Below are 115,343 nucleotides of genomic sequence, written 5' to 3'. Positions count from 1 at the left end.
TAGAAATAACACGCTAAATAAACCACCGCTCAGCGGAATGAAATGCGAAAATACTTCTCCACGCGTCGCGCCTATGGCCTGAATGCCTTTGTTCCATAATATATATGAGAGCCATGAAGGGAAAATAATTAGATATAATAATCCAATAACCAAACCGCTGTGGGTGAATTCGGTGAGCACTGGAAGGCCCGTTCTTGCAACAGATGTAATCGATATCGGAAGCAGTATTACCGCCCCGATTGTTGCGCTAACAGCTACAAATGCACTTCCTCCCACTTCACGGGGTTTAATACGAAGAAATGCGCAATATATCGCCCAGCTTGCTGCCGATCCTATAGTCCACAAGTCACCACGATTGAGATGCTTTAAGTTGTCCAGATGGTTAAAATCCCCCTGGATTACTAGCCAGACCACCCCGAGAGAACTTATTATTACCCCGGAAATATTTTTTGTTGATATACTTTCATTGAAAATTACTTTATTTATTAACAGGACAAATGCAGGGGTGGTTGATAAATAAATGGCAGCATTTAGCGATGACGTATATTGCAACCCAACGTATAAAGTCAATGGGAATAATACCTGCCCAAATAGAGCCAGGAAGAATACGATGTGAAAAGAACGCCTAATTGCTATCAGTTGTCCACGAACCTGCCTATGGTAAAGGGTTAGCAAAAGTATAGCAGTGAATATCCAGCGAGCTAATGATAATAAAACAGGGTCCATTACACCCACTAAGAAATGACCTACGACATAATTCCCACCCCAAAAAACAGCGGCAAGAGTTAGGTATAAATAAGGCATCACAACTTCCTTTCAAAGATTTCTTTCTTTCAAGATTACTGCTTAAGAAATAGAGATGCTAATATAAATTATTGTTCACCAGGTATGGTTTAAAACTATGGATTTTACTTTCAGGCAACTTGAGTTTTACATAGCTCTTTCAGAAGAGTTACAGGTTTCTAAAGCTGCAAATCGTTGCCATGTTTCGCAGTCTTCCATGACGGTTGCGTTACGTAATCTGGAAGGGGCGCTTAACACTCAACTATTTTTACGCCAGCCCAAGGGGATTCAGCTTACTTTGGCCGGGGAACGCTTTTTGATGCATGCCCGCACTATCATCACCAACAGCCATATCGCTTTAGAAGACTTGTATCGTCAACCTGAAACGACTACCGGTAAAGTGAGAGTTGGGATAGCACAGACGCTCTCGGCCTACCTGTTGCCTGAGATGCTCAATGATATTGCAACCCATTTCCCTTTACTTGAAATCGATTATTTCGAGGCCACAAACGATGCACTGCTGGCAGCTCTGCGTCAGCAACACGTTGATTTTTGTCTTCTGTTAACCTCAAATATTCAGCTCAGTGGCGACCTTGAAGTTGAAACCATTATTCGATCGCTACGTCAGTTGTGGGTCTCCCCTGGACATTCTTTGCTGAGCCAACCCACTATCTGCTTAAAGGATATCGAGAAGCTACCCTATTTGATGCTTGAAACAGATCAATATCCCACCGTGATCACCAATATCTGGCAACGCAATGGATATCAGCCCAACATCATCTTTCGTAGCAATTCCTTCGAAGCAATTCGCAGTCTCGTGGCCCAGGGCTTGGGGATTACCATTCTATCCGACTTGGTTTACCGTCCCTGGTCGCTAAACGGTCAGCGCATCATCCGCAGAACAATTGAAGACTGTATCACTTACATGGACGTGGGAGTGCTCACTATTAAAGAACAGCAGCTGTCAGTTCCGGCAAAGCGATTAAAGGAGTTTTTACGTTCGCTGGTCTTAAGATCAGAGCGTAGAAATTAAATGTGTGAATCGGCAAAGCTTCAGTAGCTATATCTGATGACAGATAATTACCCATTTCCGCTTTTCGCTCACAGTGGACCTGGGCTATTTGGCATAACTGTTCCCCAGTAAGCCTAGTTCAGTAGAAATCCAACTCAATCAAAATCAGCTTTCAGTAAAGCTCCGTCTTGTCACTTTTCCGGAGCTCAGCGGAAAAGTGAAGTCTGCCAGGGATATACATATCCACATGCCCGATATCAGGCTGCCCATTCAATGGGTTAAAACGAGAGCATCAGATTATTCAGTGTTAAACCGTTGCCTGTGCTGGCTGGGTGTCACGCCCATAATTTTGCGGAAGATCCTGCGAAAGGCAGACGTGTCTGTGTATCCCACTTCCCACGCAATCACATCGACAGCACGACCTGTAAGTTCCAGTGCGTCCCGCGCTTTCATTATTCTGACCTGTTGTAGGTAATCTGTTGGCCTTAATCCCGTCGCTTTCTGGAAATGACGGAGAAAGGTCCGGGGTGACAAGGACACCCGTTCAGCCATCGTCTCAATACTGTGCTGCTCGGAATAGCAGGCGTGCAGGTGATGCTGGACAAGCAAAATCTTGCTGTCGCCATGCTCAAAATTAGGGATAAATACGGCATAGGGACTTTGTTCACGCCTTGGGGGATCGACCAGCAAAAAGCGAGCGGTGGCAAGCATTGTGCCCGTTCCTGATATTTTCTCTATCAGGGTGAGTCCCAGATCTATCCAGGCAAGAATGCCGCCAGCGGTAATAATATCACCATCGTCGATAACCATTTTTTCCGCAACAACGTCTATCGCCGGAAAACGGTCTGCCAATGTTTGCGCAAAGGCCCAGTGCGTGGTTGCCCGGCGGTGGTTAATTAACCCGGTTTCGGCCAGAACAAATGCACCTGCGCAAACCGAGCACAACGTGACACCTCTTTCGTAGAGTGTATTCATCCAGTCAGCAGGCACCTTCGTTGAAGTCATCAGTGCTGGCATCACCAGACTTGGCGGCACAATCAGATAACTCATGCGGTGGGCTTCATCTGGATGGCTGTCCCAGACACATTCCACCGTATTAAGACTCTCATTTACCTGCCAGTGCGAAACGCGTATTGCTTGTTTGCGCTCCTCTCCAGATATGCTCATAGCCCAATCAGCGGCGATCCTGAACATATCGGTCAGACCGTACACAGCGGCGAGTTGGCAGTCCCGGTAAATCAAGAGGCCAATCTCAGCGACGACCCTATTTTTTGAAGAACTCATATTTGTCATTTTTAGCACTTATAATGTCATATATGACAAGTGTATCCACTTACGTATTACCTGACAATGTGTTCCACAAGGCGTCACTGCGATGACCTGAAAAACTGTAAAGGAGCGCATATGTCAGGCGCAGAAATCGGAAAGTTAAATATTTCAAGGCGTGAACTGTTGATCCTTGGCGGCACACTGTCGGCAAGTATTGGGCTCTCTCACTCATCCTTCGCCCAGGGTTTAAAATTTTTATCATCACCTTCAGGAGATATCCCTATGAGTAACGGCATCATTACTACCAAAGACGGCACCCGAATTTTCTACAAAGACTGGGGCCCAAAAAGTGCACAACCTGTCGTCTTTCACCACGGCTGGCCGTTAAGTGCTGATGACTGGGACAATCAGATGCTGTTCTTCTTATCTGAAGGTTTTCGCGTGATCGCCCATGATCGCCGTGGTCACGGACGTTCCGATCAGACCGATACAGGTAACGATATGACGACTTACGCGGCAGACGTGGCCGAACTTGCCAGGGCGCTGGATCTGAAGAACGCCATTCATATTGGCCACTCTACTGGCGGCGGGGAAGTGGCACGTTATGTCGCTCATGCTGAAAAAGGCAGGGTAGCAAAGGCTGTTCTGATGGGTGCTGTACCCCCAATCATGCTTAAAACTCCCGCCAATCCGCAAGGCTTACCATTAGACGTGTTCGACGGTTTTCGTTCCGCACTGGTAGCTAACCGCGCGCAATTTTTTATCGACGTACCAGCAGGGCCATTCTATGGCTTCAACCGCCCTGGCGCGAAAGTCATCCAGGGATTGATAAACAACTGGTGGCGTCAGGGAATGGCTGGCGGTGCTAAAGCGCAGTATGACTGTATTGCCGCATTCTCAGAAACCGACTTTACTGAAGACCTGAAAGCTATCAGCGTGCCGGTATTGGTGATGCATGGCGAAGATGACCAGATAGTGCCCATTGAAGATTCCGCGCATAAAGCAGTCAAATTGTTGAAGCACGGTACCCTGAAAACCTATCCGGGTCTGCCGCATGGAATGTTCGCGACCGATCCTGAAAAAATTAACCCTGATTTGCTGGCTTTCGCCAGAAGTTAACTATCAGGCCCGGGAGGGTGAGTGGAATTGCCTTATATTATAAAAAGGTAATTAACCCCTCCCGGTCATAAGAAATTCGACAGTACAGTTCATTACCCTGCATTGTGGCCGATAACGTAGTGAAGATCGCTGAGTCAACTGAAGTCTACGGTTGTCAGGGCAACAAAAAAGACCTTTATTTGCGAAAAATGGTGCGTGAGGTCGTTAATTATTTCATGAAGGGGAGGTGTCCAATATAATCCATTTTCCCGATCTTAACGCCTTTATGACGGAGGACCGCGTATGCTGTCACCATATGGAAGTAAAAATTCGGGACTGCGTGCTGATAAAAGTAATCCTTTCCAATAAAGGCCCCGGCCCAGCCTGTGGGTGCAACAATTCTTTCTTCCCAGCCGTTGAAGTCGCTTTCTTTCATCGATGTGATATAGGCGATAGTCTTTTCGATACGTGCTTTAAGTTCCGGGATCGTTTTCTCAGTGTCTTCAAAAAATGGGGCTTGATTACCACTTAAGACAGAGGTGGCAAGTGTTGCGGTACCACATGCCATTTGTACCTGGCAGGTAAGCGGGAGCATATCGGGTGAAAGACGGGAATTCAGAATAACTGCTGATTCACATTTATTTGCCTCTGCGTGACCTTGCGCTTTATCAAGCAGGCGAGAAAGAGTGTGGAGCATTTTTGTGAACTGTGTAATCTGTGCGTACATTATAAGGATCCTTCTGGTGGTGTAGTGGTTGTCATCATAAAAGTGGTGAAAACCGTATTATTTTGGTAATAAAATCTCCTCCTGCGATCGTGACGTTGCTGAAATAAGGGCGTTCTAAAGGGTGTCAAGCGGATACGTAGGTTTTCCATTTTTAAAAGTGCTCTCGTTACTGATGAAATATGACACTTTCACCAACTGACACTTTATTAATCCTGTATTGATTGGCAGGGTGAGCCATATCCGGGTAACCCAGAGAGATACCAAATAATAATTTTAATGACGGATCTACTCCGAGTTCTTTTCGGATGGTTTCGCCGTAAAAGCCCAGCATGGTCTGCGGAACGCCACCCAATCCGTGAGCGGTCAGAGACAGCAGAAGCGTCTGAGCGTACATGCCTATATCACCTGCCACACGAACGTTATCGCCCACTTCCGGCATAAAAAGCAGCGCAACATGGGGCGCACCAAAGAATTCCAGGTTACGACGTGAAGCATCACGACGCAGATCGTAGTCATCGCGTTTAACGCCGATAGCCTGATAATAAGCCGCTCCCTGCTCTTTATAACGTTTGCGGTAGACACCAGAGAAATCATCGATGCCAAAACTGAAGTCTGGCGTTAACTGCCCTGCGTCATCCGCAGCGAGAATGGCCTTGCTTAGTGCATCCCTTTTTGAACCTGAGACAATATGTGTTTGCCAGGGCTGAGTATTACAGTTTGAAGGTGAGTGCTGCGCATCCTCCAGTACGGAACGGAGAATGTCTTCCGGAACCGGATGAGGAAGAAAATTACGCATTGAATGGCGTTCACGCACGACATCACGAAAAAGCATTGATTCAGACATTTTGTGCTTCCTTTTAGAATTTCTATATCAGACCGGAAGCTGACTCTGCTGCCGAATGACCGAGAAGAAATCTTACTCTTTGCAAAATGGAATGGAATCGCCAAAAATAGGAATTTGATTCTCAATAATGGAAAGCACAATGGATTTTAATGCAGCGAAACTGTTTATCTCGGTGGTGAATGCCGGAAGCTTTTCTGCGGCAAGTGACAGGACTGGGGTCCCGATTGCCACGTTAAGCCGGAAAGTGAATGAACTCGAGCAGGGGTTGAATGTACTGCTGCTCGAGCGTTCGCGGCAGGGGGTTAAACCTACCGATAAAGGGCAACAGTTCTTTGAGCAGGCTCGTCTGGGTATTGAGTTACTGGACGATGCGCAAAAGTCCGTCACCTCGGCACACAGGCTACAGGGAAAATTACGCCTGTCCATTCCGCCTAATTTCTCACTGTGGTGGGATCTATTGATCGCGTTTCAACAACGGTATCCTGATATAACCGTATTTTGTCATTCCAGTGAAAGGGTCGTGGATTTGTTCGCGGATGGCGTCGATGTGGCGCTCAGATTAGGTGACCTGAATACGGATGACGTAATTGCCAAACCCCTTATGACTCTGGAAACATTATTTGTCGCCAGCCCTGAATTAATAGCGTGTCGCGGTACACCTGAGACACTGGAAGAAATGGCCCGACTCCCGGTTGCGGCCTGGGAAAGTTTGAATCAGGGGCTTTTTGAATGGCAATCGGGAAGCGAAAAAGTTAAATATAAACCTGTCTTTTCCTCTAATAATTTACAGGGACTTATCCATTATGCCCTGAGCGGCAAGGCGGTTGTCGAGTTGCTGGATTTTTCGGCCAAACCCTGGCTTGAAAGCGGAGAGCTGGTACAGCTTTTACCTCATCAGCCCCAGAAAAAAGTCACACTACACCAGGTCTATGCACGCCATAAATATCCTTCGGCATTAGTGCGGGCATATCTGGAGTTTTGTACAGAATGGGTGGGGAGGCTAAGTTAGAATGACAATATCAATGTCTGCTGTTCACTGTGAGTTCAACGGGTCGATGCAACTACTATTATCTGCAGGGGGCTAAAGCGCTGCATTGTGTTAAATTCAGATGCGTATCTTTTTTCTTATCAGGAAGTGAGCCTACAGGAGTAATCAGTATGACAATATTCAAAAAATTAGCCGTCGGTGTATTCTGTATTATTTTTTCAAAAATGGTGATGAGTGCCGAAATTGGGCTCAACTACGAATCCGCCGGCCAAAAATTCATCCTGAAAAAAGAGTGTATAGCAGGGATGAGAATTACGCACATCGAACCTCAGGATATCTTTTCCCTCAATTTAAGACTAAAAGACAGCAGTGACTGCGCTCAACAGCTAAATGCCATTATCAAAACAAACATTAACGGACGCTTAAAGATTTATTTTAACGCCAAACTTTTGATGGACAGTTTTCTCACCGGATCCCTTAAGACTGAATTGGGTTACAAGATGCCACTGGAAAATGAACAAACAGGCAAAGACATCCTTTCTTTCTACAAGATCAGCAATTAATTGCCGTCACTGCTGTCTTCACCGCGCGACTTGCGGTGCAGTTCAATCGTAAAGTCGTAATATTCGTTCACACACCATGTGCGGGTATGTTCGACGGGGCGATCGTCATGAGAAAAGCCGGTGCGGGTGACAAGTAGCACGGGCTCATTCCTGCCAATGCTGAGATGACGGGCAAGCGCTTCATCCGCTATCGCCGCGCTGAAATGCTGTACTGCACGCGTGACGGGAGCGCCTTTTTTCTCCAGACAGAGGTAAAGCGACTCGCCAATATCCTCAATCGGTCCCAGGAGCTCAGCAGGGACAATAGCCGTCTGAAGGGAAACGGCAATACCGTTAATTTTTCGCAGGCGGCTCAGCTCGACCACCTCTGCTCGCGGGCTAGTGAGTTGAAAAAGAGTTTGTTCATCCCGCGTGGGCTGACGACGTTCAAATGCAATCAACAGGCTGTTGGCTTTGCCTCCGGTGGCCTCCGCCATTTCGCTGAAACTTTCCAGGAACGGGAGCGACTGGCGCACGTGAGGGGCAACAAACGTGCCTGAACCCTGGTTACGAACCAGAATTCCCTCTTCCAGAAGATGCTGCAGGGCTTTCCTGACGGTGCCCCGCGCAATCCGGAGCTGTTCAACCAACACCCGCTCTGAAGGAATGATGTCGCCGGGCTGCAGTCGGCCGTCCTTGATGGCCGTCTTGATCGCGGCGGTCAGCTGCAGGTAAATCGGCATCGCGCGGGTATCGTCGATCGTTATTTCAAACGGTAGCTCTGCCTTCATATTCCCCCTGAGGCGCACGAGTGTTGTTAATTCTTCTGGCATGACATTCCCTTAAATAAAGCAACGATTGCAAAAACGTATCTCTTCCATAGTAACCATTGCCAGACAGGGTAAACAAGTGGTACATAAGTGGTACACTACAGGCAACAGTAACAAACCGTAAGGACTGAACATGACGCATAAGCGACTTCTCGACTGCTGCAACTCTGATTTTCAGGCGATGGACAGAGCGGCTCTTCTTTACGCGATTCGTGCAAGCGAAGGGCGGGTGATGGTGAGTGAATCTATCGCGGTTACCCAGCCGTTACTGAACAGTGTCACCAACGCAGAACTGGCCGCCTCTCAGGGAGCGGACATCATTCTGGTCAACATGTTCGACAGCGAGAATCCCCGTATTATGGGTATGCCAGCGGGCACGCCACCCGAACAGATGCTGCATGAACTTCAGCGCCTGACCGGCAGGATCATCGGCGTGAACCTTGAAGCCGTTGACCCCAGGTTTTCGACTGAACATGATGATCTCTGGAAGATGAATCCCGGCCGGGCAGCCACACCTGAAAATGCCCACCGCCTGATCGGCATGGGGGCGAAAATAATCGTCCTGACAGGAAATCCTAACAACGGCGTCAGTAACCAGGCGTTAGGTGACGCGGTTAAATCCATCAGGGCGGCAGTGGGGGAGAAGGTGGTCATTGTCAGCGGTAAGATGCACGGCGCCGGTGTCGTCAGCGAAAGCGGCAGCAGCATTATCAGCGAAGATGACGTGGAATGGTTTGCAAAGCAGGGCGCTGATATTGTCCTGCTTCCCGCGCCTGGCACTGTGCCCGGAATGAGTCTGGAGCGTGTATCCCGTCTGGTGGATACCGCACACCGTCATGGCGCACTGGCAATGACAGCAATTGGCACCTCTCAGGAGGGCGCGGATATCAGTACCATCCGTCAGATAGCGCTCTGGAGTAAAATGGCGGGGGCTGATTTGCATCATATCGGGGATACCGGCTATATGGGCGTGGCGCTGCCTGAAAATATCCTGGCGTACAGTATTGCGATACGTGGCGTCAGGCATACCTATAACCGTATTGCCCGCTCCGTTCATCGCTGAAGAGAGCAGGGAAGGATCCGTGATAAGCTCAAAAGCCAATCAGGACGAAAATCAATCTTACCCCTACATTTAGTGGTGGATACGTGACGATTGTTCATCTATTCTGCCTGCATCAGCGAGCAGGCCGGAGTCATTCTTTGTGGATAATCCCATTCTTCAGAAAACCATCATTATCTTTATTCTGGTCCTGTGGGTAATAGATGAAGTCAGGACAAAGAAAAGAAAACGTTCTGACCCCGCTATTGAAGACGCAGATGCCAGAGAGCGCCATGAATGGCGCTATCTCAGATGGGGGTTCCGGGCAATACAAGTGACAGCGACAGTGTATATCGTTGTTCAGCTGATTCAGTTTTTACTGAGATAAATGCCTCGTGGCGGTACGACGGGAGAGGGACGTCCTGAACGCCGATCAAAAAGTGAGTAGCCACATTTATCTTTATCAACGTATGAAATAACAAAACACGCCGGAGCGTGCTTTTCAGGTTAATTTCACTCTTTTATCTCAGACGTTTTATGCATACTCAGGAAAACGTCTGTTAAAAATTCTTATCCAGAGAAAGCGTGACATATCTCTGTCGATAGTCATAGAAATCGATATTGCTGTCGACCCGCTTATAGGTGAAATTCAGTTTCGGCATCACCCCAAAGAAATAGAGGTCCCGATGCCAGAGCGAGAGGTTATAGACCTGTTCGTTGTCTTTCCGTCGGGTCGAGAAGATATCACTGTCGGCCTGGTAATTGCGTCTGGCAATGGCCGTGGTGGCGGCAAAAGAGAGTTGCCACGGCATATCAACCTGCACCCCACTGCGCAAACCTACCCGATGGTTCGATTCACTGCGAGTGACGGTCTGCTGATCGAGCAGATCGACGCCGGCAAATCCTGACACCCGGTTACTGAAGGCATGGGACAGGGTGGTGGAAGAGTAACGATTTTGTCCGCGTAAGAATCGATAATCTTTATCATCATAATCCAGTTTCTGATATTCCAGCGCCTGACTCACCTGCCAGGTGGGCGTCAGTAAATAACTGTATTCGGCGCGGACGCCAGGGCCAGAAGAATACGCCTCGGTGCCGTACCATCTTTTTTCATAAAAAGGCAACAGGGCAAATTGTTGCCGGAAATTACGCCATTGATATCCAGCGTACGCACGGGTGGTAATGTCATCAAAATCATGATTATTCCAGTAACTCTTACCGTTTACCGTACCCAGAAATCGCAAGCCATGCTGATCGTAGAGTTGAACATCTTTTTGTAATGCGCCATTGAACGAGAAGCCCTCTCCGCGCTGAGGGAAACTATCCTTATTACGAATAAACAGACGATCGCCAACCCGAATGGTTTTACCCGATGAAGCATTATTCACATTGCTGTCATTCAGATAACTCACGCTGAATGATCCCGTTAATGCGCTGCCTTTCTGAATGCGCTCAAGATATTGTGCAATGACCTGCTGAATATTCTCAGGCGGATTGCTTTGTAATACACGACGAAATTGATAATCAGCCGCGTCAAACTGACGATTCTCAAACATGGCACGCGCTAAATCCAGACGCACCGCAGTAAAGTCAGGATGACTGCTCAGAATGGCACGATAGTGTTCTATCGCCTCTGCGTAATGCCCCTGACTGCGCGCCAGACCGGCTTTTGCAAAGTGAATCAGGGTCGAATCGGGATTGGGTGAGGCCGCATAGACAGGTAAAATGGCACGTACCATCGGCCACTTTTCTTCACGAATGGCCTGATCGAGTAGCGCCATCGCCAGCTCTGGCTGTTCAGCCAGTTGAGCATTGGTAACATGCAGCGTCTTTTCGCCAGGCTCTGTGCGTTTGTCCGGCGTGGCCAGTCGTTCAAAGTGGGGAGCAGCAGGAATCGAGTCGGTTTCCGGCGGCGCGGCAAACGCAACGCCGAGCGGGCACAGCAAACTCAGTGCGCCAGTACGCAAAATATTCATAGAAAGGCTTACCATCTGAAGGTCCGGTCAGCCAGGCTGACCGGGAAACGATTTATTGACGTGTCGCGCCAAAGGAAGCGTTTTTAGTCGTGTCTGCAAACTGCGCCAGACCGCCTAACTCTTCAGCAGTGGGACCATTGAAATGTCCGCTGATCGTCCCCGCCTGCCCGCCGGATTGTGCATTACCGGTGAAACCACCGTTGGCAATGTTGCCCTGCATCGCAACTTCGCTACCAAAGGTTTCATTTCCGGCAATGGTGCCGTTGACGGTTTTGGCAGCGAAATCAATGTCAAAGCGAGCATCACTCAGGGTGCCTTCACGCATACCGTAACCCACATAGGTCGCCGTTCCCTGGGTTGGCACGTTAGCCGCGAGCGTGGCATCCCCGGTGTAGAAGACGTCATGCTGACCTTTTTCAAAGTCTGTCCAGGTACCGAACGTGGTGTAACTCATACGGCCACAGCACCATGACGTTGAGGAAACCGGGGTACGGTCGTCACGGGTGAGCCGCTGGGTTTGTACCAGGCCTGCAGAGATCCCGGTGCCGCGCATAACATATTCGCGGCCCTCAGGGGTGGTGTAGGTCCAACCAGAAATAGTACCGCCGGTGGTCAGGCTGACCGGTGCCGTGGCAGGGGCAGGTGCTTCCGGTGTGGTATCGGTATTGCCGTTATCCGTTTGCACAGGCGCAGTGGTTACCGGGGGCGTGCTGTTGTCGCCGCCGCCACCGCCACCGCCACCGCCACATGCAGTCAGTACAAAAGCGGTCAGTAATAAACCAGGTTTCAAGATCCCCATACGCTAAACGTCCTTGGTTGTGAATAAATTCGTAAGATTTGTAACATAATTTTTGCGAATAAATTTACGCCGAAACATTTAGCATTTCTAATGAATAGCTCTTATTTCCGTTAATTATAAGATTAATCTTAACAATTACTTACGTAACGTTGAATCCGTGGATCTGTTAAGTGGTGTTAATTTAACTTAAGGCGATTAATTAGCGCTTTTTTACGTGATTTCTATTATGTGCCCTTATTCATCCTCTCATTGCTTATTACAAATAAGGAGACCATCGTCGGACTGCTGACACAGTTTGGCTGGCTTGCCGGTGATATCGTTGATCACTAAAGTAAGGTCAGTTTCTCGCTGTGAGTTCAGCCGCTTCTGGCCACTGTGTGCCAGAAGCGGACCTTTCTTACATCAGGGGGTGCTAATCAATGGGGAACAGGTCATCATAAAAGCATTTAGGGGTTTAAATTCCGAAAGTGCCTCTCATGATTTTTTACTTAATCAATTTAATTGTGATGCCGGAGTTAGGGCCAGGAGGAACGCCTAATGCCGTATCTACACCTGGGTTATTACGCAAATCCTCAAGAATTTCTTCAGGTCGGAACTTTTTCCCGATTATAGCTTGAGATTCAGGGCGAGGGTTTTCTGAGTATCTTGCTCGGTAAGCTTCAACAAATTTAATACCTTCAGCTTTTGCTCGCGAACTCAAGCCTCGGGCATATAAACGATTGAATTCTCCTTCAGCTAAAGTTTGAGCAGCAGTGTGAGGAACTTTAGCCTGAGTCATCTCAGTGCTATTAGGCTTTCTTCGAGGATAATGGGTAGCTAGTAAACCTCTATTTAGGATTTCTTGCTCAAGCCATGCATCATCATGTTGAGATGCTTCTTCTAACAAAGATGGCCACGCAGTCTTACCTTGAACAGTAAGAAAGTTGCTCAAATAAAAACTATTGTTTTTTTATCAAATTCAATTTCTTTAAGCATGAAACTTTTGGTCGAATCATCTAAATCAATATAATTTAAAGGCATAAAGACCTCAACTATTTGTAGAAAACAAAAGAAAAGTCCAATAGCAATATTTAATTACAAACCATCTTAAGCAATCATATCGTTTGATGCAAAAGGAAAATTTACAATTTGCAAAAAGTTTTTATATTATTCCCTGAAGTCTGCAGCAGTACGGTAATACACTAATCTGCTCCCTATTGATTAAGGTATTAGTGTGTAAGCAATTGTTTTTTATCAGTTATAATAACAGGTGCGAACTTCCGCTTCTCGCTCACAGCACCCTACAAGACTTAAAAATCTGCCAAACGATGGTCAGCAGATTTTCAGGCTATTAGTTACGCGCAGCAATAGCGGCAGCGGCACCGCCCATAGCAACAGCGCCTATGCGATTAGCCAATCTCACCGCTTTAGGCGTGCGCAACAGGGCGCGTGCTCTGTGGGCGAGGAAAGTCCAGGTAAGGTCGATGGCAGCTAATGTCACCAGTGTGATGCTGGCAAGGATGGCCCATTCACTTACACCCGCTTTTGACAAATCGATAAACGACGGAAGAAGGGCAAGGTAGAACACCATGATTTTGGGGTTACCCAATGTTAATGCCATCCCCGCGCTAAACATTGACCAGCAAGAAGCCCGTTGCGGCAGTTCCTCGGTTGTTTCATTCACCGGCTTACGCCACATTTTATAGGCAAGCCAGCAAAGATAAGCGATGCTGACCCACTTCAAAATATGAAAGCCTGTCTGGAATGTTTGCGCGAGGGTCGTCAGGCCGGCCATAGCCATAGAGAGCCAGATAACTTCGCCTATCCACATTGCCGCAATGAACGGTATGACATTGCGCCAGCCATTGGTAATCACCCTGGAAACAAGGGCAGCGATACTGGGACCTGGCACGCCGGCATTCAGAAAAAGCGCCCCGGCAAACAGAAAATAAGGAATTAAATCCATACATAACCTCAAATAAAACTGACTGAAATGGCGCGATGCACTATGCGTGCCTTAACGGTCAAAACCTCAGCCGACAATAATCTGGATACCCGTACAATGGCCCCCATTGGTCGGATGGAAATCCACCGAACAGGCTGTCACCACGACATAGAGTTCCGTTTCAGCCAGCAACACCACATTCCCGCCGGGAGGATTGTCCGAAGCCAGTACCTCAAGCTTACCGTCGGCTTGCGGTTCTGAACGCTGGAAAAAATTAACCGGGTCCGGGACGATGGGCAGTGTGATATCCGCCTTTTGCAGTGCTGCCAGCATGTTGTCGCGACAGTTGGGATGATCGAGCAGGCCAGCCCGTTCGTACAGACCCGGGTTACAGGCCGGGAACAGCATGTCATGCGGACTGGGTGAATTATCCTGTACTAAGGTGAGTAATGGCCTGGCATTTTCACTGTAAAAAGACTCTCCTGGCGCGGGAAATAATCGCTCGGTTATGTCCCTTGTCTGTGAAGTACTGAGCCAGTCGTTTTCTCCCGCATTGATAGCAATGGCCCACATGTCGGCAACCTGCTGACCTTCAGGATCAATGACCCGGAACGTTTGCCCTTTAGCAATCCAAAAACCCCGGCCTTCCTGCGGAGGAATATCAATCGTCACCTGCTCACTCATTTCCTAAAATCCATTCTGGTTATAAGTGCGAAAGATTAACAAAGCTGATGTGATATGCCTATTGTATGAATCAGGGAGATAAAAAACCCTTTTACTCCAGCGCTTCATTTATGTTTTTGCCTCCGCTGGCTCCTGGCGTCAGTTTTCGCCTTAAAAAAAAGAAGGGTGGGATTCTGACCTGAACAGCCCAAAGAATCCGAGCGCGCCGAAAGCGGCAATCGCACCGAGAACCGGACGCCATGAGACCACGCCACCCAGCCAGGTACTCAGCGGCAGCCACAAACAGGCCATGCCCCAGACCCGCAATAAAGCGGGCCAACAGCTGAGGCAAACGCGGCCGAGAGACTACCGACGGCCGTTGTCAGCATCACCTTTTTCCGACTCCAGCTTGCGGTCAGCGCAGAGAGTATCGGTGCCGAGAACGTTGCACCCAGCGCATAGGTCGTCACCGCTGCCCCGGTCTGTTCCACGCCCACGCCTAATCCCTGAGCCATCACGTCGGTCAGCCCAATAGGGACAAATTCCGCGAGCCCAAGCGCACTGATAGCGAAAACATAAATAACAAATGGCATGACTGCCTCCTGATGTAACTAAGGAGTGCAGTCTGATGGAGGGTGATAGATAAATAAAATAATGTAAATTAGATCGGGTATAAAAAATAATAATACGTAGCGACCGCCTGCTGAAAGGCGTTACAACGCAATAAACCCACTCATCCCCTGAGCCAGAAAGACCACGCTCTGCTGTTCAACTTCTCCCTTAGCGTCACTTTTTGTGGTCAGGTCATCGGAAGCCGAAGCCTGCTGATTAACCACCGGGGCTGTTGTGTTTTCCGAGGAGTGGGAATTTGCCTGTGCGCTGACAGAAAATAATAACGCAGCGACGATAACGATCGGTTTAGAAAGCATGGTGGTTTCCTTTCAGAGAGGTGAGTCGGGCGGCGAGCTTAAATAAACTTTAGCAGAAATCGGACGGGCTTAATGTGCAGGATCTTTTGCCAGATGGCATGGAGATCGACAATTCCGGCCATCGCCAGCAGCACCAGGATGATAAGCAGGGTGGCGACGGTAATGACCAGCATAAAGCGGACAATATTTTTGTGCATCTTCTGCTGCTGGATGACCCGGCGCTCCTCTTTTTCATGCTCGACGAGGGTGGTGATCGCCTGACCCTGAACATAATAGCTGCCCTGACGCTCGGTTAAATCACCGGTGATTGCCAGGGATTCCAGCAGGAGGGTTATTTTGCGTCTGAAAGATTCATTTTTAATGTGTTTGTACCACAGCGTTCCGTGCAGGAGGGTGATGACCTCGTCCAGACTAAATCCTGACGATGTGCGTGACGGACGTTGATTAACGTAATGCGCGACCAGCAGGCGCAGTAGGTTAAACCGATCCCGACTGAGGGTCTCTTTATCCGATTTTAAGCTCGACACCAGCCAGCCTTTACTCCGCGCGATGGCCGTTTTTAAGGTAATAAGTTTGAGGGAGCGATCAAGGGCAAAAAGAATGATGTTTGTATAACGCAGGGAATAGTTCTTTTTATAGTGAACGATCTCGGATGCCATGTCAGTCAGATCGTCGAGGGGTTTATTGACCTCGTTGTTCTGCAGCAAAACAGACAACAGCAGGGTGTTTTGATCGCGCTCTATCGCCTTAAACTGGTAGCGCGTATTGGTCGTGTCCTGAAAAAACACCGAATAATAGTCGTGCGGGGTGTTTTTCTCTGCGCCATTGCGTTGTAACCAGGGTAAATACTTTCGCCATAAATAGATCTGTATCCGGTCAATCAAGCCCATGAGTCAGTTCCCAGCAATAAACCAAACCGTGTAGATGTAGTGTAGTTGGCTATCGCGTCGACCTGAGTGCTTTTGCCGCAGCAGACAGACTGCGCGCGTGTTGCGCGCGCAGCTGTTGTTAACCCTTACTCGTGGACGATGGCTCCGGCATCCTTCTTAATTGCCGGGCCTTCTTTCACGGTCAGGGCCAGACCTTTGGTCTCCAGCTCGGCGTTGCGAATACGCAGACCCTGGGTGGCCTCAATATTGACGTTGGTAAAATGGAAACCGCTGAGCGGGGCTTCCGGGGTGCCGATGATATAGGCGGCCGCTTTGCTGTCGCCGGTGGAGGTTAAATTCTCCACGGTGATGTTACTGAAGTGCGGCGTTTTGTATTTGTCGAACGGCTGTTTTGGATCGCTGTCCGGCGGATAGATCTGCTCGCCGAGCGTAAACCCACCCGCCTTCAGCAGCTGATCGACTTCTGCCTCGACAATTGGCGCGGCTTTGTAATAGGCCGAGAACACCAGCGGCACTTCGACGTTGTGCATTTTGGTGTTGCGGTACACGATGTTTTTCACCTCGCCGCCTTTACCGCGCGGGCTTTTGATGCGAATACCGTACATCGATCCTTCAAAGGTGTTGTTTTCCACCAGCACGTTATTGACCCCGCCCGCACTTTCGCTGCCGATCGAGATCCCGCGCCCCTGTTTCAGGGTGTTATTGGCAATATAGATGTTATCCACGACGCCATTCGGGAAGCGTGGGTCGGCTTTTTCCGCTTTGATGGCGATATGATCGTCGTTGCAATCGATGTAGTTATTGGTGATGCGAATGTTCTGGCTGTCGATAGGATCGATGGCATCGGTATTCGGTGCATGCCATGGCGAGAGAATGCGCGTGCCGTTGATATCCACATCGCGCGCATAGCGGGTCACCACGTGGAAGCTCGGTGAGTGGGTGAGGGTGACACCGTCGATCAGCACGTTGTGCGAGCGGGTGATGTAGATCAGTCGTGGCCGATCGGTACCGCCTTTCTTGCCGGTGGCGCGGATGTTTTCCCGCCAGCGTTCCCACCACACCGCGCCCTGACCGTCGATAGTGCCTTCGCCGACAATCGCCACGTTTTGCGCATCGGCAACGCTGATAAACGGCAGCCAGCCGTTTTCGGCTTCGGCATATTTGGTTTTTTCATCAGCGCGATAGGCGGCGATTTCGGTAGAGGCCACCAGCGTGGCGTCTTTCTCCAGCTTGAGCTGAATATTGTTTTTCAGAAACAGCGGGTTCGTTAAAAAGTTGCCTTTGGGTACCAGGACAGTACCGCCTCCCGCGGCCGCGCAGTCATCAATCGCCTTTTGAATGGCCTCGGTATTGAGCGCAATTTGCAGCCGATGGCCTTCTGCGCCGTACTTTGTCACATCACAGACTTTATCGGGGAAGGTCACGGAACTCGCCGCCTGTGCGGAATGTAGCGGCATAATACCGACAACAGCAGCAGCGGCCCACAGAGGAAGTGTGCGGGAGATCATAAGGTTATCCTTTTATGGTTTATCGTTTCGTAAAAATAGCACCGCTGTTTCTTTTTTGTGAGTGTGGGGATCACGCTTTGCTGCATGTCGTTATTTTGCCTGAAAATTGCGCGGGATTTTTGGGCGGATGTCCGATCGATTGCGATCTGGCCTGATTTTGGTCGGGGCGGTAAACACATTGCTAAAGCCAGCGTTTCAACTGATATACCCGTTATTCACAACAATCAGAAAAACGCATCTATGAGACATTTTTTTCAACCAGATTGAAATCAGACTCTCTCATTTGCATGCTGACCTTACTGAATACAGAGAACAGTTGCTGTATTTCGTCATCTGAATCCGTCATAAACGCCAATGGCTTATTTGAGTCATGAATATTGACCAGTAAGGCTCTGACAACCTTAGCGTGATTAAATATTTGCTGAAGTTCTCTTAACTGAACACCGGGAATAAGAGAGATTAACGTTTGCCCTGAACCTAATACGCTACCGAGCGATATCTCATGCAGGCCTTTGCGATCGGTGACAACAAAAATAATATCTGCTTCGTCAACGACGGCCTGATGGCTATCCAGGGTCCAGCAGGGATACTGCGTTGCCATTCTCTGTGCTGATTCGCTTGAGCCCGGTGATAAAAATATTTGTGCGTCGGGAACCGCCTTAAACAGCGATCTGATAAGCGACTCTGTGTGTGCATCAGCACCAATGAAACCGATCCTTCCCATGAGTATTCCTTACATAAAGGCTGAGGGTTCATCGCTGCTGCCGTAGCGGTTATAATTCGGCATTGCGTTACGTATCTGACCCGTCAGGGCATAGGGGCTAACGGCGAGCGTAGTCATGCGTAAGGTGTCCATTTCGCGATGTTAAAACACTAAAGATTGTGACTAAATTACCAAATGGTTACTCGTTGTCAATCCGAACCCATCACGCTAAGCTGAAAGAATGACTAAAAATATGAATGCACCATCAACACGTGGTCCACTGGATCACTCTGTCCGAGAGCAGATTGTCGACGCGGCCACCGAGCATTTCGGCCATTACGGTTATGAAAAAACCACTGTGTCTGAACTTGCAAAATCTATCGGTTTTTCAAAGTCATATATCTATAAATTCTTTGATTCCAAGCAGGCTATTGGCGAAGTTATCTGCGCTAACCGCCTGGAGATGATCATGGAGGTCGTCAATTCAGCCGTCTCCGACGCCCCGTCAGCAAGCGAAAAAATGCGCCGTCTCTTCAGATCACTTACCGAAGCGGGCAGTGAGCTTTTTTTCCACGATCGTAAGCTGTATGACATCGCCGCCGTTGCGGCCCGCGATAAATGGCCATCAACAGAAAAGCATGAAGAACGCCTGCATAACCTGATTGAAAGCATCATTACAGAAGGCAGGACGGCGGGAGAATTTGAACGGAAAACACCGCTGGACGAGGCTACGCAAGCGATCTACCTGGTGATGCGTCCCTATGTAAGTCCGGTACAGCTGCAATACAACCTCGAAGCCGCACCCACCGCGGCCGCACTCCTTTCATCACTGATCCTGAGAAGCCTGTCACCCTGATTAGTGACCATTGACTTTATTGGTCACTAGTCTGAGAATGCGGATCCTGTCCTTTTCATTTTTTAAGGGTTCCCATGCTCAGGCTTAAATCCGCCCGTTTTGTCGTTTGCCTCCTCCCTTTTGCGCTGGTGGCCTGCGGCGACAATTCCACTAATGACGATCCGCGCACGCATCCACCCCTGGTCAGATCCGTATCCGTCAAACCTGCGGACGATAATTTACGGACGTTTACTGGCGTGGTGGTTGCCAGAACGCAAAGCGATCTTGGCTTCAGGGTGCAGGGTAAGATCCTTGCGCGCCTGGTTGATACCGGGCAGCAGGTGAAACGCGGTCAGCCGCTGATGCGGCTGGATCCGGCGGATCTCAGGCTGCAGGCGCAGGCTCAGCAACGGACCGTTGATGCCGCCCAGGCACGGGCAAAAAAAGCGGCCAGTGATGAGGCTCGTTATCGCAGCATTGTTAGCTCAGGCGCTATTTCTGCCGCAGATTACGACCAGATTAAAGCGGCGGCAGACACGGCTAAGGCGGAGCTCAGCGCGGCCCAGGCTCAGGCAAATGTGGCGCAAAACGCGATGGGTTATGCCGTGTTGCTGGCCGATGCGGACGGTAGGGTGATGGAGACGCTCGCGGAACCGGGTCAGGTGGTCAGCGCCGGGCAGACGGTGATCCGGCTGGCCCGATCGGGGCAGCGTGAGGCGCTTGTGCAACTACCCGAAACCCTGCGACCTACGGTAGGCAGTCCGGCTCAGGCAATGCTCTACGGCAGCGAAAAACACCCTGTCGCCGCCAGACTGCGGCTACTTTCCGATTCAGCAGATGCGATGACCCGTACTTACGAAGCCCGGTACGTGCTGGACGGCATGCTGGCAAACGCGCCGCTGGGCGCAACCGTAACGCTGAAAATCGAAGAAAACAGAGACGAAGGTCAGGTCATGCAGGTCCCACTGGCTTCGATTTACGATGCGGGTAAAGGTCCGGGGGTCTGGCGAATTTCTGCGCAGCCTGCAAAAGTCACCTGGAAGTCGGTTAAGGTGCTCAGTGTGAGTGATGATGCGGCGCAGGTGAGCGGTGAAGTGCAGCCCGGTGAGACGATCGTTGCTTTAGGGGCACATCTTCTGCATGAAGGCGAAGCTGTCCGGGTGGCTGAACAACAGAATACAGCGCAGGCGGAGAGTAAACCATGAGCGAAAAAAGGTTTAACCTCTCAGCGCTCGCGGTTCGTGAACGCTCAATAACCTTGTTTCTGATTATCCTCATTACCGTTGCCGGTATTTTGGCGTTTTTTGGCCTCGGGCGAGCGGAAGATCCCCCGTTCACGGTTAAGCAGATGACCATCATCAGCGTCTGGCCCGGCGCTACCGCGCAGGAAATCCAGGATCAGGTTGCCGACCCCCTGGAAAAACGTCTGCAGGAACTCAAATGGTACGACCGAACGGAAACTTATACCCGTCCGGGCATGGCATTCATCACCCTGTCATTACAGGACAAAACGCCGCCTTCTCAGGTTCAGGAACAATTCTATCAGGCGCGAAAGAAGCTTGGAGATGAAGCAAAAAATCTCCCCGTCGGCGTGATGGGGCCGATGATTAATGATGAATTCTCCGATGTTACCTTTGCCCTTTTTGCCCTGAAAGCCAAAGACGAACCCCAGCGTTTGTTAGTACGCGATGCCGAGGCGCTGCGCCAGCAGTTCCTGCATGTTCCTGGCGTAAAGAAAGTGAATATCATCGGAGAACAGGCTGAGCGAATCTACATCGCCTTCTCGCATGAACGCCTGGCAACGATTGGGCTATCGCCACAGGATATTTTCTCTGCGCTAAACAGCCAGAACGCATTAACGCCCGCAGGGTCAATTGAGACTCACGGGGCACAGATTTTTATCCGCCTCGATGGTGCGTTCGACAAACTGCAAAAGATCCGCGACACGCCGTTTATTGCGCAAGGCAAAACGCTCAAGCTGTCCGACATTGCAACGGTCGAACGCGGTTATGAAGAACCGCCCACCCTGCAGATTCGTAATCAGCATGAACCGGCTCTGCTGCTGGGTGTGGTAATGCGTGAAGGCTGGAATGGTCTGGATCTGGGTAAAGCACTGGATGCCGAAACAGCAAAAATTAACGACAACATGCCGCTGGGTATGACCCTGACGAAAGTGACCGATCAGTCCGTGAATATCCGTTCAGCGGTCGATGAGTTTATGATCAAATTCTTCGTCGCTTTGCTCGTCGTGATGGCGGTATGTTTCGTCAGCATGGGATGGCGTGTTGGAGTGGTGGTTGCGGCAGCGGTGCCGCTGACGCTGGTCGTTGTTTTTGTCGTGATGGCCGCCTCCGGGAAAAACTTTGACCGCATAACCTTGGGCTCCCTTATTCTCGCCCTGGGCTTACTGGTTGATGATGCCATTATCGCTATCGAAATGATGGTCGTTAAAATGGAGGAGGGCTACGACAGAATCAAAGCCTCCGCCTATGCCTGGAGCCATACCGCCGCGCCGATGCTGGCGGGCACCCTGGTGACGGCTGTGGGTTTTATGCCTAATGGTTTCGCACAATCGACCGCCGGGGAATACACCAGCAATATGTTCTGGATCGTCGGCATCGCCCTGATTGCCTCGTGGGTCGTTGCCGTTGTTTTCACACCCTATCTGGGCGTGAAAATGCTGCCGGAAATTGCCAGGGTGGAAGGGGGGCATGCCGCAATTTATGACACGCCTCGCTATAACCGCTTTCGCCGCCTGCTGACCCGCGTTATCGCCAGAAAATGGCTCGTGGCCAGTAGCGTAGTCGTCGTTTTCACGCTGGCGGTGTTGAGTATGGGCCTGGTGAAAAAGCAATTTTTCCCCACCTCCGATCGCCCTGAAGTGCTGGTTGAAGTGCAAATGCCCTATGGCACCTCTATCGAGCAAACCAGCAATGCAGCCGTCAAAATAGAGAAATGGCTGAAAAAACAGCCCGAAGCCAAAATCGTGACGGCTTACATTGGTCAGGGTTCCCCCCGTTTTTATCTGGCAATGGCACCCGAATTACCCGATCCATCTTTTGCGAAGATCATTGTGATGACGGACAGTCAGGCGTCACGTGAGGCGCTCAAGTTGCGGCTTCGGGAAGCGGTTGCCAGCGGCCTGGCACCTGAAGCGCGCGTGCGCGCGACACAGTTGGTGTTTGGTCCCTATTCACCTTTCCCGGTTGCATGGCGTGTTATGGGACCGGATCCCGATAAACTGCGTGACATTGCGGACAGGGTCAAGGCTGTGCTGCAGGCAAGCCCGATGATGAGAACCGTTAATTCCGACTGGGGCTCAAAGGTTCCAGCACTCCATTTCACCCTCGATCAGGACCGTCTGCAGGCAACCGGTTTAACGTCAAACAGCGTTGCCCAGCAGCTGCAGTTCCTGTTATCGGGTGTGCCCATTACCTCTGTGCGGGAAGATATTCGCGCGGTACAGGTTGCGGGGCGCGCCGCAGGGGATATACGCCTTGATCCGGCAAAGATTGAGGGCTTTACTCTGGTCGGCAATGAAGGCCAACGCATACCGCTTTCTCAAATCGGAGAGGTCGAGGTCAGAATGGAAGACCCCATCCTGCGCCGTCGCGATCGCACGCCCACCATTACCGTGCGGGGGGATATTGCGGAAAACCTTCAGCCGCCGGATGTTTCTTCAACAATGATAAAACAGCTGCAACCGATCGTTGATTCGCTTCCACCTGGATACCGTATTGAAATGGCCGGCTCGATTGAAGAGTCGGGTAAAGCGACTCAGGCAATGGCACCGTTGTTCCCCATTATGATTGCCCTGACGCTACTGATCATCATTCTGCAGGTGCGTTCAATGTCGGCCATGGTCATGGTTTTCCTTACCGCGCCGCTGGGACTTGTCGGTGTGGTTCCAACGCTGCTGCTTTTCAACCAGCCGTTTGGCATCAATGCGCTTGTCGGCTTGATCGCGCTTTCGGGAATTCTTATGCGTAATACGCTGATCCTCATCGGGCAAATCCATCATAACGAGCAGCAAGGTCTCGCCCCTTTCCATGCCGTGGTGGAAGCAACGGTGCAGCGGGCCCGACCGGTTTTACTGACGGCGATGGCCGCTATTCTGGCGTTCATACCGCTGACCCATTCTGTGTTCTGGGGAACCCTGGCCTACACGCTGATTGGCGGAACGCTGGGCGGGACTATCATTACGCTTGTTTTCCTGCCCGCGATGTATGCGATCTGGTTCAAAATTCGCCCTGCGGTGCAAACCGAAACGGAAAAGCAGCAGGGGAGCCGGATATGATCTTCACCTCTCTTTTTAGGTAGCTAAAGGTCGATATACCGCTTTCAGTAGGCTACCGCTTCCTGATCTCGGTAATGTACGTAATTGCGGCGTGCTCAACGAAATTGGGCACGTCGTCATAGGCTTCTTTCCCGACAGGGGAATCAAACGCGGCGATGGCGTCTTCCAGCGAGTCAAACCACAGTTCCGAGAAGCCATCGACCGGCGAATCAGGGTATTTTTCCCGATCGATGGGATTCAGGACATACCCTCGTAAGCCCGGCAGCCTGAGGGTGATGGCGGTGTGCACCTCGTCCCAGTGTTGAACAAACTCTTCAAAACTCTGACCTTTTTTGCGGGTCAAAAAACCCACATGTTTAAAGCCCTGAACAGCTGACATGATCTTCTCCTGTATTGATAAAGGAGATGACTATGATTGTTTTTTTATTCGGGATAAATCGGCTTACGGTTGTCACAATGAGGACATAGATTCCACAATGCAGCCACCGTTGTGGGTTATCTTATGGCATACGGTCACTACCATTGACGGGAAACTATGCGAAGAACAGATCATCTGGGCGGTATCACGGCGTTTGTCACCACGGCCCAGCAGGGGAGTTTTACGGCGGCCGCTGAAAAACTGGGGCTGACCAAGTCAGCCGTGGGGAAAAGTGTCAGCCGGCTTGAAGAACGTCTTGGCCTGAAACTGTTTCAGCGCTCGACGCGCCGACTCAGCCTGACGCCGGATGGGGAGCGATTTCTGGCCAGCTGTCAGAGCGCCATCGATATCCTGGAGCAGGCCGAGGCGGAACTGACCTCGCATCTCTTTCAGCCCTCGGGCCGACTCCGGGTTGATCTCCCGGCCGCCTTCGGGCGTCAGCGCATTCTGCCGATCCTGCTGCAAATTACCCGTCGCTACCCGGAGCTGGCGTTGACCGTCACCTTCAGCGAGCGACTGGTTGATCTGATAGAAGAGGGGATTGACCTGGTCATTCGCATCGGCGAACTGGCAGACAGCAGCGGCCTGGTCGCCAGACGGCTGACAACGCAAAAACTGGTGATTTGCGCCTCGCCAGACTACCTGCTGCATCATGGCGAACCCGAGAGCCCCGCTGAACTCAGCCAGCATCAGTGCGTTGTCGGTTTTCGGCGCAATCAGCCCATTTCCTGGCTATTGAAGGAGAGTGACGGCCAGATAAGCCGCTATACGCCGCCGCCGACGCATGAGTTTGGCGACGGTGATGCGATGCTCGCCGCCACGCTGGCGGGGGGCGGTTTATCTCAGCTACCCCTGTGGCTGGTGGGTAAATACCTGGCGAGCGGTGAGCTGCGGGAGGTGCTGTCGGGCCATTCCGGTGGCGAGATGCCGATCAGCGCGCTGTGGCCGAAAAGCCGCCAGCTGCTGCCAAAAATTCGCTACGTGGTGGACACGCTGGTTAAGGCAGCCGATGACGGCCAGCTTGATTAATTATTCCGGGCTATCGGACCAGAAAGGGTAATCCGTATATCCTTGCTCGTCACCGCCGTACAGGGTTTCCCGGTTGACGTTGTTCAGCGGCCAGTCATTGGCCAGGCGCTCTGCGAGGTCCGGGTTCGCGATGTAAGGGCGGCCAAAGCCAATAAGGTCGGCTTTCCCTTGCTGGAGGTACGCTTCGGCCCGCTGTTTGTCAAAACCACCGGCAATAATCAACGGGCCGTCAAAGGCCGCGCGAAACTTATCGGTAAACCCAGCCGGAATAGCCTGTTCACCTAATGTCTGCTGATCGCTCAAATGCACATACGACAGCGAACGTTTGCTGAGCTTCTCGGCCAGCAGTAACCATGTTTCTTCTTCGCCTTCGAAGGGGTGCATATCAAACAGGCGTCCGAACGGCGCCAGACGGATCCCCGTGTTACCGGCCCCGATGGCCGCAGATATAGCATCCGTCACGTCCAGCACAAAGCGCAGGCGATGTTCGGGATCGGGGCCACCGTATTCATCCTGGCGGGTATTCAGTCCACCGTTGATAAACTGCTCAAGGAGATAGCCATTGGCGGCGTGGATTTCAACCCCATCAAAACCGGCATCAATGGCATTTTTAGCGGCCTGGACGTAATCCTGCACGATAGCGTTAATCTCAGGCACTGAGAGAGCACGGGGTTCGGATACCGGAACCGGGCCCGGCTGGCCGTTTTCATTTCGGGCATAGCACGTTGAGTTATTCGCTTTTACGGCCACGGAACTGACCGGAGACTGCCCGTTGTGCTGCAAACTGTGGTGAGAAATTCGGCCTACGTGCCAGAGCTGGATATATATTTTGCCACCAGCCTCGTGCACCGATTGCGTTACCTGTTGCCATCCCTGCACCTGGGCGTCGTTATAGATACCGGGCGTAAAGAGATAACCCTGTCCCTGAACGGAAATTTGCGATCCTTCGGTAATAATCAGGCCTGCCGATGCCCGCTGCTGATAGTATTTTGCGGTCAGCGCATCGGCAGTATCACCCACCGTGGCGCGAGACCGTGTCATGGGTGCCATCACCACGCGGTTAACTAATTCAGCGTCACCTGCTTTGAAGGGTGTGAATAACCTTTCCATTTTTATCTCCTGAACGAAAAGAAATATAATGGTTGGATCGATGCCATAAGAGAACCGCTATCTGTTCCGATCAGAGTTGCCATTAATTCTACAAAATCGGCTCTGGCTCCGGTGATTTAAAACGACGGGAATAATATGCACCTATTATTGCCCGTCACTCCGTTACCAGCGCGTCGCCTGCATATCAATAACAAAGCGATACTTCACGTCGCCTTTGAGCATACGGGCAAAGGCCGTTTCGATATCTTCGCCCGCGATCGTTTCAATATCGGCGGTAATATTGTGCTCGCCGCAGAAGTCCAACATCTGCTGGGTTTCCTGAATGCTGCCAATTGACGATCCGCTGATGCTTAAACGGCGAAACACCATAGGCGTAATATTCGGCGCGGTGTGTGGCTGGTCTGGAATGCCGACCAACACCAGGCGGCCATTGGTTTTCAAGGCCGCCAGATACGGGTCCAGATCGTGCGGGGCTGCGACGCAGTCAATAATAAAATCCAGCGAGGTCTGGCAGGCGGCCATTTGCGCGGCATCGCGTGAAACCACGACCTGTTTTGCCCCCAGACGACGGGCATCGTTGCCTTTTTCCGGGGAAGTGGTAAACAGCGTCACCTCCGCGCCCATCGCGCTGGCCAGCTTAACGGCCATATGGCCCAGGCCTCCCAGCCCAACAACCCCAACCCGATCGCCTGCTTTGACGTTGAAATGACGCAGCGGCGACCATACCGTTACGCCCGCACACAGCAGTGGGGCAACCCCGGCAAGCGGCAGATTTTGCGGAACCGAAACCACAAAATGTTGATCGACAATCACGCTTTGCGCGTAGCCGCCCCGGGTTCTGTCGCCGGTGTATTTATCAATGCCGTTGTAGGTCGCGGTAAACCCCGCTTCACAATACTGTTCTTCGTGGGTCTTGCAGAAATGGCACTCGCGGCAGGAGTCGACCATCACGCCGACACCGACGATATCACCGGGTTTAAACTGGGTAGCTTCGTCACCCACCGCCACGACGCGCCCGACAATCTCATGCCCTGGCACCAGTGGATACTGGCTCACCGCCCATTCGTTACGCGCCATATGGAGATCGGAGTGGCACACGCCGCAATAGAGGATCTCGATTTTGACATCTTGCTTCTGTAACGAGCGCAGCGCAATCTGGCCGGATAGTAAGGGTTGTGCCGCGTCATGGGCGACTAATGCGTTGATTTTCATCGTACCTCAGGAATGTGCTGGTTTTGGCTAACTCAAGAGGGCAGACTATAAATAACGAGGTTCCATATTGATAGTAGTCACCATTTGGTGACCATAAGCAGAGGACAGAACAGTGCCAGCCTGGGTTGACGGTAAACTCTTTTTCTATGCGGACTCGCCGCCGCGCCGCCTGATGGAACTCTTTTCCGTTAAATGGAGCACAATGGTGCTGCACGCGCTGTATCACTGGCCGGAAGAACGTGCTCGCACCGGCGAGTTGCAGCGTAGCCTGCAGGGAATTTCCAAGAAAATGCTGTTCCAGACGCTGAAAGAGCTGGAGATGCGAGGCTTAATTGCCCGCCATGTGTATGACGTGATCCCGCCCAAAGTTGATTACCGACTGACCGCGCTTGGCCGAACCTTTGCCGAACCCATTGAGCAAATGTACCAATGGGGATTAGAACATGAGTCCGCACTCGATAGCATGGAAGCTTGTTATCAGACGGCGTCCAACACTAATGTGCCGTGACGAGCGGGTGCTCACTCAGGAAAGTGCGCTCAAATGCTGATGCATAAAATCAATGAGCGCTCTTGTTTTGGCGGGCAAATAACGCCTGTCGGAATACAGTGCGAACAATTGCAATGGGGCTGCCGATTGTTCAAACGTCACTTCGATAAGCCGCCCATCATCAATGTAGGGCTGGCAGGCCTGTTTCGACAGAATGGCAAACCCGACACCGGCGATTGCAGCGCGTCCTGCCATCTCTCCGCTGTTGACCCGATAATGCGCGTTAACCTTGATGGTCTCGAATCCCCCCTTTGCATTAACAAACTGCCAGGGCGCGCCTTTCAGGGCACTGACCGTGGTAATACAGGGTAATTCTTCAAGCTGTTTAATATGAGAAGGGGGGCCATAACGCTGAATAATGGCGGGGGCGGCAACAATGGTGCAAGGGATAGTCATCAGATGACGAGCGATGTAATCACTGTCATCCATCTTACCTCGGGAAATAATGACGGCCAGATCCAGGTCGTCTCTCAGGGACTCTAAACCTGACAAATTTGTGACACAGCTGATCTCGAGATCCGGGTACTGGCAGGCAAAATCGGCAATAACAGAACCCAGCAAGGCAGGGCCGATTTCATTAGGAATACAGATACGTAACGGGCCCTTGAGCTGCATTTGCCGTAACGTTAATTCTGTTTCAGTTTGCTCGAGCGCCTCCAGTAATGGCTTCGCCCGGGAATAGAGCAGGTGGCCTGCCTGGGTGAGTTTCATATGGCGGGTACTGCGCTCAATGAGCTGAAGATTGAGTTTATCTTCTAACTGAGAAATACAACGACTCACATTCGATGTCGGCATTTCAAGGACGCGTGCGGCCCCGACAAAACTGTCTTTCTCAACCACGGCAATGAACACTTTCAGGGTCGTAAAATCAAGCGCCGGACGCATGGATTATCCCATAAATGATAATAATAAGAGCCATTTTTACCATCTAATGGACGCTTTTGATAGCGGGTAAACTCGGGTATCTTTCATCCACAGGTTCCTTGCCATGTCACCGGTCACACCGACGTTTAATCATCACGCCCTCATGCGGATAGCCATCGTAATGGCTTTTATCCAGTTCACGAATGCGCTGGAATATATGGCGTTCAACCCTGTTTTTGCTTTTATGGCAGCAGATTTCGCCGTTCCCGTCTCCTTCTCAGGCTACGTGTCCGGGATGTACACCTCGGGTGCGGTCCTGTCGGGCTTTATCGCCTTTTACTGGATGGGGGGTTGCAATAAAAAACGTTTTTTATTCGTCAATATGGCACTACTCGGCCTCCTGACGCTGTTAACGACATACATTTCCAGTTTTAGTCTGCTGCTGACATTACGCTTCTGTGCAGGTTTGGTTGGCGGGACGACAATGGGGGTGGGAACAAGTCTGTTGATCAATAACGCCCCGGCGCACTTGCGCGGAAAAATGTTAGCCACGGTGATTGCGTCATTTTCGCTGGTGAGTATTGTTGGCATGCCTACCGTATTATATTTGTGTACCAATTATGGTTGGCATATCGCGTTGTGGTTAATAAGCCTGTTTTGTTTACTGGCGTTACCCCTGATTATCTCCATTATTCCCCAGGATCCAGTCTCTTCAGAATCGCTTCCCCCGCAGCGCCTGGACAGGGACACTTTACTGTTCGCGTCCTGTAATGCGCTGGTACAGTTTAGCCCCATGCTGGTGATTCCTGTTCTGGTTCCCTTGTTAACCCGGCAGTTGGGCGCGTCGCAAGACCTGTTGCCCTGGCTGTTTTTCGCCGGGGGAATTGCGGGGTATCTGTCGACAAAAATAACCGTTCTAATAACGTCCCGTTATTCTGCTTTGATTCTGGCTACTGGCTCAACCCTGGTCTTTATACTGAGTTTGCTGATCCCCATTCTCGGCTATCAGCATGCGGCGTTATTTATCACTGTATTTCTCGGTGCCTCATACAGTCGTCTGGTGTCGTCTTCGGTGGTTACGATGCAGTTTCCTGAGGACAGCCAACGCGCGGGATTCTCTTCATTACAAACATCCATAATGTATTTAATGACCACCGCCGCATTTTTCCTGTCCGCTTATCTGTTCCCCGATGGTGGCATGGCACCACAGGATGTGAATAAGCTGCTGACGGTCTGTGCCATTTCCGCATCAGGATTCCCTGTAATCATTATTCTTCTGCAGAAGAAGCTGGCTAAACGGACACTTAATTTTTGTCACATGGAGTCTGACTCATGAGCATAAATATACGACCCGCTTAAGCCACTGATGTATTCAGGATCTTGCCTGACTGGAAACGCGCATTTTTGTTTCCCCGGTAGCGCTTCCTGCGTGCTGAATCAGCACCGCGCCGATAAGGATCATCGCCACCCCGGCGAGCCGGGCAAGCGTTACCGGGCGGGGGGTGAGGCCCATCAGACCACAATGGTCGACCAGCACCGCCGCGACCATCTGACCGGCCACCACCAGCACGAGGAAACCCGCAGCACCCAGCTTCGGTGTAAGTGCAGCCGCGCTGATGACATAAACCGCGCCAAGTATCCCGCCAACCCACAGCCACCAGGGGCCCTGTAAGGCATTATTGATTCGCGGCGCCGGGACCTTGAGAAACCACAGCAGAGGCAGCACCACGAGTATGCTGACCGTCAGTGAGACGAGGGCTCCCCACAGCGGGTGCCCCAGCGCCTTACCGATCGCGCCATTGCTCGTGGCCTGAAAAGGCAGCACGGTACCGGCAAGAAATGCCATTACTGCCGGGATGAATGTCAAAATCATGGCCTTACTGAACATGTGATACCTCTGTATACGTGGGGGACGCGATGGAGGCATTCTTCACTATCAGTTATATTTATTGAAATCGTTTATACGCATGCAGGATATGCACGAAATGGATGAACTGCGAAAGATCGATCTCAATCTGCTGCTGACGCTGCACGCTCTGCTGACTGAAAAGCATGTCACCCGCGCGGCGGTCAGGCTGCATCGCAGCCAGCCAGCCGTCAGCCATGCGCTGGCGCAACTGCGGGATCACTTTGACGACCCGCTACTGATCCGTAAAAACGGCAAGATGACGCTGTCAGCCAGGGCGCAAACGCTGCTTCCCCCGCTTGAGGCCTCGTTGTACGGACTGAATAACCTGGTGGGTTCGCCGGAATTCGATCCGTCAACGACGAAGAGACGCTTTCGCATCGCCATGTCAGACTACGCGGCGCGGATTGTATTGCCGTCTTTGCTTGTTTATCTGCGTCAGAATGCACCCGGATTTGACCTCGCTATCAGCCAGGCAAGCCGGGAAATGATGCTGGCGCAGCTTGAAGAGGGGGAAGTGGATCTGGCGCTGGGCGTTTTCCCTGCGGCCGGGAGTGCAATACAGAAAGAAACGCTTTTCACGGAACAGTTTATCTGTCTGGCCGATCGGGGCTTTCTGCCAGAGAATGGCCAGTTGACGCTGGAAGAATGGCTGGCTAAACCGCATGTGATGTTGGCCCTGCTGCCGGATGCCGTGGATGAGATTGAAAAGGCCCTGATAGCGCGGGGCCTGAAGCGCCACATTTGCGTGGCATTACCTCACTGGAGCGCGGCGGTCAGTCTGCTTCCGGGAACCGACCTGGTGCTGACCGTTGCCAGCCGCTCTGTGATACCTGAGCGGTATCATGAATCGCTCAGCCGTTTTGAGCCGCCGTTGCCGCTGTCCGCTTTCAACTATGAGCAGGCCTGGCATAGCAGGAAAAACACCGATCCGGCGCACCAGTGGCTACGCCGGGCAATCGTGATGAGCTGTGAACATTTCATCCCCCACGATGCGTGATGCTCCGCTAACCTTACACAAAGAGTTGCTGGAAACGCCTTACAGTTACATTTCAAGTGCTGCAACGATGGCGGCTTCCATTTTCTCTGGGGTGGTGATTGGGGCAAAACGCGTGAGGGGTTTGCCGTCGCGTCCGATGAGGAACTTGGTGAAGTTCCACTTGATTCGTCCACCCAGCACCCCGGGCAACTCGGCTTTCAGATACCGAAACACCGGGTGCGCTCCACTGCCGTTGACCTCCACTTTCTCGAACATCGGGAAAGTCACACCGTAGTTGATCTGACAGGTCTGGACGATGTCGTCGGCGTTGCCGGGTTCCTGCTTACCGAACTGGTTGCAGGGGAAACCCAGCACCACCAGCCCCAGGGCCGCGTACTTTGTGTAGAGCGTTTCCAGGCCTGCGTATTGTGGCGTAAAGCCACAGTGGCTGGCGGTATTCACCACCAGAACCAGCTTGCCCGCGTAGTCGGCCATCGGGATATTCTGGCCTTGCAGGCTGGTGGCCGTCAGTTGATGAAAGGGGGTCATGGCAAAATCCTCATAGCAGAACCATTACGACGTCGGCAGGGCTTTCTTCGGGCCACACTCATTACACTCATCTTCTTATATCCCTTTTTCATTAATCCAGTCAGCACATGCCCGCCAATAATGGTGGTTGAGAATGATTTGCATTAACAAATGTAAAGATTTATCGTTTGTAACATCATTTTACGCCCGTCAACATTGCTCATCGCTCCCATTAAGAGGGGCAAGGGCGGCTTTTGCCTGAAATATGCTACAGGGTCGGGCGTACTGGCCGCAAGACATTGTCGTTTCACGACATTCTTATTACCAACAGGAATGTTTTTTTCTGGACAAGGGAGAGAGTCCGCTGCGGCTCAGACATATTATGGTCACGTTGAAAAAAGTAGGGATTAATTTTGCCGGAGGGGTAACGCCTCTTCTGTTTGGTCTGTTCTCGGCGCTGCCTGGCAGTGCCAGCGCGGCCGAGGTGAATGAAGAGAGTTATCAGGATCAAGAGACCTTGATTGTCACCGGTGAAAAAACCGCGCGTTCAATTCTTGATACCGGCTCGAGCGTTGAGGTCTTCGACAGCCGCCGCATCGACAGCCTGCCAGGGGCCGAAACGGTGACAGACCTGATGCGCCTCACCGCCAACACCGTTGATATTGGTATCGGTAACGATCTGCCTACCGTGCGCGGGGTGGACGGTTCCGGGCCCAGCACCGGCGCAGGGGCGTTTCTCAGCGGCACCCGACCGCGTCTGAGTCTCTCTTTGGATGGGCGTTCACTGACCTATAACGAGCAGGCTTATGGCCCGCAAACCTTGTGGGATATGGAGCGCGTGGAGATGTTCCGCGGGCCGCAGAGTTACATTCAGGGCCGTAACGCGATTGCCGGTGCCATCGTCATGACCTCCAAAGATCCGAGCTTTGAATGGGAAAGCGCGTTCAAAGGGGGAGCCGGAAATCAGCACTCTTCCGAGCTGGCGATGATGGCTACCGGTCCGCTGGTGGAGGATCAGCTGGCATTTCGTGTCAGCGTGGATCGCCAGCGCCGTCGCAGCGATATCGACCTGCCGGCCTACGATCCGGTGGGCGATCCGCGCGAAGTGCAAACCACCAATGCGCGGGCCAAACTGCTGTTTAACCCGGCAGGATTGCCGGATGTGACCAGCAAACTGACGTTCAACCATGCCGACAGCGGCTCGCCGCAGAACGAAAGTGAAAACCCGATGCCGCACCCGACTAACCCGCGATACGACTGGCGCAGGGCGGTGTTCAAAAGCAACGTCAACAGCGGGATCTGGGATCTCTCGTGGGAGGCCGATGACGCCCTGACGCTGGAGAATAAGCTGATTTATACCGGGTACCACATTAACCGTTACGTGGCCACCGGTCTACCGAGGGCCAAAATCGACGGGCGTGAAGTGCACGTGGAGCCGGTGGCACATTTCGGCACCGCCGACAGCACCTTCCGCGGCCTGGCGGGCCTGCGCTACTTTGATGCCTCACAGGATGAGTCGGTTTACATCTTTGGTGGCTCAAATTTTACCGACGATACCCGTACCAGCTCCGCCTACGGGGAATTGACCTACGCATTGACGCCGCAGGTGGATATCACCGGTTCAAGTCGCGTAGAAAGTGAGCACCGTAAACGCATCGGCGGCAGCAACACCGTGCGCGTGGATCTCGACGAAACCTACAACGTGTTTCTGCCGAAACTCGACGTGACGTGGAAACCGGATCCGAACCAGACCTGGGGGGCGCGTATCGCCCGCGGCTATAACGCCGGTGGCGCGGGCATTACCCTGAGTGCGCCGATTACCAGCTACACCTACGACCCGGAATATGTCTGGAACTATGAGCTGTATACCCGCCACAAGCTGGATGACGCGAACCTGGTGCTGACCGGGAACCTGTTCTACAACGACTACAAAGACATGCAGTTACCCTACTACCTGGCGGCGAATTCGACGATCATCCGCAATGCCGACAAAGTCGAAACCTGGGGTGCCGAGTTTGGCGCAACCTGGACACCGGCATGGGATGTCGAATTGTTCGGTAATGTCGGTCTGCTGAAGACCCGTATTTCTGACTTCCCGGGCAGCGGGGTAGAAGGTCACGATCTGGCGCGGGCCCCGGCGTATACCGCCAATGCGGGCGCGACGTGGCGACTGGGCCAGGGCTGGGAGCTGAGCGGCAACGTCGCCTTCTCTGATTCCTACTACTCCGCCTACGATAACGATTCGCGCGGACGTATCGGCTCGTACTGGTCCGCCAACGCCCAGCTGGGGTACACCTTCCTGTATGGCCGCGCCACCGTCTTTGCGCAAAACCTGTTTGATTCCGATCGCAAGGTGATGATCAGCGGCAACGATATCTACAGCGCCACCGAGCAGCGCTCACGGCTTATTGGCGCCTCGCTGGAAGTCTGGTTCTGATAACCGCGACGGGGGCGTTCCCCCGTCATTTCCCCTTTGTGACATGGAGATCCTGATGTCTGTTACGCCGTTCCCGATACGCACGCTGGCCTCTCTGCTGGTGGCGACAACAATCACCTTTGCCGCCACGGCACAGGCTGCGGATGCCCTGATTCAGGCCAATCAGATCACGCAAAAAAGTCTGGCACCGGCTCTGGTTGAGCTGGCCTACAGTCCCAGCCAGCACGCCGTGTTTGTCAGCGCGCCAGACTGGAAAGAAGAGGCCCGCTCCCGCGTGCTGCGCCTCGATCCCAACACCCTCCAGGTACAGGCCGAAATCCCGCTTGCGGCAAAAGGCTTCGGCGTGGCGCTGGACGACCACAACCATCGCCTGTATCTGACCGAGGGGTTTAACGGTGCGGTTGGCGTGGTGGATACCCAGACCAACCGCAGCCTGCAGCCGATTGTGCTGCAGGAGAAGGTGAACCTGCATCAGGCCTACCTTAAGCACGGCCTGAGCGGCGAAAACCTGCAGTTCCTGTTAAGCGAGCTGCAGCGTTTTAAAATCACCGATGACTATCTGTATAAAGTGCGCGAGGCCCGGTATGACGCCCGAACGGGCCGGCTGTTCCTGCCGGGGCTGGGTTATGGGGTCGACAGCGTGCTGTTTGTTGTGGATACCCGCACCGGTAAGCTGGAGAAAACGCTGCCGGGCTTTGGCTTCTATGCGGTGGGAATTGCGCTGGATGAAAAAGGGCGGCGGGTGTTTGTTTCGAATATGCAGGGCCAGCTGATGACGGTGAATGCCGATACACTGGAACTGACTCGCACCGCCGAGATCCAGGCCGATCAGCTGCTGAACCTGGTCTACGACCCGACTCACAATCGGGTGCTGGGCGTCGATCAGGGGATCGACCGCGATAAGTACCGGAACCATTTCCTGCAGCAGGCCTATACCCGTCGCAGCAGCGGTCATCGCCTGTTCGCACTGGATGCCGACAGCGGCAAGCTGCTGGCGAGCGAGCCGACGGACGAGGTGCCGATTGGCGTGTTGCTGGATGAACGTGCCGGACGTGTGTATGTCGCCAACCGCAACGGGGTGCGCGTAGAGCAGGGGACAGGGACGCTGGCGGTCTTTGATGCCACCACGCTAAAACGTTTGCAGACTCTGGCATTGCCTCCGCATCCGAATAGCCTGACGCTGGATACCCGCGACAACGCGCTGTTTGTGACGGTCAAAAATGACGGTGAAGCCACCAAGGCCGCTAAGCCTGAAAGCGTAGTCCGTATCGCGCAATAACATTGCTACGCCGCCGAAAGGCGGCATTCTGCTCCCTGCTGGCCCGTTATTGCTCGGTGCCGTTGCTGCCTGGCGTGTGTCCCATGAAACCTCGAACCTGCATCAGGCTTTCGGTCATTCGGAGGTTCGCTTGTTTGAGCTTTTCTGTGCGCAGGCTGAGCGAGTTCATCTTTCCCTTGCTCTCTTCCAGCGCATTTTCGAGCTTATCGACCTCATTGGAGAGCCGGGTAACCATCATGAACAGTAGAGCAACCCCTGCAACGACAAGCGCAATTATCCACCATGACATAAACATTTAAGTCACCTTGAATGATTCCTAACGTACCTACATTCTTATTAGCGCGCTTGCTTATATCCATAATAGAAATTCATTAGATAGCGCCTGTTTGCGAGCCAGGACACACTTGCAAGCCTTGACGCAGAACCGGTCACCTTGTTTTAGCCTCAACGCCGTTACTCCTTCAGGAGGTCGAGACGCTGCCAGATTTTTCGTTATATAATGAGATGCATAACGAAAAGGTGAGGTTCTATGAAGCAAAAATTTTGGCAAGGCGTGGCGTTGAGTTTAGCGATGGTTATCCCGTTAACGGCAGAAGCATCACGTCAGATAACCGATCAGATTGGTCGCCAGGTGACGATCCCGGATGAAGTCAACCGGGTGGTGGTGCTGCAGCATCAGACCCTGAACCTGCTGGTGCAAATGAACGCCAGCGATAAAATTGTCGGTATTCTGGCGAACTGGAAGCAACAGCTTGGCGAGGGGTACGTTCGCCTGGCGCCGGAACTGAACCAGAAAGCGACGCTCGGCGATCTGACCCATGTCGATCCGGAAAAGCTGGTCGCCCTGCATCCGCAGGTGGTCTTTGTCACTAACTATGCGCCGCAGGAGATGATCGACAAGATCAGCAGCCTGGGGATCCCGGTGGTGGCTATCTCACTGCGCCATGACCCTGCGGGCGAGAAAGCGAAAATGAACCCGACCCTCGCCGATGAAGAAAAAGCCTACGATCAGGGTCTGCGCGAAGGGATTACGCTGATTGGCGACATCATCAATAAACCGCAGGAAGCGAAAGCGCTGAACGACGCGACCTTCGAAGGCCGCAAAATGGTCAGCGATCGCCTGAAAGACATCCCCAAAGAAAACCGTATTCGCGCCTATATGGCGAACCCGGAACTGACCACCTACGGTTCAGGAAAATACACCGGCCTGATGATGGCGCATGCGGGCGCACTCAATGTTGCCGCGGCAACTATTCAGGGGTTCAAAACGGTGGCGATGGAGCAAGTGACTGCCTGGAACCCGCAGGTTGTCTTCGTGCAGGATCGCTATCCTTCCGTGGTCACCGAAATCAAAGGCTCTGCGCCCTGGCAGGTGATTGAGGCGGTGAAAAACCAGCGTGTCTACCTGATGCCGGACTACGCCAAAGCCTGGGGCTACCCGATGCCGGAAGCGATGGGGATCGGTGAACTGTGGATGGCGAAAAAACTGTACCCTGAAAAGTTCCAGGATGTGGATATGCATAAAGTGGCGAACGACTGGTACCAGCGGTTCTATCGCACCAGCTATCAGGGCATCGACTGATGCGCGTGCTGGCTGCGGGTAGCCTGCGGGGAGTCTGGCCGCAGCTGATGGCGCACTTCCCCGAACCGGTCAACACCCAGTTTGGCCCGGCGGGGATCTTGCGCGAGCAAATAGAAGCAGGGCAATCCTGCGATCTGTTTGCCTCGGCAAATCTCGCGCACCCGCAGGCGCTGCTGGCGACCGGGCGGGCGCTGGCCGTGGCATCGTTTGCCAGCAATAAACTGTGTCTGACTCTCCGCAGCGACAGGCTGCGCGATGGTGACGACTGGCGCGCGTTGCTGATGCGCGCCGACCTTCGGCTGGCAACCTCTACGCCGGGATGCGATCCGTCCGGCGACTATACGCAGGAACTGTTTACCCGGATGGGCGAGGCGGGGGAAAGTGTGCGAAAACGCGCGTTAGCGCTGGTCGGCGGGCATCACTCGGCGGCGGTTCCTGCTGGAGTCCTGGCGGCGGAGTGGATCATTCACAGCGGGCAGGCGGAGATGTTTATCGGCTACGCCAGCTATGCCAACAGGCTGCGGCAGGTGGCGGGCTTAACGATTATCGATATTCCCGAACCCGTTAACCCGCGAGCGCACTACGCTTTTGCGCAGCTCACCGCCAGGGCGCAGCCTCTGGCCACGTTTTTACAGTCACAGGACGCACAGCGAATACTGCGCGACGCGGGTTTTTTATCTGCGTCTTAGCGCGGTCATGACTCCCCGGACATCATCCGCCCGTTGCTGAAACTCCAGTCATCGGCGGTGTTGAACTGGATAATCACCATCACGTCATCCGGGTGAATATCCAGCGTGTCCTCCAGCCGCTCGCACAGCATGCGGCAGAGGTTTTGCTTCTGCTCATGCGTGCGCGGTTTGCCTGCCAGAATGTGAAACTGCATAAAATTCTCGCTGCGCCCGCCGCTTTTATAGTGACGGTCGAACACGCGCTGGCCCGCAGGAAGCGCCTCGAAAATCTGAAAACGATCGCCCTCGGGGACGGCGAATTCCGCCTCTAAACTCTGCTGCAGGATGTCGGAAATCTGCGTTATCTGTGCGTCGCTGTAGTCCTGACGCAGGATGATACGGGTGAAGGGCATCGGCGTTACTCCTCATCCAGACAGGCGAGGGCCGACACTGCCGCAGGCCAGCCAGCGTAGAACGCCAGATGGGTGAAGGCTTCAGTTATCTCTGCTTTGGTCAGACCATTTTGCTGCGCGAACCCGATATGCCAGGGTAACTGCTGGAGGCGTCCCAGCGCCGTCAGCGCGCCCAGCGTGACCAGGCTGCGATCGCGCGGGCAGAGCGCGTCACGCTGCCAGATATCATTGAACAGCACCTCCTGACTCAGCTCGGCCAGCTTTGGGGCGAGGCGGGTCAGGGATTCAATATTGAGTGATTTCGCCATCATGTTTTCTCCGTGTTGACAGTAAAACGATTCTGGCGGCATATGATGATCCTGAAAATCAAATTATCTGCGGCCAACCATCCCGCATTTCAGGACGAAAATGATTAAACTCCCTCCGACGCTCGACCTCGACGCTCTGCGCAGTTTTGTCACCGGCATCGAATGCGGCAGTTTTGCTCTGGCGGCCAGCCGCCTGTGCCGTTCAACATCGGCGGTCAGCGCGCAGTTGAAAAAGCTGGAACAACAGTGCGAAACCGAGCTGGTGGTGAAGCAGGGCCGCCATCTGGCGTTGACCCGCAACGGCGAGATCGTAATGGGCTATGCCCGCCGCATGCTGGCGCTAAATGATGAGGTGCAGCGCACGCTAAAAGGCGAGCTGTTACAGGAGGAGATCCGCATCGGCCTGCAGGAAGATTTTGGCGAGTCGCTGATGCCGGGCATTCTCGGTGAATTCAAACGCCATCATCCCGGGATGCGGATTATTGCCCGGGTGGATCGCAATCAGCCGCTGCTGAGCGCGTTTGATGACAATGCCCTCGATATGGTGCTGCTGTGGCAGGCTGAAAATGCGCCGCGTTGCGGCAGGCTGATCGGGCAGTGCCCGCTGGCGTGGATCCAGCACCCGGATCTGAATATTCGCGCGCTGCTGGAACAGGGTGAGCCCTTGCCGCTGGTGATGTTTGATACCCCCTGTCTGATGCGATCTCACGCCATCGACAGCTTAAACCGCGCGGGCATCGCCTGGCGGGTGGTGTTCGTCAGCCACAGCCTGAGCGGCATCTGGGCGGCGGTGCTCGGTATCACGCTGCGCACGGCTGTCGGCATGCCGGGTAATTTGCGCGTGATAGAGAACATGCTGCCAGCGGCGGGGAGTCTGGGGATTACGCTCGCGCAAAAGGACGGGAACGAAGCACAACAGCGGGCGCAGACGCTGCTGGGGCAAATAATGGAAGCGGCGCTACTGAGGAATAATTAAGGGCCATTAACGGGCATACATCAGGTGCGTCCAGATACCTCCCGCTATGGCGGAATAAACATCGGGACGCACTCACCATAATTCAGGAAACTATCAAGAGATTAAGGCCGGTTAATAATCTCTGCCGGAATAGGCTCGCCGTGATATTTCTCGTAAATGGCATTCAGCTTGCCGTTTTTGAGGTTCGCAGCAATCCACTCGTCGAGTTTTGCTTTCAGCTCCGGCTCATTCTTTTTCAAACCAATCGCCAAATCAAAGACTGTCAGCGTCATTTTCGGCTCGAAGGCGAGATCGGGATTTTGCTTCTTAATCTGATTCACCAGCGTGGCGGAGGTGGCGACCGCGTAAGCCTGACCACTCACTGCCGCCGTGACCAGCGTCGCATCGTCGTCATAGCGCTGAATAGTGACGCCATTTTTCATCGCATCTTTGGTGAGCATCGAATCCTGCGTCGTGCCGCGGGTGACGGTAATGGCACGTCCTTTGAGATCCGCCCAGTCGCTTATTTTGGTGGCCGCCGGTGCGCCGATCACCGAGCGTAAGCCCGCGTAGGCGCGGCTAAAATCAATCACCTGTGCACGCTGCGGGGTGACGGAGAGGGTGGAAATCACGATATCGGCCTTGCCGGTCTGTAAATTCGGGATACGGGTCGGGCCGGTCGTTTCGATAAATTTCAGTTTCAGCCCCCAGTCTTTGGCTAACAGCTGGGCCGTTTCCACATCGGAACCCACCGGTTTCATGGCTGCATCCAGCATCCCGGAAGGGGGAATAGACATATCGGTGGCAACGCGTATCTCACCGCGTTTTTGGATCTCCTCCAGGGCATTCGCCGAGACGGGGAGGGTGACGACAGCGGACAGCAGCGATGCGAGCAGTATGATTTTTTTTGCAGGGCTCATTATTATTCTCCTTGGTAGGGATATTTCGCAGGTTGAATGACTCACAAATCGTTGGATATAAATTCCTGTAAGGCTGCCGTCCCCGGCGTTTTCAGGATCTCGACCGTACCGCTTTCGTGGACGGTTCCCTGATGCATAAAGATGATTTTATCGGCGACCCGACGGGCAAAGTTCATTTCGTGGGTCACCATAATCATGGTCATGCCACTTCCCGCCAGCCGTTCAATCACGCGCAATACTTCGCCGGTGAGTTTGGGATCCAATGCCGACGTGACTTCATCAAACAGCATCACTTTGGGCTTCATCGCCAGCGAGCGGGCGATGGCCGCGCGCTGTTGTTGTCCGCCCGACAGCTGTTCCGGGTAGCTGTCGGCTTTATCCGCCAGGCCGACCTGTTCCAGCACCGACAGGGCCAGTCTTCTGGCTTCGGCTTTCGCCATTTTCTTGACCGATACCGGGCCCAGGGTGATGTTTTGTTCAATTGTCAGATGGGGAAACAGGTTATAGCTCTGGAAGACAATCCCGACGTCCTGGCGCAGCTTGCGCAGATTGACGTGCGGGTCTTCAACCTTGTGCCCGCAGACCTCAATGCTGCCGCCGTTGATGGTTTCCAGTCGATCGATGCAGCGCAACGCCGTACTTTTACCCGAGCCACTTGCACCAATCAGCGCCACAACCTGCCCCTGATTAACGGAAAAAGAGACGTCTTTCAGCACCGGATTGTGGCCAAAGCTTTTTTGCACATTTTTCAATGTAATGATGGACATAGTATTACCCTTCAGCACTTAATTGATGCGTGGACTCACGGTGGATACCGGCTTCACTTTTTTCTCTGGCGCGCCCCGTTCCAGCCGACGGCTTAACACCGAGACCGGGAAGCACAGACAAAAATACAATGTGGCAACAATGAGATAGATGATAAACGGCTCAAAAATCGAGTTGTTGATCAGCTGTCCGGCGCGCGCCAGCTCGACAAACCCCACCACCGACGCCAGCGAGGTGTTTTTGATGATCTGCACCGAAAACCCGACCGTTGGCGGCGTCGCCAGCTTGATGGCCTGCGGCAGGATGACTTTAAACATCCGCTGCACGCCGGAGAGGGCCAGGCATTCCGCCGCCTCCCACTGGGCGCGGGGTACTGCCTGAATGCAGCCTCGCCAAATCTCGCCCAGATAGGCGCTGGCATAAATCGTCAGCGATACCCCAGCGGCCAGTAACGGCGATATCGACAGGCCCAGCTGCGGCAAGCCGAAATAGACCATAAACATGATAATCAGCAGCGGCGTGCCCTGAATAAGCTGGACCCAGGCGGCAACGACCACACGTACTGCCCGCACCGGCGCGATGCGGCCCAGCGCAATCAGAAAGCCCATTAATCCGCCGCCGCCGAAGGCCATCAGGGACAGGATCACCGTCCAGAACGTGCCTTCGAGCAGAAATTGAATATGCGCGAAATTGAGGGGAATATTCATCGTCATCACTCCCTAAATCATTGTGCCAAGCCGACGACGGCGAGGGAAAATAGCCAGCCCAAACAGCCAGAATATCAGGCGCATTAACAGCGACAGCGCGATATAGATCCCCGCCACAATCACGAACGTTTCAAAAGGACGGTAGGTTTCAGACTGAATAAAGTTAGCGGTCGCGGTCAGCTCTTCCGTCGATATTTGCGAGGTCACTGAAGAGGCCAGCATTAATAAAATAAACTGGCTGGTCAGCGCAGGATAAACACGTTCAATCGCCGGACGTAAGGCCACGTGCCAGTATTGCTGCCATTTGCTTAATCCCAGCGTTTCGGCGGCTTCCCACTGCCCCTTATGCACCGATTCAAAACCCGCCCGCATGATCTCGGCGGTATAAGCACCGACATTGATCGTCAGGGCAATCACCGAGACGGTGAAGGCTGTGAATGAGAACCCCATACTGGAGAGGCCGAAATAGACCAGGAAGATCTGCACCAGAAACGGCGTATTGCGAATGGATTCCACATAGATTGCCGCGATCCTCGAAAACACGCTGGATTGAGAGCGGCGAGCCACGGCACACAGGGTGCCGATCAGAAAGCCCGTCACCGTCGTCACTAAGGCCAGTTTGGCGGTTAATGTCGCCCCGTCCAGCATCAGCTGCCATTGTGAAAGTATTGCTGTGAAATCGAGCATCATGACGTTTGCTCCGGTTAGTTTGCTTTTGCGGTCTGCTGCCCGGTTAACCGGTCGTAGACTTTAAACAGTGCCTGATTGCCATTCGCGCCTTCACCGTATGCCTGCGCATTCTGGTACTGGGTCGCCACAAGGGCGGTTGCCGGAAGAGGAACGGGATGCTTTTGCGCGGCTTCCAGCACCAGACGCAGATCTTTCATCATCAAATCAATGCGGAAACCGGCGGAGCTGTCACCGTCGATCATCGCCGGGCCCAGTTTATCGAGCATCCACGAGGCGGCGGACCCGCCGAGCAGCACTTCACGCATTTGTGGCAAATTGATGTCCCAGGCCCGCGCCAGCGCCAGTGCCTCGCAAATCGCCTGAATGTTGATGCCGCAGATCAGCTGGTTGCACAGCTTCACGGTCTGCCCGGCACCGGACCCACCCACATGATTTAAGGTGGTGCCCATGGCCTGCAGATAAGGTGTTGCCTGCGCAAACCCCGCCGCCTCGCCGCCGACCATGATGGTGAGGGTGCCATTTTTGGCGCCAATCGGCCCGCCGGAGACAGGCGCATCCAGCATGGTGACGCCTACCGCCGCCAGCGCCTGGCTCAGGTTGCGGGTGGCTTCGGGGGCAATGGTGCTCATATCGACATACAGTTTTCCGCGTGGCGGATGAGACAGCAGTCCCTGCGGGCCGCGCACAATCTCGTCCACCTGAGGCGTGTCCGGCAGCATCGAAATAACAATGTCGGCATCGCTGACCGCAGAGGGGATGTCGTTAACCACGTCAACACCGTACTGGCGCAATGACTCTCCGGCACCGCTGACAATATCGTACGCACGGACGCTGTACCCGGCCTGCGCCAGATTGCGGGCCATCTCGCGGCCCATCACGCCGAGGCCAAGAAAGCCAACAACACCGGAAGTAGAAGTCTTCATAGTGATTTTCCTTGAGGTTAATCAGTTACGTTGCTCGAGCTGCGCCAGTTTCTCGACGCGGCGCACAAAGTCTGCATCCTGCACAAAGGTGGCCTGCAGGAAGGCATCAATCAGGTCGCGTGCCAGCCACGGGCCGACAATCTGTGCGCCGATGCACAGCACATTCACGTCATCGTGCTCGACGGACTGATGTGCGGAATGCACGTCATGCCCGACGGCCGCGCGAATGCCTTTGATTTTATTCGCAGCGATAACGGCACCGACGCCGGTTCCGCATACCAGGATCCCGCGCTGGCCTTCGCCCTGGCGCACCTTGTCGCACACCGCAAACGCAATATCCGGGAAATCCACCGGATCCGGGTTGTAGCTCCCGACATCGTTAATCTGGTGGCCCGCTTGCTGAAGCCACTCAATGAGCTCCTGTTTCAGGTGGAATCCGGCGTGGTCGCTGCCAATAACTATCTGCATCTGCTTTTCCTTTTAGGGTCTGTGAGTAACGGCTGGGAAGTCGAACATGCGAATGGTGGCGCGACGTCGGAAGTCGGCACCAATTTCAAAATGACGGCTGAGTAATTCATCGGCCTGGTCTTCGTCGCGTTCGACGATGGCGGCAAAAATGGCGCGGTGATGATCAATCAGGAACGCTTCGATGCCTTCGACCTGGATAATTTGTTCCCGGCGGTCAAGGTGAGAGCGCTGCATCAGCAAACTGATCGACTGATAAATGCTGATAAGCGTCGGTGAACCTGATGCGCTGACGATGGTTTCGTGGAAGCGATAGTCTGCGCGACCCCCGGCTTCCGGGGCATGGATGGTGTCGCTGATTTCACGCAGGCAGTCCGCTAAGCGATCATAGTCACTTTGCGTTCCCCGGCTGCAGGCGAGGCGGATAGCCTGACGTTCAATGGCGATTCGGGCCTGCATGACGTCATCGACCACGTTCGGCTGATGGGCCAGCACGAAGGTGAAAAACTCCCCGAACAGCGACACATCCGGCTTGGTGACTACCGTGCCGATCCCGTGGCGGATCTCGACCGCACCGATCATCGCCAGGGCTCTTAATGCTTCGCGCAGTACCGGACGGCTCACGCCTAATTTCAATGACAGTTCACGTTCAGGCAGCAGACTGTCGCCTGCTTTCAGCGATCCGCTTAACAGCTGATCGCGTAAAAATTTAACAACACGGTCATGGCCGCTACAGTTTTCCGTTACTTCACGCTTGATATCCATGTGATTCACCAGTGGTCTTAAGTGGTAATACCAATGGTAGATATGTTAAGAAGATATTAACGTGATGTTGATCGATATTTAACCTGTCCGTTTTGTGAGCAGGCCTGCAAAGATCAATTTGACTGAACGGGGAGGGGAGACAGGCAGAACCGCAAGCAAAAAAAAACGGGTATCGCCCAGGGATACCCGCCTTCTTTACTGACGATACGCTGATCTGAGCGATTAACGCTCGGCTGCAACCATGCCAGCTGATTGTTTGCTTCGCTGGATAATGTCACTGGCCGTGGTGGTGATCGCCATCAGACGCGCGGCCTCGTCGAGGTCACGGTTATCGATGATGCGAATAAAGGCCTGGAACTCGTCGTACAGGCGATGATCCCGACGGTCAAAGTTAACGTTGAGGGAATCGCCGTTATTTAACTGCACGCTGAAACCGGTCATCTGATTGACGGGGAATGATATCTGGATCGAGCCTTTTTCACCCTGGATCAGCGATGTGGTGGGTGCTTTACAATCTTTTGCGCCGATACAGACACATTTAAAGTCGCCGAAGTCCGCCACCAACACGCCGCTGGTATCGATATTATTCTGAATATTGGCGTAATAATTAACGTTATCCGGCTGACCAAACAGGCCAGAGATAAAGTGAATATTATAAACGTTGAGATCCATCAGCGCGCCACCGGCTTTTTCGGCATCAAACGCCGGGTGGATAATTCCCTGCAGGAAATCGTTATAGCGCGAAGAGTACTGGCTGTAATTTAAGCTGACCATCCTTATTCTGCCGATTTTGGCCAGTTCGGACTGAATGGCCTGATAAGCGGGCAGGAAATGAATATTCATCGCCTCAAGCATGATGCAGTTATTCTCTGCGGCTAAACGCTTCAAGGCACTTAATTCGTGCAGGCTGGTGGTGATCGGCTTCTCGATAATCACATGTTTGCCATGCTCCAGCGCCTTGCTGGCAAAGCTAAAGTGCAGATGATTAGGCAGCGCGACATAAACCGTATCGACATCGCTTTCGAGCATCTCCTGATAATCATAGAAAACGGCGGCGGCGTTATAGCGCGCGGCAAGGCTTTCTGTTTTCTCTTTGCTGTGCGGCGTTCCCAGCAACGAGAACGACGTCAGGGGGAGTCTGTCGAGGGTGGTCAGTAAATCCTGGACAATCATGCCGGTACCTAAAATGCCTAATTTCATCGACTACCTCATCCTGAACGCGTAAGTGATATGCGCTACTGTTCGCGCAATTCAGCTAAATGTGCGCGATCGCGTAACGTATTGCAAGTGATTGTGCGTTTTATTAAGTGGTTTTGTGTGAGGGTAAGGGGTAGTATGGGGTTAGTCGTGAACGCGGTTATCATCTGCGGCCACTGCACGTATAATTGTTTGAATTTTAATGCTCTTACAGAGGCGGATAATGTTAATGACCCAGGACGAAAGACTCATCGAATTAGAACAGGTCATTAAAAGCCAGGGCAAAATCACGCTGGATTACATCTGCCAGACGTATCACATCTCGTCTGATTCCGCGCGCCGGGACTTAGTGAAGTTGACTCAACTCCCGCATATTCTTCGCATTCGCGGGGGGGCGATCCTGGCCGATAAGCGCGTCGAGTCACCGTTCTTACAGCGCCAGCAGTTCAGCCCGGACAAGACGTTACTCACTGACTGTGCGGCAAAACTGATCAACGAAAACGAGATTGTATTTGTCGATGCCGGTACCACCTCGGTGTCGCTTGCCAGACAACTGCCAGCCAATATCCGGGTGATTACCAATTCCGTCGAGGTGCTGATGGAGGTTATCGCCAAAAAAGGGATCGGCGTGACCGTATTGGGGGGAACCTTTGATGACTTCTCCCATGCGGTGTTAGGTCATGTCACTCTTCAGCAAATAAGCCATTATCAGGCCGATAAGGCGTTTATTGGCGTCAGCGCCTTGTCGGAATCCGGTATTACCACCAATACCGAACTCGATGCGCTGCAAAAATTAGCCATGGCGAAGCAGTCTAAAAAAGTGATCTGTATTACCTCCTTTACCAAATTTAACGATCAGCTGATGTACCAGTCCTGCAGCTGGTCAGATATCGACCTCATCATTACCGACCGCACACCGCCGGAGAACATTGTTCAGATGATTGAAAAAAATGATGTCGAGCTGGTGGTGCTTGACGGTGAGACGGTGTGAGGGTGGTGTCTCACCGTACCTTGAGTATCTCGATAATGATGCGTAAGGCATTTGAAACCTTGCGGTCGGGAAAGTAGAGGTGGAATCCAGAAAACGTAATGCAGTACTGCTCGAAGATTTTAACCAGCTTTCCGGTTCTGAGCTCTTCCTGCATTAAATCTTCTGCTTCATAAGCCAGCCCGCAGCCAAGAGTCGCCGCCTGGATGATGGTGCTGGCATCATTAAACTGCCACCCCCCCTGAGGTTTATGCTTGATGTAACGATCGCCGTCGTTAAATTCCCAGGGCCATGAAGAGCCGTCAGACAAACGGTATCCAATGCAGGGGAAGTCAACGAGTTTGCTCGGATGTGAAGGTTGGCCGTAGCGTTGCAAAAAATCAGGGGACGCCACCACCGCCATCTGTACATTCGGGCCGATCCTGACGGATATCATCCCGTCGTCGACGGTGTTACCGTAACGCACGCCAGCGTCGTAGCGCTCCTTAACGATATCGACAAACGTATTATTCTCGATAAATTCCACTTCAATACCCGGATAGTCATTCCGCAGAGTGATAAGTTTGGGCAGCAATAAAAACTCAATCGCCTGCCGGCTGGCATTAATCCTCACCGTGCCGCGGGGTTCTTCACGCAGCTGGGTTATGATTTCCACGCCGTTTTCCAGATTGCCGAATCCCGTTTCCAGCGACTGGAAAAGCTGTTCACCCGCAGGCGTCATCGTGACGTTACGCGTACTTCTTGCCAGCAACTTTATCCCCAGTCGACTCTCCAGTTCGCTCACGCTTCGGCTGACGCCTGACTGCGCCTGACCAAGTTTTGCTGCAGCCCGGGTGAAGCTACCTTCTCTGGCAACCATCATATATACGTAAAGGAGATTGATATCCTCTTTCCTGAACACTCAGAACCTCTGCATGGCGGTATTACGCGTGTAATCAAAGCATTCATAACACTAGCACATAAATGAATTGCTTTTTCGCTCGGTTATCACGCGGGCCTTCTCCCTTTATTATCCCCCTCAGCAATAAACACCATGCAACTGGCCAGGCCGGGTTTTGAATCACTCACGTGGCTGGCATTTATCAATAATGCCTATTGGGACGAATCCCGGTCCTTTAAACACTAAGTGGAAGAGAAATGACATTATTTTGCTGACTCTGCCGAGTGTCCTGGTTGTTTTTTCTGCAACAGCTCACGCAGCGCAAAACGCTCTAAAGGTTGTCAGCGCCAGCGGTGCCAGAACCCTCAGTGAGCTGTAAGCCACGCTTGAGAGCAAAGCAAAAGTAATAGTTTTGAGTTAACAGGAAACACGTCGTTATGGCATCTCAACTGAATCAAAGTGAAATTGTAACGCCTCTGTCCGGCGAGGCAGGCAGTACCCCTGCAAACTGGAGCGGCGTACTTGCCATGACGCTGTGCGTATTTGCACTGATCGCCTCCGAGTTTATGCCTGTGAGTCTGCTGACGCAGATCGCAAAAGACCTTTCCGTGTCCGAAGGCCTGGCTGGCCAGGGCATCACCATCTCGGGGATCTTTGCCGTATTAACCAGTCTGACCATCAGCCAGATCGCCGGGAGGATGAATCGCCGGACACTGCTGCTGATCCTGACTGTCCTGATGGCCGTTTCAGCCCTGACGGTAGGCCTGGCCACCCATTACGCCACTTACATGGTGGGGCGTGCGCTGATTGGTATTGTGGTCGGCGGATTCTGGTCAATGTCCGTGGCGATTGCGGTCCGCCTGGTCCCGGTAAGCCAGGTGCCCCGGGCGCTGGCCGTTTTCAATGGCGGTAATGCTCTGGCGACGGTTATCGCGGCTCCGCTGGGGAGCTACCTGGCATCCGTCACCAGCTGGCGGGGTGCTTTTCTCAGCATCGTGCCGATCGCCGTTGTCGCTTTTATCTGGCAGTGGATCAGTCTGCCTTCCATGAAGGCGAAACGGCCAGCCGGCACGTTTAAAGTGCTTTCACTTTTGCTGAACCCAAAAGTCGCATTTGGCATGCTGGGGGCCGGGATTTTCTTCATGGGACAGTTTTCTCTGTTTACCTACGTCCGTCCATTCCTTGAAACCGTCACCCGGGTCAGCCCGGACAGGCTGTCACTTATCCTGCTGGTGATGGGCGCTGCCGGCTTCTTCGGGACCAGCGTTATTGGCTATTTCCTCAGACGCCGTTTCTACGGGACGCTAATTGCTATACCGAGCCTGATGTCATTGCTCGCGCTGGCACTGATACCCGCCGGGGAGAGCGTTCTCGCCGTCACAATATTGTTGGGGTTATGGGGCATGCTGGCTACCGCCGCGCCCGTGGGATGGTGGAGCTGGGTTGCCCATGCCACGGAGGGTGAGACAGAGGCTGGCGGAGGCTTACTGGTTGCCGTTGTTCAGCTGTTCATTGCGCTCGGTTCAACGGTCGGAGGAATGCTATTTGATACCTCTGGCTACAGCAGCACCTTCGCGGTCAGTGCTGCGGTACTGCTGCTCGCGGCTCTGATGGCAGGGGTTACAGCACGTAAAGCCAGGCACTGAACAACACCATTTTTAAACAGGCGAACCCGGTGATGCGGGTTCCCCGAAACGATCTAAAAGGAGTCACACAAGATGAGAACGAAAGGGTATGCAGTACATAAAGCGGGCACGCCTCTGACCCCATGGACCTTTGAACGTCGCTCTCCGCGCCCGGATGATGTGGTGCTTGAAGTGCTCTACAGCGGTATCTGCCACTCGGATCTCCATCAGGTCGATAATGACTGGGGTTTCGCTCAGTTTCCGATGGTGCCAGGGCATGAAATTGTCGGACGGGTTATCGAAGTGGGTTCTGCGGTTAAGAAATTTAAGGTCGGAGACGCGGGTGCTGTCGGTTGCATGGTCGACAGCTGCCAGCACTGCGATCAATGCCGAAAAGGAAAGGAACAATTCTGCCGTGAAGGGATGGTACCCACTTATGCCGGCAACGATCGGATTGATGGTTCTCTGACCCAGGGAGGGTATTCCCGTCATATCGTGGTCAGAGAGGAATTCGTCTGTACCGTACCGGAAGGTATGGATCTGTCCCGCACAGCACCTGTGCTTTGCGCCGGGATCACCACCTGGTCGCCACTTCGGGCCCTGAAAGTCGGTCCGGGCAGTCGCGTGGGTGTGGTGGGAATGGGGGGGCTGGGACATATGGCCGCCAAACTGGCCCTCGCGCTTGGCGCGACCGTCACCATGATTTCCCGCGGTGAAGCCAAGCGTAAAGCGGCACTCGACATTGGGGTGGATCATTATCTGGTGTCGTCTGATGCGGATGCCATGTCTGTGATGGCGAACAGCCTTGATGTCATCATCGATACGGTACCCGTCAGACATGACATGGATCCGTACATTAGTCTGCTGGATGTTGAAGGTACGCTGGCCATTGTGGGTGCAGTGGGTGAATGGGAGGAGGTCAACGGTAACGGTGTGATGTTTGGCAATCGCAGTATCCGCGGATCGATGATCGGTGGGATAGCAGAGACGCAGGAAGTCATTGATTTCTGCGCACGCATGAACATTCTGCCGGAATGCCGGATTATTCGACCGGATGAAATTAACAATGCGTTTAACACCCTGAAAACGCTCGATACGCCTTACCGTTTTGTCATCGATATGGCGTTAATCGAGTCTGAATCACACTAAGATGTAAAGCATTGAGATTTTGGCAATGGGCGTCCGTTGCCGCCTAAAGCCGGGTACTGAAGCCGTTGCTCTGCCAGCCATGAATTAAGGGCTGGCTTTTCCCATACATGTTGTTTCAGGAAAAAACATGCTTAGATTTTTTTATCGGGCTACAGCGGTGGTGGTGATTATTGCTGCAGTCTTAGCTCTCGCCATTTACCTTTATCTTCAGCACCCTTTATTTGGCGCGCGGCCGAGTCCGGCGGAGACCAGGCAATTTGCAGGCACGACGTATTATCGTGATGGCCAGTTTATCAATCAGATCCCGTCCCCCATCCATACCAATGGCAGTACGCCGTGGTCAGTCTGGAAAGAAGAACTTTTTGCAGCGAAAGGGCAACCCCGGCCCGATCGCCCGCTGCCAACGGCTAAAACTGACTTAACATCCCTGGATATCCAAAAAGACCTTTTTGTCTGGCTGGGGCACTCGGCGTTCTACATTCAGCTGGGCGGAAAACGGATCCTCATCGATCCGGTGTTTAGCGAGAATGCGTCGCCCGTGCCCGGTACCAACAAGGCTTTTGCCGGTACCAGCATCTACAGCGCTGCCGACATGCCGCCAATAGACATCCTGTTGATTTCTCACGATCACTATGACCATCTTGACTATCCCACTATTAAGGATCTTCAACCCAAGGTAAAAAGCGTTATGGCAGGCCTTGGCGTCGGGAGTCATTTTCGGGCCTGGGGATATGAACCGAAAAGGGTGCATGAGGCTGGCTGGTATGATTCTTATCAGGACGGGGATGTCACCGTCACAGCAACCCCGGCGCGGCATTTTTCAGGGCGAACATTGACGCCGAATCAGACATTGTGGGCAGGCTACGTTATCAAGTCCGATAAGCGAACGCTGTTCATCAGTGGCGACTCTGGCTATGGGCCTCATTTCGCCGAGATTGGCAAGCGATTTGGCCCCTTTGACTGGGTGGCACTCGACAGTGGTCAGTACGATCCGCGCTGGGCGAATGTTCATATGAATCCCGAAGAGGCAATAAAAGCCGCCGCAGAACTGGGGGCAAAAGTGTTCACGCCCGATCATATTGGGCGCTTCTCGCTGGCTCCTCATGACTGGAACGATCCCATGAAAAGGATTATCCGGGATAACACCCAGGGGCAAGTTCTGTGGACGCCTTTGATTGGGCAGGTGGTCTATTACGACACCCCGCCTCAGGCCTTTACAACCTGGTGGCAACCCGCGCCCCAGCGCTAATGCATGGGTTATCCGGCTGTTGCTTCAGTGGAGCCAGTTCCCGATACCTGGGGCAGTGTCTGGCCTGATCTGTGGAAAGGCAAAGAAATACGCATCGTCACGACTAAATCGGTAGGAAAACTATGAAGTTAAACATCATTGTTAATAACCAGGTTATCACCGCCACCCTGAATGCCAGGCAGGCAAGCCGGGATTTTGCGGCGTTATTGCCGCTGGATTTGCAGCTCGAGGATTATGCAGGAGAGGAGAAGATCGGCATGCTACCTGCGCAGTTATCTTCGACGGATTCCCCAAAAGGGACTCCCGCGCGTAAAGGCGATGTCATGCTCTACAAGCCATGGGGTAATCTTGCCCTTTTCTACAAAGACCACGTTTACGCTGACGGGTTAATCAAGCTGGGTCAGCTGGACGATCCTGACGCCTTGCCGTTACCCCCCTCGTCATACAGCGCGAGATTCGAATTAAACGAACAGCAGTGAAATATCGCGCTATCGCTGTTTGCGCGTTGAATAGCGAAGCTCATCGACAAGCAGGCTAAATGCCGGGGTGGGCTGGCGGTGGCCCGGATAATATAGGTGGTATCCAGAGTAAGGTTCACACCAGTCTTCAAGAACGCGAACAAGCTTTCCGGATACGATATACGGCTCAAGCTGGCTCTCTGGCAGATACGCCAGGCCTCGTCCTTCCAGCGCGGCCCTCAGGATCATGCTTCCCGTATTGAAAACCAGTTGACCGTCGACCCGCACATTTAGCTCCCGGCCGTCTTGCTCAAATTCCCACGCATAGAGCCCGCCATGCCCGGAAAGCCGTAGATTGATACAGCTGTGCTCCGTAAGCTCCTGTGGTGTGAGCGGGGTAGATCGACTACTGAAGTACTCTGGCGATCCCGCCACCGCCATCCGCATATCTGGCCCAATACGAATCGCAATCATGTCTTTGGCAATGGTTTCGCCGGGGCGTACGCCGGCATCAAAACGATCTTTTACGATATCAGTCAGGCCATAATCCGTAAGGATTTCGACCTTAATGTCGGGATAGTTTTTCACGAGACGCGCCACCGCCGGCCAAAGAACGGACTCCGCGGCATATTCCGTTGCCGTCAGACGTATTGTACCGGCTGGTTTATCCCGTAATTCGCTCAGCACCATTAACTGGCGCTGAATATCTTCGATCTGTGGCCCAACCGACGCGAGTAAACGTTCTCCGGCTTCGGTAGGGACGACTCTGCGGGTGGTTCGGTTGAGCAACCGGAGTCCGAGCTGGGCTTCAAGTACGCGAACCGTCTGGCTGAGTGCGGACTGCGAAACCCCCAGTCGTTTTGCCGCGCGGGTAAAATTCTGCTCTTTCGCAACCACCATAAAAGCAGCAAGGGCATTCAGATTATCATCGGGCATTAAGAAGCTCTCCTTATAATTTCAATCTTATATTAGCCTCTAATCACTTAATAAGTCTTTCGATATACTTTCTTTCGTTCACTAAATGAGCATGCCTTGTGATTAAGACCTGCCCAAAATACACAACATCCATATTCATTATTAAAAGTAAGGGGCTGTTATCTATGCCTGTTAAATCATCTCATGATTCGTCTGGTGCCTCCGTCGTCGCTACGCTAATGCCGGTAATGGCAGCGGTACTGGTCGGTTTTATTATTATTGGTGTGGCACTTCCTGTGCTGCCGCTGCACGTCAAAAATGATCTGGGGTTCGGTACGTTTATCGTGGGCCTGGTCGCCGGCGCGCAGTTTGCCGCCTCGCTGATATCCCGGGTGTGGTCAGGCCGTTATTCCGACCGACGTGGTGCAAAAAAAGGTGTGGTGGCCGGGCTCATCGCGGCGGCTGTGTCGGGGCTGTTATATCTGGTGTCGATCTGGCTGGTCAGTATTCCGCTGCTGTCGGTTTCCATCCTGCTGACAGGGCGAGCAATTCTTGGCGGGGCAGAAAGCTTCATTATTACCGGTGCCGTGGCATGGGGTCTGGCTCTGGTAGATAAAGAACATGCGGGTAAAGTTATTGCCTGGGTCGGTACCGCGATGTTTGCCGCGATGGCGCTCGGCGGGCCGGTGGGCACGCTGCTGTTTAACGCTTACGGCTTTAAAGCGATCGCGCTGCTGACGTTGCTGCTTCCCCTGTTAGTGCTGGTTTATCTCTCACGAATGCCCGCTGTGCCTGCTCATCCACATGCCGCGCGGGCCTCGTTCGCATCCGTCATGCAGGCGGTCTGGTTACCCGGACTGGGGGCCGCACTGGCCAGCACGGGCTACTGCACTATTCTGGCCTTCAGCTCTCTTTACTACAGTGCCATGCACTGGCAGCCCATCTGGATGGCATTTACCGCTTTTGGCGTGGCGCTGATCATCGCCCGCACGGTTGCGGGTCATCTTCCGGACCGCTTTGGCGGCGCGCGCATTGCACTGATTTTTGTCCTCGTCCAGGCCGCAGGCATGTTCCTGATTTGGCTTGCCAGCACGTCACTCGTGGCGTCTGTCGGCGCAGCCTTTGCCGGTTTTGGCTACTCACTGGTCTATCCGGGACTCGGTATCGAAGCCATTAGCGGCTCAAGCCCTCAGAACCGGGGCATGGTCATGGGTATCTACACGGCATTTCTCGACGTGGCGATGGCGATCGGCAGTCCTGCCCTTGGCTGGATTGGCAGCCATCTGGGACTGAACGCCATATTTCTGACCGGCGCGCTGGTGGTGCTTTCCACGGCGGTTGTGGCATGCCTGCTGCTTAAACGCGCTGCGTCGGATAACCAAAAAATTGCCTGAAAAGGCTCTGTTGTCCGAAGCGATATTCCGCTTCGGATATTTCACTCCGTTTGTATTAACACTGTTACTTAATTCAGGAGATACAATGAAATTACATGCCAAAGGGAAATTAAAAACGCTGGCCGCGCTGGCACTATTAAGCGTGACTCTGGGTATGGAAACCACCGTCGCTGTCGCGGCGGATATGTCCCATGGAGCAGATAACTTCTATAAAAGCGATAACGTCAATTCGCAAACCGTCAAATTCAAAAACATTTACGGTATGGAGGTCACCGGCACGTTATTTACCCCTAAAAATATGGACGCCGGAAAGAAATATGATGCTCTGATTGTGGGGCATCCTTTTGCCGCAGTCAGGCAGCAGGCCGCGAATCTCTACGCAACGAAAATGGCAGAAGCTGGCTTTGTGGCCCTCTCTTTCGACCAGTCCTTCTGGGGAGAAAGCGCGGGTTCGCCACGTGGGGCCGTGTTGCCGGATGTCTATGCCGAAAACTTCAGCGCGGCTGTTGATTTTCTGGGAACGCGCGCCTTCGTGGATCGTGAAAAAATTGGCGTGATAGGCATCTGCGGTAGCGGCGGTTTTGCCATTGCAGCCACCAAAGTCGACCCCCGCATTAAGGCGCTCGCCACCGTCAGCATGTACGACATGGGCGAATATTTCCGTACCGGTCTCAACCATGAGCGGACCGCGGAAATGAGAAACAAGGATCTGGCAACCGCAGCCGAACAACGCTACAAAACGGTTGAAACCGGCCAGCCCGTTTATGGACCGGGACAAAACGATCCGGTGTTTATCGAAGCTAAAGAGTCGAATGATTTCTATCAGACGGAGCGCGGTAAAGTGGCCTCCAACGATCGCCGGACCACACCGGCGACCTACGCCCGATTTATGAATTTCCATCCGTTTATCGACATTGAGACCATTTCACCGCGTCCGATACTCTTTGTCGTGGGTGATGCTGCGCCTTCGCGTACCTATACCGATACGGCCTATAAGATGGCGGCACAGCCGAAAGAACTCGTGGAGATCAAAGGCGCGAACCGTATCGATCTTTATGACCGAACTGAGTTGATTCCCTGGGATAAGCTGGTTTCATTCTTCAATACCCACCTTAACACCCATCAATAACAGGCGAGTTCAACGGCACTGAAAGCAGTGCCGTTTTTATTAAACGATGAAATCCTCGGGAGAGTTTTATGTTTAAACCCCTCATGCTTGCTATTGCTTGTCTGGCGGCAGTGTCGTTCTCATCTTCAGGATCGGAAGCAGAAGGTATCAAGGTGAAGATCACCGCAGCAGGCCAGATCATGACCGCCACCTTTTACGACAATGCAACCACCCGCGCGCTGGTTTCCCGCTTTCCGCTGACGCTACACATGGAGGATTTATATGGCCGGGAGATGTGTTACCGGTTCCCTGATCCTTTACCGGCAAACGAAACACAGACCAGCGGCTATGAAGTCGGCGATATCGTCTACTGGGCACCCCGTCACAGCTTCGTCATCATGTATAAACAAAACAATGAGCAGATCGGTAGTCTTCAGAAAGTGGGTCGTATTCATTCAGGCGTAGAGAACTTCAGTCGCACGGGCAATACAGATGTGACATTCGACGTCGTTAACTAATGCAATAAACAAAGACGCGATGTCGCATCTTATGTTGCCACAGGCAGATCCGAATATCGGGTGGTGTAAGCCGGTGACAGCATCTCGCGCTTCATTGCCCAGGGTTTCTGGATGCCTTGCCCGGCAAACCATAATTTCCCTTTCCCGCTTTGATTGATCCTGTCCACCACGCGCATCAGCAATTCGCTGTTGCCGTGAGGTTGATACTCATCAAACAAATTAAGCTGGGCCACCCCCTGGCTGAAAAAATCGCCCAGCATCACGCCCGCTTTCATATAGCGGTGTCCGTCGATCCAGACGCAATCGAGCGCATTCATGGCCGCGCGGATGATGTCCCGGGTGTCATTCGAGGGGGTAAGCAACTTAATAGCAGCTTGATTGCCGTAAAACGCTTCATTAAGGGCATGGGGGCTGGTGCGCACAAATACGGCGATCTGGCGACAGTACTGCCGCTCCTCGCGGAGTTTTTCTGCGGCGCGCACCGCATAATTACAGATGGCCTCACGCATGTCGGCATACTGAGTAATGCGCGTTGAAAACGAACGTGAGCAGACAATCTGCTGTTTGACGGGGGCAAACTCTTCAAGCGCCAGACAGGGTTCCCCGCGCAGCTCCCGGACGGTGCGTTCCAGCACCACATTGAAATGTTTACGGATAACCCAGGTGCTTTGTTCGGACAGATCTTTTGCGGTGATAATCCCCATCGCGTTGAGCTTTTTAGCGATCCGTCTGCCGACCCCCCATACCTCTTCGACCGGTACCAGCGACATCAATTTTGTTTGCCGGTTAATATTCGACAGGTCCACCACGCCGCCGGTCTGAGGCCATTTTTTTGCTGCGTAATTGGCAAGCTTGGCCAGCGTTTTGGTTTGTGCAATCCCCACTCCGACGGTCAGATGGGTATCACGCTTGATCCGCTCACGAATTTCCCGGCCAAATTCTTCCAGCACCCGGCAGTTCTGCACTCCGGTGAGGTTGATAAAGGCCTCGTCGACGGAATATATTTCCACAGCCGGGGCTAATTCCTCGAGCGTGGTCATTACCCGGTTGCTCATGTCGCCATACAGGGCGTAGTTCGAACTGAATACATGGACCTTATTACGACGGATCTCATCTTTCATTTTGAAATAGGGTGCGCCCATCTTAATACCCAGGCTTTTTGCTTCGGCCGATCGCGCAATAACACAACCATCGTTATATCTGAATGACCCTAACAGTTACTTTTCAGTAAACACATGATTTTTAATAACATTTAATCGCTAACTTTTTCGTGAATTTTTGGCCTTGGTGGTATGGTCAAGTTAACGGGCCTTAGAGTTAAACACGATGAGAAGTGACTTCAAACAGGCTATCGGCCCTGACTTACCGACAGGAACTATTCAAACTGTCCTGGAGCGGGCATGGCCCGAATCTACACATGAGGCAGGAAAATAATGGAGGTTACCTGGAGTTGGAAATGGGCCGATGTTGAGGGCGTTTTACTGGTCTCCCACTCCGTGGCTGATATTTTTCGCTGTAACCGGCAAGTAAGTGGAGGACATGAACGAGGGGGGCAGCTTTTTGTCGACCCCGCTCATCCATGCGGCATCATTTTGTCGCTTGCAACAGCACCACACAAAGCAGACAAATCAGGGCGAACATGGCTTGAGTTAGACCCTGAACGCTGCAAGAAGGAGATTCAGGAGGCAAATGCTCTTGGGTATCTACACCACGAACGCTATCGAATCGCTGAACAGCGTGATCCGGGCAGCGATTAAAAAACGCAAGGTGTTCCCGACGGATGACTCGGTGAGAAAGGTTATTTATCTGGCGATCAAGGACGCGTCGAAAAAATGGAGTATGCCGATCCATAACTGGCGGCTGGCAATGAGTCGTTTTATTATCGAGTTCGGTGACCGCCTGAGCGATCACCTTTAACGAGTGGGCAGTTACACAGAATTACTGACAGGCTCCAATCAGAAGTTTCATGAAGCATTAATAACATTCAATAAATTGTCTTCTGGATTCTTCCTCGTTGAGATATTCAAAGGGAAGAAGACGGATTTTCCTATAGTCACACAACCATTCGTTGTCGGTTCGTTGAAGAATGTCACCGGGTTTGAAACATATCCCAGAAGCAGCCCGAATGATGGCATATTTGCCATTTTTGAATCGAATAATATGAATGCAGAAAGGGCTGCCTGTCTCTCCCGATACGCGACTGAAAATTATATCCCCCTCAATAAAAACAACTTTTTTTGACTTCATGCGTTTTACCTTTATAACAGCAACAACACAACGGTACTGTAACTTTATCGTTTCGTTGTCATTCACTCAGGAGGTGCGATCAACCTCTGAAACACAAAAACGCTGGCGGCCGTAATAACAGCCACATGAAGAAAATCTCAAAAGCACATCTTTTTGAAATTTAAATTATTCCTGATTTCCCCTGTGGGGGCACAACGTGGAGGCAACATGGCCCAATCACTCTTTGAAATTCCAGAATCCGCTTTCGCAATACACAAACAATAATATTTAGAGTGCAATACTTATTATACACCTTTACACAAGAACTTTTGGGCTATGTTGTGTGGGTTTGTGACTAAATAAGAATACGGCACCCGAAGATCGGGCATAATAATTATGGTAGAATACAATCCCATGAGGAATTCATAATGAAATCAGAAGACACCCTTGACTGGTATCCGGCACAACTGCCGCCAGTGAAAATTATACTTGGTGAAGCAGTGCTGGCTGTAGGTAAACAAGGCAGGCCGATTAACACCCGGACGTTGCTTGATTACCTCCAAGTGATGCAGGATAAGCAAAAAAGAAGGGATAATAAAATCGCCATGCAGACCGCAATTGAGGTTCTCAGAGATAATCAGCGCACTAACGGCAGGTGTTAATGCGTCATTTTAGCCAGTGTCAGTTCTGAACAATTTCAACGGTATGGGTTTGTCCATCATCCAGCAGAGGAATTCTGTCGTCTGGCAGAACGACGCCATCCAGTGTGACCTGATATTCCTCGTCACCGCGTGAAACCCTAATCTGATAATGGCTTTCGCCATGTTGATATGTCATAGCAAAAGACGGCCACTCATCCGGCAATCGCGCATGCAGGGTAAAATCCGTACCGGAACGTTTTATCCCCAGTAACTCCTCTGTAAGAAGTCGGTAGGCCCAGCCTGCGGAACCGGTGTACCAACTCCATCCGGCACGTCCGGTATGTGGTGCGACGCTGTAGACATCGGCACTCATGACATACGGCTCCGCTTTATAAATGGCTACGCCTTCTGCATCCAGTGTGTGGTTTATGGGGTTGATTATCGACCACAGTTGCCACGCGCGCGCGGTGTTTCCCATTCGGGCAAATGCCATCACGGCCCAGATGGCGCCATGCGTATACTGCCCCCCGTTTTCCCGGACACCGGGCAGGTACCCCTGAATGTAACCCGGATTTGGCCCGTGCCCATCGAAAGGAGGGGTTAACAGTTTAATCAGCCCACCCTCATTATCCACAAGGTACTTGTCCAGCGCCTGCATGGCCCGGACGCTACGGGTCGGGCTGGCGGCGCCGGACAGTACAGACCAGCTTTGGGCGATCGCATCAATCCGGCAGTCCTGTGAGGCTTTCGACCCCAGAGGCGTACCATCGTCAAAATACGCGCGACGGAACCATTCTCCATCCCAGGCGTGTGCGTCGAGATTTTTTTGCAGGCGCAGGGCCTGCGAACGGCAGATCAACGCGATACTGTCATCCCGTCTGCGCTCCGCCAGCGCCGCAAAACGCTGCAAAATGTCATACAGGAAAAAGCCCAGCCAGACGCTTTCACCTTTACCTTCAATGCCGACCCGGTTCATGCCGTCATTCCAGTCACCCGCCCCGATCAGCGGCAGACCATGCACCCCGAACCTCAGTCCATGCTGAATTGCTTTGACGCAGTGTAACCATAGCGTCTCTTCGGTATCACTGATCACAGGGGTATCGTAGACAGACTCTTCACCAGGCTGGAGCGGACGACCTTCCAGATAGGCTATGCGAATGTCCAGCACGTCGATGTCTCCCGTCGTTTCCACATAGTGGCAAACTGCGAGCGGCAGCCAGAGATAGTCATCAGAACAGCTTGTGCGTACGCCGTTGCCATGGGGAGGATGCCACCAGTGTTGTACATCCCCTTCGAGAAATTGCCGTGATGCGCACAGCACTATCTGGTCGCGCATCCGGTTCGGATCGGCATGACACAGTGCCAGCGTATCCTGCAACTGATCGCGAAAACCCACTGCCCCGCCGGACTGGTAGTAACCGCTGCGAGCCATCAGGCGACAGGCTACCGTCTGGTACAGCAGCCAGCCGTTGACCAGTAAATCAACGCTGGTGTCGGGGGTAGTGACCACGATTTTATCCAGCACATTGTGCCAGTGGTGGTGAACCCGGTTCAGTTCCTGGCGGACCGTCTCCTCATTAAGATAGTGAACAAGCGTCTCCTGAGCCCGGGCAGGCGTTTCCTCTGCGCCAAGGACAAAAATAAACGTCCTCTGGTCACCATCAATGAACGTGGCCGCTGACTGTACCGCCCCGCAGGGATCGAGACCGGCACCTGTTTTACCCGAGAGTTTGCGCAGTTTCATGGCGGAGGGATTTTGCAGAGAACCATTACGGCCAATAAACTCCCGGCGATCCCCCGTCAGGGAATTGTCACTCCCGCTGACGGCAAAGAATGCAGTCCGCCCGCTACCGTTATCACCATAAAAGTTGTTCGCCATCACACCGCAACCGCCGGGGAGACTGGCCATGTGCGTCACGATGTGGGGGGCGGAGCGGGTTCGTGATTCCCCGAGCGTCCACTCGACATAACCGGTGATGGACAGTTTGCGTGTGCGCCCCGAATTGTTACTCAGCGTCAGGATCGCCACTTTAACCGGCGCTTTTTCGGCAACCAGCACTGTCAGTTCGCTGTCTATACCGCTCTCCCGATGGGCAAACACACTGTAGCCAAACCCATGGCGCGCCAGATAATCCCCCCTCCCGCGAACAGGCAAGATGGTCGGTGACCAGCACTCACCGCTCTCGTCATCGCGCAGATAAAACGCTTCACCGCTTCGATCGCTCACCGGATCGTTTTCCCACGGCGTTAACCTGAATTCATGGGCATTTTCAAACCAGCTATAGGCCTGCCCCGCCTCCGAAATTACGCTGCCGAAACAGGCATTTGCCAGTACGTTTGACCAGGGGGCCGGTGTTAACTCGCGTTCTCTGAGGACAATCTGATATTCCCGGCCGTCCTGAGAAAATCCACCGAACCCGTTGAAATGGCGCAACTGGCTGGTATCGGGTGACCAGTCTGTATGTTGATTACTCTCCGGCACCTTGTGCGGAATGAATGCCCTGGCCGGTGGTTTTAACGTATGAATACGCTGATTAAGCTGTTCATTAAGCCCGCCCGCACGGTCATCGAGATAAAGACAGGCCACGCTCATCAAAAGCAACTTATCTTCGGCGGAGAGATGCTCACCAACACGGATAAAAAGCCCGCCCGCTTTATCCAGCAGACTGGCTTCGGAACCGGCATAAATTAAATCCATAATCTGATTTTGTAATCCCTGCTGGTAACCCCCGGGGCTGTTATTAAGGACCACTAAGTCCACCTCCAGGCCTTTCAGCCGCCAGTACCGGTGTGCCTGAATGAGGGTAGTTACGTCGGCAATACACTCCTCGCTGGTAACGCTGAGCAGGACTATCGGCAGATCCCCTGAAATCGCCCACCCCCATAGACCGGACTGACCGCGTCGGTTACGGCTGATAATCTGGCTCTCTGCGCGCAACTCCTGGCGGGGGTAAAGTACTGCGCTGGCAAGACGATTAAACAAGGTGGCATCATCTTCACTGGCGTTCATCTGGCGTAAGACCACCAGACTATGAGACCAGGCCAGCTCAAAAACGCGATCAGCGATAGGATAGTCGCGATACTTTTCCAGCAACGCCAGACTTTGCTGGCGACTTTCGCTAATGCCATAAACGATATCAATTGTGACCGGCTGGCCGGGCTGCAGAGTGATAGCGTGGCGTATCGCCAGAATGGGGTCCAGCACGGACCCCGACGTGTTGCTGAGCGCCCCGCTTCCGCCGATCGCCAGAGCATCCTGAGGACCTCTTCCGCGCCCAAGAAATTTCGCCCTGTCCGTTTCAAACGAGACGCTTCTGGAGTGATCGCCGCGCACCACCATCATGTGAAACAGGCAGGGACTCCTTTCGTTCGGTGAGCGCGGGCGCCGGTGGCAAAGAATGGCGTCACGCTCAGGATTAAGCTCAGTCTGAATAAACAAATTGCTGAACGCGGGATGCGCCCGATCGCTGGCGTCAGGCGCCAGGACCACTTCGGCATAGGTAGTCAGTTCCAGCACGCGCGGCAGGCGGCCCCGATGAACCAGGGTGAGCCTCCGCAGTTCAATATCATCCTCCGGTGAGACCACAACCTGGGTTTTAACGCTGAGCGCCCCGAAGAGGCGTCTGAATTCAGCGCCTGCATCGGTAAATATGACTTCCTCTTCATGTCCGGTCGCGTTGCCTGTCGGTTGCCAGGTATTGCTCCATACCTCGCCTGTTTGCATATCACGGATATAGCAGAATGCCCCCCAGTTATCCCGGGTGGTATCACTGCGCCAGCGCGTAAGGGCAATATCGTTCCAGCGGCTATAGCCCCCACCTCCTGTGGTCAACATCAGGTGATAATGGCTGTTGGATAACAGCTGAATTTCCGGGGCCGGGGTGTCTACCCCGTTGAAAATACGGGGTTCATAGCGAACGGGTTTGACCCTTCCCTCATGAGATTCAAAATGTCGGCGCGGGCTGTAAAGATCGACCGAATCCGGCACACGCTCCTGTAACAGCAGACTCGCGGACCGGAAGACGGTACTGGACATGAACCGCTCTGTCATCGGGGCGTCAAGCAGCACGTGGGCCAGCGCCTGAAAGGCCATACCCTGATGATGCGCCATCCAGGACTGCACCACCGCAAACAGTTGACCGGTTGCGAGGCGTGAGGGGGTATAGTCCAGCGCTTCATAAAAACCGTATTCGCCGTGGGCGCCAGTTTTCTGCAATCTGAACAGGTTTTCACAGGCTTTCTGTGGCGCGACCAGCAGCGCCAACAGCGTGGCGTAGGGTGCGACGACCATATCATCGGCAAGCCCCCGACGCAGTCCGAGGCCAGGCACGCCAAATGCCTGATATTGATAATTTCGCTGCACATCAAAAGCATGATAGCCCGATTCTGATACCCCCCAGGGTACCCCGCGCTCTTTGCCCCAGTGTATCTGGCGCATCACTGCAGACTGACTCATCTCATCAAGCAAACTAGCGGGCAAGGTGGGCATCACCAGATTCGGCATCAGGTATTCAAACATCGAACCGCTCCATGACATCAGGGCAGTTTCATTATCAATGGTGGTAAACAGCCGCCCCAGCGCATACCAGCTTTTCAGCGGCAACTGATTGGTCGCAATGGCGAGAAAACTAGTCAGGCGGATTTCCGATGGCAAAAGATCGTAGTGGCTCTTGTCGGCCGTATTCGTGTCGCAGTTATAGCCGACGCAGAGCAGACTGGTTGCTTCACTGTACAGAAAGGCGAAATCCATCCGCGCATGTTCATCCAGCCGCTGTTCAAGCTCGGTGATAATTTTCAGCCGCATTTGTGCATGGGCCGACACAGACGCCGGAGGGGTCCCTTCCCCGGTAAAGGTCGCGCGGGCAAGCCAGTTCAGCGTCGGCAGCGTCTGTTCATCCCAGGAGGGGGGTAACCAGCCGAGCAGGAGTGACCATTCGTGGCAAAGCTGGACCAGCTGATGCTCCAGATGCCTTGTCCAGCGCAGCAGAAGGGGATTTTCCTGATGACATTGCGCGGTCAGATGGTTGCACTGGGTCCGCATTTTTTTCAGCTCGCTGAAAAGCGCTGGCGGACGCAGCAACACGGTGCTCAGACAGTGTTTACGCAGCAGTCGAAGGCTGGCAGGTGCACTCTGGCCCCACTGTTTCTCCAGAATATCCAGCGTATCGTTCAGCCCGGCCAGTACCTGTTCGGGGTTTAAAACAGGCTGATGTCGCATGGCGGACAGCCCTTCACGCAGGGTCAGTAAATGACCGGCCATATTGCCGCTGTCGACGCTTGAAACATAGCGTGGGCTGAGTGGGGCCAGCGTACGGGTGTCATACCAGTTATAGAGATGACCCCGAAAGTGTTCCATTTTATCCAGGGTGTCGAGTGTGAGCGTCACCCGCTGCAGTACCTCTCCGCCGGGCAGGTAGCCAAAATCCCAGGCCGTCAGGTTGGCCATCAGGGAGAGGCCAATGTTGGTGGGGGAAGTACGATGAGCCACCGTTGGTTTCGGTATTTCCTGATAGTTATCAGGCGGAAGCCAGTTCTCATGCTCCGTGACAAAGGTTTCAAAAAATGCCCAAATTTCGCGGCTGGTCTGGCGTAACAGCTGTTTTTGCTCCGGGTTCGGCGCAAATGCCTTACGCACGGGCTGGCGGCTCAGCCAGCTCATCAACAGGGGAGCCAGACACCATAGCATCGTGATCGGCAAAGCGATCGCCAGCAGTTGCGGTGCAAAATGTACGGTCAGCATCGTGAGTGCCACTCCACCCACGATGTTCAGCCACATCGCCTGATAAAAACGACCAGGCGAAATTCTGACCTGATTGCTGTCCAGGCCGTGGCTGGTCCACTGAATCAGGTTGCGGTGGCTTACCCTCATACGCCATAGCGTCACGCCAATCGCATACATCGAATATCCGGCTTCGTGCGGGAGTATGGCAACATTCAGCCCGATACCCGACAGGCGTTTCAGCGTTACAGTAGCGACCCGCAACAGATGCTGCTTCAGGGGGCGACGAAGGGGTTTATGCAGGAGGTCACAGGTGATGCTGAGTATGGCAGGCAATAGCCATATCAGCGCCAGCACGCCAAGCCAGTAAAAGGTGTTGGGCGCCCATAGCAGGGTGAAAAAGAGCAACATCAGTAAAGAGGGTGCGACCAGACTGCGACGCAGATTATCAAGTAATTTCCAGTAAGAGAGCGCGGACAAGGGATTGTTATCCAGGGTTCCATCCGCTTTTCTGACGCGTGGTTTTAACCAGTTCAACAGTTGCCAGTCTCCCCGGATCCAGCGTGTACGACGTGCGACATCCGAAAGATAGTTATTGGGATACTGCTCGTAGAGTAAGACCTCACTTAACAGCCCCGATCGCGCGTAGCACCCCTCGAGTAAATCATGGCTGAGCACCAGGTTTTCAGGGCAAGTGTTGGCGGTGGCCTCAACAAAGATATCGACATCATAAATCCCCTTGCCTACGAACGATCCTTCCCCAAAGAGATCCTGATAGATATCGGACGACATCATTGAATAAGGGTTATTGCCCGGGGCGCTGCTGCGCATAGCGGCATAACGCCCCTGGCCGTTGCGGGGCATCTCCTCCGCCAGGCCTGGCTGCAGAATGCCGAACCCTTTGACCACCCTGCGGCGTATCGGGTCATACACTGGTTTGTTGAGCGGATGCGCCATCGTCGCGACCAGTTTATGCACCGTGTCGCGTGGCAGAACCGTGTCACTGTCCAGCGTGATGACATATTTAATGTAACCCGGTAAAAGCTCCGCTGGCAGGTCGGCCACACTGACAAATTGCGCCGCAGGCTGGCGCAACCAGCTGTTCAACAGCGCCAGTTTTCCCCGCTTGCGTTCATAGCCCATCCAGGTTCCCTGAGCAGGGTTCCATTCAGGTTGCCGGTGGAGCAGATAAAAGCGGGGACGGCGGGATGGATAGCGCCGGTTAAGCGCCTGTGTGTCGGCGATCGCCTGTCTGAGAAGGGAACTATTTTCCAGTGAAGGTTCATTTTCGGCATCAGCAAAATCGGTAAGCAGAGCGAAACAGAGGTTTTCGTTCTGGTTGCCCAGCCAGCACACTTCAAGACTGGTGAGGAGTTTGCAGATGCTTTCGTGACTGGTCAGCATGCAGGGGATCACGACCATCGTTGCCCTGTCTGCAGGAATACCGGCTGAAAAATCCATCCTCGGCAATGGACGTGGGACCCGAAAACGGGTGGTAGCCTCACTCAGCACATCGCTCACTAACTGGCTGAGAGCAATAACCAAAGGCAATGCCACAACAATCAACAACCAGTCCGCGCCCTGTAGTGCGGTTTCGTGCAATATCCCCGCCGTCGCGGCCGTGGTCAACAGGCCCAGGCTGCCCAGCCATGACAGAAGGGATATACGATTGAAACTGTGCCGCAGACGAATGAGCGCTGACGTGTCAGCCGACAGATCAATTTCAAGCTGCTGACGTCCTTCGCCGACCAGATAATAGCCAATATGATGCTCCGGCGTGCCGGGAGCATTTTCCCCGGTAAGAGCCAGTACCCGACTGGCGACCTCAAGCTCACTGAAACCACTGTCTCGTGCCAGAATCTCAATCACATGGCGGTAATGATCCCGCGTATCAAAGTGCATTTCGGGATAGATACCGGCAGGATCATGGCGTAATGCCTGTTCGACGACGCTTATCGCCTCGGCGAAATCAGCCCAGTTAGTTTCGCTCAGTAAACGCAACCCGGCGATGCTGTTACTGACAGAAAGCTGGCTGGCAGCAAGCTGTTGATTGAAAATATGAATCAGAGCTTCGGTTGTGACACCTTGTTCGGCGAGGCACTGGTCAACCCAAGTCAGAGGTAACGACAACGCATTGCCATGCCCCTGCAGGCGCCGCACCAGTTCTGCGACAAATGCACTGCTCAACGGAGGACGGGAGCGCGCCATGTCGGCAACCACCATGATTAAATCAGCCGGGGCACTCTCTGCACATTCGAAAAGCCTTGTTATCCACGTATCTGCCAGATTTCGTTCTCGCTGCGCCTTTACCACTTCCATACTGATACGACGAAGATTTTCAATCAGTGCCAGGCGCAACATACCCGGTAAGGCCCAGACTTCGCCTAATGTCAGAGGGGTCACCTGCTGATAGGCCGTGATATAGCTGGTCAGGCTGGCGGTGTCCCAGCGGCCATCACCGTGGGCGATAGCCTCTGAAGCAATATCGTAAATTCGTGGACAGTTCTGTGGCGAAATCAGCGACGGAAGACCCTTGCCGAAACTTTTCGGTAAGTGCTGGCGAACGATACGGATTTGTTCCTCAATCAAGTAGTAATTATCCAACAGCCACTCCCCGGCGGGCATGATACTCGTTTTTTTCCCAGCATTGATTTCGTAGCAGTTTTGCGTGATTGCTGCCTCGTTGTTGCCGAGCCGTTTCAGGAGGTAGTAAGGCAGTTTGTCTGGGGATAATCGATGAGTATGCGCCAGTTTCTGGCCGTAGCGCTCCATCTGAGCTGTCGAAAACAGTTCTGCGCGCAGATTGTTTTCACCTACGGGATCGTTAGCCGGAAACGTGACGCGTCCGGTAGTATTCGTCGTAATACGGGAGCGGTTAAACCACGCCCTGGGGTTCATTTTCATAGCGTTGCTCTGATGCGACATTGGCGCGCAGGAGCAGTTGCGAAATCAGTTCAGAAACGTTCTCTCAGGATGGGCGTAAGGCATCAGGGATTTAACATCTGCTGGAATATGACTTAATTATAGGACACCGGATTTATGTGTGACGGGATGTCAGGGATTAGCGTGTTGAGACAAACAGGGCCTTACATCCCGGGCAAAGCAATGTCTGCTTACGGCGAAGTTTGGAGGCAGAGTGAGATTAACGTAAGCCGCAAACAGGGCATATGATGGAAGACATCGATACGCCCCCGATGAACTTCATTGCATGAGCGATGATAGACATGATGATTAACCTTTCAATGAATGTACATCACCCTACCACGAGAGGTTAAAATTTAATCAATTTAATATGCATTATTTACTGCCCCCGTGCCGTTCGTCCTATTGGTAAACAGATGACGTGGACTGACCCCGCCCCGGTAGACGATCCTGCCCTATAGTTTGAGCATAGGAGGAGCGTATGGGCACACCACGATTTATACCTGAATTTAAGGAAGAAGCCGTCCGTCAGATAACGGAACGCGGTTATTCCGTCGCCGAAGTTTCTGACCGGCTGGGCGTTTCAGCACACAGTCTCTATAAGTGGTTGCGGGCTATTAAACCCGATAACAGCGAGCAGCATGCCCGTGATTTACTGGAAGCGAAAAGCGAGATCCTGAAGCTCAGGGCCCAACTGAAGCGCACTGAGGAAGAACGGGATATCCTGAAAAAGGCCGCGCGGTACTTTGCAAGGGAGCCCGACTGAAGTACCGCTTTATCAATGAGCACCGCACTGTATGGGGTGTCATGACGATGTGTCGGGTGTTGTACGTTGCCCGGGCCCGTGGCTGCATAACCCGGTCTCCGCTCGGGATAAAGATAACCAGCGTCTGCTGACGCTTATCCGTGACTCATATTCACTGAGCGGAGGCGTATACGGTTAGCCATGCGTTCGCTCGACCGCATTTGGCTGGATGGCCGACGTTACATGAAAGCAGGTATCGCCCTAGGTGATTTTACGCTGAATGGCGTTACTCAACTCAGCCTTTTTAACGAGAACAAACCAAGAGCGCGAAGTGTCCAACTAATGAAGGTGCTGGATGGCATCAAACAGTCCGGGTTGGGTAATGTGTGGTTTGCGGGGCAAGGTGTAAATACAGAATGGAAAATGAAGCGGGAAATGCTTAGTCCGGCATGGACTACACGTTGGGGCGATATCCCGATAGCACTCATCCGATGAAGCAGCTTCCGGAAGCAAAATGTTGTCCTCAAAGGTTGCTTTTCTATTCCACATAAATGCCGATCTAAGTGAGAGAGTTATGCAGACGCTAACTGCAATATCTCCTTCGATCGAAGTTTATTCAATAGACGAAGCCTTTGTTAATTTATCTGGGGTAATAAACTGCATGCCATTAAGTGATTTCGGTCATGAAATGAAAAACAAAGTATTTAAAAATACAGGTTTAACTGTGGGAGTTGGTATTGCGCAAACAAAAACATTAGCAAAGCTAGCTAACCATGCAGCCAAGAAATGGAGTGGCACTGGTGGCGTTGTCGACTTATCGAATATTGAACGTCAGCACAGGTTGCTGGCACTTACCTCTGTTGAGGATGTGTGGGGTGTTGGTCAGAGAATTGGGTATTAATACAGCACTTGACCTGGCTGAAAGCTCATTATGGGTAATAAGAAAACACTTCAACGTTGTTCTCGAAAGGACTGTTCGTGAACTTCGAGGTGAACAATGTCTTGAATTGGAAGAATTTGCACCAGCAAAATAACAGATCATCTGCAGTAGATCTTTTGGTAACCGAATAACTCAGTACTCAGATATGCACCAAGCAATTTGTGCTTATGCAGAGAGAGCATCAGAAAAACTGCGTAGTGAGCGCCAGTTCTGTCGTTTCGTCAGTGTTTTCCTTCGTACCAGCCCACGTGCAGATAATGAAGTATACTATGCAAATCAAGCTTCCATGGAGCTACTGACCCCTTCCAATGATACTCGTGACATTATAAATTCGGCTACAAACTCTCTGAAGAGGATATGGGTTGATGGCCATCGATATATGAAAGTTGGTGTCATGCTTGCTGATTTTTTTAGTAATGGCATGGCGCATCTAAACTTATTTGACGATAGTTCACCACGAAAAAATAGTGCAGATTTAATGGAGGCTATCGATCAATTAAATAACTCTGGAAAAGGAAAGGTCTGGTTTGCAGGGCAGGGAATCGAAAAAACCTGAGCTATGAAACGGGAGATGCTTTCTCCCGCTTATACAACTCGATATTCAGACTTACCAGTGGCAAGGTGAAATTATTTAGGAACGCTACGAGGGAAGTAAACAGCCTCTGGTGAGTGCCACTCACGTTCACCACGGTCACGAAAATCAGCGATAGCGTTTTCGATGACTTGCTGACTTAAATAAGGTGCATCAACAATCATTTGCAAGCCTAACCCATAAGCGTAATCAGGTAAAAACTTATAACCACAGTGAATAGCAGGAGGATCATTAATCACTATTTCAAGCTCTCGTTTTTCAACAAATTCAAAAAGTGTAAGATCACCGAAAACATCATATTTGCATGCTTCACGGTGTGCTAATGTATGACTGATTATTTTCCCCTGCGGATTATAATTAGGGGATGTGTTTATTTTAAATTCATTTTCACGTTCTTGCCTAGTTAACATCTCGCAGGCTTCATCGAATACACGAGAGTGATACGCATCTCTGAAAGCCACTTGTGCGATGATAATTTCCGCATTCCAAAAGTCAGCAGGATCTAATCCGGTGAAATAGATATCACTCCACTCCCAAATACGTTCAGGTTCATCATCAGACTGAGTAAAGTCACACTCATCATAAAATATGCCACCACAGCGGTGACGTTCATTATGGATAAGGTTTTTCAGATGAATAACTTTCTGACGTCGACTACGTCGTGAAAGGGAGGAAAAAATGCGGTGTTTACGATGATAAGACATAAAGGCCCACAGTAAGCAGGGAGAAGCCCAGCCGATCAGGCTACCAGAATAAGGCATTAATTCATACTATCTTCCGTCGACAAACCACTATAGCCATGGGTTTATAGTGGTATATAGTTATAGTTCCGAAACTGCTCTAAAAGCAACCTTGGCATCGGCTTCCACCTAACCTGCTCCCTGCCTAGATACAGGAGCCCATTGCAAGGGTTTTCATAGAGTCACCTGCTCGTCATAAAAGATCCGATTATTAAGCCCCAATGACACAGACAACTAATAAAGCCTATCTACGAGGCTTGGAAGAAATGGAAACAACATCCCCACTATAAACTGCCCTCAACTCGGCCATTTCGAACAGCAGGCGTTGATTTACAGAAGCAATTCGGGCTAACTCCTCTAAAAGCTGATCGTTCTCCACACGGAGAGCCTTATTCTTTTCCTTTTCAACCATCAGCGCTTGATGTTTCGAATCACGCTGGGTGCGCACTGACTTGCCCATGATGATGCGAATTCTCTCCGCCACCGCTGGGTAGGTGTTATGGATGAGGCTGGGTGTAACCGCTGCCGCTCGGGCAACTGAGGCGATGGAAATCTTTGCGTTACCTTCGACAAGGTCATCGATAGCTTTATTTAGGACATCTAGCGTCTTTGAGCGCGAACGGACAAGAGGCTGCCGCCCAGTGAACTTAATTGTCATTCTCAGCCTCGCCGGTATCGTCATTGATAGGAGGCAGGCCTAAACTCGTGATGACATCTAGTGCAACCTGCAAATCGCGCTCTGCCCGCTGTCTTACAGCAGGCCCAGCATCTTCGATTTTGAGCAACTCCTGCTGTTGACAGTATATGTTCTTCCACGTATCCGCGAAAAGCTCATCAATCACCGCGTTTTTACATGTTGGGCAGCGTGTTGCCTCGTATAATCCAGCTCCGCCACAACCTCGCTCTGTTGCAATACACCAGCCGTGTCCGGTCGCACGAATGTTTGCATATGGGGCGGTTTGGGCAAGCAATGCGGCCCTGTCTTTGATAGGAATAGCTCGCATCTTGACGATTTTTTTACCTGCACCACCTGCCAAAGGCTGCTCATCGAGCCATGATTCGATCAAATCAATTTTATATTCTGTCATCTGCTGTAAGATTTCATCAAAAAGTGCCAAGTCTTGCTGCGGGTTAGATGCATACAGTTGGGTCATGCTCATGCTGCTGTGTTTAAACTGCCATTTGAGAAAAATAAGCGAAGTTCTTCCAATTCGGGACTCCACAAAGCACCTTGCATATGTTCTTCTGCATTGATGTGTCCTCAATGGCCAATCGCTTCCAGCTGCTTTAGCTATACGAGCAAATGCAGCATTTGAACCTGCACCGCTGAGTGCTTCAACGTGAAAGCCTTTCTTAATTTTCCCCCCTTGGCTGTTTCGTCCCAAAAATAGTTTCTTCGAATCCTTTCGAGCTTTTTCGAGCCTAAGAATATGTTCAGTTGAATTCGAATATTTCTGATTATTTGCAAGCAAACTAATCTCTTGCTCCAACTCCTTTCTGATAGGCGCGGAATATCTTGCCAAAAGACTCAGAGCTTCAAATGTCAGCTCCGGCACAAGATACTCGACTCGCCCTTTGCCTGTTTTATGCTCGATTGTGGCTACCCAGCAAAAGGTGACTCCATTTTTTAACTCCTTACGCCAAGCACCGACCTCAATTCCAATAGCCTCGTCATTGCGCATACCGCTACTGATTGAAACTATATAAAGTACAGCATCTCTACAACGAATTGACATCTGTTCATCGCTAGGATGATATCCAATGCCACTAACAGCCAACTCAGTCTTCATCTCTTGGACAATTTTTTCACAATAGTTGAAGATCCTAGATTGTTCATCAGGAGGAATTATATCCGTTCGCCCAACGTTTTTATTGGCTGCTTCTAACCCTTTTATATTGGCAACTCCGCAAATCCGCCATAATGTCGACCTCCCCCAAGGATAACCTTTAAGGGGAAACATCATATCGGTAGAAAATACCCAAAGAAAATCAATAATCCGTAATCGTCCATATAGCGGAAGAGGTCTTAATCTCAACTCATTTTTGCAATAATGAACGTAATTGCTGATATGGATTGGACTGATTTCTGCAAAACTTGAAACTCCCAAATTATTTAACCAGCGGATAAAAGGCATCACGCTGGCAACAGCAAAAGTAGTGATACCTCGTGCGATGGGAGGTTTAGACCCAGGCATTCCTCTCTTAAACCAAGCATAAGCAACAGCTTTACTGTCATCTATGAGAGCCAGAGGCATGCTCATATCCCAGTTGATAAATTTGAAGCAGTGAGAAACGTTCGCCTGATCAAAAAACGGGCGCAAATCCCACTGTGGATCACCAAAACGGCTGAGAACCAACGTTTCGCCATCTTCATTAACTATTGCGCTGATCACAATTGCATTCCGCTCTGCAGTAGTTAGTCCATTAGCTGTAGCTGGCTGGGCGATGAGGACATCATATGCTTTCAACATTGCATTAACGCTTCTTGCGTTCAAATTTCACCACCTAATTTTTTCCTCATGAACTCGATCTTTTTACTCCAGAATAAGTGCGGAGAGGATTCAGCTTTGGCCCTTGCTTGCGAGACCAATGCAAGATCAAACTTTCGGGAAGTGAAATCATCTATCGCTCGAATAAAATTAAACTGCCGCTTGTGCCATGCGTTCCACTCATCAGTTAGAAAGTATTCGACTTCGGAATATAAAAATTGTTGGTAGCTAAACAGCCGATATAAATCATCCAGAGTTCCGACAATTACAAAGCTAGGACAACTGAGACAGTGAATGAACTCAGAACAATGATTGATACCATCCTTAGGAGCCAAACTGCCATAAAAGCTGTCTTTGCAGCCGCCTAGTGGAGTCGGTGTAATTGAGGTGCCACGAAGCTTGTCAGGGAAAACCTCACCAACGAAAATTGCACCTTCGGTCTTGATTTCATCGTTTATTTTTAAATAATGGTTATCAGCAATATGTGGAGAGTGTCCCATGATAGAAGACACTTCGATTATGTCCCCACCACTCAGTTTCCACAGGCGACTTTCCATTGTTTTCCGCAGACGACTAAGTGTGACATTTAGTCGATTTCCCTGATCATTTTTGAGTGTATGACGCTCACAAATACTTTTGCTACACACATACAAAGCACCCGGCGTAAGAGCAACAATGTTTTTCTCACCCCCACGTTTTCCTGAACGATATAACCATATATATGAACTGATCTCTTCTGATGCCAGTTGCACAAGCGGTTCGCTGATTGCAAGCGCCTTATTTAAAACTGCAACCCCATCAAGTGGAATGGAGCTATATTCATCTAGCAGATTTGTTTGACGTATTGTTTTGCTCTGAGCACCTTTGCCACGGCGCTTGAGCGTGTTTATTAGTTTAAGATTTGGCAGAAACGGATGTGGTGTTAATGCGTCTCTCGCCATCTCTAATAATGGTGTGGTATTAAGACCGGATCTTGCAGCCGTGATTAACAGCAGCACTGTCATTTTCTCAGCATCATTACCACGAAATGTGCCCTTATAGATATCGATAAAATCGGACTTTAATGCACTGAGCAACCTTTGCATCTCACCCATGGAAAGCGGATCTGCATCTTTTGTATTCTGCGCATTGTTAGGAAACGGATTAGGTGGTAGGAGATTGTCAAGAACGTTTGCTATAAACCCATAATCTGCCAGGATAATAACCAGTGATTTAAAACTTGTATAACAATTCTTAGCCGTCGAACCGTTTGGGTATTTAAGTTTTAGCCAGGATATATAACGCTCCATGTGGCGTTTTGTTAGTGCACTTGGCGTAGCAGGTGGCGATTCAATTAAGTCCCCACTTAAAAATTTCAGAAAGTTTCTCAATCCTGTCACAGAGTACCCAATTAATGTGGCGACAGCGAAGTTTCCTCCTTGTAATAATGCCCTGATAACATGAATGCTTTGAATTGCCCAAGCGTCGAAACCCAGACCTAGGTATTGAGAATGATCAATCTGCCTGTGATTTCTCGGGTTTCTTGGTAAGTCAATTCTGATATTTTCACCGGCAGGATCTAATTTTTTAGTGCCGGGTTGCAGAGCTGCCTTATAGTTCTTTTGCTGAGCCAATATATTTACCTCAGTCGTGATTGATGGAGGTAGCCATAAACATCATGTCAATTTCATCTTCATACGCAAGAACGGATTGAGCTTCCAGTTGATTGATAAGATGCAAATAGATCATCGTTGTTTGAACATCTGAATGCCCCAGCCGATCTCTGACATACATTAGTGGCTCACCTTCAAATTCTTTAGTTTTTCGAAGAGCAAGCAAAGTATAAGTTCCATAGGTGTGACGCAGCATATGGGCACGCACATAGAAACCGCACTTTCGTTCGTAGGACTTCATAATGTCTACGACAGCATCTTTTGAGTATTGCCTTCCTTCATTTGTCAGTAATAACGCGGTAACATTTCCATCGCCACGGGAATTACGCATCTCCCGCTGATGAAGGGAATAAGACCACAGGTCTTCCATTAGCGACCAAGGCAAATCAATGATTCTGGGTCGATCATACTTAATTTGCATATCTGAAGGGTCAAGAGCAACGCTTATCATCTGCCCACGGCGCAGCCCATTCTTTAACCTAGGATTAAACACATATTTGAGAGGAAAAGATCTGGCTTCACAGGAGCGAAGTCCAGTTCGCACCATGAGGTGGAACAGTATCTGATGGCTTGGGTCAGCATCTAAGGCAAGGCATACTTTGACTTGATCCTTAGTTAAGAATTTGGTCAGACGTTTCCGCTCGCGGACCATTATTGAGACCTTACTTCCTTCTTTTCCTTGTCGAGTGACATGGCTGAGAAGGCCGGAGTGGGGAACAACCCGACCCCTTTTTTCACTGAAGGGCAACATCTTTATAAGGTTTTGTTGCTTCGCCCAACGATAGAACCTCACGATTAAGGCTAGACGGTTGTTCACCGTGCGAGGATCAAGCGCAAGTTCGCCGATTGACCAATCTCTGTATCTCGAAAGAACGCTAAGGCCATGAGCTGGAGTTTCATCGTTCCAGGCCAACTTATTGGCTTCCAGAAAAGCATAATAGTCATACAAACGTCGACCATAAGCTTCCCAGGTAAGAGTGCTTAGTGATTCCCCTGACTCGATAAGGATGTGCCAAAGGAAAGACTGTGCCGGCTGAACTGGCCATCCATCTGATCCAATTAGCAACGGAAAGCCCTCAAATGAACGGCCAGCCAAGGCCAGGTCTTTTGTTGCAAATACAAGCCTCATATCACTCCTCAGACCATCAGTAATAAGATGATGTGAACAGCATAGGATTAACTAACGTTTCTCACCACTCAGATCGTTGTTACTTAAAACAATAACGGGTTTGCCTTGCAGATCGGGTCTGAAAACCGTCTCACAAGATGCATAAAATGAATTCACATCAACCAGGGCAAACATCATTTGTACCAGGTTTTTATCGCATGCTTGACCACGCCGAATATTTCAAATTGGTCGACATCCGCAACGGGAATTATCGAGTAATTCGCATTCATGGGTTTGAGATGCAGGTAAGGGCGCAACATCAGCTGTTTTACCGTGAATTCTCCAGAAAGGGCGGCCACGACGATATCACCGTGTTCCGCTTTAAGGGAGCTGTCGACAACCAGCATATCGCCGTCGTTGATACCGCCCTCGATCATTGAGTCGCCGCTCACTTTTATGAAGTAGGTTGAACCCGGATGACTGATCAGCAATTTGTTCAGATCAATACGCTGCTCAACGTAGTCCTGCGCCGGTGATGGGAAACCACAAGGGACGAGGCTGTTGAATAAAGGCAGCTCAAGAACGGGGCAGACTTCTACGGGGTGATAAAAAGACATAATCAAATCCTTTAGCGGATACTGTATATAAATACAGTATCCGCGATCGAGTGATTTGATCAAGGCTGAGCGGGCGTCTTTTTTGAAAGTGGTTGGCAGTAAAGCGATTTTAATATTCAGGCTGGCGTAACTGACTAATGAATCGACTGTTTTTCAATCAGCTTGCGGCAATATCAGGTTTGTTCTCCGCTGCATTATGTGTATTATGTTATAACATAACATGTGCAGGGTTAGAAAATGTTCATAAAGAAAGTGTTGCTGCTGTCTGCGCTTATTACCGTCTCCACCCCCATTTTTGCGACTCAGGTTTTCCCGTTCACCCTCGAAAATTGCGGCATTAAACAAACGTTCACAGCAGCACCCGATCGCGTCGTCACCCTTGGTCAGCATGAAACCGAACTGCTGCTGGCGCTGGGGCTTGAGAAAAAAATTGCGGCGACCTCCGTCTGGTTTGGTGCATTACCTGATGCACTGAAAGCGCAGGGGAAAGATCTGCTCAAACTCGCGGATAACTCCCCCTCGTTTGAAGCTGTGGTTGCGCAAAAACCAGATTTAGTTCTGGCACAATATCACTGGCATGTGGGGCCACAAGGCGAGGTCGGTACGCGGGAACAGTTCGCTTCACTGGGCATCAAAACCTGGATCTCACCTGCTGACTGCGTGGGAAAAAGCGTCACTGACAGCTCAAATGCGGACGGGGCTCGTAGCACGCCCTTCTCGATGGAGGAAATTAAAAGGGAAGTCAGTGAACTGGCTACGATTTTTGCCGTACCGCAGCAGGGCGAAAAACTTAATCATGCCCTGACTCAGCGCATTGCGCTGGCGCAGAAACGTGCTGCCACACCCAATAGAACACCGCTTAAGGTGGTGTTCTGGTTTTCAAGTACCCGGCTGAATGGCGATCCCTGGGTGGCGGGAAATTACGGGGCACCGGGCTGGATCAGCAACACGCTGGGGCTTAAGAATATCATCGATTCCCATGACGAGTGGCCTGCCGTGACGTGGGAGCATATTGCCCAGGCACAGCCGGACATCATTGTCATTGCCGATATGGCGCGCCGGTTATATCCGGCCGACGATGTTGCCGTAAAAGAGGCATTTTTACGTAGCGATCCGGTGACCAAAAATATTCCGGCGGTGAAAAATGGACACCTCATCGTGGTGCCTGCCATGTCGCTCAACCCGTCGCTGCGCAATGTCGATGCGGTTGAGGCAATCAGCGAACAGCTGGCGACAATCCAGGCGAAACATGAATAGTCGCGCCCTGTACAGGCTCTTCTCACGCCCTCACTGGCGATATCACAGCATTATGGCCAGCGGAATACTGGCATTACCGCTGATGCTGATCTTCGCCGCTACCGTGGGTGATATGCCGGTATCGTATCTCCATGCCTGTAAAGCGATCCTCAATGGGCTGGGAATGACCCGGTACGATCTGCCACAAATAGAAGAAGGGATTGTCTGGCAATATCGCATGAGCAGGGCGCTGATGGCAGCCTGCAGCGGTGGCGGGCTGGCATTATGCGGTCTGGTGCTGCAGTCTATTTTGCGCAATCCACTGGCAGAACCCTACCTGCTGGGTATTTCAGCAGGGGCGTCGTTGGGTGCGGTATGCGTCATGCTGCTGGGCATCGGCGGCAGTACGCTGGGCGTCAGCAGCGGTGCGTTTATCGGTGCCTGCGGAGCCTTCACGCTGATTATGCTCATCACCCACGGCATGTCCGATAGTCCCCCGCGCATTCTGCTGGCGGGTATTGCCGGCACTCAGCTCTTTAATGCCCTGACGGCTTACGTTGTCAGCACCTCTGCCAATGCGGAGCAATCCCGCAGCGTCATGTTCTGGCTGCTGGGCAGTCTGAGTGGCGTGCGGTGGCCAGATGCGTTGCTTGCGCTGTGGGTGACGCTGGCCGGCCTGGTGGTGATCCTCATCTTTTCCCGGGCGCTGGACACCTTTACGTTCGGCGATGAAGTCTCTACCTCTCTGGGCATTCCGGTGACCGGTGTGCGGATAGTCCTGTTGCTCACCTGTGCGCTGGTCACGGCCGTGATGGTCAGCACGATAGGGGCAGTGGGCTTTGTCGGTTTAGTCATCCCGCATATCACACGTTTCATCACGGGGCCCGGACACGCACACACGATCCCGATGACCTTTTTGATCGGAAGCCATTTTATGATCCTCGCCGATATCGTTTCCCGCACACTGATTACCCATCAGGTATTGCCGATTGGAGTGGTGACGGCACTGGTGGGTGCCCCCGCCTTTGTGGTGATGTTGTACCGAAGCAGGGAGAAAAGAGGGTGAATATTTCAATGACTGGACTGGAAGTTACCCTGCAATCACAGAGGGTACTAAACGGCATCGATCTAACTCTGGGAGCCGGGCAAATTGTCGGATTGCTGGGGCCAAATGGTTCCGGGAAATCAACGTTGCTGCGTTGCCTCGCGGGGCTTTTGCCCCGACAGGCCGGGCATATCACGCTGAATGGCACGTCGCTCGACACATTGCCCCTGCGCACGCGCGCGAAACAGCTGGCATTTGTTCCTCAGCATTCCGAGGTCGACGACGATCTGTCCGTAGAGCAAATCGTCCGGCTGGGTCGTACTCCGCATCGTCAGCGGTTGTTTGGCTGGAACGGTGGCGATGAACAGGCCGTCGAGGAGGCCATCGCGCGGATGAAATTGTCCTGTATTCGCAAACGCGCCTGGAAGCAGCTTTCCGGGGGGGAGCGCCAGAGAAGCCAGATCGCACGGGCGCTGGCTCAGCAACCGAAGATTATGATCCTTGATGAACCCACTAACCATCTTGATATTCAGTATCAGCTGGAGCTGCTGTCCCTGATCGCGACGTTACCCATGACCGTGGTGATAGCACTCCATGATCTCAACCTGGCAGCAAACTATTGTCATCGACTGGTGCTGCTGAAGCAGGGAAAAGTGATTGCCAATGGTTCTCCTGAGACGGTGCTCACTCCGGCCATGATTGAGAAAGCCTGGTGCGTAAAAGCCAGCGTTCAGCGGGAAGATGACACATGGACTATTCGCTACAGCAAACAGTGACGTTAACGACGCCGCTTGAACAGCTACCGGTGAGCTGTTCAAGCGGGTTGCAGGAAGGCCACTGACTTAAACCGGGCGTGTCCGGTCTTATGTTCGCGTCAGCAGACGTCTGCTGACTCGATGGCATGCGCTTTCTGCCAGCTTGCCGTATTTCTGAGGCGCTGCGCGTAACGGCTAATGTTCGGGAAACGGCTACCGGCGTTCAGCTGTTCTACGGCGGTACTCACCACAAAACCCAGCATAATATCGGCGCCGCTCAGGCTATTGCCGATAATAAATTCCCGGGTCGCCAGCATCTCATCGAGGAAGCGGAACACTTTTTCGAACTCGACCTCTGCGTAATTCGCCAGGAAGTTAAGCTGGGTGCCGGTGTTTTCTTCGATACGGCCAAACACCTTCAGCAGTACCGGCAGCATGGCGGAGCTTTCGGCGAAATGGATCCACTGCAGGTAGTCAATGTATTCCGGGGAATCGGCGGCCGGTGCCAGATGCGGGGCATGATGTGCAATCAGATATTCAACCATGGCCCCCGACTCGGCGATGACTTTACCGTCAACGTCGATGACCGGTGATTTACCCAACGGATGGATCGCTTTCAGGGACGGCGGGGCCAGGTGCGTGACCGGGTCGCGCTGATACCTGACCAGCTCATACGGCACACCGGCCTCTTCCAGCAACCAGAGAATGCGGATGGATCGGGAGTCGTTGAGGTGATGAAGAGTTAAGCTCATGGTTTTCCTTAGGCTAATGCGGGCTCAGAGAGGGCGAACCGGTCGAGGCTTTATCCTGACAGCTTCGCTGCGTCAGCACCAACAACACGATTTTGTAACAGGCATAAATAATTTTATGGATGACAGCCCTGCCGCGGATCCCGGACCGATTTCATTCTCGTTACGGCATATGCGAAAACGCCACCGTGGCGGTGGCGTGCGGATAACAGGGTGAGGCGGGGGCGACTTATGCCGTCGCCATGCTGGCGTGATGGGTACGGAACACAGACACTGCCTCGGCCAATGCGCTTGCCTGTGATTCCAGGGAATGTGCCGCCGCCGCAGCCTGTTCAACCAGAGAGGCGTTCTGCTGAGTCACACCATCCATCTGCGATACCGCCAGATTAACCTGATCGATACCGGTGGCCTGTTCACGGGAGGCGAGGGAGATCTCCGCCACCGTGTCGGTAACATGTTTAACCGAGGTCACAATCTCGAGCATCGCCGCACCCGCACGTTTAACCTGCTCGGTACCGATGTTGACGCGGTTTGATGAATTCTGGATAAGGTCTTTGATCTCTTTGGCGGCCGTCGCCGAACGTTGCGCGAGTGTGCGTACTTCACTGGCGACAACGGCAAAGCCTTTACCTTGCTCACCCGCTCGGGCGGCTTCAACTGCCGCATTCAGTGCCAGGATATTGGTCTGGAACGAAATGCTGTCAATCATAGCGACAATTTCAGCAATTTTATTCGAACTGGTGGCGATCTCGTTCATGGTGGTCACCACTTCCGATACCGCTTTGCCGCCCGATTCGGCCATTTCGGAGGCCTTCAGCGCCAGCACGTTCGCCTGATGCGCATTGTCGGCATTTTGCTTAACAATAGAAGCCAGCTCTTCCATTGATGCGGCTGTCTGTTCAAGGGAGGAGGCCTGTTCTTCGGTACGCGCAGAAAGGTCTAAATTCCCGGCGGCGATCTCTCTCGAACCCACATGTATCTCATCCACCCCGGAGCGGACTTTGCCGACTAACCCTCTCAGGTTCTCCTGCATGCTGTGAATGGAGCGGAAGAGTTTGCCAATTTCGTTATTACCTGATTGGGTTAAGTTTAATGTTAAATCGCCTTGTGCCACGGTATCCAGGTGTTCAATGGCATGATTAATAGGTTTTAAAATAACATTGCGCAGGACATATAAAACGCCGGCGCTCATTAACAGCGCGAGCGCTAATCCAAGGCCCATAACCCAAATTAGCTGGCGATATTCAGTTTTTTGTTCAGCAACCAGTTCGCTGACGATGGTATTAACGCTTTTTTGATATTTTTCCAGGGCGGCAGAGAAACGGCCGCCGGCTTTATCAATCTGCGTGATATTAATATCGTAATAGCCCTGCACATCACCCGCTTTCAGCAGCTGTTCTGCCTTCTCAAGCGTGGCACCCAGGGCTGTGGCAGCCGCGATAAGCTCGCTGTTGATCTCGTCGTTGCGGCTGTTAACTACCGGAATAGCTTTGAATTTTTCCAGATTAGCCAGCATCCGCTGGTGGGTGTTCTGGATGTTGTTAAATACCCACGCCTCAGACTGTCCACTTTTAACAAGGCCGGCGTAGACCAGCGCAAAACCCGAACGGGTACGGGCTGAATCTTTATAGATATCATTAATAAGTATTACGCGGCGGTCAGCCTTATGGATAAAGTCAGTGGTACTGTTCGAGCGGTTCAGGGCAAAAAAGCCAACGGAAGAAATAGCGACAATTATTAACACGAAGATACATATTGCGCCTGACAAAGCCATCCGGACAGAAATGTTTTTCATTGAAACATCCTAAGTTGCAAGTTACATAAAATCCATGTGTTGCTGGTGATAATCTTATCGGCAAAAAATCAGAAAAACTTAATGCACTTTGTGAGGTCGGTTGCGGGTGGTATTAGTTTTTTATGCTGTTAATTTAAGATTGAGCAGGGAAGGGGTGTCGCGCTGTATGACGGTGGCAAACCGCGTAAACCAGAGTAACCCCCCCCGTCGCTAATAACCTTTTTTAATATTCGTGGCTTTCACAATATGTGCGTTTAAAAGCATGATTTAATTTCATCAAGAATTAACGATTCGTGCCCTGATAATTTAAATGTTTTACATGTTTTACATGTTTTTACATCGATGATAACTATATTGACCTGCAACGTTATATAGGGTTGCAAAATGGCAAGTGGCAAATACATCAGGGTATAAAAATGAAAATCAATAAAATGAGCATGCTGGTCAGCGCAGCAATGCTTAGCGCAACCGCACACGCAGCAGAAATTTATAACAAAGACGGCAATAAACTCGACCTGTACGGTCTGGTCGCTGCCGAGCATTACTTCTCTGATAATAGCAGCAGTGACTGGAATGGTGACCAAACGTATATGCGTCTTGGCTTCCGCGGTGAGACGCAGATTAATAGTCAGATTACAGGTTATGGCCAATGGCAAATGCACATTAATGCCAACGGTGCGGAATCGGAAAGTAATAACCCCCGGACACGTTATGCTTTCGCGGGTTTGAAAGTCGCGGATTATGGTTCTATTGATTACGGTCGCAATAAAGGCGTCTTGTACGACACGCTGGCCTATACCGATATGCAGCCAGAGTTTGACGGCATGACCTACGGCTCTGACCAGTTTATGTTCAGCCGCACCAACGGTGTATTAACCTACCGTAATACCGATTTCTTTGGCGCGGTAGAAGGGCTGAATTTCGCACTGCAATATCAGGGTAAAAATGACGGCGGCGGCGAACCGGGCGTACGCGACGTATTACGTCAAAATGGCGATGGCTTCAGCGCATCGGTTGACTACAATATTGGCGCTGGTTTTAGCGTAGCGGGTGCAATGATGAGCGCCGATCGCACCAGTGAGCAAAATAGCACCACCAGCGGTATTATGGGGCAGGGTAAGAGGGCCGAAGCGTATTCCGGTGCCATTAAATACGATGCCAATAATATTTATTTAGCCGCCATGTTTACCCAGGCCTATAACGCCTCACGCTTTGGATCGCATTCCAGTGATAGCGCATATGGTTATGCCAATAAATCACAGATCATGGAATTCTACGCGGGCTATCAGTTCGATTTCGGCCTGCAGCCGTTTGTTGCCTACGACGTTCTGAAAGGCAAAAACCTCGGTAAGGCCGCCACGGGGAATAGCTATGGCGATCAGGACTTAATCAGATATGTTGATTTGGGCGCAACTTATAACTTCAATAAAAATATTAACGTATTCGTCGACTACATGATTAACCTGGTTGATGAAAATAAGTTTACGCGTGAAGCCGGTATTAATACCGATGACGTAGTCGCCGTCGGCGTGGTGTACCAGTTCTGATAATGCACGCGGCTCGCATCGTGTAATGATGTTGCAACGCCAGCAGTATCTTAAAGACGTAGATACTGCTGGTCCAGTCTTTCACGATGGCGCTGTCTTGCCGATCAGATCACTCTTAATCCCTGCATAATTTAACGTTGCGAAAAATAAATTCCGGCGAAACGTTTCTTTTACACGATATATCCCTGGACGATGCAAGAGTGCGTTAAGGTGGTGATTCTATTCACCTGACTGGAGGGGATATCCCCAACATCAAATTCGAGTGCCCGGTTTGCAAAAATAAAAGGTTCCGCTTTACCTCTTTTGAATCCTCGCAAACCCAGCCTCATGGCGCAGTCTGCTCCGTTTGTGGAGCCCGACTTACCGCGCATTCATGCCTGCCGACTCCGCGACGGAGACGCTGGCCAAAACAGGTGGTTTAACAAGGGGGCCTCAGTTGGGGCCTCTCTGATGTTTTTCTCTGTTGTGATGGCACTGCATTTACCCGGCTTACCAAACCGTAGGCCCGTGCAAGCGCAGCGCCGCCGGGCAATGCTACTGACTCTCTTCCTCTTCACTTTCCGCTTCGCTCTCGCCACCAAAACTGAGCAAATCAGAGACTTTCATATTGCCGATGTCTTCGGCTTTCTGTTTAACGCTGTCGATCTGCTTATTAGTCTCTTCCGACAGGTTCGAGGCGATCGTCTCCTGGGTTGTCGTCAGCGCGCTTTCTTTGGCTTTTTGAACTTCGCTGTTGAAGGTATTTTTTAACGACTCAGCTGCCTGGGTGGTCTCTTCAACTTTGGCTTTCGCATCCTGCGAGAGCTCCATATCACAGCCCGCGAGCAGCAGGCTGCCAGCAAGGAGCAATGCCGGGGTAGGTCTTATCATGATGGTGCAGGCCTTATTTATCTGGACGTTTTTGCAACGTCCTTATGGGATGGTGATATTCACCGGCATGATGACACAGCCCTTTTATATCTGTTCGGGGCGAGAGGTAAGAAAGATTAAAGTTGGGTAAAGCCATTGCATGAGTCACTTTCTGAGCGCCAACCCCTGATACCCTCAGCAATATCCCTGTTTACATGACGCGGCAAAATGACATAGTATACCCCCCTACAGTATCCAGGAGGCCACCATGCCACATTCCCCTGAAGATAAAAAACGCGTCCTGACTCGCGTGCGCCGCATTCGCGGGCAGGTTGATGCCCTGGAGCGGGCGCTCGAATCCGGCGAACCCTGCCTTGCCATCCTGCAGCAAATCGCCGCCGTGCGCGGGGCCGCCAATGGCCTGATGGGCGAGATGGTTGAAATTCACCTCAAAGATGAGCTGGTGACCGGCGAGACCACGGCCGACCAGCGGGCAGTTCGCATGGCGGAAGTCGGCCATTTGCTGCGCTCTTATCTAAAATAAAAACCTGACATCACTAAAAGGAAAGCAAGATGAAATCACGTGCTGCTGTTGCATTTGGCCCAGGCCAGCCGCTGAAAATTGTCGAGATCGACGTCGCCCCGCCAAAGAAAGGCGAAGTGCTGGTCAAAATCACCCACACCGGCGTGTGCCACACCGATGCGTTCACCCTGTCGGGTGACGATCCGGAAGGCATCTTCCCGGCGGTGCTCGGACACGAAGGCGGCGGCGTGGTGGTGGAAGTCGGCGAGGGCGTCACCAGCCTGCAGCCGGGCGATCACGTCATCCCGCTGTACACCGCTGAATGTGGCGAGTGTAAGTTCTGTAAATCCGGCAAAACCAACCTCTGTCAGGCGGTACGCGCCACCCAGGGTAAAGGCCTGATGCCGGACGGCACCACCCGTTTCTCCTACAACGGCGAGCCGATCTACCACTACATGGGCACCAGCACCTTCAGTGAATACACCGTCTGTGCAGAAATCTCGCTGGCGAAAGTGAACCCACAGGCACCGCTGGAAAAAGTCTGTCTGCTGGGCTGCGGCGTCACCACCGGGATTGGTGCCGTACACAACACCGCCAAAGTGAAAGAGGGCGATACCGTAGCGGTATTCGGTCTGGGCGGGATCGGTCTGGCCGTTATTCAGGGTGCAGTGCAGGCCAAAGCCGGTCGTATTCTGGCAGTGGACACCAACCCGGAGAAATTCAAACTGGCCGGTGAACTGGGCGCGACCGATTTCGTCAACCCAAATGACTACGACAAACCAGTGCAGGACGTGATTGTTGAGCTGACCGACGGCGGCGTTGACTTCAGCTTTGAATGTATCGGCAACGTCAACGTGATGCGCGCCGCGCTGGAGTGCTGCCATAAGGGCTGGGGTGAGAGCATCATCATCGGCGTAGCGGGCGCAGGTCAGGAGATCAAAACCCGTCCGTTCCAGCTGGTTACCGGTCGCGTCTGGCGCGGTTCGGCATTTGGCGGCGTCAAAGGTCGTAGCCAACTGCCTGGCATGGTTGAAGATGCAATGGCGGGTAAAATTCAGCTCGACCCGTTCATTACCCACCGTCTGCCGCTGGAGCAGATCAACGAAGCGTTTGACCTGATGCACGCCGGGAAGTCCATTCGCACCGTTATCCATTTCGGCGATAACTGATTATTCTGTCAGCAATTTCTGTTAAAAATCCTTCCCGCTGCCGTTCGCCGGTAACGGGGGGGACATTTCTTTAATAATCATTTCTAAAGTGTGAACTGGATTCTGTTTTAGCCATAATCAAATCCAGTGTATTGCCGATGACTATTTTACAGGCGTGCTTCTGCGCATCTACCTATAAGAGAGTCAACGGTATGGAAAAAAAATCAACGGTGCGGGCGCAGCAAAAACTGGGTTTCCTGCATCAAATTCGGTTGCTTCCCCTTATCTCCTCCATTCTGGGCGGCATTATTCTGCTGTTCGCACTCAGTGCCGGATTGGCGGGCTATTTCATGCTGCAGGCCGACCGCGATCTGCAGGACGTCACCGCCGAAATTCAGGTGCGCACCGGGCTGTCGAACAGCTCAAACCACCTGCGCACTTCGCGTATTAATATGATCCACGCGGGTGCCGCCAGCCGTATCGCCGAAATGGATGCGATGAAACTGAACATCGCGGAAGCAGAAAAACGGATTAAGCAGTCTCAGGACAGCTTTGCTCTGTATATGAACCGCAGCGTGCGCACCCCGGCGGATGAAGCGCTGGATGAGGATCTGAAAACCCGCTTCCAGGCATACATCGACGGCATGCAGCCGATGCTGAAATATGCCAAAAACGGCATGTTTGAAGCCATCATCAATCACGAAAATGAAGAGGCGCGTCCGCTGGATGATGCCTATAACGAGGTGCTGCTGAAGGCGGTTAAAATCCGTACCGATCGCGCCAATCTGTTAACCGAAGACGCACATACCCGCACCCAACTGGGGCTGATGTTTATGGTGGGTGCCTTTGGTCTGGCGCTGGCGCTGACGGTGGTGACCTTTATGGTGCTGCGTCGCACGGTGATCAACCCGCTGCAGCGTGCGGCACGCCGTATCGAGCATATCGCGAAAGGGGATCTGACTCTCGCCGATGACCTGACCGGGCGCAGCGAAATTGGCCGCCTGACGCACGATCTGCAAACCATGCAGCACTCGCTGGTGAAAACGGTGGGCACGGTTCGCCAGGGTGCGGAAGAGATCTATCGCGGCACCAGCGAAATCTCGGCAGGCAACACCGACCTCTCATCCCGCACCGAGCAGCAGGCGGCGGCGATTGAAGAGACGGCCGCCAGCATGGAACAGTTAACGGCGACGGTAAAACAAAACGCCGACAACGCCCACCATGCCAGCAAACTGGCGGAAGATGCCTCCGGTAAAGCCAGCCGTGGCGGCCAGATGGTCTCCGGGGTGGTGAAAACCATGAGCAACATCTCCAGCAGCTCGAAGAAAATTTCTGAAATCACTGCAGTGATCAACAGCATCGCCTTCCAGACCAATATCCTGGCACTGAACGCCGCCGTCGAAGCCGCCCGTGCCGGTGAGCAGGGCCGTGGTTTCGCGGTGGTCGCCAGCGAAGTGCGTACCCTCGCCAGCCGCAGCGCCAACGCCGCGAAAGAGATTGAAGGCCTGATCAGCGAATCGGTTTCCCTCATTGATCAGGGCTCCGGCGAAGTGGTTGCGGCCGGTAACACGATGGGCGAGATCGTCGATGCGGTAAGACGCGTCACCGATATCATGCTGGAGATCGCAGCCGCCTCTGACGAACAAAGCCGTGGCATTGTGCAGGTGAGCCAGGCCATCTCCGAGATGGATAAAGTGACCCAACAGAACGCCTCGCTGGTGGAAGAAGCCTCTGCCGCAGCGGCCTCGCTGGAAGATCAGGCTGCCCGCCTGACTGAAGCGGTAGGCACGTTCCGTCTGCACGGCACCACTCAGGCCCGCAGCAGCAGTAGCAATACCATCCCCCCAGCCGCACCGGCTTCACCGCTGCGTCCGGCGGTAGTGGATGGCGATAACTGGGAAACCTTCTAAGCCGTTAGGTTCTGTGCCTTGCAGGGTGGCGCTGCGCTTACTACCCGGCCTACGATCCCGTAGACCCGTGCAAGCGAAGCGCCGCCGGGCAGCAACGGTAAAAAAGGGTTCATGTTTCGACATGAACCCTTTTTTTATTCCCCGCTATGATCGTTATAAAGACGCAAGAGGAGCAAAGCGATGCAATCAACCATACGAAGGGTGCAAATAATCTGCGCGGCAGGGTTACTGGCCGGGTGTGCGTCCGGCGGGAGCGTGGGGATCGGCGGAGTAGGCATCGGTGGGGGTGGCGGCAACGGCGGGGTGGGCGTCGGTTTATCCTTTCCGGTAGGCGGTAGCGCGTCGACCGCAGATAACGCACAGGCAGACTGCGACGGCGATGTGTATCGGGTCCAGCCCCGTTACCCTGAGCAGGCCGCGGCGCAGCGTTATTCCGGTAGGGTGACCGTCTCGTTTAACGTCAAGCTGAACGGACGCGCAGCAGACTATCAAGCGGCAGGCGATAAGCCCTTCTTTGAGGAGACGAAACGGGCCGTGATGCGCAGCTGCTGGCCGGCAGGGGTCAGTCAAAATCTGGTGGCGAGTTATCAGAACGGGAAAACGGCAACCTGGATCGAAAACTCGCTGTCCGGCACGCCGCAAAGGTAAAAAAAACCGGCCACATCAGTGGCCGGTTGCGTGGTTACTTTTTATCAGGCAACGCGTAGGCGATGATGTAATCGCCACGGTCCGGCGACTGGCGTGCGCCCCCGGCGTTGATGATGATGTACTGCTTGCCGGTTTTCGGTGACACGTAGGTCATCGGGCCGGACTGGCTGCCCACTGGCAGACGTTCTTTCCAGATCTCTTTCCCGTTGGCGGTATCAAACGCACGCAGGTAGAAATCCTGGGTCCCGGCAAAGAACAGCAGGCCAGACTGGGTAGAGAGCGATGCGCCCAGGGTTGGCATGCCAATCGGGATGGGCAAGTGCATACGGATACCCAGCGGGCCGGTATCTTCAACCGTTCCCACCGGCACCTGCCACACCAGCTTGCCAGACTTCAGATCCACCGCCGACATCGTGCCGAACGGCGGTTTCTGGCACGGAATGCCCAGCGGCGACAGGAAGCGCTCGCGCATCGCACCAAACGGCGTACCGTCCATCGGCACAATCCCCATCTCAATCCCGCTGGCGTTTTTGGCAACATTGGCGCGTGGCACCATGTAGTTCGCCAGCCCCAGACGCATATCGTTGACGAACATCAGGCTGTTGTTCGGATCAACCGAGACGCTACCCCAGTTCATACCGCCCAGCGAACCCGGGAACTGCAGGGAGCGATCCAGACCCGGCGGGGTGTAGACGCCCTGATGGCGCATCTCTTTAAACTGGATGCGGCACAGCAGCAGATCGACAGGGGTTGCGCCCCACATGTCGGATTCGGTCAGGGTCTGGTTGCCGATCATCGGCATGCCCAACGAGTACGGCTGGGTAGGCGAGTAGCGCTCGCCTTCGATGTTCCCGGCCGGAACCGGACGCTCTTCCACTTTCGCCACCGGCTCGCCGGTTTCGCGGTTGAGCATAAAGATCATGCCCTGCTTGCTGGTCTGCACCAGCACCGGGGTGGTGTGGCCATTGCCGTCCGGCAAATCGTACAGCAGCGGTTGAGAAGGCAGGTCAAAGTCCCACAGATCGTGGTGAGTGGTCTGGAAATGCCAACGCACCTGTCCGCTGGTGGCGTCCACCGCCACAATCGAGGAGCTGTATTTATCATCCAGCTCGGTACGTTCTCCGGCATAAAAGTCCGGGGTGGCGTTGCCGGTCGGGAGGTAAATCAGGTTCAGCTTCGCGTCGTAAGACATGGCTGACCAGACGTTTGGCGTCCCACGAGTGTAGGTCTGGCCTTCTGGCGGCAGGCCGGTGATGTTCGGGTTGCCCGGATCCCAGGCCCAGGCCAGCTGGCCGGTGTGCACGTCATAGGCGCGCACCACACCCGGTGGTTCACCGGTGGAGAAGTTATCGGCCACGCGGCCGCCAACAACGACGACATTGCCCGCCACCAGCGGGGTTGAGGTCTGCTGATAGTAGCCTGGTTTGATCTCACCCATGCCCACACCAAGGTCGACCGAGCCGTGGTCGCCAAAGTCTTCGCACAGCTTGCCGGTGTCGGCGTTGATGGCAATCAGGCGCGCATCGGTCGTCGGCAGGAACAGGCGACGCGAGCAGGCCGCAGGCTGGGTATCGACCTGTGACGTTGTCACGCTGGAGGTGTCTTCAAAATAGCCCAGACCGCGACAGCGCTGCCAGTTTGGCGCGGTCGCTTTTGAGTCGTAGCGCCATTTCTCCTTCCCGGAGTCGACGTCCAGCGCCAGCACCTTACTGTACGGGGTGCAGACAAACAGGGTATCGCCAATCTGCAGCGGGGTGTTCTGGTCTTCTGCGCCAGAGCCGTTGCTCTGTGGGATGTCACCCGTGTGCGCCGTCCAGGCCACTTTCAGTTGGTTGACGTTGTCTTTATTAATCTGGTCCAGCGCGGCAAAACGATCGCCGTGGGTGGTATTGCCCCAGTGCGCCCAGTCCTTCTGCTGTTCGCCCGATGCCACCGGTTTAACCGGTACCGGCTCGCGGGCGCTGACCAGCGTTTGTGGTTTGAACATCCAGCCCACGCTGACCAGCATCACGACGGCCAGTACGGCGGCCAGCGCAAAGGCCGGGGTTTTGTTCACTGGCCCGCTTTGCTTCGCTGCGCGCAGGAACGGCCAGACCACGGCGGCGAGGAACGCCAGCACCGCGAAGGTGAACAGGCGCGAGAACAGCGGCCAGAAATCCCAGCCCGCGTCACTTACCGCCCAGAACAGCGAGGCGATAAACGCCACCGCGTACAGCACAATCCCACCGGGACGGTTGCGGGCGATCAGGAACGCGGCAATCAGCATCACCACGCCCATGATCAGGAAATACCAACTTCCCCCCACGGTGGCGAGCTTAAAGCCCAGTCCACCGACGGCCAGCCCGATGATGACCATCAGCCCAACCAGCAGCCACTGCAGGATCCGGGGGAACCCACGTAGCGAATTACCTAAAGCCATTTCTGTCTCCTGAAACCCCTTTTCTCTGGCAAGATCCGAACCAAATGGATAACAAAAGAAAAGGATTATGATGAAATATGCGAATTATTCCGCTGCAAGGCGGCGTGATTATCACCGGGTTGTTATTCGAATGAACCATTTGGTGAAATCGGCGGGTATGATAAATCTGTTAAATTGTTTGATGCAATTGTTAATGAATGATTTCGCATTATTTGAGTAACGGAAACAAAAAGCCCGTCATCAAGACGGGCAGGCAGGAAGTGTGATCACACAGGCATAGATTTACGAATTGCGCTTAGCAGCGTCTGGGCGGCGGTGGAAAGGGGGGCCTCCACGCGCGTTAATACCCCAATCGGTTCGCCGGGACCTGGGGTGGTCACCGGCAGGGCGACCAGCGAACCCTGACGCAGATCGTCTTTCACTGCCCCGGACGGGACAAACCAGACGTAGTCGTAGTCGACGGTCAGCTGGCGCGAGAGCGACGCCGACAACGTTTCAATACAGCCCGCAGGCAGTTTACACCCCTGGGCCTGTAGCAGGGTTTCTGCGGTCTGGCGCGGAACGGTGCCTTTTGGTGACACCACCACCGGCCAGTCCATCACCCGGCTCAGGGTCACGGTGTCGTTGAGGATCGGGTGGCGCGGACGCACCACCAACTTCAGCGATTCCAGAAACAGCAGTTCGTAATTCAGGCCGCTCATCAGCTCCGGGTCCGACATTCTGCCGATCCCCAGATCCAGCTCCCCGGACTTGAGCCCCGCCAGCAGCATGGTGTTATTCATGGTGGCCACCTGCAGGGTGATGTTGCGCTGCTGCTTATGAAACTGGCCAATCACCGCCGGCAAGATGCCCAGCGCGGCGGTGGGCAGGGCGCCGATGCGCACCACGTCGGCAGGCTGATCGTTGCGGCGCGTCAGGGACTGGCCCGCCGTGTTCAGGGCGTCGAGCACTTTGACGGCGTGGGTCAGAAATTGCTCGCCGACGAGGGTGAGCTGGGCGCCTAACCGTCCACGGTCGAACAAACGTGTGCCGGTGAGTTGTTCCAGCTCGTTCAGTGTTTTGGACAGCGCAGGCTGGCTAAGGTTAAGAGTTTCAGCCGCGCGCCCCAGCGTTCCCTGTTGAGCGACGGCCACAAAAGTGTGCAAATGGCGCAGACGAATGCGCTGACTAAACAAACCATTTTTTTCCATAGGCGATGTTAAGAACAGAGAGGTTAGAGTGACAAGCAAAGTTGTTTAATTTTGCTAACCGGCTAGCAAAATATTATTAACATTTGATCTATTTGAGTAACAAGTGTTTTTCGGCAATCACGGCAATTTATCGTGCTAATGCCCAAAGCGATGAATACCCGGTAAATCTGCAAATGAGAATCGCTCCATCCAGATCACAATTTGTAAATTCTTCCCGCCGCCGTTCATGGCCTTCTCTACACTCCAGGTAATATTCACTGGAGGCATGACATCATGGCGAACACCATCACGGCTGATGATATTCGGGAACAATTTTCGCAGGCTATGTCGGCGATGTACCAGCAGGAAGTTCCGCAGTACGGCACCTTACTGGAGCTGGTAGCAGATGTGAATCTGGGGGTGCTGGAGAACAACCCGAAGCTGCACGAACAACTGGCCAATGCGGACGAACTGGCCCGCCTAAACGTCGAACGCCACGGTGCCATCCGTGTCGGGAGTGCTCAGGAGCTGAATACGCTGCGTCGCATGTTCGCCATTATGGGCATGTACCCGGTCAGCTATTACGATCTTTCCCAGGCCGGTGTGCCGGTTCACTCCACTGCGTTCCGCCCGGTGGATGATGCCGCCCTGTGCCGCAACCCGTTTCGTATCTTTACCTCGTTGCTGCGCCTGGAGCTGATTGACAATGTGTCGCTGCGCGAACAGGCGGCGGCGATCCTCGACCGGCGCAGCATCTTCACCCCGCGCTGTATGACCCTTATCGCCCTGCACGAAACGGAAGGGGAATTTACCGATGCCCAGGCGCAGGAATTTGTCTACGAAGCGCTGGAGACCTTTCGCTGGCATCGCCACGCCACGGTTGACCAGCAAACCTATCTGGCGCTGCACAATGAGCACCGGCTGATTGCCGACGTGGTGTGCTTTCCCGGCTGTCACATTAATCACCTGACCCCGCGCACGCTGGATATCGACCGCGTGCAGGCGTTGATGCCGGAATACGGTATCGAACCGAAAGCGCTGATCGAGGGGCCGCCGCGCCGGGAGATGCCGCTGCTGCTGCGCCAGACCAGCTTTAAAGCGCTGGAAGAGCCGGTGTTATTTGAAGGGGAGAATCGGGGTACCCACACCGCACGCTTTGGTGAGATTGAACAGCGCGGGGTGGCCTTAACGCCAAAAGGACGCGAGCTGTACGACCGCCTGCTGGCCGAAGCCGGAACCGGCAAAGACAATCTGCTACATCAGATGCATTTGCAGGAAGTGTTTCAGGAATTTCCCGACAGCGACATCTTTCTGCGCCGTCAGGAACTGGCGTACTTCCGCTACCGTCTGACGCCCGCCGGGGAGTCGCATCGCCAGGCGTTCAGGCCCGGAGACGATCCACAGCCGCTGATTGAGCGCGGCTGGGTGGTCGCCCAGCCCATCACCTATGAAGATTTTCTGCCGGTGAGCGCGGCGGGGATTTTCCAGTCCAACCTCGGCAATCAGACTCAGGCCCGCACCCACGGCAACGCCAGCCGGGAGGCCTTTGAGACGGCGCTCGGTTGCCCGGTGCTGGATGAGTTTACGCTGTATCAGGAGGCCGAGGAGCGCAGCAAACGGCGTTGCGGTTTGCTCTGAACACGGTACTCTGCGGGGTGAGACGTTAACAGAAGGTCAGTATGGATAACCCCTCCACCCCAATTATTACTACCCGCCAGGGCATGCTGCTCGGCATCACTGATGGCGATGTGCAGGCCTGGCGCGCCATTCCCTATGCCGCGCCCCCGGTGGGCGAATGGCGCTGGCGTTCGCCCCAGCCGGTGGCGAGCTGGGACGGCGTGCGTCCGGCCACCACTTTTTCCGCCTCCTGCTGGCAGAGCAGTGACTATTGCCAACTGCTGGGCGGGGGCGATCCCGGCCGTTTCTCGGAAGATTGCCTGTATCTGAACGTCTGGTCGCCGGTTCGACGCAACACGCCATTGCCGGTGATGGTGTGGCTGCACGGCGGCGGCTTTACAATTGGCGCAGGGGCATTACCGCCCTACGACGGCAAAGCGCTGGCGCAGCGCGAGGTGGTGGTGGTGACGCTGAACTACCGGCTGGGCCATCTGGGTTTCTTTGCCCATCCGGCGCTGGAAGGGGAAGAGGAGCGGGTGGTGCATAACTTTGCTCTGCTCGATCAGATCGCCGCCCTCGAGTGGGTACGCGACAATATTGCCGCCTTCGGTGGCGACCCACAGAATATCACCCTGTTCGGCGAGTCCGCCGGGGCGCGCAGCGTGCTGTCATTGCTGGCCTCGCCGCGGGCGTTGGGGCTGTTTCATAAAGCGATTGTCCAGAGCGGTTACACCCTGCCGGATACCCCGCGCGAGCAGGCGCTGAGTAAAGGCGAAGCGCTGGCGACCCATTTCGGGCTCGACAACGCCAGCGCAGAGCAGCTCCGGGCGATCCCGGCGGAGGATTTCTGGCCGCTGACCGCGCCGCTAAACGTGGCACCCACCCCGATTGTCGGCGACTGTGTGCTGCCGGAGCCGATGCTGGAGGTCTTTTTTGCCGCGCGCCAGCATACGGTGCCGATCATGATTGGTTCGAACAGTGATGAGGCCAGCGTGATGGCGGTGTTCGGCATCGATCTCGCCGGGCAGATCCAGAAGCTGCGTAAGGCACAGCGCTTAGGCCTGGGGCTGATAAAACTGCTCTATCCGGGGGTGAAAGGTGATGAGGCGCTGGGTCGCCAGGTGTGCCGGGATATGGCCTTTACCACGCTTGGATTTGTGGTGATGCAGGCCCAGCGGCGGGTCGGGGAACCGTGCTGGCGCTACTGGTTTGACTATGTAGCCGAAGCCGAACATGACACCTACGCCAACGGGGCATGGCACGGCAACGAAGTGCCCTACGTGTTTGATACGCTGACCCTGGCCGAGCCTGCCCGGCAGTACGTGAATGCCAATGACCTGGCGTTCTCAGCGCAGGTCGCGGATTACTGGGTCAACTTTGCGCGGTTCGCCAGTCGCGACTGCGACACGCTGAATGGCCCGCTGCGCTGGCCTGCCTGTCACCACCGGCGGGACGTGCTGCTGCGCATCGGATTGAATAAACATGCAGGTTTTAAGCTGGAAAAGCGCTTTATGCGCGCCCGACTGGCGCTGTTTAAGCGAGTGATGAAGCACCACGTCAGCCTGGACTGAGCAGGCAATGCCTGAACGCCGCCAGCCCGGCGGCCTTCCCACGTGATTCGCGCAGCACCAGCCGATAGCTGGCTCCGGTTTTCACGCTGCTGGCGTAAGGCCGCACCAGCCGCCCGGCGCGGATATCCTCCTCGACCAGTGTTTCGTCGGCAATGGCCACGCCAAGCCCCTGAATGGCGGCGGTGATCGCCAGATCCATGGTGTCGAAGTGTTGATTTTTGTGCATGACAGGCGGCTGGACGGTCTGTTTTTCCAGCCACAGTGACCAGTCGGTCTTATCCCGCGTCGGGTGCAGGAAGGTCAAACTATCCACGGCAGAACTCTGGCGCAAGGGGCTGATGACCGGGGTTAACGCCTCTTCAAACAGCAAATCGCCGGCGCTGAGCTGGGTGCCGAACACTATCGCGGCATCGTAAGATTCAGTTTTAAAATTGACGCTGTGATCGTTAGTGGCGGTCAGGGCAATTTGCAGCTCCGGCTGGTCGCGCTCGACCTGCAGCAGGCGTGGCACCAGCCAGCGCACCGCGCAGGTGGGCACTTTCACCCGCACCACGGTCTGCTGCGCCCGGGCCTGATCCGCCACCGTCAGGAAATGCTCATACGAAGCACGCAGATCCGGCAGCAGGGCGCTGCCCTGGGGGGAAAGACGCAGCCCGCGGGCATGACGCTCAAACAGCGGAAAGCCGAACCAGCTCTCCAGTGCGGCAATCTTGCGGCTCACCGCGCCCTGGGTCAGGCACAGCTCTTTGGCCGCATGGGTCAGATTCAGATGGCGCGCGGTAACGATAAACGCCTCAACGGCAGTCAGGGGAAATGAACGACGCGACACGTAACCTCCAGGTATGATTTTTTATCATGGCTATTATGACAACAATTCGATTGTCGCGGCAACGGAGTTTGGGTTGAATAGTTATGCAATATCCACGAGAAGGGATTTATGATGACTCTGCGTACCCCGATACAGACCCGTTCCAAACTGCCGGACGTTGGCACGACCATTTTTACCGTTATCGGTCAGCTCTCCGCACAGCACAATGCCATTAACCTTTCTCAAGGGGCACCGAATTTTTCCTGCGATCCTGAACTGATTGCGGGCGTGCACCGGGCGATGCAGGCCGGACACAATCAATATGCCTCGATGACCGGGCTGGCGTCGCTGAAAGAGCGGATCGCCAGTAAAATCGCTGAGCTGTACGGTACACAGTACGATCCCGCCAGCGAAGTGCTCGTCACCGCCAGCGCCAGCGAAGGGCTCTATTCGGCAATCAGCGGGCTGGTTCACCCCGGCGACGAGGTGATTTACTTCGAGCCGTCGTTCGACAGCTACGCGCCGATTGTGCGTTTGCAGGGTGCGACGCCGGTGGCCATTAAGCTGACGGTGCCGGATTTTGCCGTCAACTGGGATGAAGTGCGCGCCGCCGTGACCTCGCGCACGCGGATGATTATCGTCAATACGCCGCATAACCCGAGCGGACAGGTCTTCTCGGCGGACGATCTGCAACAGCTGGCGGCGATCACCCGCGATACCGACATCATTATTCTCTCTGACGAAGTGTACGAGCACGTGGTGTTTGACGATGTGCCGCATCACGGCATGGCAACCCATCCGGGGCTTGCGGAGCGCAGCGTGATCATTTCGTCGTTTGGCAAAACCTATCACGTTACCGGCTGGCGCGTGGGGTACTGCGTTGCCCCAGCGGAATTGATGGACGAGATCTGTAAAATCCATCAGTTTTTGATGTTCTCTGCCGATACTCCTATGCAGCACGCTTTTGCCGAGCATATGGCCGATCCACAAACCTGGCTGTCGCTGGCGGCGTTTTATCAGCGCAAGCGCGATCTGCTGGTCAATCTGCTGGCGGAATCACCGTTCCGCCTGCTGCCGAGCGCCGGATCGTTCTTCCTGCTGGCCGATTACAGCCATTTCAGCGACGAGCGCGACAGCGAGATGGTGAAACGGCTGATTGTTGACTACGGTGTTGCCACTATCCCGCTATCGGCGTTTTACACCGACGGGACGGATAACAAATTAATACGTCTCTCTTTTGCTAAAGATGAGGCGACTTTACGGGCAGGTGCGCAGGCCCTGTGTCGGGTAAAACCACGCTAAGGAGTTCAGTTATGAAATTAAAAGCCTTCGTTGTCGGCCTGGGGTTGCTGTGTTCGTTTTCTTCCTTCGCCGCAACCGAGTTACGCTACGGCGTAGAAGCAGAATATCCGCCATTTGAGAGCCGCAATGCCGCAGGTGAGCTGGAAGGGTTTGATATTGATCTTGGCAACGCCATTTGCGCCGCAGCTGCGCTGAAGTGCAACTGGGTCGAAACTTCGTTTGATGCGCTGATCCCGGGCCTGGTGGCGAAGAAATTCGATGCCATCAACTCGGCGATGAACATCACCGATCAGCGCCGTCAGAGCATCGACTTTACCCAGCCAATCTACCGTATCCCGTCCCAGCTGGTGGGCAAATCGGGTAGCGCGGTGGACGCCACGCCAGAAGGGCTGAAGGGTAAAACCATCGGCGTTCTGCAGGGATCCATCCAGGAAACCTACGCCAAAGAGCACTGGGAAAAACACGGCGTCACCGTGGTGTCGTATAAAGATCAGAACATGGCGTGGGCCGATTTACTGAATGGCCGCATTGATGCTTCGCTGGTGATGTCTGCCGCCGGGCAGGCCGGGTTCCTGAGCAAGCCGCAGGGCAAAGGGTTTGGCTTTATTGGCAAACCGGTCTTAGATGACACCATCCTCGGCAGCGGAATCGGTTTTGGTCTGCGTAAAGGTGATGACGCAACCAAAAAACAGCTTGATGCCGCCATTGATAAAGTCCGCGCTGACGGCACCATCGACAAGCTCGCTCAGAAGTACTTCCCGGGCATCGATGTCAGCGTAAAATAAAACATTCATGACCTTTTAGCCCCTGTTGACGATGTCCACCAGGGGCTTTTTTAAACGTTTCTTTACCTGCGATTCAGGCAATTCCCCTCGACAGAAAAATCTTTCACGCTTTGCTGACTTAATCGCCTGACGGCAATTGGATTCTTAGCCGTTTTTGTTTAGGCTGTGCCTCTTAATGATGTTCTTTCTTGCCGTCGTTTCGCCCGAGGCGAAACCTACCTCCCCACGACCATAAGGACGTTTTTCCAGGCATGAATCGCAGACGTTTTCTACAAGGCTCACTGGCCGTTGCTGCACTGAGCAGCACTACCGGGCTCGCCACGCTTTTCTCCCGTGCGGCCAATGCGGCTGAATCGGATATTGCGGACGGTCAGAGCCGTCGTTTCGACTTTTCTGTGCTGCAATCCATGGCGCACGACCTGGCGCAAACTCCGTGGGGCGGGGCGCCGCGACCGTTGCCTGAGACGCTGGCGACGCTGACGCCGCAGGCGTACAACAGCATCCAATACGACGCAAAGCATTCCCTGTGGAACAACATCGAAAACCGCCAGCTGGACGTGCAGTTCTTCCACGTGGGGATGGGCTTCCGCCGCCGGGTGCGAATGTTCTCGCTGGATAACCAGACCTCGCAGGCGCGTGAAATTCACTTCCGCCCGGAACTGTTTAACTATCATGACGCGGGCGTTGACACCAAACAGCTCGAAGGGCAAAGCGATTTAGGCTTTGCTGGCTTCCGTGCCTTTAAAGCGCCGGAGCTGGCGCGTCGCGATATCGTCTCGTTCCTCGGCGCGAGCTACTTCCGCGCGGTGGACGATACCTACCAGTACGGGCTCTCGGCCCGGGGTCTGGCGCTGAATACCTACGCCGACAGCACCGAAGAGTTCCCGGACTTTACCTCCTTCTGGTTTGAAACCGTCAAGCCGGGAGACACCACCTTTACCGTTTACACTCTGCTCGACAGCCCAAGCATCACCGGTGCCTATAAATTCGTGATCCACTGCGAGAAAAACCAGGTGATCATGGAAGTCGACAACCATCTGTATGCCCGCAAGGACATTCAGCAGCTGGGGATCGCCCCGATGACCAGCATGTTCGCCTGCGGCAACAACGAGCGCCGGATGTGCGACACCATTCACCCGCAGATCCACGATTCCGATCGTCTGGCGATGTGGCGCGGCAACGGGGAGTGGATCTGTCGCCCGCTGAATAACCCGCAAAAGCTGCAGTTCCACGCCTACACCGACAAAAACCCGAAAGGTTTTGGTCTGCTGCAGCTGGATCGCGATTTCTCGCACTATCAGGACATCATGGGCTGGTATAACAAACGCCCAAGCCTGTGGGTCGAGCCGCGCAACCAGTGGGGCAAAGGCACCGTTGGCCTGATGGAGATCCCGACAACCGGCGAAACGCTGGATAACGTGGTCTGCTTCTGGCAGCCCGAAAAACCGATCAAAGCCGGGGATTCACTCGACTATAAGTACCGTTTGTACTGGAGTGCAAAACCCCCGGTGCGTTCGCCGCTGGCGAATGTGCTCGCCACCCGCAGCGGGATGGGCGGCTTCCCCGAAGGCTGGGCACCGGGTGAACACTTCCCGAAAGTGTGGTGCCGCCGTTTCGCCATCGACTTTGTTGGCGGCGATCTGAAAGCCGCGGCCCCGAAAGGGATCGAGCCGGTGATCACCCTGTCCAACGGGGAAGCGAAGCAGATCGAAATCCTGTACGTCGAGCCGTTCGACGGCTATCGGATCCTGTTTGACTGGTATCCGACCAGCGACGACGCTGAGCCGGTGGATATGCGGATGTTCCTGCGCTGCCAGGGCGAGGCAATCAGCGAAACCTGGATGTACCACTATTACCCGCCAGCCGCGGATAAACGTCAGTATGTGGATGACCGCATAATGCGTTAACGGGTGGCTCGTACGGTTCCCTCTCCCTTAAGGGAGAGGGTTAGGGTGAGGGGGAACAGGCGACAACATTGAGGGACTATGACTGCGATCACCGAAGAAATCATCCCCGTCACTGAGCGTATCGAACTGCGCGCAGTCGACGAGCGTTACACGACCGAGCTGCACGGCCTGGTGATAAAAAACAAAGCATGGCTTCAGGAGTCGCTGAACTGGCCACAGTTTGTCGGTACTGAAGATGATACCCGCCAGAACATCCAGAGCAACCAGATGCTGCATCAGCGCGGTTACGCCAAAATGTTCCTTATCTTTTGTGAGAGCGAAATGGTGGGGGTGCTGTCGTTTAATGCCATCGAACCGCTGAACAAAACCGGCTATATCGGCTACTGGCTGGATGAGTCGCATCAAGGGAAGGGCATTATTTCTCAAGCATTACAGGCGTTTATTGACTACTACGTCGAGCGCAACGAGATCCGCCGCTTCGTGATCAAGTGCCGGGTTGCTAATCTCGCCAGCAATCAGGTGGCGCTGCGCAACGGGTTCTTACTGGAAGGCTGTCTGAAACAGGCGGAGTTCCTTAATGGACACTTTGACGACCAGAATATCTACGCCCGGATCTACGCCTCATAATGCCCCCAGCAACGGCGTGCGCGTAATGCGCTGTGCGCCGTTAATCACCTTCTCACCGCGCAGGTGAATCGCATCCCCGTCCAGCGCCTCAATGACCGCATCGTCGGTAATATGAATATGATGCTCGATCAGCACTTCACCCTGAATGCGGGCCCGGCCCTGAATCACCACTTTATCGTCGATCAAAATCGGCCCGCCGCGCAGCCTGGCTTCGCCACCAATCAGGACGTGATGTTTGATGACGCAGTTGCCCTCGACCAGCGCGTTTTCGGCGACCTGTGAGCTGTAGCGCAGAGTGGGGATAGCGTCGTCCTCCAGCCCGGCGAGCAGGCGTGCATTGCCATACACTTTGGCGCAATCGCATACCCAGACGTTATTCACTTCGTTGCCTTCCAGCAGCGCATTCTCAAACACCTCGGCCCGATGCTCGACAAAGGCGTAGTGGACGATGGCGTTGCCGTAGATCTGCGCCTGATGCACCACCCGCGACTGGCTGACGGTAGCCTCGCCGAAGATTTTCAGGATTTGATCCTGGTCGGGGGTTAAGCCTTTGGCGGCAATCACCATGCTGTTGTGCAGAATGCGGGCGTTGTCAAAAAGATGACATTCACCGCGGATCACCGATGATTGCACCGTGACGTTGTCACTTATTCGCGCCCCGTGGCTGATTTGCGCCCCGTCAATCCAGACGTTATCGCCAATCCACACCTGATGGCTGATCACACAAGGTTGGGTGATGCGCGCGTTGCCGCATACCTGCGCCCCGGCAAACACCACGCTGTTCTCGTCGTAAATCCAGCAGTCCTGCTCCTGCGACAGCGCCGATTCGGCATCGACCCAGCCGCCCCGGGAACCGCTTTTTACATCGCTGAAATCACGGGCGGCGATAATCTGCCGCACGGTGACGGCGGCCTTAGCCTCGCCGTTCTGCCAGTGGTGCTGTCGGGTTTCATCGCTGAGTCGATATTTATTCATCACTGTTTCCGCTGTGTTTCTCTCCACTAAACGTAGCAAACTTTACGTTGATCGAAAGTATGGCATCCGGAAATGAAACCCCTTAAACTAGCATTTCAAATATTATTTATAGTTTAAAAGAAATGCGAAGCCAGAAAAGCGCTCAAGGTGTTCTTAATTTGCCGTCCGGCTATTTCGGAATGGTGCTGGGTATTATCGGTATGGGATTCGCCTGGCGCTATGCCAGCACAATCTGGCCCGTCACGCGCTGGCCGGGAGAGATCCTGGTGACGCTGGCGATGGTGATTTGGCTGCTGCTGACCGTGGCCTTTATCAGCCGGATGGTGCGCTTTCCGCGCAGCGTGCTGGCCGAGATGCGCCATCCGGTGATGAGCAGTTTTGTCAGCCTGTTCCCGGCAACGACCCTGCTGGTGGCGATCGGCTTTGTCCCCTGGTATCGTCCGCTGGCGCTGGTGCTGTTCACCCTCGGCGTGGTGGTGCAGTTGGGGTATGCCGCGTGGCAGTCCGCCGGGCTGTGGCGTGGGACTCATACTCAGGAGGCGACCACCCCCGGCCTGTACCTGCCGACGGTAGCCAACAATTTTATCAGTGCGATGGCCTGCGGCGCGCTGGGTTTTCACGATGCCGGGCTGGTGTTTCTGGGGGCGGGGGTCTTCTCGTGGCTGAGCCTCGAACCGGTGATCCTGCAGCGCCTGCGCAGCGCCGGAGAACTGCCGGCCACGCTGCGCAGTTCACTCGGCATCCAGCTGGCACCGGCGCTGGTCGCCTGTAGCGCCTGGTTTTCGGTCAACGGCGGCGAAGCAGACACCTTCGCAAAAATGCTGTTTGGTTACGGCCTGCTCCAGCTGCTGTTTACCCTGCGCCTGATGCCCTGGTATCTGTCGCAGCCGTTTAATGCGTCGTTCTGGAGCTTTTCATTCGGCGTATCGGCACTGGCGACCACCGGCCTGCACCTGGGCCAGAGCAGCCCGTCCGGGCTGTTCCACGCCATCGCTGTCCCACTGTTTATTTTTACTAACGCCATCATTGCGCTATTACTGGTGCGCACGTTTATCCTGCTGATGCAGGGTAAACTGTTGGTTCGTGCAGACAAAGCAACGCTTATGCAAGCAGAGGAAAAAGAATGACTGTGTTTGATGATAACTACTTTACCGAAAAATATGGTATGACCCGCACGCACTCTGACGTGGTGTACAGCGCCGGGATTGTTAAACCGGGCAAAACGCTGGATCTCGGCTGCGGTAACGGGCGCAACAGCCTGTACCTGGCGGCGAACGGCTTTGATGTGACCGCGTGGGATAAGAATGCTAACAGCATCGATAACCTCGAAAGCATCAAGGTGAAAGAGGGCATTACCAACCTTGAGTCGGCAATCAAAGATCTCAACACCCTGCGTTTTGATGGCGAGTACGATTTTATTCTGTCGACCGTGGTGATGATGTTCCTCGAAGCCAACACCATTCCGGGCCTGATTGACAATATGCAGCGTTGCACCAAACCGGGCGGCTATAACCTGATTGTGGCGGCGATGGATACCGACGATTATCCGTGCAACGTTGGCTTCCCGTTTGCCTTTAAAACCGGCGAACTGAGCGGCTACTATGCGGGCTGGGAACTGCTGAAATATAACGAAGACGTCGGCCAGTTACATCGCACCGACGCCGAAGGCAACCGCATTAAGCTGCGCTTTGCGACGATGCTGGCGCGTAAAGCGGTTTAATGTGCTGCCAGTGCGGCGACCACGATTCAGATACTGAAGGCCGGATAAATCCGGCTTTTTTTATTTTTAAGTCAAAGAAAGCGCAGATCGTTTTCTAACCATATTGCGCAATATTTGACAGGTTATTTTATGGGCGATAGTGTTGGGTTTCACGTAAGAGACTAACGTGAAAGGATTTTATTTGAGGATTTTCTTAAATGGAGTTTTAATCTAATGGCTATTCCCGCGTATTTATGGCTTAAAGACGACGGTGGCGCAGAGATCAAAGGTTCTGTCGACATTGCTGGCCGTGAGGGCAGCATCGAGATAATCAGTCTTAATCATGGCGTCATGCAACCCATCGATAGGTACAACGGCAGAGCAACAAACCTCCGCGAACATTCCCCTTACTCCTTCGACAAAGAGACAGATGCTTCCACGCCTTACTTGTACAAGGCCGTTAGCACAGGTCAAAAGCTCAAATCCGCTGAGGTGAAGTTCTACCATATCGATAACACAGGCCAGGAGGTGGAATACTTTTCTACCCTCATGGAAGGTGTAAAAATTGTCAGCGTTTGCCCGATGATGCTGGATGTCAAAGACCCGGATTACGAGAAACATAATCATTTCGCTATCGACGCGTCGACAGATACTCCGCGACGGCGGCAAACTGGAGGTTGTGCGATGAAGTGCCTGCTCGGTCTGACTCTGGCAATTTTCTCATTTCAGGTCATGGCCGGTGCTACTGACTGGCCTACCGCACTGCGTGGAGTAGCCGTGGGCGAGACACAGTGGATTGAACAGACTCCGGCACTTGCTGCAGTTGCTGATGTTAAGCAGGCGCAGCAGCTGGAAGATGCAATGGCTGCAGCGCTAACAACCGACACTGTTGCCACGCTTAAGGCGCTGCGTATCATTGATGCCGGCAAATGGCCGCACATGATTGGCAGCGATATCATCTGCACGCCACCGACTGAGGTATCACGGGCGGAGATTGAGCTGTTCTATAAGCGCACGCGCCAGGCGTTATTAAAGACCGTCGACGGGGCGCAATGTCTCTGGATACTCGAAGCTTCCTGGGCAGAATTGCAGGCCGATTCAATGCGTCAGGTTAAGTAAGATAATAAACCCGGTCAGAGTATAACCGGGTTTATTTTTCTTAACGTGCCGCCAGCAAACACAGCTGCAATGCGGTGTTGTAAGAAGACTCAAACGATCTCAGCGGTAAAAACTCAAATTTAGAGTGGAAGTTATGTGCCCCGGTGAAGAAGTTCGGGGTTAACAACCCTTTCGCTGAGAGCGCTGCGCCGTCGGTGCCGCCGCGCATCGGGGTCGGTTTTGGCGTGATGCCTAAACTCTCCATCGCTTCAAACATCAGGTCGATCGCCCGGCGATCTTCACCGACTGCGTTGCTGATGTTGCTGTAAGTATCTTCTATGTGCCAGTGCACTTTCGCGGTCGGGTGCTGAGCAGCGATTTTCTGCGCCACCTCGGCGATTTGCACCTTGCGGGCAGCGAAGCCATCGCGGTCGAAATCACGAATATTGGCCTTCAGCACCGCCTCGTTTTGCCCGGCCTGAATGCCGTTAAACCAGACATAACCTTCGCGTCCTTCGGTGTGTTCCGGGGTTTGTTGACGATCAAAATGGCTGATGTAATCGGCCGCCATCAGCAGCGGGTTCACCAGCACGCCTTTGGCCGACATCGGGTGCGCCGTCACGCCGGTAAAGCGAATTTCTGCCGCCGCCGCGTTGAAGTTCTCATAGACGATCTCCCCCAGCTCGCAGCAGTCGATAGTCCAGGCAAAATCCACATCGAAACGCTTTAAATCCAGCGCTTTCGCCCCACACAGGCCAATCTCTTCATCCGGCACAAAGGCCACCACGATATCGCCATGCTGATGCTCTGCGGTGAGGTTTTCCAGCACCGTCATCACCACCGTGACCGCCGATTTGTTGTCGGCGCCCAGCACGCTGGTGCCGTCGCTGAAAATAATCGCCTCATTGGGGTAGGCCAGGATTTCCGGGTGCTCGTTGACCCGCAGCCAGATGTCTTTGTCGACGTTGAGACAGAGATCATCCCCTGTAAAGGTCAGGATCTGCGGATTAATATCCGGTGATAATCCGACGTCGACGGTATCAATATGGGTAATAAACCCGATCCGCGGTGCGCCGGGGACGTTGCCCTTTTTTACCGCCGTGACGGTGGCAAATTCGTCAATCAGGATATCGTCCAGACCCAGCGATTCCAGCTCCTTCGCCAGCGCTCGCGCCATCTCATGCTGGCCGGGCGTGGAGGGCAGGGTCTTGACCCTGGGATCGCTTTGGCTGGTGATGGCCAGGTAACGAAAGAAGCGTTGGGTTAATTGTCTGGCGAGCGCGGATGACATGGTGGATCCTTCTTTATTTGAGTTATCAGGTGTTTGCGAAATCACTTTAATGTTATTTATGGTTTGGCACGACAATAAATTCATTAGCCGTCAAATTAAAAGACAGGAAAACGCGATGAAAAGCAACCTCACAACCCTGGCACTGATCGTTGCCGCGCTGACGGTCAGTTCCACCGTTGCCGCCAAAACGCTGGTCTATTGTTCCGAAGGATCGCCGGAAAACTTTAACCCGCAACTCTATACCTCGGGCACCAGCGTGGATGCCAGTGCGGTGCCGGTCTATAACCGGCTGGTGGATTTCACCCCCGGCACCACCGAGCTGGTGCCGAGTCTGGCCGAAAGCTGGGATGTCAGCGAGGATGGCAAGGTGTATACCTTCCACCTGCGCAAAGGGGTGAAGTTCCAGAGCAATAAGGCCTTTACGCCCACGCGCGATTTTAATGCCGATGATGTGATCTTCTCGTTTATGCGGCAGAAAGATGTCAATCATCCGTATCACAACGTCTCAAACGGCAGCTACTCCAACTTCGAAAGTCTGGAGTTTGGCAAGCTGATCACCGCCATTGATAAAGTTGATGACCATACGGTGCGCTTCACCCTTGCGCACCCGGAATCGCCTTTTGTCGCCGATTTAGCCTGGTACTTCGCCTCGATCCTGTCGGCGGAATATGCTGACGCGATGATGAAAGCAGGTACGCCAGAAAAGGTCGATATGGATCCGATTGGCACCGGGCCGTTTAAGCTCGCACAGTATCAGAAAGATTCGCGGATCCTGTTTACCGCCTTCCCGGAGTACTGGCAGGGTAAAGCGAAGCTGGACCGTCTGGTGTTCAGTATTGTGCCGGATGCCTCGGTGCGCTTCGCCAAACTCGAGAAAAACGAGTGCCAGGTGATGCCGTTTCCGAATCCGGCGGATCTGCCGCGGATGAAAGCGAACAAAGATCTTAATGTGATGAGCAAAGCGGGGCTGAATACCGGCTTCCTCGCGTTCAACACGCAAAAAGCGCCGCTGGATAACGTCAAAGTGCGTCAGGCGCTGGCGATGGCGATCAACAAACCGGCGATTATCGAGGCCGTTTTCCACGGCACCGGCACGGCGGCAAAAAACCTGCTGCCGCCAGGGGTGTGGAGCGCAGACAGCGAGCTGAAAGACTACGACTACGATCCGGAAAAGGCCAAAGCGTTACTGAAAGAGGCTGGATTTGCCAACGGGATGACCATCGATCTGTGGGCAATGCCGGTTCAGCGTCCGTATAACCCGAATGCCAAACGCATGGCGGAGATGATCCAGGCCGACTGGGCGAAAATCGGCGTGCAAACCAAAGTGGTCACCTATGAATGGGGCGAGTATCTCAAGCGGGTGAAGGGCGGCGAACATCAGGCGGCGCTGATGGGCTGGACCACGGCCACCGGCGATCCGGATAACTTCTTCGGCCCGTTATTTACCTGCACCTCGGCAAACGGCGGCTCGAATTCAGCCAAATGGTGTTATCAGCCATTTGATAAAATTATTGCCGAAGCTAAATCAATAACCGACCGCGATAAACGAACCGCATTGTATAAAGAAGCGCAGCAAATGATGCACGATCAAATGCCTGCGGTGATGATTGCCCATTCAACGATATTTGAGCCGGTGCGAAAAGAAGTCACAGGTTACGAAATTGACCCGTTCGGCAAACATTTATTCTGGCAAGTGGATATAAAATAACCATTTAACGCTGCCCGCTGCAACGGCGGGCAGCGTTTTTTCAATTTGTGCTGTCTTCGTCATTTTTTGCCGCTCCTTTTTCTACATTCTTTTGCTATAACTTCAATTGCATATTTGCAATTAACAGGGATACATCCTTTATGCGTACAAATACTTTATTTAAAGTTGCCGCGCTTTCTGGCCTGCTGTTTTTAGCGGGCTGTGCGTCAAAAGTGGCGCAGCCTGATCAATATTCAGGCTTTTTAAAAGACTACTCTGGCCTGCAAGAAACCAAATCAGCTTCAGGTTTACCGACGCTGCGCTGGATAGACCCATCTTATGACGAGAAGAAGTACGACAGCATTGTCTGGAACAACGTCACCTATTATCCGGTACCGAAACCGACTACCCAGGTAGGCCAACGTACGCTGGATGATATCCTGGCCTATGTTAACACCACCATGAAAACCGCCATTGGCAAGCGCAAACCAATTGTTGCTACCCCTGGCCCGCGTAGCCTGATCTTCCGTGGTGCCATCACGGGCGTCAGCTCGCAGAAAGAAGGTCTGCAGTTCTATGAAGTTGTCCCTGTGGCGCTGGTGATCGCTGGTACCCAGATGGCATCTGGCCACCGCACCATGGATACCCACCTCTACTTTGAGGGCGAGTTGATTGATGCCCAGACCGGCAAACCGGTCATCAAAGTGGTGCGTAAAGGCGAAGGCAAAGAGCTGAACAACCAGAACTCGCCAATGACCCTGGCGACATTGAAGAAAGTCGTTGATGACATGGCGGCCGATGCCACCATGTTTGACGTGAACCAGACCGCGAAAAAATAAGTCCTCTCCGGCCTGCGTCCCCGCAGGCCGGATTGTTTTTACGCCAGCCGTAATCGCTTAACCCAGTTCTCCGGTTTAGCGAACATCACCAGATTCCCGGTTAAGATCAGCAGCAGCCCGGCAATCGCGTTGCTGTGCCAGACGTATCCTTCGTACAGCGTCGAAAACGACAGCGCTACCAGCGGGAACAGCAGGGTGCTGTAGGCCGCTTTTCCGGCACCAATCCGCCCGACCAGCGTAAAGTAGGCGCCAAAGGCAATCACCGAGCCAAACAGCGCCAGATACAGCAGGGCGCCGATATAGCTCACCGACCACACCGGGGTAAAGTCATCCCCACGAATCAAGGCAATCGCCCCCATTACCAGCGTGCCATACAGCATCGCCCACGCGTTGGTGGTCATGGTTTCCAGCCCGTTACGCTGGTGGCGCAGGCTGATCATATTCCCGAGCGAGAACCCGTAAGTGCCCAGCGCCGAGAGCGCAATCCCGAACAGCAGGCCCGCGTTCCAGCCGCTGGCGAGCAGATCGCTCCAGAACAGGGTCACAATGCCGAGCAGCCCCAGCGCCGCCGCCAGATAAAAACGCGCTGGCGGACGTTGGCCAAAGAACAGGAAGCTGTTGAGGGCGTTATACAGCACCGCCATCGAGAAAATCACCGACTCCAGCCCGGTATTGATGTACCCGGCTGCGGTATAAAAACACCAGAAGTTGAAGCAGAAGACGCAGCAGCCCTGCAGCCCGCAGAACAGGTGGTCGCGTAGCGCCAGTGGGCGCAGACGGCGCAGGATCAGCAGTACCGCCATGATGGTGGCGGTGGCGACGGCGAAGCGCCAGAAAATAGAGACCGGCGCAGGCACCGGGCCCTGTTGTAAGAAGATAGCAATCCAGGTGGTGCCCCAAATCACCACCACCAGTGCGTACAATAATGCGTTCATATTTATTCTCGTATTGGCAAAGTCTGCGCTCAGTATGACGGGAGAGGGCGTCGTCCTCTTTCACCGGCTTGCGGTGGACTTGCATATTCTTGCGCTTTTTTCCCGTTGGGCAGTGAACAGGACTGGCACTGGCGGGCAGATCTTTTTAGACTGAACGACTCCCGAGAACAGATATGTGGAACGTTATGGCTGAGATGTACGGTGCCTTTGAAAATCTGCGCAAGCATAAAGCGGTATTACACAATGCCGTCGCGTTGAATTCGGGGATCCATCTGGCGGCCTGGTCTAACAAACGCGACACCATCACCCAGCATTGCGATCACCATACCCTGAGCCTGTATATCGCCGACGGGTACGAGAGCTACCACAAAACCCGCGCTGGCTGGAAAAACGGCGGCGGCCCGGATCGTTTCTGCCTGATGCCCAAAGAGAGCGAGTCCAGCTGGGATATCCGCGACGATCTGTCGTTTGTGCATCTGTACTGTACCGACGATCACCTGCGTACCGTCGGGGAGCAGATCTGGGACAAGAGCCCGCACGCACTCTCGCTCGATGAAAGTCTGTTTGGCGATGACGCCAAAATCACCGCCCTGTATCGCCATTTTATCCTCGGCTGCGACTGGCAGCAGAGCGCGAATCAGCTGACCCTGAGCACCGCCTCCACGCTATTACTGACCCATCTGGTGCAGCATTACAGTAACGTCCAGTGGGCGTTGCCAACGGTAACCGGCGGCCTGTCGCCGTATGTGCTGCGCAATGTGCTGGGGTTTATCGAAGAGAACCTCGCCCAGCCGCTGACCCTGGCGGATCTGGCTGTGCAGGCGAGCCTGAGCGAATACCACTTTGCGCGCATGTTCCGCCAGTCGATGCAGCTCGCCCCGCATCAGTACGTGATGCAGCGGCGGATGGAGAAGGCCAAAGCACTGGTGCGATCCACCCGTCAGCCGCTCACCGAGATTGCGCTGGCCTGCGGATTCAGCTCGGCCAGCCATTTCAGCAACCGCTTTCGCGCCGCCACCGGGCTTACGCCGTCGCAGCTACGCGCCGCGAGTGCGTGACAGCAGGGCGTAGCAGACGCCCCCGGCAATCAGCCCCCAGAACGCCGATCCAATTCCGGCCAGCGTGACGCCGCTGGCGGTCAGCAGAAAGGTCACAATCGCCGCATCGCGCTCGTTTTCATTGTGCAACGCCTGATGCAGGCTGCCGCCAATAGTGCCCAACAGCGCCAGCCCGGCCAGGGTCTGGATCCAGCTCAACGGCAATGCTGCCATCAAACCGCTGATCGACCCGCCAAAAATACCCGCCAGCAGATAAAAAACGCCCGCCGCTGCTGCGGCCAGCCAGCGTTTACTGGCATCGGGGTGCGCATCCGGGCTCTGGCAGATGGCGGCAGTGATCGCCGCGATGCAAATTGAGTACACGCCGAACGGCGACAGCAGCAGCGCCAGCCCACCGGTAAACACAATCAGCGGCGAAACGGCGACCGGATAGCCAGAGGCTTTCATCGTCGCGAACCCTGGCGCATTTTGCGAAGCCATGGTCACCAGAAAGAAGGGCAGACCGATGCTGATAAGCGTCGTGACGTTGAATGTCGGTGCGATAAATTCCGGCATCACCACTGAGAAGGTCAGCTTTTCGGTGACAACGTCACCGCTTAGCGCCGCGACGGCTCCGCCCACCAGCAGGGTCGCGACAATCGCATAGCGCGGGGCGAAGGCTTTGGTCAGAAGCCAGGCCAGCAGCATACTGCCACACAGCAGCAGGTGACCTTCGATGTTGCTGAACGCCTGCAGGCCAAAGCGCAGTAGCACGCCCGCGAGCATCGCCGCCGCCAGTGAATGGGGAATGATTTTCATCAACCGGGCGAACAGACCGCTGACGCCGCAGACCAGGATCAGGGCATTGGCAAAGATAAAGATGCCGATGGTCTCTGACAGCGTCACCCCCTGCAGGCTGGTGGCCAGCAGCGCTGCCCCCGGTGTCGACCAGGCGGTGAGCACCGGGGCTTTATACCACCACGACAGCGCCAGGGTGCTGACCCCCATGCCGATCCCCAGCGCTGTCATCCAGCCAGCGATCTGTGACGGGGTTGCACCCGCCGCCGCTGCGGCCTGCCAGATGATGGCGGCGGAGCTGGCATAGCCGACCAACACGGCGACAAAGCCCGATAGCACCGTAGGAAAAGTCAGGTAAGAGGCGCGCATAAACACTCCGTTGTGCGTTATAACAGCCAAAAAGGTATCACTGTGCGTTATAGCATACAAGTGCTACACTCGCCGCAACGGAGGGATTATGGACATCACGCAACATCTTGCATTGACACTGAAAACGCTGCGCCAGGCGCGCGGCTGGAGTCTGTCAAAGCTGGCGGAAGAGACCGGCGTCTCGAAGGCGATGCTCGGCCAGGTGGAGCGGAACGAATCCAGCCCGACGGTCTCGACGCTGTGGAAAATCGCCACCGGGCTGAACGTACCGTTCTCAACCTTTATCAGCCCCGCCGCGGACGCCGCACCGGTGTTCGACCCGCAGCAGCAGGCGATGGTGGTCAAACCGCTGTTCCCCTGGGACGAGACGCTGAAATACGACCATTTTTCCATCACCCTTGCGCCGGGCACCCTGAGCGAATCCACCCCGCACGAGGCGGGCGTGATTGAGCATGTGGTGGTAATAAGCGGCGAGCTGGAGATGCAGATCGACGGCGTCTGGCGCACTATCCCGCCGGACAGCGGCCTGCGTTTCGCTGGCGACCAACCGCATGCCTACCGCAACAGCAGCGCCCGGACGGTACACTTTCACTCGCTTATCCATTATCCCCGCTAAAGGCACGCAAAACTGTTTCGCTGACGCAGCGTTGTGACTACAATGGCCGCCATTTTGACCATAACGGATAACGACGAAGCATGCGCCTGCCATCCCATCAACTTGAACTTTTAAGCCCGGCTCGTGACGCCGCCATTGCCCGCGAAGCGATCCTTCACGGCGCGGATGCGGTCTATATCGGTGGCCCTGGATTTGGCGCTCGCCATAATGCCAGCAACAGCCTGCGCGATATTGCCGAACTGGTGCCGTTCGCCCATCGCTTTGGGGCGAAGGTGTTCGTGACCCTGAACACTATTCTTCATGATGATGAACTGGAACCGGCGCAGCGGATGATTACCGACCTGTACCAGACTGGCATTGATGCGCTGATCGTGCAGGATATGGGGGTTCTCGAGCTGGATATCCCGCCGATTGAACTGCACGCCAGTACCCAGTGCGATATCCGCAGCATGGAAAAAGCGAAATTCCTCGCCGATGCGGGCTTTACCCAGATCGTGCTGGCGCGTGAGCTGAACCTGAATCAGATCCGCGATATCCACCAGGCGGCCGATGCCACCATCGAATTCTTTATCCACGGAGCCCTGTGCGTCGCCTATTCCGGGCAGTGCAATATCTCTCACGCGCAAACCGGGCGCAGCGCCAACCGGGGTGACTGCTCCCAGGCTTGCCGTCTGCCGTATACCCTGAAAGACGATCAGGGACGCGTGGTGGCGTTTGATAAACACCTCCTGTCGATGAAAGATAACGACCAGACCGCCAACCTTGGGGCGCTGATCGACGCGGGCGTGCAATCCTTCAAGATTGAAGGGCGCTACAAAGACATGAGCTACGTGAAGAACATCACCGCTCACTACCGCCAGATGCTGGATGCGATTATCGACGATCGCGGTGGCCTGGCGCGCAGCTCCGCCGGACGTACCGAGCACTTCTTTATTCCCTCCACCGACAAGACTTTCCATCGCGGCAGCACCGATTACTTTGTGAATGCGCGTAAAGAGGACATCGGTGCGTTCGACTCGCCAAAATTTATTGGCCTGCCGGTGGGTGAAGTGCTGAAAGTGACGAAAGATTTTCTTGATGTCGACGTCACCGAGCCGCTGGCGAACGGCGATGGCCTGAACGTGATGATCAAACGTGAAGTTGTTGGCTTCCGCGCCAATACGGTAGAAAAAATCGCTGAAAATCGCTATCGCGTGTGGCCGAACGAAATGCCCGCCGATCTGTATAAAGCGCGACCGCATGCGGCCCTGAACCGTAACCTGGATCATAACTGGCAGCAGGCGCTGCAGAAAACCTCCAGCGAACGGCGCATTGCGGTGGATATCGAGCTGGGCGGCTGGGAAGAGCAGCTGATCCTGACCATGACCAGCGAAGACGGTATCAGCGTGACGCACACCCTCGACGGGCAGTTTGAGGTGGCGAACAACGGCGAAAAAGCGCTGAACAGCCTGAAAGATGGCGTCGCCAAACTGGGTCAGACGATTTATTACGCGCGGGATATTCAGGTCAATCTGCCGGATGCGCTTTTTGTGCCGAACAGCCTGCTGAATCAGTTCCGTCGTGAAACCGCCGATATGCTGGATACCGCGCGTCTCGACAATTACCCGCGCGGCAGCCGTAAAGCGGTCTCCGTGCCACCGCCGGTCTACCCGGACACCCATCTGTCGTTCCTGGCAAACGTCTACAACCACAAGGCGAGGGCGTTCTATCAGCGTTACGGCGTGACCCTGATTGATGCGGCGTATGAGGCGCATGAAGAGAAGGGGGATGTGCCGGTGATGATCACCAAGCATTGCCTGCGCTTCGCTTTTAACCTCTGTCCGAAACAGGCGAAAGGCAACATCAAGAGCTGGAAAGCTACCCCGATGCAGCTGGTGAACGGCGATGAAGTGTTAACCCTGAAATTCGACTGCCGTCCGTGCGAAATGCACGTTATTGGCAAGATGAAAAACCACATCTTTAAAACGCCTCAGCCTGGCAGCATTGTCGCGTCCGTCAGTCCTGACGATCTGCTGAAAACGCTGCCGAAGCGTAAAGGCAGTTAATCAACGAAAGTGAGTATCCGGTTTGCGCGACTTCTGCCAGTGGTGATGTTCGCGCAAGCCTTCTGCAGACTCCTCTGCCACTGCCCGTAGCTCATCGCTGTCAGCTTCATGGCGCAGCTGTTGATCCACCTTCTTCACCCAAAAAAATTCATGTCCCGCATGTCCTGCCATCAGCTGACCGGAAAATAACGCACAGGTCAGTAACACTACCGATAACGCTTTTGTAAACATTCTGCCACCACCCATTCACGTTGAGCGGCCATCATGCCGATAGTTACGTTGGGTTATTATTCAGGTATTCAAATTCGCGCAAAGGATTTGTCAGGCTATGTATGTCTGCACGGACGGTTCCCTCTCCCTTTGGGAGAGGTCCGGGGTGAGGGATACATGATATCTGCACAGGCGGTTCCCTCTCCCTTTGGGTGTACAGACTGGGGACATAGTGAACGCTTGTTCGGGGACATGGTAGACACTTACAACTAAGGCATAAGAACCCGTATATGGAGTCGCTTATGCCGTGGGATGCGAGAGATACCATGTCATTAC

At 53.4% G+C, this 115,343-nt stretch carries 102 protein-coding genes and 7 pseudogenes (1 of these 109 running past the window's edge); 54 read left to right on the top strand and 55 right to left on the bottom strand.

Going from position 1 to position 115,343, the window contains the following annotated elements:
• A protein-coding gene (locus M8013_RS05675; RefSeq protein ID WP_271266833.1) for a DMT family transporter crosses the window boundary here: on the bottom strand, positions 1-804 show its 5' portion. The gene continues 111 nt to the left of window position 1, outside the view; 804 of the gene's 915 nt are visible here — the first part of the coding sequence; its start codon is at positions 802-804; its stop codon lies off the left edge, out of view.
• A 97-nt stretch (positions 805-901) separates the two neighbouring features.
• Between M8013_RS05675 and M8013_RS05670 the strand changes: the two genes are divergently transcribed.
• Entirely contained in the window at positions 902-1,816 is a 915-nt protein-coding gene (locus M8013_RS05670) for a LysR family transcriptional regulator (RefSeq protein ID WP_271266832.1), read from the top strand.
• Between the two features lie 276 nt (positions 1,817-2,092).
• On the opposite strand, the gene M8013_RS05665 is transcribed toward M8013_RS05670, so the two are convergent.
• Positions 2,093-3,079 (bottom strand): GlxA family transcriptional regulator, encoded by a 987-nt coding sequence (locus M8013_RS05665; RefSeq protein ID WP_271266831.1) that lies wholly within the window; start codon positions 3,077-3,079, stop codon positions 2,093-2,095.
• 267 nt (positions 3,080-3,346) lie between these two features.
• On the opposite strand from M8013_RS05665, the gene M8013_RS05660 reads away from it, so the two are divergent.
• Positions 3,347-4,183, top strand: a complete 837-nt coding sequence (locus tag M8013_RS05660) for an alpha/beta fold hydrolase (RefSeq protein WP_271266881.1) — start codon at positions 3,347-3,349, stop codon at positions 4,181-4,183.
• A 208-nt stretch (positions 4,184-4,391) separates the two neighbouring features.
• Here M8013_RS05660 and M8013_RS05655 read toward each other — a convergent pair whose 3' ends face one another.
• Both M8013_RS05655 and M8013_RS05650 read right to left on the bottom strand, forming a co-directional pair.
• Positions 4,392-4,889, bottom strand: a complete 498-nt coding sequence (locus tag M8013_RS05655) for a DUF1993 domain-containing protein (RefSeq protein ID WP_271266830.1) — start codon at positions 4,887-4,889, stop codon at positions 4,392-4,394.
• A gap of 166 nt (positions 4,890-5,055) precedes the next feature.
• The gene (locus M8013_RS05650; RefSeq protein WP_271266829.1) at positions 5,056-5,733 is read right to left on the bottom strand and encodes a nitroreductase; all 678 of its coding nucleotides are present in this window, start codon (positions 5,731-5,733) and stop codon (positions 5,056-5,058) included.
• A 139-nt stretch (positions 5,734-5,872) separates the two neighbouring features.
• On the opposite strand from M8013_RS05650, the gene M8013_RS05645 reads away from it, so the two are divergent.
• Both M8013_RS05645 and M8013_RS05640 read left to right on the top strand, forming a co-directional pair.
• Complete coding sequence (locus M8013_RS05645) at positions 5,873-6,742, top strand: LysR family transcriptional regulator (RefSeq protein WP_271266828.1); 870 nt, start codon at positions 5,873-5,875, stop codon at positions 6,740-6,742.
• 149 nt (positions 6,743-6,891) lie between these two features.
• Positions 6,892-7,284 carry a hypothetical protein gene (locus tag M8013_RS05640; protein WP_271266827.1) on the top strand — a complete coding sequence of 131 codons (393 nt, stop codon included), beginning with the start codon at positions 6,892-6,894 and terminating at the stop codon, positions 7,282-7,284.
• Here M8013_RS05640 and M8013_RS05635 read toward each other — a convergent pair.
• The gene (locus M8013_RS05635; protein WP_271266880.1) at positions 7,281-8,054 is read right to left on the bottom strand and encodes a GntR family transcriptional regulator; all 774 of its coding nucleotides are present in this window, start codon (positions 8,052-8,054) and stop codon (positions 7,281-7,283) included. The two genes, M8013_RS05640 and M8013_RS05635, sit on opposite strands and share 4 nt — an antisense overlap.
• A gap of 172 nt (positions 8,055-8,226) precedes the next feature.
• Between M8013_RS05635 and M8013_RS05630 the strand changes: the two genes are divergently transcribed.
• Both M8013_RS05630 and M8013_RS05625 read left to right on the top strand, forming a co-directional pair.
• The gene (locus M8013_RS05630; protein ID WP_271266826.1) at positions 8,227-9,156 is read left to right on the top strand and encodes a DUF7916 family protein; all 930 of its coding nucleotides are present in this window, start codon (positions 8,227-8,229) and stop codon (positions 9,154-9,156) included.
• 139 nt (positions 9,157-9,295) lie between these two features.
• Entirely contained in the window at positions 9,296-9,520 is a 225-nt protein-coding gene (locus tag M8013_RS05625; protein WP_271266825.1) for a hypothetical protein, read from the top strand.
• A 172-nt stretch (positions 9,521-9,692) separates the two neighbouring features.
• Here the strand turns inward: M8013_RS05625 and M8013_RS05620 are convergent, their stop codons facing one another.
• The 10 genes from M8013_RS05620 to M8013_RS05575 form a co-directional block, all read right to left on the bottom strand.
• Complete coding sequence (locus tag M8013_RS05620; protein ID WP_271266824.1) at positions 9,693-11,123, bottom strand: porin family protein; 1,431 nt, start codon at positions 11,121-11,123, stop codon at positions 9,693-9,695.
• A gap of 37 nt (positions 11,124-11,160) precedes the next feature.
• On the bottom strand, positions 11,161-11,907 hold the full coding sequence (locus M8013_RS05615; protein WP_271266823.1) for a Slam-dependent surface lipoprotein: 747 nt from the start codon (positions 11,905-11,907) through the stop codon (positions 11,161-11,163).
• Positions 11,908-12,391: 484 nt separating this feature from the next.
• Positions 12,392-12,793: a hypothetical protein gene (locus M8013_RS05610; RefSeq protein WP_271266822.1), complete on the bottom strand. Its 402-nt coding sequence runs from the start codon at positions 12,791-12,793 to the stop codon at positions 12,392-12,394.
• Positions 12,794-13,237: 444 nt separating this feature from the next.
• Positions 13,238-13,852, bottom strand: a complete 615-nt coding sequence (locus M8013_RS05605) for a LysE family translocator (RefSeq protein WP_271266821.1) — start codon at positions 13,850-13,852, stop codon at positions 13,238-13,240.
• Between the two features lie 66 nt (positions 13,853-13,918).
• Complete coding sequence (locus M8013_RS05600; RefSeq protein ID WP_271266820.1) at positions 13,919-14,515, bottom strand: urea carboxylase-associated family protein; 597 nt, start codon at positions 14,513-14,515, stop codon at positions 13,919-13,921.
• A 266-nt stretch (positions 14,516-14,781) separates the two neighbouring features.
• Positions 14,782-15,087, bottom strand: coding sequence for an MFS transporter (locus M8013_RS05595; protein ID WP_271266819.1), 306 nt, complete (start codon positions 15,085-15,087; stop codon positions 14,782-14,784).
• 120 nt (positions 15,088-15,207) lie between these two features.
• Positions 15,208-15,423, bottom strand: coding sequence for a hypothetical protein (locus M8013_RS05590; RefSeq protein WP_271266818.1), 216 nt, complete (start codon positions 15,421-15,423; stop codon positions 15,208-15,210).
• 38 nt (positions 15,424-15,461) lie between these two features.
• A complete protein-coding gene (locus M8013_RS05585) occupies positions 15,462-16,313 on the bottom strand; it encodes a hypothetical protein (RefSeq protein WP_271266817.1) in 852 nt (283 codons plus the stop codon).
• Positions 16,314-16,438: 125 nt separating this feature from the next.
• Complete coding sequence (locus M8013_RS05580) at positions 16,439-17,821, bottom strand: glycoside hydrolase family 28 protein (RefSeq protein WP_271266816.1); 1,383 nt, start codon at positions 17,819-17,821, stop codon at positions 16,439-16,441.
• 238 nt (positions 17,822-18,059) lie between these two features.
• The gene (locus M8013_RS05575; protein WP_271266815.1) at positions 18,060-18,545 is read right to left on the bottom strand and encodes a pyrroline-5-carboxylate reductase family protein; all 486 of its coding nucleotides are present in this window, start codon (positions 18,543-18,545) and stop codon (positions 18,060-18,062) included.
• Between the two features lie 220 nt (positions 18,546-18,765).
• Between M8013_RS05575 and M8013_RS05570 the strand changes: the two genes are divergently transcribed.
• The 3 genes from M8013_RS05570 to M8013_RS05560 all read left to right on the top strand — a co-directional run bounded on the left by M8013_RS05570 (position 18,766) and on the right by M8013_RS05560 (position 23,656).
• Positions 18,766-19,380 carry a TetR/AcrR family transcriptional regulator gene (locus M8013_RS05570; RefSeq protein ID WP_271266814.1) on the top strand — a complete coding sequence of 205 codons (615 nt, stop codon included), beginning with the start codon at positions 18,766-18,768 and terminating at the stop codon, positions 19,378-19,380.
• Between the two features lie 74 nt (positions 19,381-19,454).
• Positions 19,455-20,564, top strand: coding sequence for an efflux RND transporter periplasmic adaptor subunit (locus tag M8013_RS05565; protein WP_271266813.1), 1,110 nt, complete (start codon positions 19,455-19,457; stop codon positions 20,562-20,564).
• Positions 20,561-23,656: an efflux RND transporter permease subunit gene (locus M8013_RS05560; RefSeq protein ID WP_271266812.1), complete on the top strand. Its 3,096-nt coding sequence runs from the start codon at positions 20,561-20,563 to the stop codon at positions 23,654-23,656. The genes M8013_RS05565 and M8013_RS05560 overlap by 4 nt, the downstream gene beginning before the upstream one ends.
• Before the next feature lie 52 nt (positions 23,657-23,708).
• Here M8013_RS05560 and M8013_RS05555 read toward each other — a convergent pair whose 3' ends face one another.
• Positions 23,709-24,035 (bottom strand): EthD family reductase, encoded by a 327-nt coding sequence (locus tag M8013_RS05555; RefSeq protein ID WP_271266811.1) that lies wholly within the window; start codon positions 24,033-24,035, stop codon positions 23,709-23,711.
• A gap of 156 nt (positions 24,036-24,191) precedes the next feature.
• Here M8013_RS05555 and M8013_RS05550 point away from each other — a divergent pair, with 156 nt between their 5' ends.
• The gene (locus tag M8013_RS05550; protein WP_271266810.1) at positions 24,192-25,103 is read left to right on the top strand and encodes a LysR family transcriptional regulator; all 912 of its coding nucleotides are present in this window, start codon (positions 24,192-24,194) and stop codon (positions 25,101-25,103) included.
• On the opposite strand, the gene M8013_RS05545 is transcribed toward M8013_RS05550, so the two are convergent.
• Both M8013_RS05545 and M8013_RS05540 read right to left on the bottom strand, forming a co-directional pair.
• On the bottom strand, positions 25,104-26,213 hold the full coding sequence (locus M8013_RS05545) for an alkene reductase (protein WP_271266809.1): 1,110 nt from the start codon (positions 26,211-26,213) through the stop codon (positions 25,104-25,106). It lies immediately after the preceding gene.
• 162 nt (positions 26,214-26,375) lie between these two features.
• Complete coding sequence (locus M8013_RS05540; RefSeq protein ID WP_271266808.1) at positions 26,376-27,425, bottom strand: NAD(P)-dependent alcohol dehydrogenase; 1,050 nt, start codon at positions 27,423-27,425, stop codon at positions 26,376-26,378.
• A 112-nt stretch (positions 27,426-27,537) separates the two neighbouring features.
• Between M8013_RS05540 and M8013_RS05535 the strand changes: the two genes are divergently transcribed.
• Positions 27,538-27,933: a winged helix-turn-helix transcriptional regulator gene (locus tag M8013_RS05535; protein WP_271266807.1), complete on the top strand. Its 396-nt coding sequence runs from the start codon at positions 27,538-27,540 to the stop codon at positions 27,931-27,933.
• A 15-nt stretch (positions 27,934-27,948) separates the two neighbouring features.
• On the opposite strand, the gene M8013_RS05530 is transcribed toward M8013_RS05535, so the two are convergent.
• Positions 27,949-28,857 carry a LysR family transcriptional regulator gene (locus M8013_RS05530; protein ID WP_271266806.1) on the bottom strand — a complete coding sequence of 303 codons (909 nt, stop codon included), beginning with the start codon at positions 28,855-28,857 and terminating at the stop codon, positions 27,949-27,951.
• Between the two features lie 103 nt (positions 28,858-28,960).
• On the opposite strand from M8013_RS05530, the gene M8013_RS05525 reads away from it, so the two are divergent.
• Positions 28,961-30,172, top strand: a complete 1,212-nt coding sequence (locus M8013_RS05525; protein ID WP_271266805.1) for an MFS transporter — start codon at positions 28,961-28,963, stop codon at positions 30,170-30,172.
• A 36-nt stretch (positions 30,173-30,208) separates the two neighbouring features.
• Here M8013_RS05525 and M8013_RS05520 read toward each other — a convergent pair whose 3' ends face one another.
• Positions 30,209-30,709, bottom strand: a complete 501-nt coding sequence (locus tag M8013_RS05520; RefSeq protein ID WP_271266804.1) for a DMT family transporter — start codon at positions 30,707-30,709, stop codon at positions 30,209-30,211.
• Between the two features lie 112 nt (positions 30,710-30,821).
• On the opposite strand from M8013_RS05520, the gene M8013_RS05515 reads away from it, so the two are divergent.
• Positions 30,822-31,742 carry a LysR family transcriptional regulator gene (locus tag M8013_RS05515; protein ID WP_271266803.1) on the top strand — a complete coding sequence of 307 codons (921 nt, stop codon included), beginning with the start codon at positions 30,822-30,824 and terminating at the stop codon, positions 31,740-31,742.
• A 45-nt stretch (positions 31,743-31,787) separates the two neighbouring features.
• On the opposite strand, the gene M8013_RS05510 is transcribed toward M8013_RS05515, so the two are convergent.
• Entirely contained in the window at positions 31,788-32,270 is a 483-nt protein-coding gene (locus tag M8013_RS05510; protein ID WP_271266802.1) for a glutathione peroxidase, read from the bottom strand.
• Positions 32,271-32,631: 361 nt separating this feature from the next.
• Between M8013_RS05510 and M8013_RS05505 the strand changes: the two genes are divergently transcribed.
• Together M8013_RS05505 and M8013_RS05500 are read left to right on the top strand one after the other, a co-directional pair.
• Positions 32,632-34,686 carry a TonB-dependent receptor gene (locus M8013_RS05505; RefSeq protein WP_271266801.1) on the top strand — a complete coding sequence of 685 codons (2,055 nt, stop codon included), beginning with the start codon at positions 32,632-32,634 and terminating at the stop codon, positions 34,684-34,686.
• A 55-nt stretch (positions 34,687-34,741) separates the two neighbouring features.
• Positions 34,742-35,965, top strand: coding sequence for a YncE family protein (locus M8013_RS05500; protein ID WP_271266800.1), 1,224 nt, complete (start codon positions 34,742-34,744; stop codon positions 35,963-35,965).
• 46 nt (positions 35,966-36,011) lie between these two features.
• On the opposite strand, the gene M8013_RS05495 is transcribed toward M8013_RS05500, so the two are convergent.
• Entirely contained in the window at positions 36,012-36,260 is a 249-nt protein-coding gene (locus M8013_RS05495; RefSeq protein ID WP_271266799.1) for a hypothetical protein, read from the bottom strand.
• Between the two features lie 276 nt (positions 36,261-36,536).
• Here M8013_RS05495 and M8013_RS05490 point away from each other — a divergent pair, with 276 nt between their 5' ends.
• A complete protein-coding gene (locus tag M8013_RS05490) occupies positions 36,537-37,547 on the top strand; it encodes an ABC transporter substrate-binding protein (protein ID WP_418939525.1) in 1,011 nt (336 codons plus the stop codon).
• Positions 37,547-38,236, top strand: a complete 690-nt coding sequence (locus M8013_RS05485; protein ID WP_271266797.1) for a molybdate ABC transporter substrate-binding protein — start codon at positions 37,547-37,549, stop codon at positions 38,234-38,236. Before M8013_RS05490 ends, M8013_RS05485 begins: the two co-directional genes overlap by 1 nt.
• Before the next feature lie 5 nt (positions 38,237-38,241).
• On the opposite strand, the gene M8013_RS05480 is transcribed toward M8013_RS05485, so the two are convergent.
• On the bottom strand, positions 38,242-38,628 hold the full coding sequence (locus M8013_RS05480; RefSeq protein ID WP_271266796.1) for a tautomerase family protein: 387 nt from the start codon (positions 38,626-38,628) through the stop codon (positions 38,242-38,244).
• A 5-nt stretch (positions 38,629-38,633) separates the two neighbouring features.
• The gene (locus M8013_RS05475; RefSeq protein WP_271266879.1) at positions 38,634-38,936 is read right to left on the bottom strand and encodes a carboxymuconolactone decarboxylase family protein; all 303 of its coding nucleotides are present in this window, start codon (positions 38,934-38,936) and stop codon (positions 38,634-38,636) included.
• 100 nt (positions 38,937-39,036) lie between these two features.
• Here M8013_RS05475 and M8013_RS05470 point away from each other — a divergent pair, with 100 nt between their 5' ends.
• A complete protein-coding gene (locus tag M8013_RS05470; RefSeq protein WP_271266795.1) occupies positions 39,037-39,912 on the top strand; it encodes a LysR substrate-binding domain-containing protein in 876 nt (291 codons plus the stop codon).
• Between the two features lie 101 nt (positions 39,913-40,013).
• On the opposite strand, the gene M8013_RS05465 is transcribed toward M8013_RS05470, so the two are convergent.
• The 8 genes from M8013_RS05465 to M8013_RS05430 all read right to left on the bottom strand — a co-directional run bounded on the left by M8013_RS05465 (position 40,014) and on the right by M8013_RS05430 (position 46,326).
• Positions 40,014-40,811 carry a transporter substrate-binding domain-containing protein gene (locus M8013_RS05465; protein WP_271266794.1) on the bottom strand — a complete coding sequence of 266 codons (798 nt, stop codon included), beginning with the start codon at positions 40,809-40,811 and terminating at the stop codon, positions 40,014-40,016.
• A gap of 41 nt (positions 40,812-40,852) precedes the next feature.
• A complete protein-coding gene (locus tag M8013_RS05460) occupies positions 40,853-41,578 on the bottom strand; it encodes an amino acid ABC transporter ATP-binding protein (RefSeq protein ID WP_271266793.1) in 726 nt (241 codons plus the stop codon).
• A gap of 18 nt (positions 41,579-41,596) precedes the next feature.
• On the bottom strand, positions 41,597-42,283 hold the full coding sequence (locus M8013_RS05455) for an amino acid ABC transporter permease (protein ID WP_271266792.1): 687 nt from the start codon (positions 42,281-42,283) through the stop codon (positions 41,597-41,599).
• Between the two features lie 12 nt (positions 42,284-42,295).
• Positions 42,296-42,973 carry an amino acid ABC transporter permease gene (locus M8013_RS05450; RefSeq protein WP_271266791.1) on the bottom strand — a complete coding sequence of 226 codons (678 nt, stop codon included), beginning with the start codon at positions 42,971-42,973 and terminating at the stop codon, positions 42,296-42,298.
• Positions 42,974-42,987: 14 nt separating this feature from the next.
• Positions 42,988-43,896, bottom strand: coding sequence for an NAD(P)-dependent oxidoreductase (locus tag M8013_RS05445; protein ID WP_271266790.1), 909 nt, complete (start codon positions 43,894-43,896; stop codon positions 42,988-42,990).
• 21 nt (positions 43,897-43,917) lie between these two features.
• Positions 43,918-44,364, bottom strand: coding sequence for a ribose 5-phosphate isomerase B (rpiB, locus tag M8013_RS05440; RefSeq protein ID WP_271266789.1), 447 nt, complete (start codon positions 44,362-44,364; stop codon positions 43,918-43,920).
• A gap of 12 nt (positions 44,365-44,376) precedes the next feature.
• Positions 44,377-45,126, bottom strand: coding sequence for a FadR/GntR family transcriptional regulator (locus M8013_RS05435; RefSeq protein ID WP_271266788.1), 750 nt, complete (start codon positions 45,124-45,126; stop codon positions 44,377-44,379).
• 222 nt (positions 45,127-45,348) lie between these two features.
• On the bottom strand, positions 45,349-46,326 hold the full coding sequence (locus M8013_RS05430) for a Gfo/Idh/MocA family protein (RefSeq protein ID WP_271266787.1): 978 nt from the start codon (positions 46,324-46,326) through the stop codon (positions 45,349-45,351).
• A 226-nt stretch (positions 46,327-46,552) separates the two neighbouring features.
• On the opposite strand from M8013_RS05430, the gene M8013_RS05425 reads away from it, so the two are divergent.
• Positions 46,553-47,314, top strand: coding sequence for a DeoR/GlpR family DNA-binding transcription regulator (locus M8013_RS05425; protein WP_271266786.1), 762 nt, complete (start codon positions 46,553-46,555; stop codon positions 47,312-47,314).
• Between the two features lie 10 nt (positions 47,315-47,324).
• Here the strand turns inward: M8013_RS05425 and M8013_RS05420 are convergent, their stop codons facing one another.
• Positions 47,325-48,212 carry a LysR family transcriptional regulator gene (locus M8013_RS05420; protein WP_271266785.1) on the bottom strand — a complete coding sequence of 296 codons (888 nt, stop codon included), beginning with the start codon at positions 48,210-48,212 and terminating at the stop codon, positions 47,325-47,327.
• Positions 48,213-48,628: 416 nt separating this feature from the next.
• Between M8013_RS05420 and M8013_RS05415 the strand changes: the two genes are divergently transcribed.
• The 4 genes from M8013_RS05415 (at position 48,629) to M8013_RS05400 (ending at position 52,693) form a co-directional block, all read left to right on the top strand.
• Positions 48,629-49,837: an MFS transporter gene (locus M8013_RS05415; protein WP_271266784.1), complete on the top strand. Its 1,209-nt coding sequence runs from the start codon at positions 48,629-48,631 to the stop codon at positions 49,835-49,837.
• A gap of 72 nt (positions 49,838-49,909) precedes the next feature.
• The gene (locus M8013_RS05410) at positions 49,910-50,965 is read left to right on the top strand and encodes an NAD(P)-dependent alcohol dehydrogenase (protein ID WP_271266783.1); all 1,056 of its coding nucleotides are present in this window, start codon (positions 49,910-49,912) and stop codon (positions 50,963-50,965) included.
• 127 nt (positions 50,966-51,092) lie between these two features.
• Positions 51,093-52,214 (top strand): MBL fold metallo-hydrolase, encoded by a 1,122-nt coding sequence (locus M8013_RS05405; RefSeq protein WP_271266782.1) that lies wholly within the window; start codon positions 51,093-51,095, stop codon positions 52,212-52,214.
• 122 nt (positions 52,215-52,336) lie between these two features.
• On the top strand, positions 52,337-52,693 hold the full coding sequence (locus M8013_RS05400) for a cyclophilin-like fold protein (RefSeq protein WP_271266781.1): 357 nt from the start codon (positions 52,337-52,339) through the stop codon (positions 52,691-52,693).
• Positions 52,694-52,702: 9 nt separating this feature from the next.
• On the opposite strand, the gene M8013_RS05395 is transcribed toward M8013_RS05400, so the two are convergent.
• Positions 52,703-53,608 carry a LysR family transcriptional regulator gene (locus M8013_RS05395; protein ID WP_271266780.1) on the bottom strand — a complete coding sequence of 302 codons (906 nt, stop codon included), beginning with the start codon at positions 53,606-53,608 and terminating at the stop codon, positions 52,703-52,705.
• Between the two features lie 164 nt (positions 53,609-53,772).
• On the opposite strand from M8013_RS05395, the gene M8013_RS05390 reads away from it, so the two are divergent.
• The 3 genes from M8013_RS05390 to M8013_RS05380 all read left to right on the top strand — a co-directional run bounded on the left by M8013_RS05390 (position 53,773) and on the right by M8013_RS05380 (position 56,607).
• Positions 53,773-54,981 carry an MFS transporter gene (locus M8013_RS05390; protein WP_271266779.1) on the top strand — a complete coding sequence of 403 codons (1,209 nt, stop codon included), beginning with the start codon at positions 53,773-53,775 and terminating at the stop codon, positions 54,979-54,981.
• Positions 54,982-55,066: 85 nt separating this feature from the next.
• Positions 55,067-56,110, top strand: coding sequence for an alpha/beta hydrolase (locus M8013_RS05385; protein ID WP_271266778.1), 1,044 nt, complete (start codon positions 55,067-55,069; stop codon positions 56,108-56,110).
• 68 nt (positions 56,111-56,178) lie between these two features.
• Complete coding sequence (locus M8013_RS05380) at positions 56,179-56,607, top strand: cyclophilin-like fold protein (protein ID WP_271266777.1); 429 nt, start codon at positions 56,179-56,181, stop codon at positions 56,605-56,607.
• 29 nt (positions 56,608-56,636) lie between these two features.
• On the opposite strand, the pseudogene umuC (M8013_RS05375) reads toward M8013_RS05380, so the two are convergent.
• A pseudogene (umuC, locus tag M8013_RS05375) lies at positions 56,637-57,803 on the bottom strand (translesion error-prone DNA polymerase V subunit UmuC); the annotation flags it as partial.
• A 505-nt stretch (positions 57,804-58,308) separates the two neighbouring features.
• On the opposite strand from umuC (M8013_RS05375), the pseudogene M8013_RS05370 reads away from it, so the two are divergent.
• Positions 58,309-58,524: pseudogene (locus M8013_RS05370) on the top strand (transposase); the annotation flags it as partial.
• A 57-nt stretch (positions 58,525-58,581) separates the two neighbouring features.
• Here the strand turns inward: M8013_RS05370 and M8013_RS05365 are convergent.
• Positions 58,582-58,854 carry a hypothetical protein gene (locus M8013_RS05365; RefSeq protein ID WP_271266776.1) on the bottom strand — a complete coding sequence of 91 codons (273 nt, stop codon included), beginning with the start codon at positions 58,852-58,854 and terminating at the stop codon, positions 58,582-58,584.
• 407 nt (positions 58,855-59,261) lie between these two features.
• Here M8013_RS05365 and M8013_RS05360 point away from each other — a divergent pair, with 407 nt between their 5' ends.
• Entirely contained in the window at positions 59,262-59,495 is a 234-nt protein-coding gene (locus tag M8013_RS05360) for a hypothetical protein (RefSeq protein ID WP_271266775.1), read from the top strand.
• 19 nt (positions 59,496-59,514) lie between these two features.
• Here M8013_RS05360 and M8013_RS05355 read toward each other — a convergent pair whose 3' ends face one another.
• Positions 59,515-68,097, bottom strand: coding sequence for a GH36-type glycosyl hydrolase domain-containing protein (locus M8013_RS05355; protein WP_271266774.1), 8,583 nt, complete (start codon positions 68,095-68,097; stop codon positions 59,515-59,517).
• Between the two features lie 499 nt (positions 68,098-68,596).
• Here M8013_RS05355 and M8013_RS05350 point away from each other — a divergent pair.
• From M8013_RS05350 to umuC (M8013_RS05340), 3 pseudogenes are all read left to right on the top strand, one after another.
• Positions 68,597-69,056 (top strand): annotated as a pseudogene (locus M8013_RS05350) (transposase); the annotation flags it as partial.
• Positions 69,050-69,355 (top strand): annotated as a pseudogene (locus M8013_RS05345) (DUF4113 domain-containing protein); the annotation flags it as partial. The pseudogenes M8013_RS05350 and M8013_RS05345, both read left to right, overlap by 7 nt.
• 46 nt (positions 69,356-69,401) lie before the next feature.
• Positions 69,402-70,425: pseudogene (gene umuC / locus M8013_RS05340) on the top strand (translesion error-prone DNA polymerase V subunit UmuC); the annotation flags it as partial.
• Between the two features lie 2 nt (positions 70,426-70,427).
• Here umuC (M8013_RS05340) and M8013_RS05335 read toward each other — a convergent pair.
• The 7 genes and pseudogenes from M8013_RS05335 to umuD all read right to left on the bottom strand — a co-directional run bounded on the left by M8013_RS05335 (position 70,428) and on the right by umuD (position 76,998).
• Positions 70,428-71,096, bottom strand: a complete 669-nt coding sequence (locus M8013_RS05335; RefSeq protein ID WP_271266773.1) for a hypothetical protein — start codon at positions 71,094-71,096, stop codon at positions 70,428-70,430.
• A 280-nt stretch (positions 71,097-71,376) separates the two neighbouring features.
• The gene (locus tag M8013_RS05330) at positions 71,377-71,790 is read right to left on the bottom strand and encodes a TetR family transcriptional regulator (RefSeq protein ID WP_271266772.1); all 414 of its coding nucleotides are present in this window, start codon (positions 71,788-71,790) and stop codon (positions 71,377-71,379) included.
• Positions 71,780-73,603, bottom strand: coding sequence for a tyrosine-type recombinase/integrase (locus M8013_RS05325; RefSeq protein ID WP_271266771.1), 1,824 nt, complete (start codon positions 73,601-73,603; stop codon positions 71,780-71,782). Before M8013_RS05325 ends, M8013_RS05330 begins: the two co-directional genes overlap by 11 nt.
• 20 nt (positions 73,604-73,623) lie before the next feature.
• Positions 73,624-75,234 carry a hypothetical protein gene (locus M8013_RS05320; protein ID WP_271266770.1) on the bottom strand — a complete coding sequence of 537 codons (1,611 nt, stop codon included), beginning with the start codon at positions 75,232-75,234 and terminating at the stop codon, positions 73,624-73,626.
• 10 nt (positions 75,235-75,244) lie between these two features.
• The gene (locus M8013_RS05315; RefSeq protein WP_271266769.1) at positions 75,245-76,402 is read right to left on the bottom strand and encodes a tyrosine-type recombinase/integrase; all 1,158 of its coding nucleotides are present in this window, start codon (positions 76,400-76,402) and stop codon (positions 75,245-75,247) included.
• Between the two features lie 72 nt (positions 76,403-76,474).
• Positions 76,475-76,576: pseudogene (locus tag M8013_RS05310) on the bottom strand (Y-family DNA polymerase); the annotation flags it as partial.
• Complete coding sequence (gene umuD / locus M8013_RS05305) at positions 76,576-76,998, bottom strand: translesion error-prone DNA polymerase V autoproteolytic subunit (RefSeq protein WP_271266768.1); 423 nt, start codon at positions 76,996-76,998, stop codon at positions 76,576-76,578. The gene umuD and the pseudogene M8013_RS05310, both read right to left, overlap by 1 nt.
• Positions 76,999-77,235: 237 nt before the next feature.
• Between umuD and M8013_RS05300 the strand changes: the two genes are divergently transcribed.
• The 3 genes from M8013_RS05300 to M8013_RS05290 are packed head-to-tail and all read left to right on the top strand — an operon-like array spanning position 77,236 to position 80,055.
• On the top strand, positions 77,236-78,255 hold the full coding sequence (locus M8013_RS05300) for an ABC transporter substrate-binding protein (RefSeq protein WP_271266767.1): 1,020 nt from the start codon (positions 77,236-77,238) through the stop codon (positions 78,253-78,255).
• Positions 78,256-78,307: 52 nt separating this feature from the next.
• Positions 78,308-79,300 (top strand): FecCD family ABC transporter permease, encoded by a 993-nt coding sequence (locus M8013_RS05295; protein ID WP_418939524.1) that lies wholly within the window; start codon positions 78,308-78,310, stop codon positions 79,298-79,300.
• Positions 79,301-79,308: 8 nt separating this feature from the next.
• Positions 79,309-80,055 carry an ABC transporter ATP-binding protein gene (locus tag M8013_RS05290; protein ID WP_271266765.1) on the top strand — a complete coding sequence of 249 codons (747 nt, stop codon included), beginning with the start codon at positions 79,309-79,311 and terminating at the stop codon, positions 80,053-80,055.
• Between the two features lie 98 nt (positions 80,056-80,153).
• Here M8013_RS05290 and M8013_RS05285 read toward each other — a convergent pair whose 3' ends face one another.
• Positions 80,154-80,786 (bottom strand): glutathione S-transferase family protein, encoded by a 633-nt coding sequence (locus M8013_RS05285; protein WP_271266764.1) that lies wholly within the window; start codon positions 80,784-80,786, stop codon positions 80,154-80,156.
• 226 nt (positions 80,787-81,012) lie between these two features.
• Positions 81,013-82,578: a methyl-accepting chemotaxis protein gene (locus tag M8013_RS05280; protein WP_271266763.1), complete on the bottom strand. Its 1,566-nt coding sequence runs from the start codon at positions 82,576-82,578 to the stop codon at positions 81,013-81,015.
• Positions 82,579-82,994: 416 nt separating this feature from the next.
• Here M8013_RS05280 and ompC point away from each other — a divergent pair, with 416 nt between their 5' ends.
• Both ompC and ymcF read left to right on the top strand, forming a co-directional pair.
• On the top strand, positions 82,995-84,125 hold the full coding sequence (gene ompC, locus M8013_RS05275) for a porin OmpC (protein ID WP_271266762.1): 1,131 nt from the start codon (positions 82,995-82,997) through the stop codon (positions 84,123-84,125).
• 221 nt (positions 84,126-84,346) lie between these two features.
• A complete protein-coding gene (ymcF, locus tag M8013_RS23690; protein ID WP_472925658.1) occupies positions 84,347-84,547 on the top strand; it encodes a cold shock small protein YmcF in 201 nt (66 codons plus the stop codon).
• A gap of 112 nt (positions 84,548-84,659) precedes the next feature.
• On the opposite strand, the gene M8013_RS05270 is transcribed toward ymcF, so the two are convergent.
• On the bottom strand, positions 84,660-84,995 hold the full coding sequence (locus M8013_RS05270) for a hypothetical protein (RefSeq protein ID WP_271266761.1): 336 nt from the start codon (positions 84,993-84,995) through the stop codon (positions 84,660-84,662).
• A 247-nt stretch (positions 84,996-85,242) separates the two neighbouring features.
• Here M8013_RS05270 and M8013_RS05265 point away from each other — a divergent pair, with 247 nt between their 5' ends.
• The 4 genes from M8013_RS05265 to M8013_RS05250 all read left to right on the top strand — a co-directional run bounded on the left by M8013_RS05265 (position 85,243) and on the right by M8013_RS05250 (position 89,203).
• Positions 85,243-85,518 carry a metal/formaldehyde-sensitive transcriptional repressor gene (locus M8013_RS05265; protein WP_032610935.1) on the top strand — a complete coding sequence of 92 codons (276 nt, stop codon included), beginning with the start codon at positions 85,243-85,245 and terminating at the stop codon, positions 85,516-85,518.
• Positions 85,519-85,547: 29 nt separating this feature from the next.
• Positions 85,548-86,666, top strand: coding sequence for an S-(hydroxymethyl)glutathione dehydrogenase/class III alcohol dehydrogenase (locus tag M8013_RS05260; RefSeq protein WP_271266760.1), 1,119 nt, complete (start codon positions 85,548-85,550; stop codon positions 86,664-86,666).
• A gap of 191 nt (positions 86,667-86,857) precedes the next feature.
• On the top strand, positions 86,858-88,555 hold the full coding sequence (locus M8013_RS05255) for a methyl-accepting chemotaxis protein (RefSeq protein ID WP_271266759.1): 1,698 nt from the start codon (positions 86,858-86,860) through the stop codon (positions 88,553-88,555).
• 180 nt (positions 88,556-88,735) lie between these two features.
• On the top strand, positions 88,736-89,203 hold the full coding sequence (locus M8013_RS05250; protein ID WP_271266758.1) for an energy transducer TonB: 468 nt from the start codon (positions 88,736-88,738) through the stop codon (positions 89,201-89,203).
• A 34-nt stretch (positions 89,204-89,237) separates the two neighbouring features.
• Here the strand turns inward: M8013_RS05250 and M8013_RS05245 are convergent, their stop codons facing one another.
• Entirely contained in the window at positions 89,238-91,622 is a 2,385-nt protein-coding gene (locus M8013_RS05245) for a glucose/quinate/shikimate family membrane-bound PQQ-dependent dehydrogenase (protein WP_271266757.1), read from the bottom strand.
• A 266-nt stretch (positions 91,623-91,888) separates the two neighbouring features.
• Positions 91,889-92,812: a LysR substrate-binding domain-containing protein gene (locus M8013_RS05240; RefSeq protein ID WP_271266756.1), complete on the bottom strand. Its 924-nt coding sequence runs from the start codon at positions 92,810-92,812 to the stop codon at positions 91,889-91,891.
• A 273-nt stretch (positions 92,813-93,085) separates the two neighbouring features.
• On the opposite strand from M8013_RS05240, the gene hglS reads away from it, so the two are divergent.
• Both hglS and M8013_RS05230 read left to right on the top strand, forming a co-directional pair.
• Positions 93,086-94,429, top strand: a complete 1,344-nt coding sequence (gene hglS / locus M8013_RS05235) for a 2-oxoadipate dioxygenase/decarboxylase HglS (protein ID WP_271266755.1) — start codon at positions 93,086-93,088, stop codon at positions 94,427-94,429.
• Between the two features lie 41 nt (positions 94,430-94,470).
• Complete coding sequence (locus M8013_RS05230; protein WP_271266754.1) at positions 94,471-95,979, top strand: carboxylesterase/lipase family protein; 1,509 nt, start codon at positions 94,471-94,473, stop codon at positions 95,977-95,979.
• On the opposite strand, the gene M8013_RS05225 is transcribed toward M8013_RS05230, so the two are convergent.
• Positions 95,966-96,808, bottom strand: coding sequence for a LysR family transcriptional regulator (locus M8013_RS05225; protein WP_271266753.1), 843 nt, complete (start codon positions 96,806-96,808; stop codon positions 95,966-95,968). The two genes, M8013_RS05230 and M8013_RS05225, sit on opposite strands and share 14 nt — an antisense overlap.
• Before the next feature lie 111 nt (positions 96,809-96,919).
• Here M8013_RS05225 and M8013_RS05220 point away from each other — a divergent pair, with 111 nt between their 5' ends.
• The 4 genes from M8013_RS05220 to rimL all read left to right on the top strand — a co-directional run bounded on the left by M8013_RS05220 (position 96,920) and on the right by rimL (position 101,408).
• Complete coding sequence (locus M8013_RS05220) at positions 96,920-98,089, top strand: pyridoxal phosphate-dependent aminotransferase (protein WP_271266878.1); 1,170 nt, start codon at positions 96,920-96,922, stop codon at positions 98,087-98,089.
• A gap of 11 nt (positions 98,090-98,100) precedes the next feature.
• On the top strand, positions 98,101-98,874 hold the full coding sequence (locus M8013_RS05215; RefSeq protein WP_271266752.1) for an ABC transporter substrate-binding protein: 774 nt from the start codon (positions 98,101-98,103) through the stop codon (positions 98,872-98,874).
• Between the two features lie 251 nt (positions 98,875-99,125).
• Positions 99,126-100,781 carry a glucan biosynthesis protein D gene (locus M8013_RS05210; RefSeq protein ID WP_271266751.1) on the top strand — a complete coding sequence of 552 codons (1,656 nt, stop codon included), beginning with the start codon at positions 99,126-99,128 and terminating at the stop codon, positions 100,779-100,781.
• A 78-nt stretch (positions 100,782-100,859) separates the two neighbouring features.
• Positions 100,860-101,408, top strand: coding sequence for a 50S ribosomal protein L7/L12-serine acetyltransferase (gene rimL / locus M8013_RS05205; RefSeq protein WP_271266750.1), 549 nt, complete (start codon positions 100,860-100,862; stop codon positions 101,406-101,408).
• Here the strand turns inward: rimL and ydcK are convergent.
• Positions 101,403-102,383, bottom strand: coding sequence for a YdcK family protein (gene ydcK, locus M8013_RS05200; protein ID WP_271266749.1), 981 nt, complete (start codon positions 102,381-102,383; stop codon positions 101,403-101,405). The two genes, rimL and ydcK, sit on opposite strands and share 6 nt — an antisense overlap.
• A 122-nt stretch (positions 102,384-102,505) precedes the next feature.
• Here ydcK and tehA point away from each other — a divergent pair, with 122 nt between their 5' ends.
• The 3 genes and pseudogenes from tehA to M8013_RS05185 form a co-directional block, all read left to right on the top strand.
• The gene (tehA, locus tag M8013_RS05195; RefSeq protein ID WP_271266748.1) at positions 102,506-103,510 is read left to right on the top strand and encodes a dicarboxylate transporter/tellurite-resistance protein TehA; all 1,005 of its coding nucleotides are present in this window, start codon (positions 102,506-102,508) and stop codon (positions 103,508-103,510) included.
• Entirely contained in the window at positions 103,507-104,103 is a 597-nt protein-coding gene (tehB, locus tag M8013_RS05190; RefSeq protein WP_271266747.1) for a tellurite resistance methyltransferase TehB, read from the top strand. The genes tehA and tehB overlap by 4 nt, the downstream gene beginning before the upstream one ends.
• A 213-nt stretch (positions 104,104-104,316) precedes the next feature.
• A pseudogene (locus tag M8013_RS05185) lies at positions 104,317-104,709 on the top strand (Hcp family type VI secretion system effector); the annotation flags it as partial.
• A 532-nt stretch (positions 104,710-105,241) separates the two neighbouring features.
• Here the strand turns inward: M8013_RS05185 and pepT are convergent.
• A complete protein-coding gene (pepT, locus tag M8013_RS05180; protein ID WP_271266746.1) occupies positions 105,242-106,471 on the bottom strand; it encodes a peptidase T in 1,230 nt (409 codons plus the stop codon).
• Positions 106,472-106,586: 115 nt separating this feature from the next.
• On the opposite strand from pepT, the gene M8013_RS05175 reads away from it, so the two are divergent.
• Together M8013_RS05175 and M8013_RS05170 are read left to right on the top strand one after the other, a co-directional pair.
• Complete coding sequence (locus tag M8013_RS05175) at positions 106,587-108,179, top strand: ABC transporter substrate-binding protein (protein WP_271266745.1); 1,593 nt, start codon at positions 106,587-106,589, stop codon at positions 108,177-108,179.
• Positions 108,180-108,319: 140 nt separating this feature from the next.
• Entirely contained in the window at positions 108,320-108,997 is a 678-nt protein-coding gene (locus M8013_RS05170) for a DUF3313 domain-containing protein (RefSeq protein WP_271266744.1), read from the top strand.
• A 38-nt stretch (positions 108,998-109,035) separates the two neighbouring features.
• Here M8013_RS05170 and M8013_RS05165 read toward each other — a convergent pair whose 3' ends face one another.
• On the bottom strand, positions 109,036-109,932 hold the full coding sequence (locus tag M8013_RS05165) for a DMT family transporter (RefSeq protein ID WP_271266743.1): 897 nt from the start codon (positions 109,930-109,932) through the stop codon (positions 109,036-109,038).
• A 185-nt stretch (positions 109,933-110,117) separates the two neighbouring features.
• On the opposite strand from M8013_RS05165, the gene M8013_RS05160 reads away from it, so the two are divergent.
• Complete coding sequence (locus M8013_RS05160) at positions 110,118-110,990, top strand: helix-turn-helix domain-containing protein (protein ID WP_271266742.1); 873 nt, start codon at positions 110,118-110,120, stop codon at positions 110,988-110,990.
• Here M8013_RS05160 and M8013_RS05155 read toward each other — a convergent pair.
• A complete protein-coding gene (locus tag M8013_RS05155) occupies positions 110,970-112,136 on the bottom strand; it encodes a benzoate/H(+) symporter BenE family transporter (protein ID WP_418939523.1) in 1,167 nt (388 codons plus the stop codon). The genes M8013_RS05160 and M8013_RS05155 overlap by 21 nt on opposite strands.
• An 88-nt stretch (positions 112,137-112,224) precedes the next feature.
• Between M8013_RS05155 and M8013_RS05150 the strand changes: the two genes are divergently transcribed.
• Both M8013_RS05150 and M8013_RS05145 read left to right on the top strand, forming a co-directional pair.
• The gene (locus tag M8013_RS05150; protein ID WP_271266741.1) at positions 112,225-112,752 is read left to right on the top strand and encodes a helix-turn-helix domain-containing protein; all 528 of its coding nucleotides are present in this window, start codon (positions 112,225-112,227) and stop codon (positions 112,750-112,752) included.
• Between the two features lie 80 nt (positions 112,753-112,832).
• Entirely contained in the window at positions 112,833-114,797 is a 1,965-nt protein-coding gene (locus M8013_RS05145; protein WP_271266740.1) for a peptidase U32 family protein, read from the top strand.
• On the opposite strand, the gene M8013_RS05140 is transcribed toward M8013_RS05145, so the two are convergent.
• Positions 114,798-115,028: a DUF2554 family protein gene (locus M8013_RS05140; protein WP_271266739.1), complete on the bottom strand. Its 231-nt coding sequence runs from the start codon at positions 115,026-115,028 to the stop codon at positions 114,798-114,800. It lies immediately after the preceding gene.
• Positions 115,029-115,343 lie beyond the last annotated feature (315 nt).

The sequence above is a fragment of the Silvania confinis genome (assembly GCF_025564085.1).
In the GTDB taxonomy this organism is placed as follows: Bacteria; Pseudomonadota; Gammaproteobacteria; order Enterobacterales; family Enterobacteriaceae; genus Enterobacter; species Enterobacter confinis.
The sequence above is the reverse complement of the archived record's forward strand: the minus strand, read 5'-3'. Positions and strand labels throughout refer to the sequence as shown.

What these genes read in the sequence shown, in the direction of transcription:
- M8013_RS05670 (WP_271266832.1), top strand. Translation starts at nt 902, where the DNA reads ATGGATTTTACTTTCAGGCAACTTGAGTTTTACATAGCTCTTTCAGAA.
- M8013_RS05665 (WP_271266831.1), bottom strand. Translation starts at nt 3,079, where the DNA reads ATGAGTTCTTCAAAAAATAGGGTCGTCGCTGAGATTGGCCTCTTGATT.
- M8013_RS05660 (WP_271266881.1), top strand. Translation starts at nt 3,347, where the DNA reads ATGAGTAACGGCATCATTACTACCAAAGACGGCACCCGAATTTTCTAC.
- M8013_RS05655 (WP_271266830.1), bottom strand. Translation starts at nt 4,889, where the DNA reads ATGTACGCACAGATTACACAGTTCACAAAAATGCTCCACACTCTTTCT.
- M8013_RS05650 (WP_271266829.1), bottom strand. Translation starts at nt 5,733, where the DNA reads ATGTCTGAATCAATGCTTTTTCGTGATGTCGTGCGTGAACGCCATTCA.
- M8013_RS05645 (WP_271266828.1), top strand. Translation starts at nt 5,873, where the DNA reads ATGGATTTTAATGCAGCGAAACTGTTTATCTCGGTGGTGAATGCCGGA.
- M8013_RS05640 (WP_271266827.1), top strand. Translation starts at nt 6,892, where the DNA reads ATGACAATATTCAAAAAATTAGCCGTCGGTGTATTCTGTATTATTTTT.
- M8013_RS05635 (WP_271266880.1), bottom strand. Translation starts at nt 8,054, where the DNA reads ATGAAGGCAGAGCTACCGTTTGAAATAACGATCGACGATACCCGCGCG.
- M8013_RS05630 (WP_271266826.1), top strand. Translation starts at nt 8,227, where the DNA reads ATGACGCATAAGCGACTTCTCGACTGCTGCAACTCTGATTTTCAGGCG.
- M8013_RS05620 (WP_271266824.1), bottom strand. Translation starts at nt 11,123, where the DNA reads ATGGTAAGCCTTTCTATGAATATTTTGCGTACTGGCGCACTGAGTTTG.
- M8013_RS05615 (WP_271266823.1), bottom strand. Translation starts at nt 11,907, where the DNA reads ATGGGGATCTTGAAACCTGGTTTATTACTGACCGCTTTTGTACTGACT.
- M8013_RS05605 (WP_271266821.1), bottom strand. Translation starts at nt 13,852, where the DNA reads ATGGATTTAATTCCTTATTTTCTGTTTGCCGGGGCGCTTTTTCTGAAT.
- M8013_RS05600 (WP_271266820.1), bottom strand. Translation starts at nt 14,515, where the DNA reads ATGAGTGAGCAGGTGACGATTGATATTCCTCCGCAGGAAGGCCGGGGT.
- M8013_RS05595 (WP_271266819.1), bottom strand. Translation starts at nt 15,087, where the DNA reads ATGCCATTTGTTATTTATGTTTTCGCTATCAGTGCGCTTGGGCTCGCG.
- M8013_RS05590 (WP_271266818.1), bottom strand. Translation starts at nt 15,423, where the DNA reads ATGCTTTCTAAACCGATCGTTATCGTCGCTGCGTTATTATTTTCTGTC.
- M8013_RS05585 (WP_271266817.1), bottom strand. Translation starts at nt 16,313, where the DNA reads ATGGGCTTGATTGACCGGATACAGATCTATTTATGGCGAAAGTATTTA.
- M8013_RS05580 (WP_271266816.1), bottom strand. Translation starts at nt 17,821, where the DNA reads ATGATCTCCCGCACACTTCCTCTGTGGGCCGCTGCTGCTGTTGTCGGT.
- M8013_RS05575 (WP_271266815.1), bottom strand. Translation starts at nt 18,545, where the DNA reads ATGGGAAGGATCGGTTTCATTGGTGCTGATGCACACACAGAGTCGCTT.
- M8013_RS05570 (WP_271266814.1), top strand. Translation starts at nt 18,766, where the DNA reads ATGACTAAAAATATGAATGCACCATCAACACGTGGTCCACTGGATCAC.
- M8013_RS05565 (WP_271266813.1), top strand. Translation starts at nt 19,455, where the DNA reads ATGCTCAGGCTTAAATCCGCCCGTTTTGTCGTTTGCCTCCTCCCTTTT.
- M8013_RS05560 (WP_271266812.1), top strand. Translation starts at nt 20,561, where the DNA reads ATGAGCGAAAAAAGGTTTAACCTCTCAGCGCTCGCGGTTCGTGAACGC.
- M8013_RS05555 (WP_271266811.1), bottom strand. Translation starts at nt 24,035, where the DNA reads ATGTCAGCTGTTCAGGGCTTTAAACATGTGGGTTTTTTGACCCGCAAA.
- M8013_RS05550 (WP_271266810.1), top strand. Translation starts at nt 24,192, where the DNA reads ATGCGAAGAACAGATCATCTGGGCGGTATCACGGCGTTTGTCACCACG.
- M8013_RS05545 (WP_271266809.1), bottom strand. Translation starts at nt 26,213, where the DNA reads ATGGAAAGGTTATTCACACCCTTCAAAGCAGGTGACGCTGAATTAGTT.
- M8013_RS05540 (WP_271266808.1), bottom strand. Translation starts at nt 27,425, where the DNA reads ATGAAAATCAACGCATTAGTCGCCCATGACGCGGCACAACCCTTACTA.
- M8013_RS05530 (WP_271266806.1), bottom strand. Translation starts at nt 28,857, where the DNA reads ATGCGTCCGGCGCTTGATTTTACGACCCTGAAAGTGTTCATTGCCGTG.
- M8013_RS05525 (WP_271266805.1), top strand. Translation starts at nt 28,961, where the DNA reads ATGTCACCGGTCACACCGACGTTTAATCATCACGCCCTCATGCGGATA.
- M8013_RS05520 (WP_271266804.1), bottom strand. Translation starts at nt 30,709, where the DNA reads ATGATTTTGACATTCATCCCGGCAGTAATGGCATTTCTTGCCGGTACC.
- M8013_RS05515 (WP_271266803.1), top strand. Translation starts at nt 30,822, where the DNA reads ATGGATGAACTGCGAAAGATCGATCTCAATCTGCTGCTGACGCTGCAC.
- M8013_RS05510 (WP_271266802.1), bottom strand. Translation starts at nt 32,270, where the DNA reads ATGACCCCCTTTCATCAACTGACGGCCACCAGCCTGCAAGGCCAGAAT.
- M8013_RS05505 (WP_271266801.1), top strand. Translation starts at nt 32,632, where the DNA reads ATGGTCACGTTGAAAAAAGTAGGGATTAATTTTGCCGGAGGGGTAACG.
- M8013_RS05500 (WP_271266800.1), top strand. Translation starts at nt 34,742, where the DNA reads ATGTCTGTTACGCCGTTCCCGATACGCACGCTGGCCTCTCTGCTGGTG.
- M8013_RS05495 (WP_271266799.1), bottom strand. Translation starts at nt 36,260, where the DNA reads ATGTTTATGTCATGGTGGATAATTGCGCTTGTCGTTGCAGGGGTTGCT.
- M8013_RS05490 (WP_418939525.1), top strand. Translation starts at nt 36,537, where the DNA reads ATGGTTATCCCGTTAACGGCAGAAGCATCACGTCAGATAACCGATCAG.
- M8013_RS05485 (WP_271266797.1), top strand. Translation starts at nt 37,547, where the DNA reads ATGCGCGTGCTGGCTGCGGGTAGCCTGCGGGGAGTCTGGCCGCAGCTG.
- M8013_RS05480 (WP_271266796.1), bottom strand. Translation starts at nt 38,628, where the DNA reads ATGCCCTTCACCCGTATCATCCTGCGTCAGGACTACAGCGACGCACAG.
- M8013_RS05475 (WP_271266879.1), bottom strand. Translation starts at nt 38,936, where the DNA reads ATGGCGAAATCACTCAATATTGAATCCCTGACCCGCCTCGCCCCAAAG.
- M8013_RS05470 (WP_271266795.1), top strand. Translation starts at nt 39,037, where the DNA reads ATGATTAAACTCCCTCCGACGCTCGACCTCGACGCTCTGCGCAGTTTT.
- M8013_RS05465 (WP_271266794.1), bottom strand. Translation starts at nt 40,811, where the DNA reads ATGAGCCCTGCAAAAAAAATCATACTGCTCGCATCGCTGCTGTCCGCT.
- M8013_RS05460 (WP_271266793.1), bottom strand. Translation starts at nt 41,578, where the DNA reads ATGTCCATCATTACATTGAAAAATGTGCAAAAAAGCTTTGGCCACAAT.
- M8013_RS05455 (WP_271266792.1), bottom strand. Translation starts at nt 42,283, where the DNA reads ATGAATATTCCCCTCAATTTCGCGCATATTCAATTTCTGCTCGAAGGC.
- M8013_RS05450 (WP_271266791.1), bottom strand. Translation starts at nt 42,973, where the DNA reads ATGATGCTCGATTTCACAGCAATACTTTCACAATGGCAGCTGATGCTG.
- M8013_RS05445 (WP_271266790.1), bottom strand. Translation starts at nt 43,896, where the DNA reads ATGAAGACTTCTACTTCCGGTGTTGTTGGCTTTCTTGGCCTCGGCGTG.
- rpiB (WP_271266789.1), bottom strand. Translation starts at nt 44,364, where the DNA reads ATGCAGATAGTTATTGGCAGCGACCACGCCGGATTCCACCTGAAACAG.
- M8013_RS05435 (WP_271266788.1), bottom strand. Translation starts at nt 45,126, where the DNA reads ATGGATATCAAGCGTGAAGTAACGGAAAACTGTAGCGGCCATGACCGT.
- M8013_RS05430 (WP_271266787.1), bottom strand. Translation starts at nt 46,326, where the DNA reads ATGAAATTAGGCATTTTAGGTACCGGCATGATTGTCCAGGATTTACTG.
- M8013_RS05425 (WP_271266786.1), top strand. Translation starts at nt 46,553, where the DNA reads ATGACCCAGGACGAAAGACTCATCGAATTAGAACAGGTCATTAAAAGC.
- M8013_RS05415 (WP_271266784.1), top strand. Translation starts at nt 48,629, where the DNA reads ATGGCATCTCAACTGAATCAAAGTGAAATTGTAACGCCTCTGTCCGGC.
- M8013_RS05410 (WP_271266783.1), top strand. Translation starts at nt 49,910, where the DNA reads ATGAGAACGAAAGGGTATGCAGTACATAAAGCGGGCACGCCTCTGACC.
- M8013_RS05405 (WP_271266782.1), top strand. Translation starts at nt 51,093, where the DNA reads ATGCTTAGATTTTTTTATCGGGCTACAGCGGTGGTGGTGATTATTGCT.
- M8013_RS05400 (WP_271266781.1), top strand. Translation starts at nt 52,337, where the DNA reads ATGAAGTTAAACATCATTGTTAATAACCAGGTTATCACCGCCACCCTG.
- M8013_RS05395 (WP_271266780.1), bottom strand. Translation starts at nt 53,608, where the DNA reads ATGCCCGATGATAATCTGAATGCCCTTGCTGCTTTTATGGTGGTTGCG.
- M8013_RS05390 (WP_271266779.1), top strand. Translation starts at nt 53,773, where the DNA reads ATGCCTGTTAAATCATCTCATGATTCGTCTGGTGCCTCCGTCGTCGCT.
- M8013_RS05385 (WP_271266778.1), top strand. Translation starts at nt 55,067, where the DNA reads ATGAAATTACATGCCAAAGGGAAATTAAAAACGCTGGCCGCGCTGGCA.
- M8013_RS05380 (WP_271266777.1), top strand. Translation starts at nt 56,179, where the DNA reads ATGTTTAAACCCCTCATGCTTGCTATTGCTTGTCTGGCGGCAGTGTCG.
- M8013_RS05365 (WP_271266776.1), bottom strand. Translation starts at nt 58,854, where the DNA reads ATGAAGTCAAAAAAAGTTGTTTTTATTGAGGGGGATATAATTTTCAGT.
- M8013_RS05360 (WP_271266775.1), top strand. Translation starts at nt 59,262, where the DNA reads ATGAAATCAGAAGACACCCTTGACTGGTATCCGGCACAACTGCCGCCA.
- M8013_RS05355 (WP_271266774.1), bottom strand. Translation starts at nt 68,097, where the DNA reads ATGAAAATGAACCCCAGGGCGTGGTTTAACCGCTCCCGTATTACGACG.
- M8013_RS05335 (WP_271266773.1), bottom strand. Translation starts at nt 71,096, where the DNA reads ATGTCTTATCATCGTAAACACCGCATTTTTTCCTCCCTTTCACGACGT.
- M8013_RS05330 (WP_271266772.1), bottom strand. Translation starts at nt 71,790, where the DNA reads ATGACAATTAAGTTCACTGGGCGGCAGCCTCTTGTCCGTTCGCGCTCA.
- M8013_RS05325 (WP_271266771.1), bottom strand. Translation starts at nt 73,603, where the DNA reads ATGTTGAAAGCATATGATGTCCTCATCGCCCAGCCAGCTACAGCTAAT.
- M8013_RS05315 (WP_271266769.1), bottom strand. Translation starts at nt 76,402, where the DNA reads ATGAGGCTTGTATTTGCAACAAAAGACCTGGCCTTGGCTGGCCGTTCA.
- umuD (WP_271266768.1), bottom strand. Translation starts at nt 76,998, where the DNA reads ATGTCTTTTTATCACCCCGTAGAAGTCTGCCCCGTTCTTGAGCTGCCT.
- M8013_RS05300 (WP_271266767.1), top strand. Translation starts at nt 77,236, where the DNA reads ATGTTCATAAAGAAAGTGTTGCTGCTGTCTGCGCTTATTACCGTCTCC.
- M8013_RS05295 (WP_418939524.1), top strand. Translation starts at nt 78,308, where the DNA reads ATGGCCAGCGGAATACTGGCATTACCGCTGATGCTGATCTTCGCCGCT.
- M8013_RS05290 (WP_271266765.1), top strand. Translation starts at nt 79,309, where the DNA reads ATGACTGGACTGGAAGTTACCCTGCAATCACAGAGGGTACTAAACGGC.
- M8013_RS05285 (WP_271266764.1), bottom strand. Translation starts at nt 80,786, where the DNA reads ATGAGCTTAACTCTTCATCACCTCAACGACTCCCGATCCATCCGCATT.
- M8013_RS05280 (WP_271266763.1), bottom strand. Translation starts at nt 82,578, where the DNA reads ATGAAAAACATTTCTGTCCGGATGGCTTTGTCAGGCGCAATATGTATC.
- ompC (WP_271266762.1), top strand. Translation starts at nt 82,995, where the DNA reads ATGAAAATCAATAAAATGAGCATGCTGGTCAGCGCAGCAATGCTTAGC.
- M8013_RS05270 (WP_271266761.1), bottom strand. Translation starts at nt 84,995, where the DNA reads ATGATAAGACCTACCCCGGCATTGCTCCTTGCTGGCAGCCTGCTGCTC.
- M8013_RS05265 (WP_032610935.1), top strand. Translation starts at nt 85,243, where the DNA reads ATGCCACATTCCCCTGAAGATAAAAAACGCGTCCTGACTCGCGTGCGC.
- M8013_RS05260 (WP_271266760.1), top strand. Translation starts at nt 85,548, where the DNA reads ATGAAATCACGTGCTGCTGTTGCATTTGGCCCAGGCCAGCCGCTGAAA.
- M8013_RS05255 (WP_271266759.1), top strand. Translation starts at nt 86,858, where the DNA reads ATGGAAAAAAAATCAACGGTGCGGGCGCAGCAAAAACTGGGTTTCCTG.
- M8013_RS05250 (WP_271266758.1), top strand. Translation starts at nt 88,736, where the DNA reads ATGCAATCAACCATACGAAGGGTGCAAATAATCTGCGCGGCAGGGTTA.
- M8013_RS05245 (WP_271266757.1), bottom strand. Translation starts at nt 91,622, where the DNA reads ATGGCTTTAGGTAATTCGCTACGTGGGTTCCCCCGGATCCTGCAGTGG.
- M8013_RS05240 (WP_271266756.1), bottom strand. Translation starts at nt 92,812, where the DNA reads ATGGAAAAAAATGGTTTGTTTAGTCAGCGCATTCGTCTGCGCCATTTG.
- hglS (WP_271266755.1), top strand. Translation starts at nt 93,086, where the DNA reads ATGGCGAACACCATCACGGCTGATGATATTCGGGAACAATTTTCGCAG.
- M8013_RS05230 (WP_271266754.1), top strand. Translation starts at nt 94,471, where the DNA reads ATGGATAACCCCTCCACCCCAATTATTACTACCCGCCAGGGCATGCTG.
- M8013_RS05220 (WP_271266878.1), top strand. Translation starts at nt 96,920, where the DNA reads ATGACTCTGCGTACCCCGATACAGACCCGTTCCAAACTGCCGGACGTT.
- M8013_RS05215 (WP_271266752.1), top strand. Translation starts at nt 98,101, where the DNA reads ATGAAATTAAAAGCCTTCGTTGTCGGCCTGGGGTTGCTGTGTTCGTTT.
- M8013_RS05210 (WP_271266751.1), top strand. Translation starts at nt 99,126, where the DNA reads ATGAATCGCAGACGTTTTCTACAAGGCTCACTGGCCGTTGCTGCACTG.
- rimL (WP_271266750.1), top strand. Translation starts at nt 100,860, where the DNA reads ATGACTGCGATCACCGAAGAAATCATCCCCGTCACTGAGCGTATCGAA.
- ydcK (WP_271266749.1), bottom strand. Translation starts at nt 102,383, where the DNA reads ATGAATAAATATCGACTCAGCGATGAAACCCGACAGCACCACTGGCAG.
- tehA (WP_271266748.1), top strand. Translation starts at nt 102,506, where the DNA reads ATGCGAAGCCAGAAAAGCGCTCAAGGTGTTCTTAATTTGCCGTCCGGC.
- tehB (WP_271266747.1), top strand. Translation starts at nt 103,507, where the DNA reads ATGACTGTGTTTGATGATAACTACTTTACCGAAAAATATGGTATGACC.
- pepT (WP_271266746.1), bottom strand. Translation starts at nt 106,471, where the DNA reads ATGTCATCCGCGCTCGCCAGACAATTAACCCAACGCTTCTTTCGTTAC.
- M8013_RS05175 (WP_271266745.1), top strand. Translation starts at nt 106,587, where the DNA reads ATGAAAAGCAACCTCACAACCCTGGCACTGATCGTTGCCGCGCTGACG.
- M8013_RS05170 (WP_271266744.1), top strand. Translation starts at nt 108,320, where the DNA reads ATGCGTACAAATACTTTATTTAAAGTTGCCGCGCTTTCTGGCCTGCTG.
- M8013_RS05165 (WP_271266743.1), bottom strand. Translation starts at nt 109,932, where the DNA reads ATGAACGCATTATTGTACGCACTGGTGGTGGTGATTTGGGGCACCACC.
- M8013_RS05160 (WP_271266742.1), top strand. Translation starts at nt 110,118, where the DNA reads ATGGCTGAGATGTACGGTGCCTTTGAAAATCTGCGCAAGCATAAAGCG.
- M8013_RS05155 (WP_418939523.1), bottom strand. Translation starts at nt 112,136, where the DNA reads ATGCGCGCCTCTTACCTGACTTTTCCTACGGTGCTATCGGGCTTTGTC.
- M8013_RS05150 (WP_271266741.1), top strand. Translation starts at nt 112,225, where the DNA reads ATGGACATCACGCAACATCTTGCATTGACACTGAAAACGCTGCGCCAG.
- M8013_RS05145 (WP_271266740.1), top strand. Translation starts at nt 112,833, where the DNA reads ATGCGCCTGCCATCCCATCAACTTGAACTTTTAAGCCCGGCTCGTGAC.
- M8013_RS05140 (WP_271266739.1), bottom strand. Translation starts at nt 115,028, where the DNA reads ATGTTTACAAAAGCGTTATCGGTAGTGTTACTGACCTGTGCGTTATTT.